General features: G+C 33.0%; 118 protein-coding genes, 1 tRNA gene and 1 other RNA gene (2 of these 120 running past the window's edge). 68 read left to right on the plus strand and 52 right to left on the minus strand.

What is annotated here, in order from left to right; genetic code table 11:
• From CIT01_08055 to CIT01_08085, 7 genes are all read right to left on the minus strand, one after another.
• Window positions 1-268: the beginning of a phosphatase PAP2 family protein gene (locus CIT01_08055; GenBank protein AXV38152.1), read on the minus strand. Its footprint begins 332 nt before the window's first position; the window shows 268 of its 600 coding nt (coding positions 1-268); its start codon is at window positions 266-268; its stop codon lies beyond the left edge, outside the window.
• 188 nt (window positions 269-456) lie between these two features.
• Entirely contained in the window at window positions 457-1,749 is a 1,293-nt protein-coding gene (locus CIT01_08060) for a glucose-methanol-choline oxidoreductase (protein AXV38153.1), read from the minus strand.
• Window positions 1,750-1,751: 2 nt separating this feature from the next.
• The gene (locus tag CIT01_08065) at window positions 1,752-2,348 is read right to left on the minus strand and encodes a hypothetical protein (GenBank protein AXV38154.1); all 597 of its coding nucleotides are present in this window, start codon (window positions 2,346-2,348) and stop codon (window positions 1,752-1,754) included.
• Window positions 2,338-5,127 carry a long-chain fatty acid--CoA ligase gene (locus tag CIT01_08070; protein AXV38155.1) on the minus strand — a complete coding sequence of 930 codons (2,790 nt, stop codon included), beginning with the start codon at window positions 5,125-5,127 and terminating at the stop codon, window positions 2,338-2,340. The genes CIT01_08065 and CIT01_08070 overlap by 11 nt, the downstream gene beginning before the upstream one ends.
• A 60-nt stretch (window positions 5,128-5,187) precedes the next feature.
• A complete protein-coding gene (locus tag CIT01_08075) occupies window positions 5,188-6,417 on the minus strand; it encodes a polysaccharide pyruvyl transferase (protein AXV38156.1) in 1,230 nt (409 codons plus the stop codon).
• Between the two features lie 111 nt (window positions 6,418-6,528).
• Entirely contained in the window at window positions 6,529-7,290 is a 762-nt protein-coding gene (locus CIT01_08080) for an endonuclease NucS (protein ID AXV38766.1), read from the minus strand.
• A gap of 190 nt (window positions 7,291-7,480) precedes the next feature.
• Window positions 7,481-8,548 carry a TIGR00341 family protein gene (locus tag CIT01_08085; GenBank protein ID AXV38157.1) on the minus strand — a complete coding sequence of 356 codons (1,068 nt, stop codon included), beginning with the start codon at window positions 8,546-8,548 and terminating at the stop codon, window positions 7,481-7,483.
• 229 nt (window positions 8,549-8,777) lie between these two features.
• Between CIT01_08085 and CIT01_08090 the strand changes: the two genes are divergently transcribed.
• Entirely contained in the window at window positions 8,778-10,202 is a 1,425-nt protein-coding gene (locus tag CIT01_08090; GenBank protein ID AXV38158.1) for a heat-shock protein HtpX, read from the plus strand.
• 75 nt (window positions 10,203-10,277) lie between these two features.
• Window positions 10,278-11,057, plus strand: a complete 780-nt coding sequence (locus CIT01_08095; GenBank protein ID AXV38159.1) for a formamidopyrimidine-DNA glycosylase — start codon at window positions 10,278-10,280, stop codon at window positions 11,055-11,057.
• Window positions 11,058-11,084: 27 nt separating this feature from the next.
• Here the strand turns inward: CIT01_08095 and CIT01_08100 are convergent, their stop codons facing one another.
• A complete protein-coding gene (locus tag CIT01_08100) occupies window positions 11,085-11,444 on the minus strand; it encodes a hypothetical protein (GenBank protein AXV38160.1) in 360 nt (119 codons plus the stop codon).
• 98 nt (window positions 11,445-11,542) lie between these two features.
• Here CIT01_08100 and CIT01_08105 point away from each other — a divergent pair, with 98 nt between their 5' ends.
• Window positions 11,543-11,779, plus strand: coding sequence for a ferredoxin (locus tag CIT01_08105; GenBank protein AXV38161.1), 237 nt, complete (start codon window positions 11,543-11,545; stop codon window positions 11,777-11,779).
• 41 nt (window positions 11,780-11,820) lie between these two features.
• Here the strand turns inward: CIT01_08105 and CIT01_08110 are convergent, their stop codons facing one another.
• A complete protein-coding gene (locus CIT01_08110; GenBank protein AXV38162.1) occupies window positions 11,821-12,252 on the minus strand; it encodes an HIT domain-containing protein in 432 nt (143 codons plus the stop codon).
• Window positions 12,253-12,673: 421 nt separating this feature from the next.
• Between CIT01_08110 and CIT01_08115 the strand changes: the two genes are divergently transcribed.
• Window positions 12,674-13,117 carry a hypothetical protein gene (locus CIT01_08115; protein ID AXV38163.1) on the plus strand — a complete coding sequence of 148 codons (444 nt, stop codon included), beginning with the start codon at window positions 12,674-12,676 and terminating at the stop codon, window positions 13,115-13,117.
• On the opposite strand, the gene CIT01_08120 is transcribed toward CIT01_08115, so the two are convergent.
• From CIT01_08120 to CIT01_08135, 4 genes are all read right to left on the minus strand, one after another.
• A complete protein-coding gene (locus CIT01_08120; protein ID AXV38164.1) occupies window positions 13,114-15,213 on the minus strand; it encodes a hypothetical protein in 2,100 nt (699 codons plus the stop codon). The genes CIT01_08115 and CIT01_08120 overlap by 4 nt on opposite strands.
• Window positions 15,200-16,069, minus strand: a complete 870-nt coding sequence (locus tag CIT01_08125) for a metallophosphatase (protein AXV38165.1) — start codon at window positions 16,067-16,069, stop codon at window positions 15,200-15,202. Before CIT01_08125 ends, CIT01_08120 begins: the two co-directional genes overlap by 14 nt.
• A 17-nt stretch (window positions 16,070-16,086) precedes the next feature.
• A complete protein-coding gene (locus tag CIT01_08130) occupies window positions 16,087-16,368 on the minus strand; it encodes a hypothetical protein (protein ID AXV38166.1) in 282 nt (93 codons plus the stop codon).
• 148 nt (window positions 16,369-16,516) lie between these two features.
• Window positions 16,517-17,488 (minus strand): hypothetical protein, encoded by a 972-nt coding sequence (locus CIT01_08135; GenBank protein AXV38167.1) that lies wholly within the window; start codon window positions 17,486-17,488, stop codon window positions 16,517-16,519.
• Window positions 17,489-18,291: 803 nt separating this feature from the next.
• On the opposite strand from CIT01_08135, the gene CIT01_08140 reads away from it, so the two are divergent.
• Entirely contained in the window at window positions 18,292-20,616 is a 2,325-nt protein-coding gene (locus CIT01_08140; GenBank protein ID AXV38168.1) for a hypothetical protein, read from the plus strand.
• Between the two features lie 43 nt (window positions 20,617-20,659).
• Here CIT01_08140 and CIT01_08145 read toward each other — a convergent pair whose 3' ends face one another.
• The 3 genes from CIT01_08145 to CIT01_08155 form a co-directional block, all read right to left on the minus strand.
• Window positions 20,660-21,064: a ferritin gene (locus CIT01_08145; GenBank protein ID AXV38169.1), complete on the minus strand. Its 405-nt coding sequence runs from the start codon at window positions 21,062-21,064 to the stop codon at window positions 20,660-20,662.
• A gap of 14 nt (window positions 21,065-21,078) precedes the next feature.
• On the minus strand, window positions 21,079-21,486 hold the full coding sequence (locus tag CIT01_08150; protein AXV38170.1) for a phenylacetic acid degradation protein: 408 nt from the start codon (window positions 21,484-21,486) through the stop codon (window positions 21,079-21,081).
• A gap of 142 nt (window positions 21,487-21,628) precedes the next feature.
• Window positions 21,629-22,399, minus strand: coding sequence for a hypothetical protein (locus tag CIT01_08155; protein ID AXV38171.1), 771 nt, complete (start codon window positions 22,397-22,399; stop codon window positions 21,629-21,631).
• Window positions 22,400-22,671: 272 nt separating this feature from the next.
• On the opposite strand from CIT01_08155, the gene CIT01_08160 reads away from it, so the two are divergent.
• Entirely contained in the window at window positions 22,672-24,087 is a 1,416-nt protein-coding gene (locus tag CIT01_08160; GenBank protein ID AXV38767.1) for a bifunctional metallophosphatase/5'-nucleotidase, read from the plus strand.
• A 72-nt stretch (window positions 24,088-24,159) separates the two neighbouring features.
• Here CIT01_08160 and CIT01_08165 read toward each other — a convergent pair whose 3' ends face one another.
• From CIT01_08165 to rnz, 9 genes are all read right to left on the minus strand, one after another.
• Window positions 24,160-25,077, minus strand: coding sequence for a quinolinate synthase (locus CIT01_08165; GenBank protein AXV38172.1), 918 nt, complete (start codon window positions 25,075-25,077; stop codon window positions 24,160-24,162).
• A gap of 230 nt (window positions 25,078-25,307) precedes the next feature.
• Window positions 25,308-26,552: a hypothetical protein gene (locus CIT01_08170; protein ID AXV38173.1), complete on the minus strand. Its 1,245-nt coding sequence runs from the start codon at window positions 26,550-26,552 to the stop codon at window positions 25,308-25,310.
• A gap of 195 nt (window positions 26,553-26,747) precedes the next feature.
• Window positions 26,748-28,196: a Ni/Fe hydrogenase subunit alpha gene (locus tag CIT01_08175; protein ID AXV38174.1), complete on the minus strand. Its 1,449-nt coding sequence runs from the start codon at window positions 28,194-28,196 to the stop codon at window positions 26,748-26,750.
• 15 nt (window positions 28,197-28,211) lie between these two features.
• On the minus strand, window positions 28,212-29,123 hold the full coding sequence (locus CIT01_08180; protein AXV38768.1) for a F420-nonreducing hydrogenase: 912 nt from the start codon (window positions 29,121-29,123) through the stop codon (window positions 28,212-28,214).
• Entirely contained in the window at window positions 29,123-29,671 is a 549-nt protein-coding gene (locus tag CIT01_08185; protein AXV38175.1) for a hydrocarbon binding protein (contains V4R domain), read from the minus strand. The genes CIT01_08180 and CIT01_08185 overlap by 1 nt, the downstream gene beginning before the upstream one ends.
• A 12-nt stretch (window positions 29,672-29,683) precedes the next feature.
• The gene (locus CIT01_08190) at window positions 29,684-29,935 is read right to left on the minus strand and encodes a ferredoxin (protein AXV38176.1); all 252 of its coding nucleotides are present in this window, start codon (window positions 29,933-29,935) and stop codon (window positions 29,684-29,686) included.
• Between the two features lie 247 nt (window positions 29,936-30,182).
• Window positions 30,183-30,788, minus strand: coding sequence for a sortase (locus tag CIT01_08195; GenBank protein ID AXV38177.1), 606 nt, complete (start codon window positions 30,786-30,788; stop codon window positions 30,183-30,185).
• A complete protein-coding gene (locus CIT01_08200; GenBank protein AXV38178.1) occupies window positions 30,788-31,522 on the minus strand; it encodes a mechanosensitive ion channel protein MscS in 735 nt (244 codons plus the stop codon). The genes CIT01_08195 and CIT01_08200 overlap by 1 nt, the downstream gene beginning before the upstream one ends.
• On the minus strand, window positions 31,512-32,420 hold the full coding sequence (gene rnz / locus CIT01_08205; protein AXV38179.1) for a ribonuclease Z: 909 nt from the start codon (window positions 32,418-32,420) through the stop codon (window positions 31,512-31,514). Before rnz ends, CIT01_08200 begins: the two co-directional genes overlap by 11 nt.
• A 157-nt stretch (window positions 32,421-32,577) precedes the next feature.
• Here rnz and nadC point away from each other — a divergent pair, with 157 nt between their 5' ends.
• Window positions 32,578-33,408, plus strand: coding sequence for a nicotinate-nucleotide diphosphorylase (carboxylating) (nadC, locus tag CIT01_08210; GenBank protein ID AXV38180.1), 831 nt, complete (start codon window positions 32,578-32,580; stop codon window positions 33,406-33,408).
• 138 nt (window positions 33,409-33,546) lie between these two features.
• Complete coding sequence (locus tag CIT01_08215; protein AXV38181.1) at window positions 33,547-34,071, plus strand: hypothetical protein; 525 nt, start codon at window positions 33,547-33,549, stop codon at window positions 34,069-34,071.
• A gap of 25 nt (window positions 34,072-34,096) precedes the next feature.
• On the opposite strand, the gene CIT01_08220 is transcribed toward CIT01_08215, so the two are convergent.
• Genes CIT01_08220 through CIT01_08230 form a run of 3 tightly spaced genes read right to left on the minus strand, consistent with a single transcriptional unit; the run spans window position 34,097 to window position 36,082 of the window.
• A complete protein-coding gene (locus CIT01_08220) occupies window positions 34,097-34,675 on the minus strand; it encodes a hypothetical protein (protein ID AXV38769.1) in 579 nt (192 codons plus the stop codon).
• Between the two features lie 52 nt (window positions 34,676-34,727).
• Entirely contained in the window at window positions 34,728-35,693 is a 966-nt protein-coding gene (locus CIT01_08225) for a hypothetical protein (GenBank protein ID AXV38182.1), read from the minus strand.
• A 41-nt stretch (window positions 35,694-35,734) separates the two neighbouring features.
• Entirely contained in the window at window positions 35,735-36,082 is a 348-nt protein-coding gene (locus tag CIT01_08230; GenBank protein AXV38183.1) for a hypothetical protein, read from the minus strand.
• Between the two features lie 117 nt (window positions 36,083-36,199).
• Between CIT01_08230 and CIT01_08235 the strand changes: the two genes are divergently transcribed.
• The 5 genes from CIT01_08235 (at window position 36,200) to CIT01_08255 (ending at window position 40,605) form a co-directional block, all read left to right on the plus strand.
• Entirely contained in the window at window positions 36,200-37,258 is a 1,059-nt protein-coding gene (locus tag CIT01_08235; protein ID AXV38184.1) for a hypothetical protein, read from the plus strand.
• Entirely contained in the window at window positions 37,255-37,620 is a 366-nt protein-coding gene (locus CIT01_08240; GenBank protein ID AXV38185.1) for a hypothetical protein, read from the plus strand. Before CIT01_08235 ends, CIT01_08240 begins: the two co-directional genes overlap by 4 nt.
• A gap of 69 nt (window positions 37,621-37,689) precedes the next feature.
• Window positions 37,690-38,841: a hypothetical protein gene (locus CIT01_08245; protein ID AXV38186.1), complete on the plus strand. Its 1,152-nt coding sequence runs from the start codon at window positions 37,690-37,692 to the stop codon at window positions 38,839-38,841.
• A gap of 10 nt (window positions 38,842-38,851) precedes the next feature.
• Window positions 38,852-39,631, plus strand: a complete 780-nt coding sequence (locus CIT01_08250) for a septum site-determining protein MinD (protein AXV38187.1) — start codon at window positions 38,852-38,854, stop codon at window positions 39,629-39,631.
• A gap of 116 nt (window positions 39,632-39,747) precedes the next feature.
• A complete protein-coding gene (locus tag CIT01_08255; protein ID AXV38188.1) occupies window positions 39,748-40,605 on the plus strand; it encodes a carbohydrate kinase in 858 nt (285 codons plus the stop codon).
• Between the two features lie 7 nt (window positions 40,606-40,612).
• Here CIT01_08255 and CIT01_08260 read toward each other — a convergent pair whose 3' ends face one another.
• Window positions 40,613-41,371 (minus strand): hypothetical protein, encoded by a 759-nt coding sequence (locus tag CIT01_08260; GenBank protein AXV38189.1) that lies wholly within the window; start codon window positions 41,369-41,371, stop codon window positions 40,613-40,615.
• A 378-nt stretch (window positions 41,372-41,749) separates the two neighbouring features.
• Between CIT01_08260 and CIT01_08265 the strand changes: the two genes are divergently transcribed.
• On the plus strand, window positions 41,750-42,571 hold the full coding sequence (locus CIT01_08265; GenBank protein ID AXV38190.1) for a hypothetical protein: 822 nt from the start codon (window positions 41,750-41,752) through the stop codon (window positions 42,569-42,571).
• Between the two features lie 181 nt (window positions 42,572-42,752).
• Window positions 42,753-43,136: a hypothetical protein gene (locus CIT01_08270; protein AXV38191.1), complete on the plus strand. Its 384-nt coding sequence runs from the start codon at window positions 42,753-42,755 to the stop codon at window positions 43,134-43,136.
• Between the two features lie 28 nt (window positions 43,137-43,164).
• Here the strand turns inward: CIT01_08270 and glyS are convergent, their stop codons facing one another.
• The 5 genes from glyS to CIT01_08295 all read right to left on the minus strand — a co-directional run bounded on the left by glyS (window position 43,165) and on the right by CIT01_08295 (window position 49,189).
• On the minus strand, window positions 43,165-44,904 hold the full coding sequence (gene glyS / locus CIT01_08275) for a glycine--tRNA ligase (GenBank protein ID AXV38192.1): 1,740 nt from the start codon (window positions 44,902-44,904) through the stop codon (window positions 43,165-43,167).
• A gap of 237 nt (window positions 44,905-45,141) precedes the next feature.
• Window positions 45,142-45,744, minus strand: a complete 603-nt coding sequence (locus CIT01_08280) for a dCTP deaminase (protein AXV38193.1) — start codon at window positions 45,742-45,744, stop codon at window positions 45,142-45,144.
• Between the two features lie 10 nt (window positions 45,745-45,754).
• Complete coding sequence (locus CIT01_08285; protein AXV38194.1) at window positions 45,755-46,891, minus strand: hypothetical protein; 1,137 nt, start codon at window positions 46,889-46,891, stop codon at window positions 45,755-45,757.
• A gap of 14 nt (window positions 46,892-46,905) precedes the next feature.
• Window positions 46,906-47,616: an RNA methyltransferase gene (locus tag CIT01_08290; protein ID AXV38195.1), complete on the minus strand. Its 711-nt coding sequence runs from the start codon at window positions 47,614-47,616 to the stop codon at window positions 46,906-46,908.
• An 88-nt stretch (window positions 47,617-47,704) separates the two neighbouring features.
• Complete coding sequence (locus CIT01_08295) at window positions 47,705-49,189, minus strand: succinate dehydrogenase (protein AXV38196.1); 1,485 nt, start codon at window positions 49,187-49,189, stop codon at window positions 47,705-47,707.
• 397 nt (window positions 49,190-49,586) lie between these two features.
• Here CIT01_08295 and iorA point away from each other — a divergent pair, with 397 nt between their 5' ends.
• The 3 genes from iorA to CIT01_08310 all read left to right on the plus strand — a co-directional run bounded on the left by iorA (window position 49,587) and on the right by CIT01_08310 (window position 52,742).
• Window positions 49,587-51,440 (plus strand): indolepyruvate ferredoxin oxidoreductase subunit alpha, encoded by a 1,854-nt coding sequence (gene iorA, locus CIT01_08300; GenBank protein ID AXV38197.1) that lies wholly within the window; start codon window positions 49,587-49,589, stop codon window positions 51,438-51,440.
• 4 nt (window positions 51,441-51,444) lie between these two features.
• Window positions 51,445-52,038: an indolepyruvate ferredoxin oxidoreductase subunit beta gene (iorB, locus tag CIT01_08305; protein ID AXV38198.1), complete on the plus strand. Its 594-nt coding sequence runs from the start codon at window positions 51,445-51,447 to the stop codon at window positions 52,036-52,038.
• Window positions 52,039-52,364: 326 nt separating this feature from the next.
• Window positions 52,365-52,742 carry a hypothetical protein gene (locus tag CIT01_08310; protein ID AXV38199.1) on the plus strand — a complete coding sequence of 126 codons (378 nt, stop codon included), beginning with the start codon at window positions 52,365-52,367 and terminating at the stop codon, window positions 52,740-52,742.
• 215 nt (window positions 52,743-52,957) lie between these two features.
• Here CIT01_08310 and CIT01_08315 read toward each other — a convergent pair whose 3' ends face one another.
• The gene (locus CIT01_08315) at window positions 52,958-53,389 is read right to left on the minus strand and encodes an acetolactate synthase (protein ID AXV38200.1); all 432 of its coding nucleotides are present in this window, start codon (window positions 53,387-53,389) and stop codon (window positions 52,958-52,960) included.
• A gap of 10 nt (window positions 53,390-53,399) precedes the next feature.
• A complete protein-coding gene (locus CIT01_08320; protein ID AXV38201.1) occupies window positions 53,400-54,698 on the minus strand; it encodes a phenylacetate--CoA ligase in 1,299 nt (432 codons plus the stop codon).
• A gap of 553 nt (window positions 54,699-55,251) precedes the next feature.
• Between CIT01_08320 and CIT01_08325 the strand changes: the two genes are divergently transcribed.
• The 6 genes from CIT01_08325 to CIT01_08350 all read left to right on the plus strand — a co-directional run bounded on the left by CIT01_08325 (window position 55,252) and on the right by CIT01_08350 (window position 60,068).
• Entirely contained in the window at window positions 55,252-56,838 is a 1,587-nt protein-coding gene (locus tag CIT01_08325; GenBank protein ID AXV38202.1) for a sodium:solute symporter, read from the plus strand.
• Window positions 56,839-57,138: 300 nt separating this feature from the next.
• Window positions 57,139-57,342 (plus strand): hypothetical protein, encoded by a 204-nt coding sequence (locus CIT01_08330; protein ID AXV38203.1) that lies wholly within the window; start codon window positions 57,139-57,141, stop codon window positions 57,340-57,342.
• 12 nt (window positions 57,343-57,354) lie between these two features.
• Entirely contained in the window at window positions 57,355-58,947 is a 1,593-nt protein-coding gene (locus CIT01_08335; GenBank protein ID AXV38204.1) for a sodium:solute symporter, read from the plus strand.
• 145 nt (window positions 58,948-59,092) lie between these two features.
• Window positions 59,093-59,347, plus strand: a complete 255-nt coding sequence (locus CIT01_08340) for a photosystem reaction center subunit H (GenBank protein ID AXV38205.1) — start codon at window positions 59,093-59,095, stop codon at window positions 59,345-59,347.
• 59 nt (window positions 59,348-59,406) lie between these two features.
• A complete protein-coding gene (locus CIT01_08345; protein ID AXV38206.1) occupies window positions 59,407-59,553 on the plus strand; it encodes an orotate phosphoribosyltransferase in 147 nt (48 codons plus the stop codon).
• Window positions 59,526-60,068, plus strand: coding sequence for an orotate phosphoribosyltransferase (locus CIT01_08350; protein AXV38207.1), 543 nt, complete (start codon window positions 59,526-59,528; stop codon window positions 60,066-60,068). Before CIT01_08345 ends, CIT01_08350 begins: the two co-directional genes overlap by 28 nt.
• A gap of 45 nt (window positions 60,069-60,113) precedes the next feature.
• Here CIT01_08350 and CIT01_08355 read toward each other — a convergent pair whose 3' ends face one another.
• On the minus strand, window positions 60,114-60,638 hold the full coding sequence (locus tag CIT01_08355; GenBank protein AXV38208.1) for a molybdenum cofactor biosynthesis protein: 525 nt from the start codon (window positions 60,636-60,638) through the stop codon (window positions 60,114-60,116).
• A 487-nt stretch (window positions 60,639-61,125) separates the two neighbouring features.
• Here CIT01_08355 and CIT01_08360 point away from each other — a divergent pair, with 487 nt between their 5' ends.
• The 11 genes from CIT01_08360 to mtnA all read left to right on the plus strand — a co-directional run bounded on the left by CIT01_08360 (window position 61,126) and on the right by mtnA (window position 70,602).
• A complete protein-coding gene (locus CIT01_08360) occupies window positions 61,126-61,632 on the plus strand; it encodes a ribonuclease VapC (protein ID AXV38209.1) in 507 nt (168 codons plus the stop codon).
• A gap of 110 nt (window positions 61,633-61,742) precedes the next feature.
• On the plus strand, window positions 61,743-62,879 hold the full coding sequence (locus CIT01_08365) for a hypothetical protein (GenBank protein ID AXV38210.1): 1,137 nt from the start codon (window positions 61,743-61,745) through the stop codon (window positions 62,877-62,879).
• Window positions 62,880-63,018: 139 nt separating this feature from the next.
• Window positions 63,019-64,005 carry a methanogenesis marker 2 protein gene (locus CIT01_08370; GenBank protein AXV38211.1) on the plus strand — a complete coding sequence of 329 codons (987 nt, stop codon included), beginning with the start codon at window positions 63,019-63,021 and terminating at the stop codon, window positions 64,003-64,005.
• Between the two features lie 11 nt (window positions 64,006-64,016).
• A complete protein-coding gene (locus tag CIT01_08375) occupies window positions 64,017-65,558 on the plus strand; it encodes a methanogenesis marker 3 protein (protein ID AXV38212.1) in 1,542 nt (513 codons plus the stop codon).
• Window positions 65,533-65,976 carry a methanogenesis marker 6 protein gene (locus tag CIT01_08380; GenBank protein ID AXV38213.1) on the plus strand — a complete coding sequence of 148 codons (444 nt, stop codon included), beginning with the start codon at window positions 65,533-65,535 and terminating at the stop codon, window positions 65,974-65,976. Before CIT01_08375 ends, CIT01_08380 begins: the two co-directional genes overlap by 26 nt.
• The gene (locus tag CIT01_08385) at window positions 65,973-66,356 is read left to right on the plus strand and encodes a hypothetical protein (protein AXV38214.1); all 384 of its coding nucleotides are present in this window, start codon (window positions 65,973-65,975) and stop codon (window positions 66,354-66,356) included. Before CIT01_08380 ends, CIT01_08385 begins: the two co-directional genes overlap by 4 nt.
• On the plus strand, window positions 66,353-66,799 hold the full coding sequence (locus CIT01_08390) for a methanogenesis marker 5 protein (protein ID AXV38215.1): 447 nt from the start codon (window positions 66,353-66,355) through the stop codon (window positions 66,797-66,799). The genes CIT01_08385 and CIT01_08390 overlap by 4 nt, the downstream gene beginning before the upstream one ends.
• Window positions 66,792-68,024, plus strand: a complete 1,233-nt coding sequence (locus tag CIT01_08395; protein AXV38216.1) for a methanogenesis marker 15 protein — start codon at window positions 66,792-66,794, stop codon at window positions 68,022-68,024. The genes CIT01_08390 and CIT01_08395 overlap by 8 nt, the downstream gene beginning before the upstream one ends.
• Window positions 68,025-68,102: 78 nt before the next feature.
• Entirely contained in the window at window positions 68,103-68,657 is a 555-nt protein-coding gene (locus CIT01_08400) for a methanogenesis marker 17 protein (protein AXV38217.1), read from the plus strand.
• Between the two features lie 19 nt (window positions 68,658-68,676).
• A complete protein-coding gene (locus CIT01_08405) occupies window positions 68,677-69,528 on the plus strand; it encodes a nitrogenase molybdenum-iron cofactor biosynthesis protein (GenBank protein ID AXV38218.1) in 852 nt (283 codons plus the stop codon).
• A 144-nt stretch (window positions 69,529-69,672) separates the two neighbouring features.
• Window positions 69,673-70,602 (plus strand): S-methyl-5-thioribose-1-phosphate isomerase, encoded by a 930-nt coding sequence (gene mtnA / locus CIT01_08410; protein AXV38219.1) that lies wholly within the window; start codon window positions 69,673-69,675, stop codon window positions 70,600-70,602.
• A 70-nt stretch (window positions 70,603-70,672) separates the two neighbouring features.
• Here mtnA and CIT01_08415 read toward each other — a convergent pair whose 3' ends face one another.
• Window positions 70,673-71,695, minus strand: coding sequence for an SAM-dependent methyltransferase (locus CIT01_08415; GenBank protein ID AXV38220.1), 1,023 nt, complete (start codon window positions 71,693-71,695; stop codon window positions 70,673-70,675).
• 144 nt (window positions 71,696-71,839) lie between these two features.
• Between CIT01_08415 and CIT01_08420 the strand changes: the two genes are divergently transcribed.
• Together CIT01_08420 and CIT01_08425 are read left to right on the plus strand one after the other, a co-directional pair.
• Window positions 71,840-72,631 carry a diphthine synthase gene (locus CIT01_08420; GenBank protein ID AXV38221.1) on the plus strand — a complete coding sequence of 264 codons (792 nt, stop codon included), beginning with the start codon at window positions 71,840-71,842 and terminating at the stop codon, window positions 72,629-72,631.
• Between the two features lie 234 nt (window positions 72,632-72,865).
• Window positions 72,866-73,807, plus strand: coding sequence for a modification methylase (locus tag CIT01_08425; protein AXV38222.1), 942 nt, complete (start codon window positions 72,866-72,868; stop codon window positions 73,805-73,807).
• Between the two features lie 46 nt (window positions 73,808-73,853).
• Here CIT01_08425 and CIT01_08430 read toward each other — a convergent pair whose 3' ends face one another.
• Genes CIT01_08430 through CIT01_08440 form a run of 3 tightly spaced genes read right to left on the minus strand, consistent with a single transcriptional unit; the run spans window position 73,854 to window position 76,858 of the window.
• Window positions 73,854-74,363, minus strand: coding sequence for a CDP-alcohol phosphatidyltransferase (locus CIT01_08430; GenBank protein ID AXV38770.1), 510 nt, complete (start codon window positions 74,361-74,363; stop codon window positions 73,854-73,856).
• 4 nt (window positions 74,364-74,367) lie between these two features.
• The gene (locus CIT01_08435; GenBank protein ID AXV38223.1) at window positions 74,368-75,420 is read right to left on the minus strand and encodes a hypothetical protein; all 1,053 of its coding nucleotides are present in this window, start codon (window positions 75,418-75,420) and stop codon (window positions 74,368-74,370) included.
• A 4-nt stretch (window positions 75,421-75,424) separates the two neighbouring features.
• Complete coding sequence (locus tag CIT01_08440; GenBank protein AXV38224.1) at window positions 75,425-76,858, minus strand: hypothetical protein; 1,434 nt, start codon at window positions 76,856-76,858, stop codon at window positions 75,425-75,427.
• 260 nt (window positions 76,859-77,118) lie between these two features.
• Here CIT01_08440 and CIT01_08445 point away from each other — a divergent pair, with 260 nt between their 5' ends.
• Genes CIT01_08445 through CIT01_08455 form a run of 3 tightly spaced genes read left to right on the plus strand, consistent with a single transcriptional unit; the run spans window position 77,119 to window position 79,967 of the window.
• On the plus strand, window positions 77,119-78,063 hold the full coding sequence (locus CIT01_08445) for a multidrug ABC transporter ATP-binding protein (GenBank protein ID AXV38225.1): 945 nt from the start codon (window positions 77,119-77,121) through the stop codon (window positions 78,061-78,063).
• Between the two features lie 2 nt (window positions 78,064-78,065).
• Complete coding sequence (locus tag CIT01_08450; protein ID AXV38226.1) at window positions 78,066-79,340, plus strand: ABC transporter; 1,275 nt, start codon at window positions 78,066-78,068, stop codon at window positions 79,338-79,340.
• A gap of 54 nt (window positions 79,341-79,394) precedes the next feature.
• Window positions 79,395-79,967 carry a methyltransferase type 11 gene (locus CIT01_08455; protein AXV38227.1) on the plus strand — a complete coding sequence of 191 codons (573 nt, stop codon included), beginning with the start codon at window positions 79,395-79,397 and terminating at the stop codon, window positions 79,965-79,967.
• Between the two features lie 78 nt (window positions 79,968-80,045).
• Here the strand turns inward: CIT01_08455 and CIT01_08460 are convergent, their stop codons facing one another.
• Complete coding sequence (locus tag CIT01_08460; GenBank protein AXV38228.1) at window positions 80,046-80,777, minus strand: archaeosine tRNA-ribosyltransferase; 732 nt, start codon at window positions 80,775-80,777, stop codon at window positions 80,046-80,048.
• A 237-nt stretch (window positions 80,778-81,014) separates the two neighbouring features.
• Here CIT01_08460 and hdrC point away from each other — a divergent pair, with 237 nt between their 5' ends.
• The 12 genes from hdrC to CIT01_08520 all read left to right on the plus strand — a co-directional run bounded on the left by hdrC (window position 81,015) and on the right by CIT01_08520 (window position 90,271).
• A complete protein-coding gene (gene hdrC / locus CIT01_08465) occupies window positions 81,015-81,872 on the plus strand; it encodes a CoB--CoM heterodisulfide reductase subunit C (GenBank protein AXV38229.1) in 858 nt (285 codons plus the stop codon).
• 19 nt (window positions 81,873-81,891) lie between these two features.
• Window positions 81,892-82,782, plus strand: a complete 891-nt coding sequence (hdrB, locus tag CIT01_08470) for a CoB--CoM heterodisulfide reductase subunit B (GenBank protein AXV38230.1) — start codon at window positions 81,892-81,894, stop codon at window positions 82,780-82,782.
• 96 nt (window positions 82,783-82,878) lie between these two features.
• Entirely contained in the window at window positions 82,879-83,145 is a 267-nt protein-coding gene (locus CIT01_08475) for a hypothetical protein (protein ID AXV38231.1), read from the plus strand.
• Window positions 83,142-83,669 carry a DUF2096 domain-containing protein gene (locus CIT01_08480; GenBank protein AXV38232.1) on the plus strand — a complete coding sequence of 176 codons (528 nt, stop codon included), beginning with the start codon at window positions 83,142-83,144 and terminating at the stop codon, window positions 83,667-83,669. The genes CIT01_08475 and CIT01_08480 overlap by 4 nt, the downstream gene beginning before the upstream one ends.
• 166 nt (window positions 83,670-83,835) lie before the next feature.
• A complete protein-coding gene (locus CIT01_08485) occupies window positions 83,836-84,507 on the plus strand; it encodes a metallophosphoesterase (GenBank protein AXV38233.1) in 672 nt (223 codons plus the stop codon).
• A 154-nt stretch (window positions 84,508-84,661) separates the two neighbouring features.
• Entirely contained in the window at window positions 84,662-85,579 is a 918-nt protein-coding gene (locus tag CIT01_08490) for a 2-phosphoglycerate kinase (protein ID AXV38234.1), read from the plus strand.
• Complete coding sequence (locus CIT01_08495) at window positions 85,557-85,952, plus strand: CBS domain-containing protein (protein ID AXV38235.1); 396 nt, start codon at window positions 85,557-85,559, stop codon at window positions 85,950-85,952. Before CIT01_08490 ends, CIT01_08495 begins: the two co-directional genes overlap by 23 nt.
• Window positions 85,953-86,213: 261 nt before the next feature.
• A complete protein-coding gene (locus CIT01_08500; GenBank protein ID AXV38236.1) occupies window positions 86,214-87,944 on the plus strand; it encodes a 2-oxoacid:ferredoxin oxidoreductase subunit alpha in 1,731 nt (576 codons plus the stop codon).
• The gene (locus CIT01_08505) at window positions 87,944-88,810 is read left to right on the plus strand and encodes a 2-oxoacid ferredoxin oxidoreductase (GenBank protein ID AXV38237.1); all 867 of its coding nucleotides are present in this window, start codon (window positions 87,944-87,946) and stop codon (window positions 88,808-88,810) included. The genes CIT01_08500 and CIT01_08505 overlap by 1 nt, the downstream gene beginning before the upstream one ends.
• A 149-nt stretch (window positions 88,811-88,959) precedes the next feature.
• Window positions 88,960-89,275: signal recognition particle sRNA (gene ffs, locus CIT01_08510), an RNA gene on the plus strand.
• A gap of 141 nt (window positions 89,276-89,416) precedes the next feature.
• A tRNA-Ser gene (locus CIT01_08515) sits at window positions 89,417-89,501 on the plus strand.
• A 275-nt stretch (window positions 89,502-89,776) separates the two neighbouring features.
• Window positions 89,777-90,271 carry a hypothetical protein gene (locus CIT01_08520; GenBank protein ID AXV38238.1) on the plus strand — a complete coding sequence of 165 codons (495 nt, stop codon included), beginning with the start codon at window positions 89,777-89,779 and terminating at the stop codon, window positions 90,269-90,271.
• A 57-nt stretch (window positions 90,272-90,328) separates the two neighbouring features.
• Here CIT01_08520 and CIT01_08525 read toward each other — a convergent pair whose 3' ends face one another.
• From CIT01_08525 to CIT01_08540, 4 genes are all read right to left on the minus strand, one after another.
• A complete protein-coding gene (locus CIT01_08525) occupies window positions 90,329-91,504 on the minus strand; it encodes an aspartate aminotransferase (GenBank protein AXV38239.1) in 1,176 nt (391 codons plus the stop codon).
• A gap of 28 nt (window positions 91,505-91,532) precedes the next feature.
• On the minus strand, window positions 91,533-92,360 hold the full coding sequence (locus CIT01_08530; protein ID AXV38240.1) for a 4Fe-4S ferredoxin: 828 nt from the start codon (window positions 92,358-92,360) through the stop codon (window positions 91,533-91,535).
• 21 nt (window positions 92,361-92,381) lie between these two features.
• Window positions 92,382-93,497 carry an aspartate aminotransferase gene (locus CIT01_08535; protein AXV38241.1) on the minus strand — a complete coding sequence of 372 codons (1,116 nt, stop codon included), beginning with the start codon at window positions 93,495-93,497 and terminating at the stop codon, window positions 92,382-92,384.
• A gap of 95 nt (window positions 93,498-93,592) precedes the next feature.
• On the minus strand, window positions 93,593-95,149 hold the full coding sequence (locus CIT01_08540) for a radical SAM protein (protein ID AXV38242.1): 1,557 nt from the start codon (window positions 95,147-95,149) through the stop codon (window positions 93,593-93,595).
• A 98-nt stretch (window positions 95,150-95,247) separates the two neighbouring features.
• Between CIT01_08540 and CIT01_08545 the strand changes: the two genes are divergently transcribed.
• Complete coding sequence (locus tag CIT01_08545) at window positions 95,248-95,715, plus strand: phosphopantetheine adenylyltransferase (GenBank protein ID AXV38243.1); 468 nt, start codon at window positions 95,248-95,250, stop codon at window positions 95,713-95,715.
• A gap of 28 nt (window positions 95,716-95,743) precedes the next feature.
• Window positions 95,744-96,268 (plus strand): inosine/xanthosine triphosphatase, encoded by a 525-nt coding sequence (gene yjjX, locus CIT01_08550; protein AXV38244.1) that lies wholly within the window; start codon window positions 95,744-95,746, stop codon window positions 96,266-96,268.
• Here yjjX and CIT01_08555 read toward each other — a convergent pair.
• On the minus strand, window positions 96,252-97,049 hold the full coding sequence (locus CIT01_08555; protein ID AXV38245.1) for a hypothetical protein: 798 nt from the start codon (window positions 97,047-97,049) through the stop codon (window positions 96,252-96,254). The genes yjjX and CIT01_08555 overlap by 17 nt on opposite strands.
• Before the next feature lie 565 nt (window positions 97,050-97,614).
• On the opposite strand from CIT01_08555, the gene CIT01_08560 reads away from it, so the two are divergent.
• Entirely contained in the window at window positions 97,615-99,747 is a 2,133-nt protein-coding gene (locus CIT01_08560) for a hypothetical protein (GenBank protein ID AXV38246.1), read from the plus strand.
• A gap of 44 nt (window positions 99,748-99,791) precedes the next feature.
• Window positions 99,792-102,053, plus strand: coding sequence for a hypothetical protein (locus tag CIT01_08565; GenBank protein ID AXV38247.1), 2,262 nt, complete (start codon window positions 99,792-99,794; stop codon window positions 102,051-102,053).
• A gap of 1 nt (window position 102,054) precedes the next feature.
• Here CIT01_08565 and CIT01_08570 read toward each other — a convergent pair whose 3' ends face one another.
• Together CIT01_08570 and CIT01_08575 are read right to left on the minus strand one after the other, a co-directional pair.
• On the minus strand, window positions 102,055-102,228 hold the full coding sequence (locus CIT01_08570) for a class III signal peptide-containing protein (protein ID AXV38248.1): 174 nt from the start codon (window positions 102,226-102,228) through the stop codon (window positions 102,055-102,057).
• Window positions 102,229-102,253: 25 nt separating this feature from the next.
• On the minus strand, window positions 102,254-102,436 hold the full coding sequence (locus CIT01_08575; protein ID AXV38249.1) for a class III signal peptide-containing protein: 183 nt from the start codon (window positions 102,434-102,436) through the stop codon (window positions 102,254-102,256).
• A 223-nt stretch (window positions 102,437-102,659) separates the two neighbouring features.
• Here CIT01_08575 and CIT01_08580 point away from each other — a divergent pair, with 223 nt between their 5' ends.
• Window positions 102,660-103,238, plus strand: coding sequence for a hypothetical protein (locus CIT01_08580; GenBank protein AXV38250.1), 579 nt, complete (start codon window positions 102,660-102,662; stop codon window positions 103,236-103,238).
• A gap of 11 nt (window positions 103,239-103,249) precedes the next feature.
• Here the strand turns inward: CIT01_08580 and CIT01_08585 are convergent, their stop codons facing one another.
• Window positions 103,250-103,447, minus strand: coding sequence for a class III signal peptide-containing protein (locus tag CIT01_08585; GenBank protein AXV38251.1), 198 nt, complete (start codon window positions 103,445-103,447; stop codon window positions 103,250-103,252).
• A 324-nt stretch (window positions 103,448-103,771) separates the two neighbouring features.
• Between CIT01_08585 and CIT01_08590 the strand changes: the two genes are divergently transcribed.
• The 5 genes from CIT01_08590 to CIT01_08610 all read left to right on the plus strand — a co-directional run bounded on the left by CIT01_08590 (window position 103,772) and on the right by CIT01_08610 (window position 107,238).
• Window positions 103,772-105,142: a hypothetical protein gene (locus CIT01_08590; GenBank protein AXV38252.1), complete on the plus strand. Its 1,371-nt coding sequence runs from the start codon at window positions 103,772-103,774 to the stop codon at window positions 105,140-105,142.
• Window positions 105,139-105,837 (plus strand): metal-dependent hydrolase, encoded by a 699-nt coding sequence (locus CIT01_08595; GenBank protein AXV38253.1) that lies wholly within the window; start codon window positions 105,139-105,141, stop codon window positions 105,835-105,837. Before CIT01_08590 ends, CIT01_08595 begins: the two co-directional genes overlap by 4 nt.
• Window positions 105,838-105,942: 105 nt before the next feature.
• On the plus strand, window positions 105,943-106,563 hold the full coding sequence (locus tag CIT01_08600; GenBank protein ID AXV38254.1) for a GTP-binding protein: 621 nt from the start codon (window positions 105,943-105,945) through the stop codon (window positions 106,561-106,563).
• 14 nt (window positions 106,564-106,577) lie between these two features.
• Window positions 106,578-106,946: a hypothetical protein gene (locus tag CIT01_08605; GenBank protein AXV38255.1), complete on the plus strand. Its 369-nt coding sequence runs from the start codon at window positions 106,578-106,580 to the stop codon at window positions 106,944-106,946.
• Window positions 106,930-107,238, plus strand: a complete 309-nt coding sequence (locus CIT01_08610) for a hypothetical protein (GenBank protein AXV38256.1) — start codon at window positions 106,930-106,932, stop codon at window positions 107,236-107,238. Before CIT01_08605 ends, CIT01_08610 begins: the two co-directional genes overlap by 17 nt.
• 51 nt (window positions 107,239-107,289) lie before the next feature.
• Here the strand turns inward: CIT01_08610 and CIT01_08615 are convergent, their stop codons facing one another.
• Window positions 107,290-109,248 carry a hypothetical protein gene (locus CIT01_08615; protein ID AXV38257.1) on the minus strand — a complete coding sequence of 653 codons (1,959 nt, stop codon included), beginning with the start codon at window positions 109,246-109,248 and terminating at the stop codon, window positions 107,290-107,292.
• A 171-nt stretch (window positions 109,249-109,419) separates the two neighbouring features.
• Between CIT01_08615 and CIT01_08620 the strand changes: the two genes are divergently transcribed.
• Entirely contained in the window at window positions 109,420-109,698 is a 279-nt protein-coding gene (locus CIT01_08620) for a hypothetical protein (GenBank protein AXV38258.1), read from the plus strand.
• Window positions 109,699-109,811: 113 nt separating this feature from the next.
• On the opposite strand, the gene CIT01_08625 is transcribed toward CIT01_08620, so the two are convergent.
• Window positions 109,812-111,638: a hypothetical protein gene (locus tag CIT01_08625; protein AXV38259.1), complete on the minus strand. Its 1,827-nt coding sequence runs from the start codon at window positions 111,636-111,638 to the stop codon at window positions 109,812-109,814.
• A gap of 264 nt (window positions 111,639-111,902) precedes the next feature.
• Here CIT01_08625 and CIT01_08630 point away from each other — a divergent pair, with 264 nt between their 5' ends.
• From CIT01_08630 to CIT01_08650, 5 genes are all read left to right on the plus strand, one after another.
• On the plus strand, window positions 111,903-112,484 hold the full coding sequence (locus CIT01_08630; protein ID AXV38260.1) for a fumarate hydratase: 582 nt from the start codon (window positions 111,903-111,905) through the stop codon (window positions 112,482-112,484).
• Window positions 112,441-113,226: a hypothetical protein gene (locus tag CIT01_08635; protein AXV38261.1), complete on the plus strand. Its 786-nt coding sequence runs from the start codon at window positions 112,441-112,443 to the stop codon at window positions 113,224-113,226. The genes CIT01_08630 and CIT01_08635 overlap by 44 nt, the downstream gene beginning before the upstream one ends.
• Window positions 113,227-113,418: 192 nt before the next feature.
• Window positions 113,419-113,763, plus strand: a complete 345-nt coding sequence (locus tag CIT01_08640; GenBank protein ID AXV38262.1) for a hypothetical protein — start codon at window positions 113,419-113,421, stop codon at window positions 113,761-113,763.
• Window positions 113,764-114,210: 447 nt separating this feature from the next.
• Complete coding sequence (locus CIT01_08645) at window positions 114,211-114,741, plus strand: TIGR00288 family protein (protein AXV38263.1); 531 nt, start codon at window positions 114,211-114,213, stop codon at window positions 114,739-114,741.
• Window positions 114,731-115,343, plus strand: the 5' portion of a protein-coding gene (locus CIT01_08650; GenBank protein AXV38264.1) for a TIGR03576 family pyridoxal phosphate-dependent enzyme. Its footprint extends 548 nt past the window's final position; the window shows 613 of its 1,161 coding nt (coding positions 1-613); it begins with the start codon at window positions 114,731-114,733; its stop codon lies beyond the right edge, outside the window. Before CIT01_08645 ends, CIT01_08650 begins: the two co-directional genes overlap by 11 nt.

The following is a 115,343-nucleotide window of genomic DNA, read 5'->3' on the forward strand; positions in this document are numbered from 1 at the left end:
GTCGCGGTTCAGCAACACCAGATTTTAAAATTTCAACAACGAACTTGGCGAGAAACAAGGCAGTTAAACCCAATATAGCAACTTTTTTTGCTTTTTTACCACCAAAAATTAAAAGAAGAAAACAAAACAAAGTCCAAGCATAAAAGCTTCCAAAAATACTAATAAAGGGCATTGTAATGTCCAAAAAAGAGTTATTTATCCCTGAATTAATATAATAAAATAGATTAAGGTTTTGATTCATTATTTCAGAAATTAAAAAATCATACATAATTAAACCTAGCTAAGGTTATTTTGTGTGTTCATATTTTTAATTATTATGGGGATTATGGTGTGTGCTTTTTCAAAAATAATTGATAAAATTGGAATTGAATTATAAAAATTTAATATAAGTGTTTAGGTTTTTATTTGACTCATTGGAATATATTTAATTTATTTAAGATCTTTTTAGATAATAAATCAACTTAATTGGAGAATTTTTCTAGAAACCCTTAAGGCTAAAGCTGCAGTTAAGAGCATGGTTGGCATTCCCTGTGATTGAGGAACCAGTGATAGGTCAGATATCCACAGATTATCTGGAGTGCCGTCAGGTTTCATTGAATTTGCATTTTTCTTATCGAGAGGTGCAGTTCCACCTAAATGTCCACCATTGTAGAGTCCGTTAATGTAGGGTCCAGAAACACCTGCTAATTCAAAAATTTTCAGGGCTTGAGCTATAGCTGCATTAAAACGTGAATGATCATTGGATGTTATCTCTTTTTTAACTGTTCCATCTTCATTAACGGTTCCTTTTTCTGTATCTGCTAATTTGACCATTAAACCTACCCGGTCATTAGTTGAGACATTTCTCCATGGTTTGTAAAACCAGTGCGAGAATATATCTAAATAAGGGGATAAAATATAATCTTCATGTTGAGTATACCATACCATGGGTGGTTCTTTTAATTGTTTTGATCCTTTAGAGATACCGCCTAGGGTTAGAACAATGTCTGCCCAGAGTTTATCTTGCACTGAAACTTTTGAAGATTTAAGTATCTGAGCAGTCCCAATCCCTCCTGCAGCTAATACTATGACATCTGCATTGATTCTATTAATATTTTCAGGGTCAGTTCCAGTTATAACTCCCATAGCTTTCCCATTCTCTATAACTACTTTTTTAACAGGTGTTTTTGTTTTCAGAACTGCGCCATTGTCTAAGGCTTCGTTTAAAAATGTTCTGGAATCCCACCGGGCACCAGAGGCACAGCCCATTTCACATAAGCCACAAGATTTACATTTCAGTGAATCTACAGCTTTGGGAGTTTTTTGGGGATTTAAACCCAATTCTTCTGCAGCATAAAACATTTTCCGGGTTGTAGGCCGCCACCTTTTAGGGGGAAATGTACTAATTATAATTTTATCTTCTAACTCCTCAAATTCTGGAGTCAAATCTATTCCCAATTCTTCCAGGCCCCTTTGAGTTCTGACAATATTTCCGCATGATAGTACTGTAGAACCCCCAGTTGTTATTCCCCTAACCAGTGCCAAATCCTTTTCTGAGCGAATTATGTTTATGGATGGAAACAGCTTAGAAATTGTTTGTTCACTTCCAAGTAAACCTAACCTTCTTAAAGGTTCAGCCCAAGTTAAAAAACGGGTGAAAGGCTTGAATTGTTCACCTGCTTCTAATATGGTAACATTATATCCATTTTTTGATAGTTCCATAGCTGCAGTTGCTCCTCCAGCACCGCTTCCTACCACAATTGCTTTCAAAGTTAAACATCCCCTTCCATTTTGATACAGGCCATGCATTCTGGCTCATTTTCAGTTATCCGTTTTTCAAATTTCATGTTGGCACCAGATGAAAGTCCGTGAAAAACCCCTTCATCTGCAGCACTTAAAACTCTGCAAGTGTCAGATGTATAGTAATCTGCTAAAGTACAGCGATTAACTATAAGAAATAATTTTTCACCTCTAGTTTCAAGGCGAAATTCTATTCCTAATACTTTATACAAAATTTTAGCAGCAAACTCTAAATCCTTCAAAGTATTTCCCACACCTAATCGCCTACGGGCGTCCAATCCCAAGTTTAAACCAACCTGATACATGGCCCTTCTACCTATTTCTATTCCTTTTGAGTAGCCATAAACATCAATTAGTTTTTTAACTTTCTGGTTATGAATAGATGCCATTTCTCCTCTTCTACCTTCAATGTCATTTTTTTTTAACTGATTCAGGTCAAACTTATCTTTTGTAGAATTTTCAAGCAGATTATCTAAGCCAGCAATTGTTGCGGTGGCAAGCCTATCTAATTCACGTATCATAATATATTTGGGAAGCCATAAGCTGGCCAGATACAACTTAAGGTTCATGCTTACCTCTACATTCACCAGAGTGAAGAATTTTTGATGATTTTTTCCCATTATAAAGATAATTTACAATGTCTTGATATCTTTTGGTAATTCCTTTTCTTTTCAGTTTCATATTCGCAGTTAAATCACCAGATTCGATGGATAAATCATTGTACAATACTGTCCATCTTTTTATCTGTTCAGGATTTGATAATTTTGAGTTTAGAGAAATAATGTTTTGATCCATTTTTTCGAAATTGACTTCCATGTCAGTTTCAATCCATAAAAGGGCGGAACAATATGGTTTTTTATCACCAACCACCATTGCTTCAGAAATATGGGGGATGTCCCGAAGTAGAGCCTCAATTTTTAGGGGGTTAATGGTTTTTCCATAAGAATTAATAATCACTTCCTTTTTACGGCCGGTAATTGTTAAATAACCTTCAGAATCCACAACTCCATAATCACCAGTTAAAAGCCATTCATCTTTAAACAAATGACTCGAATCTTTTTTAAAGTATCCTTTTGTTACCTGGGGGCCTTTGACCAGTATTTCACCATCTTCAGCAGTATCAATAACAGTTTCAGGCAGAGGTTTTCCCACAGTTCCTATTTTATTACTCCCAACCCGGTTAATAGTCACCAGAGGAGCTTCAGTAAGACCGTAAGCATTGTGGACTTCCACTCTTAATTCATGATAATCCGTTAATAGGTCATCACTAACAGCTGCAGATCCAACTATAAGCTGTGAACATCGATTTAAACCAGTTTTTTTAAGTAAAAATCTCTTTAAAATTTTTCCAAGAACCGTTTTTACATAACTGATCCCTGTTTTTAAGTATAGTTTACCAAACAGGTTAGATGCAGTCTGGGACCAAACTTTTTCATAAAAACGGGGAACAGAAAAGAATATAACTGGTTTAACTTTAGGCAGCGCATACTTTAAATCCTGAAAATTCTCCAAAAAATATAATTTCAATGGAGCAGGAGCATAATAGGGAGAGTAAGTCCCAAGAATGCCTTCAACCACATGATTCATTGGTAGAAAGGATAGATAAGACACTTCCTGGTTTCTATCCTTCCATGGGGGTAGTGATGCCAGAGTTTCTGCCATCCATCTAATATTATCATGGTCAAATACCACTCCTCTTGGTTTACCAGTTGTCCCTGAGGTGTAGCGTATGGTGGCCACATCACTGAAATTCACTGGAGCAGTTAAATTACACTTTTCATTTCTACCCACTTCCAGAAATTCCTTCCAGTTTAGAATGGATTGATTAAAACTTTTATTTTTATCAATAAAGGATATTAGAGGAATATTCAGTTCAAGTCGATTAATATCTTCCAAAATTTTTGGAGTACCTATAAAAAGAAGTTTAGCGTCGCTATCTTCTATAATTTGATTTATTTCATCCAGGGGACTGGTGTAATATAAGGGCACACTTACTCCGCCACACATCCCGATTGCTACATCCAAAATTAAGTACCGGGTACTGTTATATCCGACCAAGGCAACCCTATCCCCTTTTTCAATTCCTAAATGTTGGAGGGATTTTATTGCTTTAATTATGTCCTTTTTAATCTCGTCAGATGAAATTTCAATGCCTTTTCTATCTACAATGTCAAAATATTTAATTGGTCTAGAACGGCTTTTCAGTCGAAACATTACTTGTTCATGTATAGTTCGCTCACTGCGGTGGAAAAATCCATAACGCACTGCAAATTCCAGAATATTTGGTAGATACCTTTTCCAATCTAAATTATAAATTCCCAAAATTTCTTCAGTGTTATCCCTTAAGAACGCCCGGTTTTCATTAAAATAGGGCGAAAGGGTTATTAAAGTTTCAATTAAACGTTTATTTACAGGATTTAGATATTTTTTTATCCCTTCCAATCTATTAACTATTCCTGGGGGAATTTTAATAAATAACGACTTAGAAATTTTAATATCTAATTTTTCATAAGCCCATCTATTTACAAATTCGATCAGCTCTTTAATGGTTGGTAAAGAGTCATAAGGTGCAGTAAGATGGAATGTTTTCCCTTCAGCTCTCTTTTCAAAAGTTATAGTATTTACAGCTTCAGCAACGTAATCAACCGGGATCATATTAAGTTTCAATGATGAATCCACAGGTACAATCCATAGTTGTTGATTTAAATACAGGCGCAATAAAACGTAAACAGTATTAAATGTTTTAATATATCCTTTAGTTGAATCTCCTACAATCATACCCGGACGAATTATAGATTTAGGAATTATAGACTCTCTAACAACTACTTCAGATTCATATTTACTCTGCTCATAGTTGCTGGAAAAACCAAATTCATCGCTCAGGAATTCTTCCTTGATTGAACCTTCTCTTTTACCAGCCACATAGGCAGTGGATATATGAACAAAACGTTCCAATCCATGGTCAGCATGGACTTTCTCACCCAGTTCAATTAGGTTAGATGTTCCTTTAACATTAATTTTCCTCAGTTCATCTAATGGGGCATCTAATCTTAGATCCGCTGCGCTGTTTATAATGTAACTTAAATTTTTGATTAATTGGTCGTAATCATCTTCTTCAAGCCCCAAATATGGCTTTGAAATATCTCCTTTAAGAAGTTTAATGTCCTGTTTTAAAGCTTCTAAAATTTCCGGCCATTCCATCCATGACCTCATAAGGTGGTTTAAAGCTTGTTCATAAGTTTTTCCACGGACTAAAACTATGATTTTCTTCTTTTTTTCAATTAATTTCCTCATTATTTGGGTTCCTAAAAAACCAGTGGCCCCGGTTACTAATATTTGACCAGTCATTTTACAATACCTATTGTAATTTAATTTTTAATAACTCAATTTTAAGTATTAAATTGATTTTTAAAGATTTCCCTGCTTTATAAACCTGTTAAGAAGAATTGGATTTTCTCGAGCCCTTTCCACGTGCTGTAAGAATCCCTTCTTTAAAATCTTCCTTAGATCATTCGGTTTTTCTATTAACTCATGGGAAATTTTTTTTATTTTTTTCCAGGCATCTTTTTCTTCATAATCAATAAAATAATCATCATAAATTTTTAATTCTTGATAAAAAGTCTTTAAACGAGTGTCATGTCCTATTGCAATTTGGGGAACCGCTTTTTTCAAGGATAATACTCCTGCATGGTATCTGGAGGTGATTAGAAGATCAAGGTTTTGAAGGATACCTGTCATCTGGGAAGCATTATATTCACTGGAAGAAAAAATACGCACTTGTTTTCTATTTTTCATTTTTTCCAATACTGCACCAGCCAGTGGGTTATCCACATCTTCCATACAAATTAAAGCTATGTTTTTACCATATTTTTCAATGATTCCATCTGCCATATGAGCCCATCTATGAGCCAGTTTATCACTGGATTTTAGATGTTCTGGCGATCTGGAAAAATAGTAGGGCCATTTGTAACAATATTCTTTTTTACCCCATAAACGCATTTGCACTGGCCAGAGATGGAAATCCACCACGGCCAACCCAACAAATCCATTATTGCTGGTCCAAATTTTGTCTAAAAGTTGTTCATCTTCCTTGTAAATGTTGAAGGTAAATGCACAATCTGCAGTCACTTTCATGGGGGCAGTAACTCCTATTGATCTTAGGATTTCTGCTGCGGCATGGGTTCTGGTAATTATTAGACTGGTTTTACTGGCTTCTTTTTTCACTTTTTCCTGGTTAGATAGAGATAGATGTCCCGCATCTACACCGTAGGCTACACATGGTTTATTATGTTTATAGGCATATTTTGTACTCCATAGAAAGGCAGTAAGTAGTGCAGAACTCCAGGTGTCCATATAGCAGCTGCCTTCCACCAGAAGGATTAGATCATTTTTTTTAACTAGACGAATTAGAGATAGGTGAAAAATGCTGGGAATAGCTTTTATACGTATGTTAGGGCCTTCATCAAGATAACGCCTTAAATTTTTTTCATTCAATGTGGGAATGGTAATTAAAACTTCAGGGCCTAATAATTTTTTAACATCTTCTATTATGGATAAGAGTCGGGCTTCAGAGCCGGTGTTATTGGCGCCATTGTATCCTACCAGAAGTACCTTTTTAATTTCCTTATTTAATGTCATATCTACCTCGTTGAGTCATTTTTTAAATTGATTTTTATACTTTATTCATCTACAAATCTTGATCTATTTAAGATAATTATCTTTGAAATAAATTTATTATTTAACCAATATTTATTCTGATTTAGAGAAAAAATCCAGAGTTAGAGATTTGTCCTTTTCAAGTTCTCTGGGGGGTTCTAATTCTTTAAATTCTAATTCATATTTTTTCAGTAATTCTAATGCCTCATCCGTAACTGAAGGGGCTACCAATAATCCTCGAACTGGATTTTTATGATCTAAAAATGTGTCAATATATCTTTTTAATTGTTTTACTGCATTTACACCGGCACGCCGGCTTTTGAATTCTAAGATCATTAAATTTCCATTTTTATCTTTTCCCAATATATCTATAAACCCATTTGAAGTAGAATATTCTGTTGAAGTTGCCCTAAAACCACTTTCTATTATTTCAGGATTTTTATATACTAAATCCACCATATCTTGTTCGTATCCCGCTAATTCTAATGATTTAGTATCTGTTCCTATGTGATATGATGATATGTGGGCCTGGTATATTTCAACTTCTAATTTTTCTTTGGGTTTCTTTCTTGAACCAGTTATGGTTACTTTATCATCAACTAATCCCACTTTGAACTTTGTCTTGGGAGGCTGCCAGTTAACTGGCTCAAGATTTACATCTTGATGTATCAGGAATGAACCATCACTCTTTATAATAATAGTTCTCTCGCCTAATCCCAATCTACTAATTGCTCTGCCTTTGTATTGTACCTCGCAACATGCATTTAATATAAGAAAAGCTTTTTTGTTTAATGCTTCATCAATAAAATTCAACAATTCTTCTGATTTAAGATTTTTTTCTACCCTAAATTTCATATGAATTTTTAGGACGGCAAAAGTAATTAATTCTTTCATTTAATACTTTTAAACTGGTAAATCATACTAATATTAATTTTCATTATATTAATTATTATTTAAAGAGTAATACTAATATTATATTCTTAAAGGCAGATTATTAAGTAAAGATTGTATGTTGGTTAATCCTAATCTGCAAATTTTATTGTTTTTATAATTCAAGCAGGCTTAATACTCCTCTTCGACTCAAAATCGTTAATATAAAAAATCCCAGCAGGGATAACCATAAAATTAATGCTCCATATGTCATTTTTTTCGATCTTTTAAGTTTCACAGGATCAATAGGTCTTATTTTTTGTTGGTAAAAAGTTATTACGCCTGCGAGGTTTACACATATCAGGTTGACCAAAAATAATAGCAGTGCTCCACTAGCAAGATAAAAATTACCAGAGCCTATTAAAAGACCAAAACTAACCAGCGGCGGCAATAATGCAACAGCAACCATTACACCAATTAGGGTAGTTCTAAATCCAACTATCAACGCCAGAGCACCTACAATACCTGAAGAAAATGCCAGTGTGACACTTCCAAGACCTACACTAGTTCTTAATAGCAGTTCTGGGATGGAAGTATCCACAGGAAAGGTTAAACCCAAAAATATGGAGATGATCAGTGACGTGATAATTCCGACCATGGTAGTTTTTATACCATTTAAAGCCAGATCTACATCTCCCAGGACAGTTGCAAGTGATAAAGCAACATTTGGACCTAATAATGGGGCAATAACCATGGCACCTATTATAACTGCGACATTATTATTAAGAATACCAATGGAAGCTACAATTGAAGATAAAACAATCATTATAATGTAAATATTTGATGTTCGACTAATGTCCGAAACATCAGAATAAATTTCTTGACGACTCAACCTATCAGCAAGTTCTTGGGGTGTAAGACGTTCTAATAGTTCTTCAAGAATAAAACCCTCTTCCTCTTCGTCCTGACTATCTAATGAAAGATTTACTGGAGTTTCAGGCAGGGGAAGCGCGGCTTCAACAGGCATAAGAATGGTTCTAAAATCAGGTAAATGTGAAAATTCTTTTTGTAAAAAGTTTAGAATGGTTTCTGTTTTTTCCCGACGAATAAGAATATTAATCAGTACTTTCTCATCTGGAAGTTCCACATTCCAAGTGGCAAGAGCATTATACTTTTTTAGAATTTCATCCAGATTTCTCCCATTTTTCGCCGGAAGAATTAATAGGATCAGACGATATGCCATGATATTTTACCCCCACTTAAAATTTTAATTTAATAAGAATATATCTGGAGGTTATTAATTAAATAATTTTTAATAATTGAAGGATAACAGTATTTAATATCATTAAAAAAATATTTTGAATAAATAAGAGTTAAAACAATAATCATCTCATCAAAATTTCATAAGTAAGTAATTTTCAGGTTAAATGGAATTATTCTCCATATTCAATAACCCCATTAAAGGTTAGCTAATGTCGCATAAAGAACATTTTCAGATAGCTACTGAAGTTTCTCCTGCATACCTCAATGAAATTCTAGATTTTATGAAGAAATACTATCTGAAAGCACAGCCCGAAAACTTCTCCAACATAAAAGTTATCATGGAAAAGGGTGTTAAAGCTTTATTTTTCACCATAAAACCCCAAAAACGCCACGAAAACCAGGAAGTAAATGTGAAAGTGCTGGCAGAAAATCCAATAAGAGTAGAGGTAACCAGCTCCAAATTAAATAAAAAAACGTTAATTGAATTAAAAGAAGATCTCACTATTCTAATCCAGTTATACGAGGACAATGTAAGAAAATCCACGCTTTACTTTGCATGGGTTGAGGGAGAAGAAATAATTCCAGAATCTAAACCTTCCAAACGTAAAAAAGCTTCAAAAAGACTATTTGGGAGCAGTTTACTTCTATTATATGCATTATTTTTCATTTTTAACATTATACTATTTATTTTCTTTGGCCTTTATGCGGTTATAGGAATCTTAGGAATTCAACTTGTGATTGTTTTATTCGCCGATAAAATTCTTCTTAGAACGGCTGATTGGAATATCACCCCTGAAAATCCCTATGTTCACATTGTACAGTATCAACTGCCGGTGGAGGAATTTACAGAGTTCCAAGAAAAATTTGGTGAAGAAACCATTATTAAGATGAAGACGGAAATTTACAGTAAAACTTTGGAAAAAGGATTAGAACCGACTTGTGAACTGGGTGAGGAAATATTTTCCAAATATGGCTTTCAATGTAATCCTGAAGTTAAATCCAGCCAGAAAGTAAACATATACAGCATTGTCAAAGAAGCAGTTGAAAAATTTGACATGCCCATGCCCCAGATAGTTATCTCCAACAATATGCTACCTAACGCCGCTGCCACCGGTCCAAGTCCAAGTAGAGGCTTAGTTTTGATAACTACTGGCCTTTTACTCCAACTCACTGACGAAGAAGTTTTAACTGTAGTTGGCCATGAATTAGGGCATTTGCAGGGACGTGATCCTATAATACTATTTGGATTAGTTTCTGGAGAGTTTATACTACGTTTAACTATTTTACTTCCAATAGTTCTAATTTCACCATTAATATATCTATTTGTTGCGATGGGAATGATATTTTTCATTGCTAAATTCTTTGAAACCAGAGCAGATCTGATTTCAGCCATTAAAATTGGAAAACCCAAGGTCCTTGCAGAAGCTCTTAGAAAAATTGGCTACCAAAAGCTGCAACATGAAAGGGGATCTGCAACTAAGATTTTAGGATGGACCATGTGGGATCCTCATCCCCCTATCTATTTTAGAGTAGATAGACTGGAAGATTTAGAAGATCCATCCAGTATAAAATATCCTCTAATAGAATCGGCTAAAGATGTCTTCAGGGGATTTTTCAATGTTTTTAAATATTGATAACTGATTAAAATTTTTTTAAGTTTAGATTATTTGAATTAGAAATATCCAGATTAACATAAGTTAGGTGTTAATATGCCGGAATTACCCAGTGTCGAAGTTTATAAGCAGTATTTTGATTCATGTTCATTAAATCAGATCATTAAGAGTGTTAACTTCGAAAGCAAAGAAATATTAACTGAAAAACCCGCCAGATTCCGGAAAGTTTTAGATGGGTGTTGGTTTACTTCCAGTGGCCGTTATGGGAAATATCTTTTTGCCCATTTAGATAATGGTTACTCATTGATAATGCATTTTGGCATGACTGGCTTCCTGGAATATGATTCAATCCCCTTAAGAAATCCCTACAGCCGATTTTCCATTCATTTCCAGAATAAACATGTTTTAGCTTTTATTGACCCTCGAAAGTTTGGAAAGATAGGTTTGACCCGGTCAATTGACGATTTCATAACCAAAAAGAAATTAGGCCCTGACGCTCTTGATATAAGTTATCAGTCCTTTAAGGAAATATTTAAAAAGAGAAGGGGAATGTTAAAACCTCTCCTGTTGAACCAGAATTTTATTGCAGGTATTGGTAATTTATACGCAGATGAAATACTTTATCAAAGCAGACTACATCCCTTAATCCCTGCTGATGAATTAAAACCTTCCCAAATTAAAAAATTGTTCAGTTCAACCAAAAAAGTTCTAAAAAAGGCCATAGACTACATGGATAAACCTGAAAATTTGCCGGATTCCTATCTGCTTCCACACCGATACATTGGTGGTGAATGTCCCTGTGGAGGCAAGATCAACATTATTAAAGTAGGAGGAAGAACAACTTACTTTTGCCCTGAATGCCAGAAAAGTTTATAATAAGTCATAGATAACAGTGTTAACAAGTTATATCTGCTTTAAAAGCTGTTTAATGTTCAATTTATCAATATCCAATGGTTTTACTATATTGTACTTATATTTTAGCAAATCCATATCATAGGCATCTAAAACATCACTGAAATCAATCTCTTTATTTAGTTCTGGATTGTTCATTTTTTCGATTTCCATAATGCTACCTTTTAATACCTTTTCTGGATCTTTCAGTTTCATAAACTCCTGGATTAAGGTAGAATTATTAATGAATGGATCATCAAATTCTACACCGTTATAATAAAACTTTTTCATTAATCTGTGCTGTGATATTAATTTATAGATTATTACTAGCTGTTCTTGTAATTCCATTAATTCGTGTGGGCTTAAATCCATTTTATGGCTCCTTATTATATTTTTGATAAGATTAATTAATATGAAGAGAATATATTTATTTAGTTTTCTTTGATTTAAATTATAGGGGAGGTATTAATTTGACAGTACGAGTAGAACTGGATAGATCTATATGTACTTCCTGTGGAAATTGTGTGGATATCTGTTCAGAATTATTTGAAATGGCTGAAGATGGTTTCGCATACTTGAAAAACTCAGAAAATATTGATGAAAAACAAATAATTGAGTTAAAGGATGAAATGTGCAGCATAGATGCGGCTGAGTCATGTCCGGCCATGTGTATTTATGTATATGAAAATGGGGAAGAGTTAGTATAATCAAAAGTGATTAAAGAGCGTGAAAACCCATATTATTAGTTTTATTCCATATTATCCAATATTTTTTCTGTTATCTTTTCTCTAACCTGGGATGAAACTTTTTTTTCAGGACGGGGGTGCATGTAACCAAAATAAGGGTCATCGAAGGTTAAATCTTCAAATTCAACTTGATGATTGTAGCGGGGTATAAAATGCCAGTGTATGTGCGGATCAGGGGATTCTTTTAGGTATGATGAATTCATAAGACACCCCCAATTGAACATGGTTGCATTGAAAGTTTTTTTCAAGCTTTCTTCCATTTCCTCCACTAATAATGCAAATTCAGCCCATTCATCGTCTGTTAAATTAGATAGTTCTTTTGAATTCCTTTTTAGTGCTATGACACATGTTCCAATATTGCTCTGATTAGGAGCAAGAAATATAGTCCAGTAACGAGTTTCTTTAAGGAAACTACCATAATCATGATTTTTCATTTCTCTAACAATATTCACTTCCCTACTTAGGTTATAATTTTCAGATTTAAATTATTAATTAAATTGTTATTTTACTTTTTAAAATTTAAATAATTTGTTTGGTTTAAAAATTTTGGTTTTTGCACTCTTTTAAGAGGTATGATTCGTACTATAGTTTAATGGTTTTTTTTAAACCGCAATGAGATTCCCTATTTTAATTTGAAAAGTTCCTCTTTTTTGAGAAGAAACATATCGTTATATGTATAATTCTCTTTCCCTTCTTCAAATAAAATGATGTTTACTGAAATATTGTTTGATGTCTTACTCATATATTGGTTTCAAAACATTATGTCTAATAAAACAATCAAAAGATTAAAGTTTGAGGAGATTATAATATTAACTATTTAACTAACTTAACAATCTAACTAATGGGGGTAATTTTGTGAAGGCTGATATAGAAACTGAAAATGCTGTAAAAGACTTATTAGATCGTTATACTAAGGCTTATGCTGCTAAAGATTTAGATAAAATGATGTCTCTTTTTCCCGATGATCCTGACTTTGTTTTCATAGGAACCGGCGAAGATGAATGGGTACAAGGATATGAAGACTTAAAAAAAGGTTTTAAACGAGATTTTAAACAGGCAGATGAAATAGACGTAGGTTTCGAGAATCTTTTAATTTCTTCAAGCCAAAATGTGGTATGGGCATCCATGCGCATGATGATGAATGCGGTGGTGTCTGGAGAAGAAGTAATAATGGTGGGCCGTCTAAGCATAGTGGCTGAAAAACGAGATAATGAATGGTTTATAGTACATTTACACTTTTCTCTACCTGCAAGTGGTCAGGAAGAAGGAGATTCATACCCTGTGGATTTATATTTCTAATTTTTCATTTCCCATGAAGATTCTAATTGTGATTTAAGTACTTCGTGGAGTTTTTCTGCCCCAACAATCTCTTCATCACTTAAATCCCATGTGGAAGGATACATTATAAATGGTTTTGTTTGGTTCCCGCCTAAACCTCCATGACTTCCTATCAACTCTTCAAAGGCGGCTACCTCATTTTTTTCTTTATCATAAAAACTGTTAACTAAAATGTCAGGGACGTATTTAAAACTATCTGTTCTTTTAAGGTGATGAGCAGCATTAGGTCCAAAGTCTTTAAGGGGATTAACTCCTTCTACAGTATCATCCGAGAGATAATAAATGCCTTGACTACCAATTACTAACGGACCGAAACTTTCTGAACGAATCATCAGAAATCCTATACCTTCATGATTGGCCAGTCCTGGTATTAAATCAGGGAAATACTGGTTGATCATTTCATAGGTTAATCTTTTTTCCCATTCTGTAAAATAGATTAAACCCAAGTTTCCAGAAGCTAGAACTATCATTTGTGATTCTTCAGCACTAACTGGCTTAATATCTTCTTTTTGTTCTTTTGGGTAGTTATTGATGTACTTTAGTAACCTTCCTTTAACGTGTTTATTCTCATTAATAGTTTTAAAAGCATTGTAGGCGAAATCTTTACTTTTATCAGTGATCTGGTCACTTCTGGTCTTTACATACTCTTTACTATTGTTTATGGGGTCAGTTATTATCTGGCCAAAATGGTCCTGATTTGAATCAAATTCACTGTGGATCTTAAAACCGCTAGGCAGCAATCTACGAACTAGTTCTTCTAAGTCATAGCCATAACGTTGTTTAAATGTGGCTCCATTAGTTTGACCGTGATCTGATTGTACTATCAAATGATATGGTCTTAATTCAAATTTAAGTGCATTTTCAAGTCTTTTGAACTGTTTATCCAGTCCCTTTAATGCATAAAATGCGTCGTCATCTTCAACTCCAGAGTGGTGAGCTATCTCATCATAGCCAAGATAGGTCACATAAGCTGCATCAATTTTCCCGGCGAATACATCTCCAATAAGAGTATATGTGGTTATTTCTCTTAAAAACACATTAGCTGCTGCTCTAACAAATAAATATATAAAACTACGTTTCAGACGAGGTTTTACATCTTTCCGCCATTGTCTCCACCTGGAACTGACTTCCATAATTATGTCCCAGAAAAATAGTACTATTGTACGCCCAAAATTAGATGGATTTGAGTAGAAATAGTACCACGTACTATTATAAAATTTTTTCAAATCTTTAAGTGTGCTGTATGTAAAAATAACGTCTCTAGCGTCTCCTGAAAAGAGATTAGTACGGCTGGCACCGTTTGTTGAAAGAAGACCTTCTCCATTGGAGATACGTTCTTCTATTATGGGGGCATCAGAAAGTCCAGTTGAAACCATAACTTTATTGTTATTCTCTTTTTCCACCCATCTAAAAGCAGGAATATCTTTGTTTTGTCCGTGGAGTATTCCTGCCTGACTGGCACCAGTTTGACTGGAAAGATCAGTTTCCCATTTTTTGATTTTGTGGTTACCTTCCTCCAGCCACCTTTTAAGAGTGGGCATGTACCCTTTTTTGATTGCCTTTTTTAATGTCTCTTCAGCAAGTCCATCAATCTCTAAAAATATAAAGCCTGGTTTTTTTCCAGAATGGTTTTTGTTTCTATTTTTAAGCCTGTTTCTTAGAACATTACGATAATAAGATGCATCATCATCGGCAGTTAAAATTGCAGAGACTAAAGTATTAATTAATGCAAGTCCTAATGGTACCAGAAACAGAGCCCCTCCATCTATACTGATACCGGGAATAATTTCACTAACCACCCATATTACAAGGCCATTTAATAGAAGGGAACCTATACCCACAGTAAAAACTAGGAAGGGAAGTAAAATTCTAGATAATATGGGCCAGAAAAGGGCGTTGATTAAACTTACTATACCTATAACTAAGATTGCAGTGATTATATTGTTAACGCTAAAGCCAATATCCAGATAAGTAAGTAATATGAGTCCCAGAGCTTCGCTTAACCATATTACCATACCTCTAATAATAAACATAAAAAAATCTTTATTGATCTTCATCAGTTGATAACTCTGGACTTTCTAATATAAATACAGTTATCTCAGGAGGGCAGTTAATTCTAAGCCAGAAAACATTGGTTCCCAGACCACGTGATGTATACTGTACCATGTCACCTACCTGATATTTACCCATAGGATATTTAATGAAATGAGGACCGCGAATAAAAGTCCCAATACCCGGTATAACAAATTGGCCTCCGTGTGAATGTCCGGAAATTTGTAAGCTGAATCTTCCAGTAGTAGAACTGATATCTGCAAAATCAGGTTCATGTGCTAAAAGGATCGCCGGCCCAGCATCGGGTATGATATCCATAACTTCATTTAAGCGGTGTTTTTCTAACATTACACTGTCAACTCCAGCTATGTGTAGGAGTGAACCATTTTTTTTTAGAGTATAAACATCATTACTTACATCGACGATACCATTCTTTTTTAGAACATTTCTTATTTTATCTGCGCCCAACCAGTGGTCATGATTCCCTAAAACTGCAAGTGAGACATCTTTTGGATTTAGTTTATTCAAGCAGTCACTTAAATCCTTCAAAACACCATCAATTTCATATGAGACAAAATCTCCGGTTATGGTAACCATGTCTGGTTTTTCCTTATTAATCAGATTGATTACACCATCTAAACGGGTAGGGGTCAACCATTGCCCTAAATGAATATCTGCAATATTAATTATGCGGTAATTATGGAATTCTGGACCCAAATTAGGTATGGTAACTTTTATGGTAACTATTTCGAAATCTTCCGGTTTAAATTTGTGCCGGCCCATTTTGGAACGGGCTTTATCCATAGAATACTGCATTTTCTGTCTGTACTTTAGAGCTTTTGGTTTATCACTTTTTTTCATTCAAATCTCCAAATTAGTTAATCTTCTTCCAGAATACTGGAAATATAGGCAATCATTTCTATTTCTTCCCTGGCCTTGTAATCATCAAATCTTTCATGAGATTCTTTACTTTTAAAAGGGTAATACTCGCTTTCAAAGTACATAGTTAAATAGATGTTTTTGTCTTTTACTTCCAATTCTTCTTCCAACTTGTTAACAATTTTCTTTCTGGTCAGAACATTAATATCTGAAATTTTATATTTAACATAATATCTTTTGGAATCCTCTAAAAAACCATAATCCACCACGTTTACTTCCATAAAATCCCTTCGAAGAATTAAGTTACCTATTAAAAATTGTAGTAATTATTTTATGAATTAAATATAATATAACTTTCAATCTATTCCAGACTAATTTTTACTGGAAAATTAATATATTTAAAATATTCTTCCAGAGAACATTGTAATCTCAAATTCGACTTAAAAACTCTTTTATAACTTTTTCTGCTTTTATTAATTCATTAATTCCCAGATGTCCTTGATTTGAGTCATATAAAAATAATTGTGAACTTTTTATGGCTCTGTGGAGTGGGATTGTATCTGTTTCTGGAGGAAATAACTGGTCCTGTTTAACCCCAATTATAAGTGTTTTAGCCTCAATTTTGATGAGATCATCTTTAATATTAAAGGAGTTGGCAGCATGGTTTCGCCATAATATGTCATTAGCATCTTTTCTTTGACCTTCAATTCCCCTTTCTATTAAGTTACTATATAAAATGTCATTGGTTTCAAATTCTTTTTTATAATAATCCGGTGAAAAAGCAAATAAGTAAAGCAGCATAGAAGCATTTTCAACGGCATTTCTAGGATTAGATTCATATTTTCCATTTTTATAATCGGGATCTCGTTGAATAAGTAGATTCATTAAACTGAAAATTGCAAAGTTCCGGCCTTTGGTATCAAAACCAGTAACAATGGGCATTATAAAATCCATGAAATCAGGATACTCAGTGGCCCAAGTCAAGGTTAAAAAACCTCCCATTGAAGTTCCGATAACTCCTCTTAATTCTTTCACATTTAAATTTTCATTTAAAAGTCTGTACTGGGCATTGACCATGTCTTTAATTGTGTATTGGGGAAATTTTACTCCTATTTTAGTAGTGGAAGGTGAAGAAGATCCTGGCGAGCCCAGAGCAGTGGTACTTATAACATAATATTTGTCAGTATCAATAGCTTTTCCAGAGCCAATTATGTCCTTTAAACGATCGATTGACGAATAATCCCCAGACCAACCATGTAAAAATAAAATAACATTGTCAATATGCCCCTTTTTGTCTATTTTCTTTTTTCCCCGGGCGGCATATTCTATTTCTATTTCCGGTAAAATGTCCCCTGAAGCAAATTCAAAATTAGTAATTTTTTCATATTGTGGATTTAACATGTTAACTTTCCTTTGATTTATTATAGTTTTACTTCACTTAATTAATTTCAATTTTTGTGAGTAAATAATTTAATTTTTTGATATTATTAATTATTTAGGGTAATTAAAAAAGTTTTATACTAATCTATTTTAGAATATTCTAACAAAATATTGTCGAAATTTACAGATTTAAAGTTCTTTTTATAGTTTTCAAAGGTTTTTAACGTTAATTGTTAATCTTATTCCATTTTTAATAGGTTATATGGGAAAAATTTTCTATAGGTTTTTCTATGGGTATGGTTTGAGTTGCAGAATATAATCATATCTTAGAAATGTCAGATATTCCTGAAAATTTTGTGAAATCAGTTTTATTAAATAAATAAATAATAAATCCTATAAATAGGCTTAAACCATTTCATTTTTTGATTAATAGTTTTAAATTTAATCTATTTTTATTAAAAGAATTTTCATTCTGACTATAATCTAAATTAGAAATTAGATATGGTAATAATTTATCTAAACACTTTAAATATTCTAATAATGAGAGTAATACTAATTTTTTGGATTAAAAAAGCACAAATAGTTCCTTAATTCTTAAAAAAAATAATTAAGGTAATACCTCTCTTTATAATTATTTTAATTCCTTTAAATAAAGTCTTAAATTCAGAAAAGAGTTCTATCAGTCCATTTTTTTTGAAATAAAAACAAAATATTTATATATTATTGAAGTAAAGAAGTTTAACCGTCCAAAAAAATTGTCAAAGTTGGCAGTTTAAATATATGGACGAGGGGGCGTTAGAATTTCGAGAAAAGTAATTTTAGCAATGATATTCATGCTAAGTGTATCATTGCTTGGTTCGAATAGCATCTACGCCAACACAGATGACCAACAACCTTTAGAAAATATCTTAGGTTCAGATGTCGGTAGTGATGAACTTGATACTAATGATACCAACACTGATGATCAGCCACCTTTAGAAAATGGTCTGGATTCAGATACCAATGAAGATGAACTTGATACTAATGATACCAACATCACTGATGAACAACCTATAGAAAATGGTTTGGATTCAAATGATGTTGAAGAGGAAACTGGTACTAAAAATAGTACTGGTACTACGAATAATGATTCAGAGAACATTCAGGAATATGCAGCTGCAGGCCAGGAAGTATACGAAAATATGCAGGGCTTTTGGTTAAAACCAGAAGATGTTAGCAAGATTAACGTTACTACCTTACAAACGGCAGGTATAACAGATATATTTCTTTTAACTAAGGGATATAAGTATACATATACCAATCAACTTCAAACACTCATAACTAAGTTAAAAGGAAGCGGGATCCGTATTCATGCATGGATAATATGCTTTTTAGATAGCAACGGTAAATGGGTGGATCCACAAGGTAAATACAGCTACCAGGTAAAAGTTCCAGTTACATCCAAAATAAAAACAGCCTATAAAGTTTACTATAAAAAATGGTACAAAATTCCCTATAAAAAATGGTACAAAAGCTGGTATAAAAACTGGTACAAATCCTATGGGCACTGGAAATATGTTTGGAAATCCACTTGGAAATCCATTACCTCTTACAAATGGACTTACAAATGGAAATATACAACCAAATATAAATGGGTAACTAAAACTACCTATAAATATCAAACCAAATACGGTACAAGTACTGCATTTAATGATGCTCTAATAAACACAATATCAAGTATTACCAAAAATTATGATATAAGCGGTATTCATCTAGATTACGTACGATACCCAGGTACAGCTTACAAACACGATAATAGTGTTGAAAGCATAACTTCATTTGTAAAACGTGCTTACAACACAGTAAAATCAGTTAAAACCAAAGTTAGTGTATCTGCAGCAGTAATGCCAGAAAAATCAGTGAATGCAAAATATTACGGCCAGGATTATGCTAAACTCTCACAGTACTTAGACTTTTTGGTACCAATGGTTTACAAAGGTAATTACAATCAAGACACAGATTGGATTGGGTCAACTGTGAAATATATTAAAGACCAAGCTGGTGGTAAGCCAGTAATTGCTGGATTGCAGAGTTATAGGTCAGATAGTAATGTAGTTCCTATACCTGCTTCAGAATTAGATAATGATATTGAGGCTGCTTTAGATAACGGAGCTTCAGGATTTGTATTGTTCCGTTACGGCTTAATTAATCAACAATTTTTCAGTACTGATTCCGCGGGTTCTGCTGACTCGTATGTAGCTGATTCAACAACAATTAATGAAATAAAGGTTGCAGCTTCAAAAGTAAAGACTTTTATTGAAACAAATAAAAGACTTCCCAATTATGTGACTTTATCTGGAAGACAAATTGGCATGGCTGAATTTTTATACATGCTGGTTTCTAGTGTAGTTCAAATAAATCAAGGAACCTCCAATCCTATAAAATTCAGAGAATTTGGAGAAGCTCCAAATCCCAGTGGAAACACTATAGTCGCCAATATTTATAAGAAAGAATATGTGAAGATTGCAAATAATCTGAAGAAATTCTTAGAGTCACATAATAGAGCACCAAATTATGGAATATACTCAGCAGGAAAATTAGACTATAACAACATGGTTTATAGTTTCTCAAAAATAATGGACTTCTACAATTCCAAGAAGAGATTACCTAACTACGCTATAGTTAACACTAAAAAAATCAACTTTAAAGAGGTAATTCCGCCTGAGTTGAAACCATATCTCATTGCCACCAACAATTGTCAGGTTAATGATGCTGCAATAAAATCATTAGCATTGTCAATAGTCAATGGGGCTGGTTCAAATTATGAAAAGGCAGATAGAATATTCAGATGGGTCAGAGATAACATTAGTTATACCTTCTATTATAACACCAAATACGGCGCAACAGGTATGTTAAAAACGAGAAATGGAAATTGTATAGACCACACCCACTTAATGATTGCACTGGCCAGATCAGTAGGAATTCCGGCAAGATATGCCCATGCACAATGTGAATTCTCTTCAATGACCGTAGGACATGTGTGGGCTGAGTTATATGCGAATGGTGCTTGGTATACAGCAGATGCAACCAGTTCAAGAAATACATTAGGCGTTATGCAAAATTGTAAAATATTGTATTGGAAAGGTCGCTACGCACAATTACCTTTCTAATATTTTTTTATTTTTTTTAAAATTAAAATTAAGAGAAGATATTCTATAATTCTTCTAATCTCATCCTAAACTCTTTGCGATGTCTTTTTTCCTCATCTATTATATGTTTAAGGACTCCAATCACTTCTTCATCGTTTATAACTTCTATTTGATGATTGTATTTGTCAATACCTTCTGTTTCAAGTTGGATCTGTCGTTCAAGCTGACTTTTCAAATTATCCCCACCAAAATCAAGTTCTTTATGTTCCATAGTGGGTTTTCCTCCTCTTTTAGTGATAAGATCAGCCAACCACCACATATGTCTCATTTCATCTACAGAAATGGCCTCTGTAACCCTGCTGGAGTCACAATTTTCAATGACAAAGGAATTATATGCATAGATCATGGTTGTTTCGAGTTCTCGGACAAAATCTTCGTTTAACATTCTTATTATTTCTTCTTTTTCCATTTTAGTACCCCAAATTATTCTTTCGTTAAGTTCAATTTATCTTTTTTACGGTAGGCCATTCCCTGGAAAATAGCAATAATATCCCCTCTTTGATCTTTGATCTTCACAGTATATGTGGCAATTTTTGGGTTTATAGAAATTTCTTCAGCTTCTGCTAATAAAGTTCCTTTGTATGCAGCTTTCATAAAAGATATATGGGCATTTATGGCCACACTTACATTTCCATGTGAATTTGCAGCAGCAGCAAATGTAAAATCTGCCAGGGTAAAAATAGCTCCTCCGTGGACGGTTCCCAGACTGTTAAGATGGCCCTGTTTTATCACCATTTCTGCTTTTGCTTTACCTTTATTTGCTTCAATTAGTTTAATGTGATTCTTACATGCAAAATTATCATTTTCAAAATATTTTAATAGTTTTTCCATTTAAAAAACCTTTTCAGTTCTTCAATAGTTTAGCAAATACTTATTAAATGACTTTTATGTTCTTTATTATATTAAAATTTAAATTAGAATATAAAATTTGTAATTTACTAATTAATCTCAGTTTTTTAAGAATGAAAAAGGTTTAAACCTGGTATTTATCCAAATATTCATCTAAATCATCAACTTCATAAAGATTTATTAAATTTAAATGCTCATCGTGATCTTTTTTAATTTCTTTTAGTTCTGCATTTGAAATTATTTGTTTACGATCAAGTAACTCAATAAGCATCTCTTGGGTGTTAATGGATTTCGAAAGCATTTTTTTTATATTTTTAAATTCAGCAGAAAAATTGTCAGGATATTTAAAATCACCATCAAATTTTTCAATAAGGGTTAAATGACATTTTATATTATTTTCATCGGTTTTTGACCATAATACTTTTTCTAATCTCATTTTTTTCATTTTTCTGGATATACCTGACCTGACCACAGAAAGATAACTATCCTGGTTCATCCATTCTTTAATTTCCTGCAAATCTTTTTCTTTAATAATGCTATTAGCTTTTATTGCTAGTTTGTCCCCTCTAGATTCATCAATCACTTCTTCATATAAATAAGGATTAAATTTAATGTCATTTACCACAAGTTTTTTTATGTTAAGTACTTCTATTTCTTCAATTTCGAAGATATAACGCACCACAGGATTTCCTTCAGTATAATAATAGGATGAACTGAGTACTTTCCATCTTTTTTTATCTTCTACTGAATGGATAATTTTAGGAATTTTTATGGGATTATACACTTGAAAATGAATCTTTAACTTTTTTAAACTCAATTCTGAATGTTTAGATTTGAATATTTCCTCTTTTTCAACTTCTGCTCTCACTTCATGCCCTTCTACTGTAAAAAACATTCCAATTCCCCTAAGTGTATGAATAATAATTGATTAGTTTTTCCTAAATTTACTAGTATGATTATAAATTACATAATCTTAAATTTATCTCTAAATATTTTTCAAAGAAAAAAAATCTGTTCTTTTAGATCTTGTCTTCTAAAGCGAATAATACCAAATTTTTTAGATATGATCAAAAATTTTATTAATTTTCCACTACATATCATACAATATCCATTTATATAAGACGGGGGATTTTTATGTCTTTTAATTCGAATTTAACAATTTTTCAGATGAATGACAGCCATGCGTATTTCGATCTGCATAACGAATTATTTTGGAAAGGTTCTAAACCGGTTTATAGAGAAGTTGGAGGTTTTGCAAGGATAAACTCGATTTTTAATCAGGTTCGTCAGGACCAACCAGACCAGGTATTAGTATTTGATTGTGGTGACACTATACATGGAACCTATGCTGCAGTTAAATCTAAAGGTGAAGCACTAATCCCTATCCTCAATGAAATGAATTTTGATGCAATGACTGCCCACTGGGAATTTGCTTATGGACCAAAACAATTCATGAATATAACTAGAAAATTAGATTACCCCATGCTGGCTGTCAACTGTTATAATGAAAAAAATGATCAATTAATTTTTAAACCGTATCATACTATGGAAAAAAACAATTTAAGATTGGGAATTATAGGTATTGCTGCTACTATTGTTGATAAAGTCATGCCGACTCATTTTAGTGAAGGCATTTATTTCACTCTGGGAAATGAAGAATTAAGTTATTATGTTGAAAAATTGAGAAATGAAGAGAAAGTTGACATGATAATTGTCATATCCCATCTTGGTTTTCCACAGGAAGTTAAATTGGCAATGGAAACCGAAGGAATCGATGTTCTACTAAGTGCACATACTCACAACCGTTTGTATAAACCAATCATGGTTAATAAAACTGTAATTATCCAGTCAGGATGTCACGGATCCTTTGTAGGGAGGTTAGATTTGAATATACAAGGAGGTAAGATTAAAAACTTCCATCATGAACTCATAACAGTTGAAAAAGATATTGAAGCTGATCAAAGAATAGAAAAAATGGTAGAAAGGAATATGAAGCCCTACAAGGATTATTTAAGTCAAGTTGTAGGATATACTGAAACAGGACTTAATAGAAATACTGTGTTAGAATCTACAATGGATAATTTTCTTTTAAACAGCTTGTTAAATCAAGAAGATGCTCAATTGGCTTTTTCTAATGGCTGGCGTTATGGGGCACCAGTACCTCCTGGTAAGATTACTATAAATGATCTCTGGAATATAATACCAGTTAACCCTCCAGTTTCCACTGTAGAGTTAGAGGGTCGGGAAATCTGGCAGATGATGGAAGAAAATTTAGAGAGAACCTTTTCATCTGATCCCTACAAGCAGATGGGAGGTTATGTGAAAAGATGTGTGGGATTGAATTTATACTTTAAAATTGAAAATCAAAATGGAATCCGGATACAAGAGATATTTATCCAGGGCAAGCGTCTGGAAGCAAAAGAAAAATATAAGGCAGTCTTTGTGACAAGCCAGGGTGTACCTGAAAAATACGGCGCTAAACGGGAAACAACAGATACAAATGCTATAGATTCCCTAATTAACTACTTAGAATATAATAAAAGTGTTAAAGCGGATCTACTAGGTACCATAACTCCGGTGTGATACTTGAACCACTTTTATTTTGTGATTTTTTTTAAGTATATTTTTTAAAATAAATTTATTTTAGAAAATTAATTAGGAAGATACGGAGATCATCCTTTCTATGGCCTTCAAAGCTCTTTTTGCAATATTTTCTGGGACTTTAACCACATATTTTTCAGTTTTTATTGATTTTAGCACGTTTTCAAGGGTGTGAAGTTTCATGTTTTCACATATAGCATCTTCAAATGCGGGTAAAATGGTTTTATCTGGATTTTCTCGTCTAAGTCTAGTTATTAAATCGATTTCTGTGCCAATTATAAAAGTATCTTTAGATGAGTCTGCCACATGGTTTATCATACCGCCGGTGCTTAATATATAATCAGCATATTCCTGAACTTCTGGATCACATTCTGGATGTACTAATATTTCTGCGTTAGGATATTTTTCCTTCAAAAACATTAAATCGGCCACATTGAACATTTTATGAACGTAACAATATCCTTCATCAGGGATGGGGATAATTTTTTTATCTGTGTTCTGGGCCACGTACCAAGCTAAATTGTTGTCAGGGCCAAAAAGAATCTTTTTCTGAGGAAGACTTTCAACAACCTGTACTGCGTTGGAGGATGTGCATAAAATGTCTGCCTCTGCTTTTGCCTCTGCTAATGTATTAACATACAAAACCACTGCCGCGTCGGGGTATTGTTTTTTTGCTTTTCTAACTTCACTTGCAGGGAGCATGTGTGCCATGGGACATTCTGCTTCTGGGTCTGGAATTACGATCTTTTTTTCTGGATTCAAAATAGCTGCAGTTTCAGCCATGAAATCTACACCGCAAAATATAATCAAATCTGATTCTTTAATTTGAGATGCTTTTATGCATAATTCCAATGAATCTCCAATAAAATCTGCTATTTCCTGTATTTCCCCTTTTTGATAATTATGGGCTAAAATAATTGCATTTTTTTCTTTTTTAACATTTATTATTTTTTTTTGAAGCTCATTTAACATTATAATCGTGCCTGTAAAATTTTAGAATGTATTGATCCTGTATAATGAGATTATCAGGATTTATGAAATATTATATAAAAATTTTATACCTATTTTAAGAACGTGAAACTATTTTTAATTACTATAAATTGTATTTATGATTTATAAATATTTTTTATATTACTATGATTATTTTTTAGAGAGTTTAAAATGAAAATATAAAAAAAATTAGATTCTAATTTTTAAATGTCTCAATTTAGTAGATTTATTAGTTCTGGATGTATTTTCTTTTTAATATCTAATTCATCCATTGCATTTCCATATGATTTTTTAATGACATTGAATTCTGGCCTTACCATTCCTCTGAATGCTTCGTAACCCATCACTTTACCATAATTCTCGGTGATTATATCAATTATTTTACTGAAATCATTGACTAATATTTCTTCTCTTGCTTCGAGTGTTATTTTATGGGCGTTATCTCGGATGGTATCAAAATTTATAACTGAGTTTGTTTTCACATCAACACCAAATAAAAGCTTTTTACAAGATTTTAAAGGCAGAAATTTTTTGGTTAGTCCTCTGGCTGGTGCTACTCCCATTATTTTACTAGCTCCCATGGACATTGCCAAAAATATTGCTTCATAAATATCTAAAATTAATTCAGACCTCTTTTCAGCATCTTCAGGAACTTTTACATGATCGGGGAGTTGGGGAAATGAAATTGGTGGTTTAATTGAGGGTAATGTCTCTTTTTCAGGAAGTTTTTCTTCTTCCAGTTTTTCAGATACCTCTTTTATTTCTTCAACAGTACTTTTAACTGGTTCGGTGGAAAGAGTAAAATCTTCAGTTAACTTTTCGACAATTTCTTTTTTTGCATCTTCTCCTGATTCAACACTTGGAACTTCATCTTCAATAGATAATCCTTTTTTTTCACTTATTAAAGTTTCACTAGCTCTTATTGGAGTTTTAGCTAGGGCTGGGCTTGATTCTGGTTCTGATTTACTTATTGGTTGGCGATTGATAATTTTTTCAGATGCAATTTTTTCTGTTGTTTCAGATGGTGTTGTAGTTTCTGTAGGTATTGGTTCTTTTTTATAATCTGCCTCTGTGGATATAACTAAATCCTTAGAAATTTTTAATATTTTTTCAGCTGCCCTTTTTGCAGATACCATTACCCATCCAACATTAGCAGATAATTCCATTAGTATTATAAAATTTACTTTGTCTAAATCTAAAAAAAGCGCCTTTCCATTGGCAGATTCAATTAGAACTCTTTCGATTTTTCCTTGCTCTGAAGAGTTCAATAATCTTTCTGATGAGTTTACTATGACGTTGGACATAGATCCAAATAAATCAACATCCGTATAGCGATGCATTCGATGACAGATTATTCTACTAGAATTATCAGCAATTAAGCTACCATCAACACCATCAATTCGTTCTAAATCAGTTAGAACTTCTTCTAATTCTTTTTTAACATCTAAAACGTTCATAAAATCACTTTATTAAGTGAGAAGATATTATTATTACTGATAATATATGTGTATTATTAACATTTTATTTATCTTCTAAATAAATCTTTCAAAATTTATTTGAAAAGTTTAATTAAATTTGATGTTAATACAGAAATAGAATTTTTTAAAATAAAATAAAAAAATTAAACTAAATCCCTATTAGATTGGATTTAGTTATAATACATGTTTTTTGATGAGTACACCATTGCTGTCGTGTATGTCAAGGATTAATGGGGATTCTCCATTAATCATGTGGGTTGCACAGGATAGACACGGATCATAAGCCCTAACTATCATTTCTAATTGATTTTTTAGACCTTCTGATACGTCTTCACCTTTAATCATAGCTTTAGCAGTTTCTCTTACGCCGATGTCCATGGATAAGTTGTTTTGACCGGTTGATACAATGAGATTGGCGCGGGTAATATAACCTGCGGCATCTGTTTCATAATCATGAATTAAAGTTCCTCTTGTAGCTTCAATCATTCCGACTCCCCTTTTAGTTCCACCGGATTCTTTTGCTTCGGCTTTGGTCATAAGTTTTTCTGTCAAAGGTTGTCTTAAATCAGTTCCTGTTATCGAATCATCTTCTAGTAGTTGTACAGCTCTTTCTGAAGCGTACATTAATTCAATAAGACGAGCATAGTGATATAAAAGTGGATTTTGGGCAATTCCGTATTTTTCTTTGAATTCTGCGAAAAGTTCTGAAGCTTTTTCTGTTGGAATGTTTTGGGCTATGTTGAGTCTTGCTAGGGGTCCTACTCTGTAATTTCCTTCAGGGAATCCTTTTTGTTTGAGATAGGGGAATTTAAGGTAGGACCATGGTTGAACTTTTTCTTCGATGTAATCAAGGTAATCAATTGATTGGAATTCATGGACAGAATTACCATCTTTGTCTATGACTTTAACTGGTGCGTCGTAGAATTCTATATTACCATTATTACTTAAAGCTCCAAAATTGGATTCTAATGGACCTAAAAGTTCTATAGCTTCACTATACTGTTCAAATAATGGTTTAGTTACTTCAACACCTTTTTCCACTAATTCAACCGCTTCTTTTGCTTGGTTCAATAGATCATTTCTTTCTTCGTCATTGATTCCTTTAGATTGTCCGCCGGGTATGGCTGTAACGGGGCTGATTGGCTTACCACCAACTACATTAGTTATGTTTTGTCCAATTTTTCGGGTATCTATTGCCATTTTTGCAAGGGCAGGATCCTTTTTAAGGATACCTACAACATTTCTTAATGCAGGGTCTGATTCTGGCCCCATTACTAGGTCTGGAGCTCCTAAGAAGTAGAAATGAAGTGAGTGGGAATGGATGTACTGACCCAACAACATTAATTCTCTTAATTTTTGAGCTGTTTCTGGGGGTTGAAGTCCGAAAATTTGGTCTGTTGCCTTTGCAGCTGCTAAGTGATGAGCAGTTTGACATATTCCACATATTCTGGGAGTTATTCGGGGTGCTTCTTCTACTGCAGCTCCTTCTAAAAATTTTTCAAATCCTCTTATTTCCATAACGTGAAAGTGAGCGTCTGAAACATTTCCAGAATCATCCAATTGTACCGTTATTTTAGCGTGTCCTTCAATTCTGGTAACCGGGCTTATTTCAATATTTTTCATAAATATCACCTTTATTTATTTCTTGACCAGTTGAGGGATCAAGGAAACCTGTTTTTCCTCCATAATTGTACTTCCAATTACAAATCCATATATCACATGACCTATATCATAGATCTGCTTTTCAACATCCTTTTCTGGCATCTTAGAAAGGTGAGCAATTCTTTTTATTATTCCATTATACACATCGTGGCTGGGTTCTCTTAAAACATCCAGTGATGGTCCTCCGCATCCGTGGCAGGGAACTCCGGCTTCTGTACATAAGGCACCGCACCGTCCCAGTGTCACTGATCCTAAGCATATATAACCTTGACTTAGGAAGCATTGTTGAGGATCTGGTTCTCCTTCTATTCTGCGTTGTATTTTATCAAATTCCACATGGTCCATCCATCTCTGGCAATCGGCACATACACTCTTTTTAGGTACATTTGGAGTTTCTCCATTAACTAGAGGTATTAATATATCCCCTGTTAATTTTTCTTTGGGGGGACATCCAGGTATGTAATAGTCTACTTCAGTAAAGTCACCTGCAGGGTGAACAATTGGTAACAATTTTGGAACCACTTCTGAAGGAAGTTCACTTGCTTCTGTACTGGGATTATCAGTGTAAATCCTTGATGCTACTTCTTCGGGACGGTACAAATCTGCCATCCCAGTTATTCCACCGTAACATGCACAGGTTCCATAAGCTATAAGTGTCTTTGATTTTTCTCTTAATTCTTCCAGCCTTTCTCGGTTTTCTTCATTACGCACTGATCCTGATACTATGACAATATCAACATCGTCAGGAATTTCTTTGGCGTCCATGAGTATTGGAGCATATACTATGTCTGCTTTGTCTAGTAATTTTAAAATATCCTCATGAAGATCAAGAATTGATATTTCACAGCCAGAACAACTAGCAAGGGCTTCTAATGCTATTTTAACCATCATTTACCCCCCCATTTAATAGTTAATGTTTTAAGGCAGGCATTTGGACCTACATGATCAATATCCAATTTTCCTTTAATATCCATAACCTCTTCCACAGCCCCCACCATGTATCCATATAACAGGTAACAGAATGGCCCTTTTTGGGGTTGTCCTGTTCTTCTAAGGGTTTGCCTTACTACGCAATCCATGAATAAAAGTTTTACAACTGTTTCATCGCCTTTTTCAATGGTGTATCCCTCTTGATCAGAGGGTTTCCACATTTCAAAGTAGAAATCAATTCCTAAAATTTCACGAAGTTCATCCAACGCTTTTTCTAAATTGTCTGTTTTTTCAGCTAATTTACCAGCTTCGTGTCCCATCCTTTTACCGGCCTGGTATACAATAGCATTTGCTCCACGACCTGATACTTGTTCAAGTGCACTGGTCATTGAACCCACAAATTTCATGAGTACGTGCAGAGCTTCTTCATAATCTTCTATGTCTCCGCCAGTTTCAACAGGAATTAATTCAGGTTTAAAATCACCTTTTATTTCTTCCATTTCCATATTTAGAGCCCCTTAAATTATTTTTTTCAAAGCAGTAGTTACTTTCCTGTCTATATAGAGCCGTTTTGCCACGTGTATATTGTCATGTTCTAATGCTTGGGAAGGACATATCTCATGGCATGATAAACAAGCCATGCAATCGTCTTCATTGATCACAACGGTTTTACCGTGTTCTTGATCTAATTCATAGACATCGTTGGGACAGTCCTCTACACAAGATCCACATCCAACACATGCATCTTCATCCACTTTTATTTTCGTCATTTTTATCCCCAATCCGTTTTTGCACCAACTTAACCTCTAATGTTTTGATTAAACAAATAATTTTTTTAAACAATTACTTGTTTTCATTCATTAAACCTATAGAGATTCATTTTATTTTTGCATAAAAAGTAAGTTACTATTAAGTAATATGTGATGTTACTACACCTATAAAAATTGTTCGTTCTATTTATCCCTGATTATTACTTAGATTTTGTACTGATTTAATGGATAATTCAGAAAAATTAAATTAATTTAAAGGAGTAGTGGACACAAGCTTACAATGGGTTATCCATGCAGCTTGCTTTCTACCTGGAGGGTAACAAGTAACTAACAATAATCTTGGTTCTCCTCTTTGTTCAAATTGAATAGGATTCTCTTTATAATCCCATCTTATATCTTTTCCATTAGACACAACTTGGTAGGTGTATTTTTCTGACAGAATAGGGTCAATAATAATTACCTTATCCCCTGATCGCAGGCTTCCTAATTGGCGAAAAGGTCCGGAATAAGTTGTTCTATGGCCAAGCAATCCACATTCACCATCTTGGCCGGGTAAAACACTTTCAGTATAGTGATAAACTGAATCATAGGCATTTACAGTATCTGAACGTATTTTACATTTAACGTTTATTTTAGGAATAATTAACTGTAATTTATAACTAGAGGATGAGGAAGAAAAATCTGAATTCATATTAGGGTCTAAAAGATCTACCGGAGTACTTTTATAGGCTTCAACTTTATTCTTAGCTTTATTTAAGTTTTCAAATCCTTCAAAAGCAATCAAAGCAATATTAAAAGCAAATACTATGGATATTAATATTAAAAATACTGCAACAATTTTGTATTTAAGCATTATTTTTGCACCAAAATCTTTTTCACGGTTTTTGCCAAAGAAGATCGATAATCAGCTACTTTCCAGGGATCCTCTGCCCATGTGGTTAAAGTAGCTTTAATGCCTACATCTGATAATTCTTTTATTAAAACTGTGGGTTTAGGTTCTTTAATACTCCACTCACATTTTAAAGCTATTTTTTGCAATGAATCTATCACGTCTTCCAGTTCTATTTCATAGGGAATTATAATATCCAGGTCGACCCGTTTCAATTCAAGGTAAGTGTGATTAGAGTAGGTATTCTTGGAAAATAGAGAATTCGGTATTATAATGATTTTATTATCTGGAGTTATTATGGTAGTGCGTCTGAAACCCATTTTAGTTACTTTACCTTTTTCTCCGGAAATTTCAATAACATCTCCCACCTTAAAGCTTTTATCTGCGAGTATAAGCATTCCACTTATAAAGTTGGATATAATGTCTCTGGATGCAAATCCTACAGCAACACCCACTATTCCTAAACTCACAGCAATAGCAGTAATATCCCAACCTATTTCTTTCAAAATCACAGTTAATGCAATAATAATTACAGAATATTTTATAATTTCCTGTAACATTTGAATTAGTGTTGGATCAACTTCCCACTTTTGTGCAGTTCTTTTCAAAATATAGTTAGTTGATTTTATAACTATAAAAGCTGCGATAAGGGTGATTGAAACTACAATTAGGTCTCGTAGTAATGGATTAATTGCCATGTCGTTTTACCTCATAGATCATAAAATCTTCAGCAATCATCGAATTTTTAAAAATATTGGTAGCTTCCTTTTCTAATAAGTCTACCTTTTTGTATCTAGTACTAATATGTGTTAAAATAAGTTTATTAACCTTAGCCTTTTTGGCTATTTCTGCAGCTTGTATCACAGTTGAATGTCCATTCTCCTGAGCTTTATCATTATGTTTACTTTCAAATGTTGACTCATGAATCAAAACATCTGCTTTATCTGCAAATTCAACCATTTCCCGGCAAGGTCTGGTGTCTCCAGAATAAACGATTTTTATACCTTTTCTCGCAGGTCCTAATACTTGTTCTGGTTTTATAAATCTATCTCCTACTTTTACAGCTACGCCCTTTTGAAGTTTTCCATAATCTGGGCCGGGTTTTATTCCATACGATAAAGCTTTGTCCCGTAAAAATTTAGGTCTCCTCTTTTCTATTATGGAATAAGCAAAATTTGGCACAGTATGATTCATTTGGGCACATTTGATCTTATAATCTTCCTCTTCAAAAATAGTTCCATTTTTAATTTCATGAACATGTATGTCAAAGGTTAGGGAAAAATAGCCTAATTTTACAATGTGCTCAACTATTTCAACAATTCCTGAAGGTCCAAATATATGTAATGGGCTTTTCCTACCTCTAAAGCCCATGGTCTGGATGATGCCAGGTATACCTAAGAAGTGATCACCATGAAAATGGGTTATGAAAATTTTATTTATTTTCATAGGGCTTAACTTCATTTTAGACATTTGACGTTGAGTACCTTCTCCACAGTCAAAGAGAAATATTTCACCATAGGCTTTAAGTGCTATGGATGAATGATTGCGAAATTTTGTTGGTAAAGCTGAAGAAGTGCCTAAAAATATTAATTCCATTTTTTCACCAATATGAGTATAATTAATATTAACTCTACTAAATATTTAAAATTTGAAGCAAATTTTCTAAAATTTATAATATTTAATTGAATATTTGCCTATAAACACATAAAGATTTTATATCTTCTTTTTCATATAATCTAATTGGTTGATGGACATGAAAGATGCCCTAATGCAAATGATATATGAAGATATCGGTTTTGAGGATATAACTACCAATGCACTGGTTCCCCCAAAATTAACTCTTAAAGCTAGAATAATATCTCGCCAAAATGGTGTAGTAGCAGGAATGGATATAGCAAAAACAATTTTCAATGAATTTCAGATAAAAATTACCAAAACAAAATTTGACGGAAATCCAATTAAAGCCAATGAAACCGTTATGGAGTTTGAGGGCAATGCACGTTCCATTCTAACAATCGAAAGAACTGTTTTGAATCTTATTATGCGGATGAGTGGTATTGCTACTTTAACTGCCCAATTATTAAAAAAAGTTAGACAGGTTAATAAGGATATTATAATAGCAGGAACACGAAAAACAACTCCTGGATTACAATTTTATGAAAAAAGAGCTATATTAGCAGGAGGTGGAGATACCCACAGGTATAGATTAGATGATTGTGTAATGATTAAGGACAATCATTTGATGGTTGTAGGAGATGTTAGTGATGCTGTTAAAAAAGCTAGAGAATATGTGAGTTTCACTAAAAAGGTAGAAGTAGAAGTTGAAAATGAAATGGATGCATTAAAAGCAGTTAAATCTGGTGCAGACATTGTAATGTTAGATAACATGATTCCTGAAGAGATAAAAAATGTGGTATCAACACTTAAAAATGAGAACATTCGCCATAATGTTCTACTTGAAGCTTCTGGTGGAATAACTCCTCACACAATTATGGATTATGCACAAACTGGAGTTGATATTATTTCTTTGGGTTTTATTACCCATTCTGCATCAACTTTGGATATGAGTCTTGAAATTATTTAATTCTAATAGTTTTGTAATGGTTTTGATAGTTCTAAATTTGATTGATGATGCTAATTTAGAATAAATTTATATACTATTTCCACCCAAAAGTCAAATATAATATTTAACTTTCTACTAATTTTCATTTGGAGGAATTATATGAACAATGAATTACCAGAAAAGGAATCACAAGAAGAATTACAAGATGAATCATCAGAAGAGTTATTAAAAGAGTCACAAGAGGATTTAGAAGATGAATCGTCTGAGTTACAAGAGGATTTAGAAGATGAATCGTCTGAGTTACAAGAGGATTTAGAAGATGAATCGTCTGAAGAATCACAAGAGGATCTACCATTTGCAAAAGCAGAAGTTGTAAGGTTAATGAAAAAAAATCTTGACAGCGATAAGATGATTAGGGAAAGAGTGAAAGTTGAGATGAATATATTTTTAGGGGAAGTTCTAGAAAGAGTATGCGAGCAACTCAATGAGTATCCTTACACTACTATTGAATATGAAATGTTAAAAGAATCAATATATCCTTATAAAAATATTGTCAGAATAAATGAGGAAAAAGAGAGAATATTAAAACATTTAGATGCGATAAAAGCTGATTGCGATGCTTTAAGTTTAGATGTTAAAAGAACTCTTAGATTGAAGGATATTGATGTAGAAGATGAATTCTGATTTATGTCAAGTTACAAATAGAAATTCACTTTTCAATTGTTATAAATCCTGTTTTTAAATCTTTTAACTCTTTTTTACTTAATTCTTTTTTAAGTGCATCGTCATGAATAATCATGCTCTGACCAAAAGGATCTTTAATAATAATAGTAGCTGATTCATCGCCAAATTTAATTTTTTCAATCTTTTCAAGTATTTTAATCCCGTTTTTTTCTGATTCAGAATCTTCAACCCATTTTAGAGCAGTTTTAATAGCATCAGAGAATCTGTTTAATACTCCTTCTATATTTGAAATGTATCCTTGTGATTTAGCTCCAGGTTCTACTTTTAAACCTAATTCTGGCATTATAATGGTAGCAGATTGTGATTTAACTACTCGGGCATTTAAATTTGATTTATTAACAATTAAAGAATATTTAGATGGTTCTTTTTGTTCTAAACCGATAATGTCTGTGTGTTTAAAACCACATTTTTCACATATCATCACAGTTTCCATTATCTCTCCGAAATACGGTATTATCTCTGTTCTGGTGATAATTTCTACGCAATTTTTGGCTTTGCATATATTACAATCAATTTTTTGATTCAATTCTTCTTCTCCAAACATTCTATCAAATAAGAAAACTATCATTTTGAAATAATTAATGAATATTAATTAATTATTTCTTTTTAATTTCATTTGTTAGTAAAAAACCTTTATCTGCCAACTCTTGAATCATGTTTTGCAGTGTTTCTTCATCCGGGGCGCAAATTTCATGGCTATGAACATTATCAGAAAGTTCATAAAGTTTCACTAAATCGTTTTTTCTTTTAGGATTAGCTTCCAATCTTTCAATAAATCCTTTAGCTTCTTTAGGATCGTATATGTTTACCTTTCTTCTTAGGGGTTCTCCAAATCCTGGCAAGAAATAGGATACGTCAACTATTCGTCCTCCGTATTTATTTAATACGATATCAACTAATTCACTCAAGTTATCCACGGTATTTTGGAAGATTAAAACTTTACAAATTTCCCTAATTAAAGTTAACATTCTCTTTATAGTACATTTTATATCTGTATTATTTATTACTGGAACTCCATTGTCCAGGGCTTGTTCAACTAAATAGTCATGAATAGTCCTGTTTTCTTTGAAATATTCCAGGTGTTTCCCGCCTCTTTTGATTTTCATGGCCCTTTTTACGAACCGTTCTTTGTGCACCTCTTCATCAGCAGAAAGAATAAAAAAATGTATGGATGCATCTTTTTTAAATTTTTCAAAATTTAAAAGACCAGGAACTAAATGAACACCCTCAATAACAACATCATCAAAATCATCAACAGCCCGTTTAATCACCTTCTCAATAGCAGGAATGACAAAAGAAGCATGTTCTTCAAAACCGGCGTTTATAAGGCTTTCTTCATCATGATTATACCTTTCTTTATTTCTTAAGGTTGTATATGCATCATAAGATGATTTATGAAGTGCGGGGGCATATTCTGGGCCGATTATACCCCTTACAATTTCCCTTATGAAATCGGTCTCAATTAAATGTTTAATTCCTAACTCCCGAGCTAGTTCTGATGCAATTGTGGATTTTCCAATCCCTGAAGCACTTCCTATCAGAATAATATAGGGCTTTCTCAAAATAGTCCTCCCCAATTATAATATGCAATAATATGTGTGGTTTACGTTAATAGATCTTTAACTCGCTCTGCACTTCTTCTCATTTCAATTCTAATTAATCCAAGATTGATATCAATTTCGGTTATTACAACTAAAATTCCCTCTCCTGCATCAATCATTAAAGTTTTTCCCTTACTTCCCTCTATCATTACTTGTTCCAATGGGTCATGTTTCATTTCCTCTGCAGATCTTTCAGCAGTACCAAAAACAGCTGAAGACATTGCAGCTACCAGTTCTGAGTCTATTTCGCTAGGGACTTCGCTTTCTATAATTAAACCGTCTTTTCCAACTACTAAAGATCCATTTACCCCATTGATCCTTCCTAAGTCCTTAAGTATTCTTGCTATCATACTATCCTCCAAAACAGATTGGCTATTATTACCTAAAGTATATATGGTTTAATCTTTATTAAATAAATAAGTATGTAAAGTTTCCACTAACTCACTAAATAAATAAGGAGTGATTATTTGTATATCATATCTTCTGTGGAAGAACTTCAAAAGCTCAACTCTTTTATCGTAGTAGGATGTGGGGGAGGCGGCGAAAAGTTTGCCAACTTTGAAGGAGTAAAAACAGTTGGCTTTGTCGACGACAATCCTAAGAAACACGGAATGAAGTTCTGCAACAATTACATTTCATCAGATCTTAATAAGACAATAGACGAAACAGATGCTAACAGTGTGGCTATAATGTTACCCATAGGTGCAGAAGGAAGTGCCTTAAAATACGCGGTACAAGCAATAAATAAAGGAAAGAATGTAGTTAGTTCATTTAGATCATTACCCCTTGCTGATAATAAATCTCTTATAAATTTTGCAGCAGAAAAAGGAGTAATTATAAAGGAAATAAGCCCACGTGCTGATGTTATTCATGAAATATTTGGTGTATCCTCCAAGAAGTGCACTGAAATATTACCTAAACTTAAATACCAACCAAAATCCACAGTAGTTTATATTGGTGGAACTTCTCAGGAATGTGGTAAAAGAACCACCACACGAATTTTAGGTAAAACTGCAATGGAAGAAGGTTTAAAAGTGGCGGTCATATCAACCGATGAGATGGGCCTTGAAAAACCAGTAGATTTGAATTTTAGGGCAGGTAGTTTATCTTCTATGGATGTTGCTGCATCAGTAATGGGTGCAATAAAACATATGGAAGAAACCAAAGATCCAGATATAATATTTGTTGAAAGCCAGGCCAGTTTAACTGAATTAGATAACCCTCATCCAAGGGGTTTATCAGCGTCAATTTTAATAGGGGCAATGCCTGACGCCTGTGTTGTCTGTCACAGGCCTAATCACCCTTACCGAAATCCAAGAGGTATAGAAGAGGAAATAAGGGCTATTGAAGCCGTTGAACCAACAAAAGTTGTTGGATTATCTTTAAATTTAAGAAATGTTGAAGATAAAAACGATATATTAAAATATGAGAAAAAACATAAATTAACAGCCGTAGATATAATGGCGGGTGGAGCTTCAAAATTATTAAAAACGATTATTGACTATACAGGGGAATTTAAAAAATGAAGGACGTCTTGGATTATGTAAAGAAAAATTTGGGTTTGGAAGAAGAAGAAAACGAAAAAAGGGATGAAGAAGAGTCAATAATAGTTCCAGAGCACTCTTTTTACGAAATTATTCTGATGAAAGCTAAAGACATTGAAGATATTAAGTTTGCTCTCGAACAAATCACCGAAGAAAAAAATCCAATAATTGTAGACATGAGTTATTTGGAAAACGAAAATCCAGAAGATTTTAAGTTAGCAGGTGAAATGCTTAAAAATATTCGTAAAGAAGTTGGTATTGAGGCCATATTACTATGTAAAAATGGTAAAAATGTCATAATCATTACCCCTCCTGAAATTAAACTAATAAGAAAAGATGATTAAGTTTTATTAATAACGATAAATTTTTAATTTAAAAATTAAATAACATTATCTTTATATTGAGGATGTAACATGGAATTACCTATCTCAAAACCCTCCCGAGTTTCTTATGCTGATGAACTGGAATTTTCGAAACTTTTAGAGGAATTAGCCAGAAAAAAGCATAATGGTTTTATTCGAGTTACTCATGGTTCTGAAGAAGGTTATATTCTTTTTAGTGAAGGTAATCAGATTGCTGCATCATATGATCATCATATGAAAACTGATGCTATTGATAAAATTAAATCAGTTATGGATAAGGTTGACACATTAATCGAGGTTTTTGATCTTAAAACTACCCAAATTGGATATTTAAAGGATTTAAATAAAGTATTTTTGATAAGTGAAGATTCTGAAGTTTATAACATGATTGAAGAGCTCAAAGGTAAAAAAATAACCCCACCTTCCGAACCTCAAAAACCGGAAGTTGTTGAAGAGGGTTCTAAACTGGAAGCAGAGGTTGTTGAATCTGAGCCAGAGGTTGAACCAGAACATGTGGTTGACATTGTGGAGGAAAAACCTGAGCCGGAAGTTGTTGAAGAGGGTCCTGCACCAGAACCCGAGGCTGCTGCAACTGAGCCAGAGGCTGAGCCAGAACCTATGGTTGATGTTATGGAGGAAAAACCTGAACCGGAAGTTGTTGAATCCGAGCCCGAGCTTGAAAAGTCCCCTGAAGCCAAAACAGATGATCTTGAAACTGAATCTGAGCACGAGGTTGTTGAGGATGTTTCTGAAGTTAGAACAGATGACATTGAACCTGAAGTCACAGGGAAAGAACCTGTTAGTCGTGAAGAATTAATGAGAAAATATGGTTTAAAAGATGTTAATGATGAAGAAGTAGAAACAATACTGGAGTCTTATAAAGGCGGATCCATTAGTCATGAAGATCTGGAAAGAATTGAATTAACATTAATGAACAAAATTAAGAAATCTATTATGGGAATACCTAAGATTAAAGGTGTGGAAGTTATGGTATTTCTGGATAGTGCCCGTGAACTTACTGGAACAATTAATATAATTAGTGAATATGGGGGAACTGGATTTTTTTCTAGAATAGTAGGTTCAAATGATAAAGTTAAATTGGAGAATCGGATCTATACTATAACTGAAATGGAAATAAAGAAAAGTTTCAGGGAATATCCAGAGATTATAAATAATTTTGAAATAAATATAGAAATTCATTAGGAGGAACCACATGACAAGAGTTATAGCTGTAGCCTCTGGAAAAGGAGGTGTGGGAAAAACTACAATAACTGCAAATTTAGGCGTTGCATTATCTACCTATGGGGAAAGAACAATTGTATTAGATGCTGATATTGCCATGGCCAATTTAGAGTTAATTTTAGGAATGGAAGGTAAATCCGTCACTTTACATGATGTCCTTTCAGGACATGCTTCAATTGAAGATGCAATTTATGAGGGACCCAGCGGAGTTAAAGTCGTACCTGCAGGAATTTCACTGGAAGGGTTGCGTAAAATTAAGTTAGACAGACTCGAAGATGCATTAGAACATTTGGTGGCTGAAGCAGATATTCTTTTAATTGATGCACCTGCAGGTCTGGAAAAAGATGCATTGGCAGCCATAGCTTCTTCTGATGAGATGATACTTATTACTACTCCCGAAGTACCTTCTATAAGTGATGCATTAAAAACAAAAATTGTAGCAAATAAATTAGGGGTGAATATTTTAGGGGTCGTAGTTAACCGGGAGCAACATGATAAAACATTTTTAACTATCGATGAAGTTGAAACTATATTAGAAGTTCCAGTAATCGCTGTTATACCAGATGATCCAGAGGTAAGTCGAGCTGCAGCGTTCGGCGAACCAATTATAGTAAAGAATCCAAAATCTGCAACAAGTAATGCCATAATGCAATTAGGAGCAGATCTTATAGGTGAAGAATATCAACCGATCGAACCAGATAAGAAAAGTGTTATAGCTAAACTGGTTGAAGGTCTTTTAGGAAGAAGATAAAATCTTTTTTTAACCTTTTCTAAGGGGATAATGTTTTTTTTATAATTTATGATTTTATCATTCTCTATTTTGTTCATATATTTTTTTCCCAATAAATGTGGTGATTTATTTTGTCGATGGATATTGTTGGTCTTGGAACATGTAATGCTGATTTTATTTTAAAAATTCCAAGATTTGCATGTGGCGATGATGAAGTTGAAGTAAAACAAATTTTTTCATCGTTAGGAGGTTCAGCCTCAAATTTTACTGTAACCCTTGCAAGATTAAATATAAAAACTGGTATAATGGCCCGGATTGGGGATGATGGGCTAGGCAAATGGGCTTTAGATAAATTTAAAAGAGAAGAAGTTGATGTGGGAAGATTGGTTACAGTGGAAGGATCAACCGGTATGACCTTTATTGCAGTTGATCCATCTGCAGAACGATCAATTTACTCTTTTACTGGGGCCAATAAGCAGTTTATCGTAGATAAAGAAGATATTAATTACATTAAAAATTCTAAAATTTTACATATTTCAGGTACTTATTGTGAAGTGGCAGATAAAGCATCAAAATATGCTAATGAGCTGTCTTTTAATCCGGGGTCTCTGTTATCTGTATATGGTGTTGAAAAACTTTCCCACATTATTAAGAGAGCTAAATTTTTATTTTTAAATGAAAAAGAATTATTTTTACTCACTAAGAAAGACTTAGAGGAAGGTGTACAAGTTATATTGGACCTGGGGGTCCCCTTTGTAATTGTGACCATGGGGGGTGATGGGGCCAGTTTGTACAATCAAGAAGGTTTCATCCATTCTTCTGCATGTGATGTTAAAGCTGTTGATACTACTGGTGCTGGCGATGCATTTGCTGCAGGATTCCTTGCAGCTTACAGTAGAGACAAAGATCTCCACCAGTGTTTAAATTATGCAAATCTTGTTGCATCTGTGTGCATAAAAGAGTTTGGGCCTATGAATGTTCCCCGAGGCTTTTAAAATAACTTTATTCTATTGCAAAAAATTTAGATGCATTGTCATGGGAAACTTTCATAATTTCACTACTTGTGAAATTTTCAAGTTTCATTTTATGAACAGTTTTAGGAACTGATAATGGGTCTGAAGGTGATGAACTCATGTCACTATTTAAAAGAAATTTTTCCGTACCGTATTCATCTAATAAGGTCACTGCTTCCTCTGGACTCATTTTTAATGGTTGAACTGTAAGTCCCAGCATGGATCCAAAATTAATTACATCATTTATAATTGTTTTATCAACATGGTCTATTATTACTAGAGAGTGGTCTATATTTTCCTCAATCAACGAACAAGTAATTTTGGTTACAGCTTTTTTGTTTGTTCGTGGTGTATGTACAATTACTTTCATATTCAATTTATCAGCCAGAATTAACTGTTTTTTAAATATTTCCTTTTCTGATTCACTAGCTTTTTCTAAACCAATTTCCCCTATGGCAACCACACTTGGATTTTCAAGTAAAGAAGGTAGTTTATTCATCACTACTTCGTAATCTTTTGAGATACTTCGAGGGTGTATTCCTATAGCTGCATATAAATTTAGACCATTTTTAATGGCTCTTTCTTTGTCATTATTTAATAGACGGTGGAAATGGTCTAAAATAACATCTGATGAACTCATTATAAGGGGATCATGTGCACAGGTTATGGCTGATTCTAAACCGGAGATTGCCATTTTTTCAAAATCTTCATAGGGCCGTGTATCGGCATGTATATGTGAATCTATCATATTAATCACTTACCTATTTTTTATTAATTCTATAATTAAATATGAAGTCCATATTTAATAATTTGCTGGTTTATTCTGTTAGAATATCATGAGAATTAAATTTTAAAGTAACCTCTGAATAATTTAACAAATAAAAATAAAAACCATTATCCTTTTTTCTATTCTACTTTTTTCTATTCTACCCCTTTTATCAATTAATTATGGATGGATATGATTGAACAATTAATATTTTTTAGAAAATTTTGCACTTAATCATACAAATATTTATATAATAAAAATAGATATTAACAAATAAATGTTTAAATCAACATATTTTTTAGAATATTATGCATAAATTGTATGTTATAATATTAAATAATAAACCTGGAGGGGGTATAAATGGAGTATAATAGCACTATAGATCTTTATGGCGAGGTTCAAGAAGATATTAGGTTTATAATAGCTTCTGATGTTAGAATGAAAATAATATTATGTTTGGATGATGGATCAAAGAATTTGAAATTATTAACTCAAAAAATAGGATTTTCTCCATCTACAATATCTCATGAAAATAGAAAACTTGAAGAAAAGCGCATAATTTTTAAAAAAGGAAGATTCTTCCACTTATCTCCCATTGGGAAAATAATTTTAATAAAACTAATTAATCTTTTAAAGTCCAAATCTTTAATTAACAATAATCAAGAATTCTTTTTAAACCACAATATAGATTGCATTCCAGATAATTTTTTATATGAAATAGAAAGTTTATATGGGTCTTGTGTTCTGGAATCTACAGCTAAAAATATTTTCTATCCTCAAAAAACTCTTTACGAGTTTTTAAGAAATTCCATAAAAATTAAAGGAGTATACCCCATATTCTTCCCGAATCAACTAAATCTATTTAAACAACTCCTAAAGAATGATGTAGAAATCCAGTTAATATTAACTGATGAAATACTGGATCATCTAATTGATACAGTTGGCAGAAATTCATTGAAGAAAGCTTTATCTGAAAAAAATTTAATTTTATGGAGAACAGAGGAAGATCTAAAAATAAATCTAGTATTGTCTGAAAATTTCTTATCTTTGGCATTGTTTTTTAAGAATGGAAGTTATGATTCTTCATCGATTTTAATTTGCGAACAAATAAGTGCTATAGAATGGGGAGACAAATTATTTAATCATTATCTAAAATCTGCTGAAAAAATTGTATTAGAATAATTTTTTCAAGATTATCGCTAGGAAGTTTACTAATTTAGTCTTGATTCATTAACTTATTCAATCCATAAGCCACGTTTTTATTAATTAGGAGTAATATTAAAAAATTTTATAATATGATTGATAGTTAGATCATTCCATTTTTTATAGGGGATATGATCAAAAGGGATCATTAGTGGATTCAATGTTTAAAAACATATTAGTGCCAATAAACCCTTTAAGAGATGAAGAAGAATACGTTATAAATGTTGTTGTTTCAATAGCTGAAACTTATCAAGCAACAGTTAAACTTATCTATTTAGGGAGTTCATCTGATTATAATTTTCAAATGGAAAATTATCTTGAAAAATTTAGCAATAAAGGATTAAAAGCTGATTTTGAGTTTTTAAAGTTTAGTGGAGTTGATGAAGAAATTCCAGGGGTAATAGCGGATTTTGCACAAAATTTTGATCTAGTAATAATGGGCCATAAAAAATTTGAAAAAATTTACAGATTCTTGCATCAAAGTACTGCTGCCGATTTAATAAACATGGTCACTGTACCGGTGATGGTGGTTACCGATAAATAAAAAAATAATTTTGAAGATTTTAAGCGACTTATTTAATTACTGCAGGACTTACATCTTCAAAATCTTCACGATTCTTTAGTAAATCATCCAATATTTTATTAATCTCTTCAATCTTTATTCGAACTTGTTTTAGATTGTCACGATTTCTTAGGGTGACTGTATTGTTTTCCAGAGTTTCATGATCAACGGTAATGGCAAAGGGAACTCCAATTTCGTCAGATCGGGCATATCTTCTACCAATGGTTCCTGAAGAATCATATTCTGAGATAAAACCATCTTTTCTTAGATCATCTCTTATTTGGATTGCAGTGTTTACCAGTTCTTCTTTATTGACCAGTGGAAATACACTGACTTCCACTGGAGCAATTGACTTTTCAATTTTGAAGTAAGCTCTTTCATCTTCTTCTTTAAATGAATGTAGGAGAACAGAATAGACTATTCTATCAATACCATAGGATGGTTCGATTACATGTGGAAATATCTTTTCTCCCCTAACAGTTTCCTCTACATCTTCAAAGTTAACATGTTCCGGTAACAATTCATAGATTGAATCACCTATTTCAATTTCAAACAACCCTTTTTCCTGAAATGAATTTTCGACTTTTTCAATATCCACATCTTCAAGGAATTTAAGTATTTTAGGGGCATTATTTTTAAAAACCGGGCCGAATTTAGCCATATTGGGTTTTATTACAGTTTTTTTAATCTTTTTTGGTTCAAGATATTCTATGAATACTCTTAAATCTTCTTTACTATGCTTGCTATGGGATTTGAGGTCAAAATCTGTTCTATCAGCTATTCCTATGATCTCTATCCATCCAAATCGTTTTGTTTTTATTTCCACATCCCAACAGTCCAGTGCATAATGGGCCATTTCAGTAGGAAGGTGTTGCCGGAATCTTATAACATTTTCTGGGATTCCCAGTTCTAATAAAAATTTCCGGGCCAAATATAATTGATAAACTAATGTTTCACTTGAAACTATCGCATCCGAAATAGCTTTTTGTACGGTTATTCTAATTGGATTCTCTTCATTGATCTGATTTTTAGCAGAATAAAGTTCTAATTCTTCTTCCAGAATTTCAGAAAACTTGGGATGTGATTTATTCTCAGGATTGATAAATATTTCTGCCTCGGCCTGGGTAAATTCTCTAAGTCTTATAACTCCCTGTCGGGGTGAAATTTCATTTCTATAAGCTTTACCTATCTGTACCACACCAAAGGGTAATTTGCCCCGGTAAAATCTTAATAAACGTTTGAATGGAATGAATATCCCTTGAGCCGTTTCTGGACGCATATAACCAATTTTTTTACCTTTAACTCCGATTAATGTCTGAAACATTAAGTTATAACTCCAAACATGACTAAAATGGCCTTCACATTTAGGACACCTTATCTGATTATCAGATATTATTGTAGTAAGTTCATCATTACTTAGACCTTCAACTTCCTCTCCAATAGAATCCTTGATAATATGATCTGCCCTATAAACTTCCAAACAATCTTTACATTCAATCATAGGATCATTAAAATGATCAACATGTCCTGAAGCTTTTAAAGCTTCTTCTGGCATTATGGTGGGGGATTCTATTTCATAAAAGCCTTCCCTTACAATGTAGTAATCACGCCATTTATTAATAATATTATTTTTTAATATAGCTCCTAGAGGGCCATAATCAACAAAACCTGCTACTCCAGAGTATATTTCGAACGATGACCATAAAAATCCTCTTTTTTTGGCTATATTCATTACATTTTCATGTTTCATATTAACATCTCTTATTGTAATTTTAATTTAAATGATAATCCTTTTTATAATCTGAAATTTAAATATTTTAGAGCTTATCTTTCATTTAAATTCTCTAAATAATCTCTAAAAATCATTCCAAAAGTATTTATCTTGAATTTTTTTTCTACAAACTTTAAATTTTGTAATTTTGATGAATAATCTGTTTATTCAATTTGTTCTAGCTTAAAATAAGCCATTTAATAAAAATATTTTATTTTACCTCTTTAGAACTTTACTATTTTTTAACTCGTAATCATGTTTGATTTTACTAGTTTCAGGACGTTTTTGCCCCATATATTTACTATCTCTATCGGGATGTCCGTATGGTTTTTCTGATGGGGAAGTCATGGTTTCGAATACAATTTGACATACCCGCTGTCCGGGATATAGTGCTACTGGCATTTTGCCTATATTAGAAATTTCTAGAGTGATTTTACCACAAAATCCCGGGTCAATGTATCCTGCTGTAACATGCATGGTTATTCCTAATCGCCCCATGGAAGACCTTCCTTCCACACGTGCAACCAGATCATCAGGAAGTTTAACCATTTCATAGGTTGTTGCCAGTGCAAACTCTCCAGGATGAATTATAAATGGTTCCTCCTCAATATGGAAAGACTCCATGTAGGATTCAATATCTGATTTGTCCATAGGGTCAATGCAAGGTTTTCTAATGACTCTAAATCCTTTAAATTCACTACCTATTCTTAAATCTACTGAAGATGGTTGTATTTGCCTTTCAGGATCTCCCAATGGATCTATAACAATCCTGTTTTCTTTAAGATATTTTTTGATATCTCTATCACTTAGAATAGCCATTTAATGTCCTCTATTTTTCTTTTTTTTCATCTTTTTTTAATTTTATCTGTGAAATATCTGAGATTGTGTTTGGCAGTCCACAACTGTTCCCTACACCTACAATCATTACCTTTGATTCTTCTTTAGATCTTAAGATTGATCTTTCAACTACAGGAAGGGTTTTTTGAGCAGCTTCTGCCATATCTATAGTCATTTCACTGATAGCTTCCTCTGGACTCATTTTAACAATGATGGCGTCGGTTTTTAAGTCTTTCTTAATGAACTGCTCTTCAACCATCCATTTATCCACACCAGTACCGCCAATTACCACTCCAATACCTTCGGCAATGGTTCCACTTTTCTCTCCTTCCAGTTTCACTGCAGCGTCAATGGTTAATAACCTATCTATATCTTTTTCATTAATCAATGATGTAATAACTTTTCCTATTTTACCGACCCGTGCCCCCGGACCTTTGGCTCGGACAATTGTTACTTTTCTTCCAGAAATATCTCTTTCTGCATATATTACATCATCTTTTTGTTGGAGCTCATCTTTTGAACAATCTTTCATTAACATGCTTGCTACTAATGGTCCTAAACCGTCACCGATAGGTTTTCCTTCTGAAAATGCTTTTGTACCTTCAAATTGGGCTTTTACTATTCTCATTATCAAGGGAAGACTCATTTGTAGCATTAATAATATTTGCAGGTTGCCTGTTTTTTTGGCAAGTTCCAAGTTGTGTCTGATCATCTTGGCCACACTATTAATTCCGATTGTGGCTTTTAAGGTCATGATAATGTTAGCTTTCCATTTTTCACTAGCAGCAGGGGCGATTATATTCACCATTTCCTCAAATCTTTCTTCGCCCATTTCCAATATTTTATCAAATTTATTGACGATACCATAGGGATCAAGTTCTACGGGAGGTATAATGAAAAACTCCATAAAATTTTCCACGAAGGGTTGCGGATCTTGTGTTGGTTTGCCATTCTCTTTAGATATTTTTATGAGGATTTCCTGGGCATTTTCAACCATTTTTTCCACTTCCAAGGCAAACTTGCTTATACCGGATATCAACCTGTTACGCATTATCCCAGGTAGTAGCAAAACTAGTAAAAAGAAAAATAAGATGCCTATGATTTCCAGAGGACCAATTCCAAATAAAATCTAATCCCTCCTTTTTAAATATCGTTTTTAATCACTATCTTTTCTTTTACTCGCCTTAAAATACCCTTCAATGTATGTGCTTCTCTTCCAGATATGAATGCTCTTCCTATTATGTTTTTAAATACTGTGGAAGCTGTTTTGTTTTTATGTTGGGGTAAACCTAACGATTCTATGATTTTATCCATGTCACTAATTAAGTTCATTTTTTCTATTGCTGATGCTTTTTCTAGGCCTTCAAAGGTATAGTTTTTTTCTCTTTTAAAGAGTTCATAAAAAATTATGGCAGCTGCGTGGGATATGTTCATTATAGGATAATCACCGCTGCTGGGTATACTTACCAGAACGTCACACAGAGAAATTTCTTCATTGTATAATCCATTACCTTCCCTTCCAAATAATATTGCTATATTTCCTTTTATCTTAAGTGATTTTGCAAATTCTTCGGGAGTTATTGCAATTCTCTGCACATTGTAACTTCCGCATGCAGCGCCAGTTGTACCTACGATAAAATCGATTTTTAAATCATCAATAAAATTTTCAATGGAACCATAAACCCTGGAATTAGTTATGATTTCTTTTGCATGCATGGCATGGAAATAAGCTTCATTTTCTAAATTACAAGGATTAATTAGGATTAGATTAGATAGTCCAAAATTTTTCATAGCTCTGGCTAAAAAACCTATATTTCCTGGAGATTCCGGTTCAACAAATACAATATAAATCATATTATTCCCAAAAGATTTGTGCAATGATTTAGAATAATCTTATAAGTTTAATAATTAATTGGTTGTCAACTTGGTTAATATACGATATTTAACAGTCGTATGCCATTTCAAGAAGTTTCATAAGATTTATAACCTTTACATTCCCTAAACCCTCTTTTTCAAGGGAATCTTTTATATGATATTCACAAAAGGGGCAGATGGTGATTACAGCATCTACGTCCAAGTTTTTTATCATTTCAGCTTTGGTTTTACCCATTTTTTGGGCCAGTTCAGGTTTTCCTGCACGCACACCACCTCCAGCTCCACAACATCGGTTAGGTTCTTCCATTTCAACAAATTCCAGTCCTTTGATTTTATTCAGGATTTTACGAGGTTCATCTCTTATGCCCTGACCTCGGGCCAGGTGGCAGGGGTCGTGGTAGGTAACTTTCATGTTAAGGGGCTTCATTTTTTCTGTTTTTAATTTATCAGCCAAAACTTCACTTATGTCTAAAACATTAAAGTTAACACCATAGCGGGGATAATCATTCTTCAAAGTTGCTCCGCAACCAGCACACATGGTGATAATTGTGTCATAATCCTGAAAGACTTCTTTATTTTTCTTTACCAGTTCTTCTACAATATCGGTCTGTCCAGTTCTAATCATAGGTGAACCGCAGCATACCTGATCTTCAGGCACAATTACATCAATACCATGATCCTTGAGAATTTTCATAAGAGCAAATCCATTTTCAGGCAGCCGATAGTCAATCATACACCCGGTAAAAAATGCTACCTTAGGTTTTTCTTCTTTAGATTCTTTTGAGACGGCTTTTATAAATCCTTCGCCCAATAGTTCCACTGATCTTCCTGTTTCTGATATTAGTTCTTTTATTTCTTTATGGGCAGGTAAAGGCCCTACGTCCTCTTTACATGCGATTTCCCTTAATTTTTCTATAGCTCCCCCAACTATACTCACTTCTTTAGGACAAACCTCACTACATTTACCGCAAGAGGTACAGTTGTATAATCCTTCAATAAATCCAATTTTTGCTCGATCATCACTATCTCTTGGATCCATTCCTAATTTAGATAGATATCGCATAAAATAAGGGCCGGCATATTCTGAAGTTTCCTTGATCACAGGACAAGCAGATAGGCAGGAGTAGCATTCTATACATCCTCCGATCTTTTTAGAATCATCATATTCATTTGGTTTAATTATTTCAGGTTCTTCTGGAGGATTTTCAATTCTTTCTAAAAATAATCTCATTTCTTTTGCTTTTTCCTCGATTTCACTCCTATCTACAATTAAATCCTTTATAACATCGAAATCAAGAGGTTCTATAAAGTCTCCATCTTTTATTTCTGCTTTACATGCTAGAACGCTCTCATTGTTTTGTTTAAGGGCACATGAACCGCATTGACCAGCTCTACATGAGCTTCTAAATGCAATGTTTGCATTGTATTTTTCATTAATATAATTTAACGCATCCAAAACTTTCATTTTCTCTTTTTCTTCTACGTCATACGTTTCAAAGTATGGTTCCTTATCCATTTCAGGATCATATTTTAAGACCTTAATTTTAATCATTTTTATCTCCGATTAACTGTTCTATTATTTCAAAATTTTATAAAATAGTATGAATCTGATATTGTACTTTTTATATGAATATCAGTATAATAAAAAATAATTTATTTCTTTCTATTCATTTATAGGATATTAGATATAAAAATATTCAAATACATATTTTTTCAGATTTTACATAAATTTATAATTTGCAACTGGAATTCTATTATAATATGCACTTTGAATAAAATTAGTATTTGCTATTACTTTTTTATAGCTGCGAATATTAAATAAGTTAAAGGTTAAACTGAAACTAATAAAATAAATCAGAGACAATATTTATTAATTAAAAATATATCTTTTTATCATAAACGAATTTTTGTACTGTTTTAACTGATATTTATCGTACTAAGGAGATAATATGAAAATAGAGAAAGTTTTAACTGGAAAAAAGGATGAAAAGCTATTTCTCTTAGGAAATGAGGCTGCTGTAAGAGGGGCCTTAGAAAGCGGAGTCCAAGTGGTTGCTACCTATCCTGGCACACCTTCTTCAGAAATAGGGGATGTGTTTTCAAAGATAGCTAAACATGCAGGGATTTATTTCGAATTTTCTATCAATGAAAAGGTTGCCCTAGAAGTGACTGCAGCAGCATCTGCATCTGGACTTAGATCATTCACTTTCATGAAACATGTGGGCTTGAATGTGGCTTCAGATTCATTTATGAGTTTAGCATATACTGGAGTTAATGGGGGGATGGTGGTTTTATCTGCTGATGATCCTTCCATGTTTTCATCACAAAATGAGCAAGATAACAGAAATTACGCCCGCCTGGCCAATGTTCCAATGTTAGAACCATCTAATCCTCAAGAAATTAAGGATTTAATGAGATATGGGTTTGAATTATCAGAAAAATTCCAGTTACCTGTTTTAATCCGTACAACGACTCGTGTATCTCATATGCGGGGCATGGTTGAATTAAACTACATTAATAAAAAAAAAGAAACTGGTTTTTTCACGAAGGATCCTCAGCGTTTTGTTCCGGTGCCTGAAACTGCCAGGGTTATGCATCAAAGATTAGTAGAGAAAATGGAAAAAGTTAAAGAAATTGCTGAAAATTCTGAATATAATAAAATTTATGATAATGATGCGGAAATAGGAATCATAACCAGTGGAAGTGCCTTTAATTACGTTGCAGATGTTTTAAAGGAAAATAATATAAATGCCAACATTTTAAAAATTACATTTTCTTATCCTTTTCCTGAAAAATTGGCTTTAGATTTTCTGAATTCTGTAGATGAGGTTATTGTAGTTGAAGAAGTAGATCCTGTGATGGAAAAAGAGATTTTGGGTATAATGGGGAAGTATAATCTTCAAAAGAAGGTCTATGGTAAATTAGATGGTATTATGCCCTTAATATATGAATACAGTCCCGACATCATAATTAATTCATTTAATAAGATTGTGGAACCTAAAATAACAAAAAATAAAATTTATGAATCGAATGTTGGTATTCCTAAACGACCACCTGCACTGTGTCCGGGATGTCCCCACCGGGCTGTTTATTACAATATTAAAAATGTTTTAAGAGATTTAAATATTGAAGATGTAATCTATCCTACTGATATTGGATGTTATACCTTAGGAATTGAATCTCCCTACGAGTCTGCAGACTACTTACTTTCCATGGGTTCCAGTATTGGTACCAGCTGCGGTTTTTCAAAGGCAACCAACCAATGTGTTATAAGTTTCATTGGTGATTCTACTTTCTTCCACGCAGGTGTTCCTCCTCTAATTAATGCTGTCCATAATAAAAATAATTTTTTACTAGTTATTTTAGATAACCGAACCACGGCCATGACTGGTGGGCAGCCTAATCCTGGTCTGCCAGTTGATGGTATGGGAGATCATGCTCCTGAAATTTCTATTGAACAAATTGTCAAAGCAACAGGAGTTAAATTTATTAAAACTATCAATCCACTCAACATAAGAAAAAGTAGAGAGATATTTAAAGAAGCAATAGAATTTGACGGGGTTTCAGTAGTTATATCTAAATATCCATGCATGTTGATTAAAAATCAAGTTAGAAAGAAACAGATAAGGCTCAAAGTTGACGAAAATAAATGCAGTGAATGTTTGCATTGTCTTGAAAATTTAGCATGCCCTGCAATTTCCCTTTCAGATGACGGTTCTGTTAATATTGATGATCTGTTGTGTAAAGGTTGTACCGTGTGTAAACAGATATGTCCAGAGCAAGTAATCAAGGTAAGGAAGTGATGATATGAAACCGTATAACATTTATATTTCTGGCGTTGGAGGGCAGGGAATTATCAAAACCTCTATAATCATTGGGGAAGCAGCCATGAACAAAGGATTAAATGTGGTCATGAGCGAAATACATGGAATGGCACAGAGAGGCGGAGGAGTATCAACTGAACTAAAAATAGGTGATGCTAAAAGTCCTATCATTCAAGAAGGAGGGGCAGATCTTCTAATTGCTTTCGAACCATTGGAAGCATTGAGGGCCATTCCTAAAATTTCCAGCGACACGTTTATAGTAATTAATAATTCCACCATAATGCCGTTTAATATATTGAAAAGTGATATTTCCTATCCTGATGTTTCCACAATTTTTGATGAATTGAAGTCAGTTTCACCCAATTTAATGGTTTTAGATGCTGAAAAAATTGCCAAAAATGCAGGAAACATACTATCTCTTAACATGGTCATGTTGGGAGGGACATTAGCAGTCCCAGATTTTCCAATAGATAAAAATAATGTGATTGAGTCAATGAAAGATAATTTGCCGGAAAAATCTCTGGATATAAATTTAAAGGCATTAAATAAGGGTTTTAATTTATTAAAATCTAATTAATGAATATTTTTAACTGACTATTAATGATTTTATCATTTTCGTGCTTTTTTACTATCTTTGATTGTGGATAAACAGAATCAAAATTTGTATCAAAAGATAAATATTTTAATAAAGCCATATAATAAAATATAAAAATTTCTAATCTTGTAGAGAGCTATCAATTTTTTTGAAATAATTTAATAATAAACTTTGAAACAATGGTAAAATCTTCGATTTAAAAAAATAAGAAAAATTTTGGTATAATTTAATGGAATACTTTATTTAATAAAAAAATGTTATCAATATTTATATATTGTTTTTGTCAAGTATGATAAGTGTGGTAAATCATGAGTAAAACAAAAAAAGAAAAGCTTGATGATGTGCTAACTGCTTTAATGCAAGTTGGACAGATAAAAGCTTGTGGAATAGTTTCAAAAGAAGGACTTCTGATTAATTCCAGAACGCCTCCTGATGTAGATGCTAGAATTTTCTCTGCTCTTTGTTCGACAATTATGGGTGCTGCAGAAGCTGCATCAGGACAGATGACTACTGGTTTGGTAAATGAGATCTCAGTGAAAACTGAAAAGGGTACTATTGTGTTAATACCTGCTGGGGAAAAAGCTATTTTAACTGCACTGACGGAACCTGAAGCCCAACTTGGCCTTATACTATTTGAAATGGAATCTAGGGCGAATCAGGTAGATTCAATTCTTAAAAAGATGTAAAATCAGATTTTAGAAATTTACATATTCAGGATCAATATTAAAAACCTAAAAAACTAATTATTTTAAAGATTTTTTGAAAATAAAATTTGATGTAACTGTGTTTGCATTATTCTATTTTTTTAGAAAATAAATTGACTAAAAAAGAATTAAGTTTTGATTTAATACTTCTTTGGAAATAATCCAGACTTTATACTAATCAAGACAAGATAGAGAGTTTATAAATTATAAACCTCTTCATTTGTTAGAACTGTGGCATTACCTTCTTTAAGGGCATTTATACCTTCTTCAATATCTTCGGTTCTGATAACCACAATGGCTTTGTCAGTTTTCTTTTCTACAAATGCGTAAATATATTCGACGTTTATATCTTTTTCATTTAAGATTTCTAATATTCCGTAAAGTCCACCAGGACTATCTGGTACTTCTACGGCAATAACTTCGTTAATTTTAACCACAAAGTTGTTTTTTTCCAGAGCCTCCTTTGCATTCTCTGGTTCGGGAACTATTAATCTTAAAATTCCAAATTCGGACGTATCGGCAATTGAAAGGGCTCTAATATTAATATTGGCTTTGGATAATATGTAAACCGCTTCTTTAAGTCTTCCTTTCTTATTTTCTAAAAATATTGATATCTGTTTTAATTTCATGATAATCCCCCTATAATTCTCTTCTATCAATTACTCTTGTGGCCTTTCCTTCACTTCTGGGCAGGCTTTTTGGTTCAACAAGGGTTACATTTACTCTAAGACCTATTTCATTATGGATTTTATTTTCAATCATCCTTTTTACTTCTTCAACGTGTTTTACTTCGTCGGAAAATAGTTTTTCAGAGGTTTCAACCTGTACTTCCAGTTCATCCAGGTGATGAGGTCTGGTGACAATGATCTGATACTGTGGTTCTAAACCCTCTATTTTAAGCAAAGCTCTTTCAATCTGAGATGGGAATACTATTACTCCCCTAATTTTCAACATATCATCCGTTCTTCCGGTAATACGGTCCATTCGAACCAGTGTTCTACCACAATCACATTTTTCTCTTCTTAAAGCGGTAATGTCTTTTGTTCTAAAGCGGATAATGGGCATTCCTTCACGTGTAAGGGTGGTAAGTACCAGTTCTCCTTTTTCACCCTCTGGAAGAGTTTCCATGGTTTCATAATTAATAATTTCTGGATAGAAATGGTCTTCGAAGATATGAAGTCCATTTTTTTCTTCACATTCCTGGGCCACACCCGGACCAATTATTTCAGTGAGTCCATATATGTTTACAGCAAGAATTTTCAGTCTTTTTTCGATTTCATTACGCATCTCTTCTGTCCACATTTCAGCACCAAAAACTCCTGCTTTCAAATTGAGTTTATCTGGTTCAATATCATTTTTTTCAATCATTTCAGCAAGATATAATGCATAAGAAGGAGTACAAGTTATGATTGAAGTGTTAAAATCCTGCATTATTTCAATCTGTCTTTTGGTATTTCCTGCAGATATTGGTATTAAGGTAGATCCAATTTTCTGAGCACCATAATGTACTCCTAAACCTCCGGTAAATAGTCCATAACCATAACAATTCTGAATTCTATCTTTTTTTGTAGCCCCAGCCATATTAAGTGATCTAGCCATCACCTCTCCCCATATATCCAGATCTTTCACAGTATAACCAGATACTGTGGGTTTACCTGTGGTTCCGGATGAGGTGTGAACTTCCACTATATCCTCATCTGGAACTGCAAACATGCCGAAAGGGTAAGCGTCTCTTAAATCAGTTTTGGTTGTAAAGGGGAGTTTTTCAATGTCTTTAAGAGTTTTGATATCTTCAGGTTTTATATTGGCATTTTGGAGCCTTTTTTTGTAATAAGGAACATTTTCGTAGGCTTTTTTAACTACCTCTTGTAATCTTTTTAGCTGTAATTCTTCCAGTTCATCTTGAGGCATACATTCTGCTTTTTCATTCCAGATCATGTTAATCTACCTAAATTTATTTTAATCTATTAATTATCCTTTTTTATGTAATTAGGGATATAATTAAGTTATAATAAAGTTTTAAAACCTTTTAATTTGATTTGAGTAATTTTAACGACCTTTATAATTCTATAATTTTTAATAAATTTTTATAAATAAAATTTATAAAAGTTACTATTATTTCTTTTATATAAAATTTTAATTACTAAATAGTTCTGTTTTTTATTAATTATACGATTCAATTTGTTTTATCAATCCATATTCCATCAGACATTTTTGTAAAAAGGCACTTTTTCATTTTGTTGGTGAAAATCAAATATGCAATATTTATATATTGTTCATGTTTATTTTTATTACGTTGAATATTTTTGAATATTTAACACTATAAGAGTGTCAATAATAAAAAATTCTCTTTATAATTTTTTTGTTTAAATTTTTTATTTATTCAAACCGAGTACAACGAGATTTAATGTTATTAAAGTAGATGATACTTTAAAAACATTTAAAACAGAATTTAATAAATTAATTAATACTATTTAAGGGAGGAGATGAATTGGATTTATTAATACTCATGGGAATTATACTGGTCTATCTTTTAGTTGTAGGATATGTGGGTTACATTGGGTGGAGACGGACAACAAGCTCTGAAGACTACCTGGTAGCAGGCAGGAAAACTAATCCTTATATAATGGCCATGAGTTATGGGGCTACTTTTATCAGCACAGCAGCTATTGTAGGTTTTGGAGGTACAGCTGGCTTATATGGTTTGGGTTTATTGTGGTTGGTATTTTTAAACATTTTAGTAGGCATATTTATTGCTTTTGTGTTTTTTGGAAAAAGAACACGGAAAATGGGCCACAATTTAAATGCCATGACTTTTCCTGAATTAATTGCTCGAAGATTTGATAGTAAATTTATTCAGTACTGCACGGGATTAATCATTTTCTGTGCAATGCCGATTTATGCCGCAGTTGTATTAATTGGTGCTGCAAGATTTATTGAAACAACACTTTCCCTGGATTTTAACATAGCATTAATAGTTATGGCAGTAATTGTAGCTATTTACGTTGTTTTGGGTGGTATACGGGGTGTTATGTATACTGATGCTCTTCAAGGTACTATAATGTTTTTGGCCATGATATTCTTGATTATAGCCACCTATGTTTTATTAGGTGGTGTTGAAAATGCTCATCAGTCTTTGACCAATATGGCAACTTTAGTGCCTCCCCCGGCAGCAGCTACCGGTAGTACAGGCTGGACTTCTATGCCTACCATGGGCAGTCCTTTCTGGTGGACACTGGTTTCAACTATAATATTAGGGGTGGGTTTAGGTGTTTTGGCCCAACCACAACTTGCTGTTCGATTTATGACTGTTAAATCTAACCGAGAGCTTAACCGGGCTGTTTTAATTGGGGGTTTATTTATTTTGTTAATACCTGGAAGTGCATATATTGTGGGGGCTCTTTCCAATGTATATTTTTATCAAACAATGAATAAACTATCCATTGTTGTTGCAGGAGGTAATGTGGACAAGATCATACCATTATTCATAAACAGTGCCATGCCCGAATGGTTTTCCTACGTATTTTTACTGGTATTATTGGCAGCAGCAATGTCTACTTTAAGTTCACAATTTCATGCTCAGGGAACAGCAATTGGCCGAGATTTCTATGAAACATTGTTTAAAAAAGACAGTGACAAGTCTGTTTTAATTAGTAGGGGTGGAGTAATTATTGGAGTGTTAATTGCTGTAATTTTAGGTTATATTTTACCGGGAAGTGTTATTGCCCAGGGAACCGCTATATTCTTTGGAATATGTGTTTCAGCATTCTTACCAATGTTTGTATGCGCCTTATTTTGGAAAAGGGCCACTAAAGAAGGTGCTATCGCTGGTTTAGTTGTAGGAACATTAACCAGTCTTTTTTGGTTAATACTTGTTCATAAAAAGGAAGCTGCTACTTTAGGAATATCTAAAGCACTTTTTGGCACGGATACTTTAATAACTTCCATGCCCTGGCCAGTAGTTGATCCTTTGGTGGTTGCTTTACCATTAGCTTTAGCAGTTACTATTATTGTAAGTTTAATGACCAAACCACCAGGTAAAAATCACTTGAAAAGGTGTTTTAATGGAATTAACTAGGAAAAAACAAAATTCCTCTCCCTTATTTCTTTTTTATTTTAAAAACGGATATTACTTATTTGATCAAATTTAACATTAATTCCTGTTTTTTTAGGATCTTGTTTTATTTGTCTATTTTTTTGTTAATGTTAGGATGTTATTTTGTTTATTATTTAGAAAAAATGACAAAAAATGGAAATATTTAAAACCCTAAATTCTTGATAATTAATCATGTGAAGTTATGTTTTTCTTAAAGAAAAAAAATTGGACAACTTCATATATGAACTGAGAATACTTCAGGGATAAAATGAGGTGATATCTATGTTTGGAATTAATGATCCTTGGATATGGGGTGCATATATTCTTTGTATTCTGAGCACAATTCTATGTGTAGTTTATGGTATATTAAACTGGAATAAAGGCGAAGAAAAAGAGGAAAAACAAATCCAAGAGGAAATTGAATGGCATGAGAAAGAGAAAGATATGGAAGAAGAAGAATTAGGACTTTGGGATGAAGAGGGTTGAAGGTGTGATGGTATTATGGATATATTAATATTAAGCATTGTTATAGTGTTATATCTTCTTTTAATTGGATATGTAGGCTACCTGGCATGGAAAAGAACAAAAAGTTCTGAAGATTTTATGGTAGCTGGTCGAAAAACCCACCCATACATTATGGCTCTTAGTTATGGGGCTACTTTTATCAGCACAGCTGCAATTGTTGGATTTGGAGGTACTGCAGGTGTTTATGGGTTAGGATTATTATGGTTGACATTTTTGAATATTTTAGTGGGAATATTCATAGCATTCGTATTTTTCGGTAAAAAAACTCGAAAAATGGGACATAATTTAGGAGCATTAACATTTCCTGAATTTTTATCAAAGAGATTCGATAGTAAATTTATTCAATATTTCAGCGGACTGGTCATATTTTTGGGGATGCCTTTATATGCTTCGGCAGTTTTGATAGGTATTTCCAGGTTCATTGAAACGACGCTTAATCTGGATTATAATATTGCTTTAATCGGTATGGCAGTTATAATAGCTGTTTATGTTATTTTTGGAGGTATTAGGGGAGTAATGTACACTGATGCTGTACAGGGTACCATAATGTTTTTTGGTATGGCATTTTTATTGATCACAACCTATGTTCTATTAGGTGGAGTGGACAATGCTCATCAGGCACTTACTAATATGGCAAGTTTAGTACCGCCTAGTGCTGCTGCAACTGGAAGTACTGGCTGGACTACTATGCCCACGTTAGGAAGTCCTTTCTGGTGGACTTTAGTCTCAACATTGATATTAGGTGTGGGAATAGGTGTACTGGCACAACCGCAACTGGCTGTTCGATTTATGACTGTTAAATCGAACCGTGAATTAAACCGGGCAGTATTGGTTGGAGGAATATTTATACTTATGATGACAGGTGCCGCATTCATTGTTGGGGCATTATCCAATGTATATTTCTTCCAAACAACTGGTCAAATTTCAATAGCTGCTGCAGGAGGAAACATGGATAAAATAATCCCATTGTTTATTACCCTGGCCATGCCTGCGTGGTTTGCATATCTGTTTATGGTAACATTGCTCTCAGCAGCAATGTCCACTATGAGTGCCCAGTTCCACGTACAGGGGACTGCTCTTGGAAGAGATATATATGAAACCATATTTAAAAAGAAAGGTGAGACAGGTAGTTCTGTTATGATTGCTAGAGCAGGAATTATTGTTGCAGTTGCGTTAGCTGTTATTCTGGCCTATATATCACCTCCAGGCGTAGTTGCACAGGCTACTTCAATATTTTTCGCACTCTGTGCTGCAGCGTTCTTGCCAATGTTTATATGTGCTGTTTTCTGGAAAAAAGCTACAAAAGCTGGTGCAATCGCCGGACTAATCACCGGAACTTTTACCAGCCTATTCATGTTGGCATTTATCCACAAAAAAGAGGCTGCTGCTTTAGGTATATCTAAAGCACTTTTTGGCACGGATACTTTAATAACTTCCTTGCCATGGCCGGTGGTAGACCCCATAGTAATAGCGCTGCCTTTGGCTTTAATTGTAACTATTGTAGTTAGTTTACTATCTAAGCCCCCAGTTGAACAACATATTGAAAAATGTTTCAAGGGAATTTAAAAACCTTAAAACATTTTTTTATTTTTAAATTCTTAAAATTCTCAATTTTTTTTAATAGTTTGTTATAATCTTTTTTATTGTTCGTTATAACCAATTTTATAAAAATTTAAATAACTTGGAAAATAAATATTTAGGTGGTGATAAAATGAGGCTTAAAGAAGAAATAATTGGAAAAGAAGTATTGGATAGCTCTGCAACTGTCATTGGCAGTGTAAAAGATGTGGAAGTTAACCTCGAGACAAGAAAAATAGAAGCATTAGTTCTCGGGAAAGGAGGGCTTTCAGAAGGCCTTGGATTATCAAAAGGAGAAACGATAGTTCCTTATGACATGGTAAAACAGATTGGTGACAAAATTTTATTGAAGTCCAGCATTGAAGAAGAATCTTCAATGGAATTCTAATATTATATTTTAAATAATATTTTATTTTTAAATAAATTTATGATAATAGGTGCTTTTCTTTGGAAGTTAAAGGAATATGTACAATTTGCGGTAAAGCAGCAAAACTTTACACATGTTCTTTTTGTGGCAGTTTAGTCTGTCAGGAATGTATTGATTCAAAAAGAGGAGTATGTAAATTATGTCAGGGCCGGCTCAAGATAAACTAAAAAATGATTTAATTGAACTCTTAAAAGAAGAAGAAGTTGTAAAGTTTGGTAAATTCAAACTTTCATCTGGTAAATCTAGTGATTTTTATGTGGACATGAAAAAAGCTATAACTGACCCTGAAATACTCTTTAAAATAGCAGAAATAATAACAAAAGAAATTAATGCCAATGAAATTGATAAAATTGCCGGCCCAGCACTGGGAGCTGTACCGATTGCCACTGCAGTATCTCTTTACTCAAAAATTCCTTTATTAATGATAAGAAAAGCAAAAAAAGGTTACGGAACTTCAAAACTTATCGAAGGTCAGCTTAACAAAGATGATTTAGTGGTGGTGGTAGAAGACGTTACTACCACTGGTAAATCCTTACTAAAAGCAGTTGAAGCTATTCGGGCCAATGGGGGAATAGTTAAAACAGCATATGTTGTAGTTGATCGTGAGGAAGGTGCTTCTGAAAATCTTAAAAACGCAGATGTAAATTTCAAACCCCTAATCTCAATTAGGAATATGAACTGAATTTAGTAAAATTGATAGATTTTTTGGATTCTGGTTTTCTTGATTTTATTCTTTTAAATGTTTAACCAGATGTCCTAATTCATCTAATATTATATTCAGTCCAGTTTTAACTGCATTTGGCGATCCAGGGAGTGCTATAATCAACGTTCTTTTATAAACTCCAGCAGTGGCTCTGCTTAAGATGGCTCCGCTTCCAAGTTCCTCGTAAGATTTGTGTCTGAAAATTTCTCCAAATCCATTTAATTCTTTTTCAAAAATTTTTTCCAGGTTTTCAATGGTGATATCTCTACTTCCAATACCTGTACCACCAGTGGATATTATTACCTCAACAGTTTCCCTTTCTACTAGTTGATTAATCGTTTTTAATAGATCTTCAGCATCATCCGGAATTATTGAACGGACTACTGAATGACCATTCTCCTTTAAAGATTTTTCTATAATATCTCCTGAAACATCTGTATTTTTTGATTCAAGGAAATCTTGATATTTAGAGTCACTAAGAGTTATGATACCTACTTTGATATGTGAAGGGGCACTTTTTTTGTGTTGGTTCATACTTTCACTAGGCATATAAACACCGGGTCTAACTTTATTACTATTGTGTCAAAAAACAGATTTTTATCATAATTTGTGACTAATTTCTTTAACTACATAATTAATAATTTAATTCTATATAAAATTTATGAAAAAAAGTTTATAAAAAATCATTTTATTATCTTTTTTTGTAAAATGAAAAATATTAGAAATTATAAATGATTTTATTAATTTATATTATAGAATCTCAATAAAAAGGAACTGGATAGGGTTTTAAATTGGATCGGAGGCGGTTTTCGTTCCAATTCGTGCAACGATCATAAAATTGATAATGCTGTACCCTATCCACTAATTAGATATGTTGCTTACTACTTAAAAAGGTTTTGCTACTTCAAAAAACAATATGAAGCCATAAAAAAACTTCTTCTTAGAACCTAAATTTAAATATATGGCATTCTAAATGGCACTTTCATTTAATAAATCAATTATACATATTAAATCTTAGAGTAATATAATATTACATATGAAGAAAAAAGTTTATGTTTTAGATAGTTCTGCATTTATCGGAGGATTTTGTTCACAAAAAAAACCCAATTTTACAACACCCGAAGTAATTGGGGAAGTGAAAGATGTTAAATCCAATCTTTTTTTACAATCAGCGGTCAACGAAGGAAAAATCCAAATAAAAAATCCAGATAAAGAAAGTACAGTGAAATTAAATGGAATAATTAAAACATCTGGTGATGTTGTCAGACTTTCCAGTGTTGATAAAAATATCATTGCCTTAGCTTTAACTTTAAAAAAAGAAAAATTTGAACCAACTGTTGTTACTGACGATTATTCTATGCAGAATGTCCTAAAAATTCTTGAAATACCTTACAGAAGTGTATTAACTGAGGGCATCACAGAGATTTATAATTGGATAAAAATTTGTAAAGGATGTAAAAAGAGATATGCTTCGGACTATAAATTTGATGAATGTGAAATATGTGGTTCTCCAATTATTAAAAAAAGGATAAAAATTCAGTGAAAAGTTTACTTAAGGATTTTTAAAATGTTTTTATGCTTAAAATTTAGATTATATTCGTTTTTTAATCACAATAGATAATTATAAAACATTAATACTTCTTAGAACTATTTATGAAAATAGGTTTAGTAGTACATGGACCACATATTGTAGACTCAGGATATGCAGCCAAGATTTTGGAACTATTAAAAGAATATGGTATTGTAAAAGCACGTTTAGGTGGTACAATGGGTCGTACTGCTGTTTACGATGCTCATCTTGAGACTTTTATTGATATCAGCACCAAACTTTTGCCCAGCCAGTCCATAGATAAGTTTACAAAAGAAAACTTTGATATTATTTTTCTAATAAATTATGGTAAGTCCAGTCTTACGGGCCATGCCTTTGGGTACAAAGTTTTTAACAGATGTAAAACCCGGCCCCAACTGATCCAGATTGAAAGACCTGGAGAAGGAGATGGAAGCATAATTCCATGGTCATTTACTGATATGAATTTCATTAAAGAACTATCCAATAAGCTTGATCTGAGAATTGTTTATCCAGATAGTATAATTAATGAAATGGAGAATAAATATAAATTTGAATCTGATTTTAAAGACAATAAAAATATTATAATTCGCAAAATTGCAGGTGTAAGTCCTGACGAGAATATTTTTGTAAACGGGATCGTGGTTGGGAGATCTAAATCTTCTGAAGTTTTTTTAGTTGCAGAAAATGGTATCATAACTGAACTACATGGCGGTGAAATTAAGGAACATGGTGTAGAAAAGTTAGGAATCATAGATCTTAAAAATGCTATTATTAAAACTGGTCTACTTAGGAAATCTAAAATAAAACCTAGAGTGGTGGAAGAAAAAGATCAAAATGGACGGTATAAAATTGCTTTTTTAAACCATGCCGCTGAAGATATTTATAAATTGAAAGATGCAGATATGGTTGTGACAGTTGGTGATGATACCACCTTAGTTGCAGGTGATATACTATATCGTTTTAAGGTTCCAATTATTGGTATTACTGATGGCGATCTGGACAAAGTAGTTGAAAATGGTTTCAAAACTGATGGTTCTATGATCATAGAATTGGAAAGTGGTTGGGATGATATTGTAGGCCAAAAATTATTCATTGAACTATTTAATCAACGAGAAAGAATAGAAACTGAAAATATAGAAAATTTTAAAAAGCAAATTCTACACATAATTAATAACACAGTTTCAACCTATAATATAAAGGATCATAAATTCAGCAAGTAAGATCCTTAAAGAAAAAATAGTACAAATTGATATCCTTCATAGAAATTTGCATGAATAATGCAAAAATTAAACTAATTAAAAAAGTTTAGATTAACCTATTAATTTCTTTGATGATTTTTAAAAATTTTGGGGTGACCAATTGGATTTAAATACAATTGTAGACTCTGTTAAAGAATTTGAGGGAGTTACAAGAAAAAAACCTATAAAGAGAATTACTCAGATTTTAGATGAAGTTTATAACATTTCTGGAAAAGTTGTTCTTAGTTTTGGAGATGATGCATCAGCAATAGATATCGGAAATGGTAAATTACTTCTTTTAGCTGCAGATGGAATGTGGGGAAAGTTGATGGAAGCAGATCCACATTGGGCAGGGTATTGTTCTGTTCTGGTGAATGTCAATGACATAGCTGCCATGGGAGGAAAACCATTGGCAATGGTGAACGTGCTTGCTATAAGTAATGAAGAAATTGCTAATGAAGTGATGGAAGGTATAAAAGAAGGGGTAAAAAAATTTGGAATTCCAATGGTAGGAGGTCATGTTCACCCTGATACTCCTTATGATGCACTTGATGTATCCATTGCCGGAATAATTAATAAAGGTGATGAAATAACCAGCTGTGATGCAAAAGTAGGGGATAAAATAATAGTGGGAATAGATCTGGATGGAAGACAGCATCCTAAATTCAAATTAAACTGGGATACAACTACTCATAAAACTCCAGAATTGGTTCAAGCTCAAATCGTCGCAATGAATACCATTGCTAAAAAACAGTTGGTAACTGCAGGTAAAGACATTAGTAATCCCGGAATATTAGGTACTCTGGGAATGCTTCTTGAAGCATCTGATGTGGGTGCTAAAGTTAAACTTGATGAAATTCCACGTAATGAAACTGTTGGCTGGATAGAATGGCTTAAACTTTATCCTGGAGCTGGTTTTGTGCTGACTGCTGAAGAAAATATGGTTGATGAATGTATCAATATATTGGAAGAAGTTAATGTAACTTCTAATGTGGTTGGAGAAATTATAATGGATAAAAAACTTTATCTATCCTATAATAATGAAGAAAAAATTGTTTTTGACTTTAAAAAGGATGACATAATGGGTGTTAAGGAAAAAAAATCCTGAGAGGAGATCCAATGAAGGTTAAGGTCAATGGGGAAGAGTTTGAAATTCCTGATGGTTCAACTATAAGAGAAGCCATAGATATTTCAAACGCCCTTTACATGGATGGTTGCGTTTTAGGAGTTATTAAAGGTAAAGAAGAGTTTGAAAGGCATGTTAATAAGTATAAAATAAAAACAACTAAAGGAAGCATTATTATAGAATTGCTTAAAGATGCTCCTTCAGATCTTGTTCAAACATGGAAAAATTCCTATAAAAAATTGGAAAATCTGAGAATAAGATGGACATCATCCAGCGAAGTTTCTTTAGGTCCTTTTAAAACTGAACTTGTCCCATCTAAAGAAGAATTTACATATAATCGCTGGGATGTTATTTTGAGTTTATCAGGGTTTTCTGCAGATTCAACCCACATAATTTTAAGTAAAGAAAAACATTTGGCTGTTTACGGGGCTCCAGCAGATAATCATGGAATATTTGCCAGAGTTATTGGTGGTAAAAGAACCATAATGAATTTGACTGATGATGATTTTATCAAGTACGTAAAACCGGTGGTTGAGAGAAAGAGTATAGTAAATAGTGCTGCTATAACTGATCTGGATACTGAAATTACCGAAGGAAACGAAATTTTCACCTACGTACTGGTAAAACCTACTAATAAATCTCCCAGTTCTGCTGAACAATTTTTTTCCATATCTGAAGATGGCAAAATACAAGTTGACTATGAATCAGATTCTTTTTTAGGATTTTATGCACTTCAAGGTCTTGAAAAAGATCCGGAGTTTGTTGATCAAAGAAAAAGAGGTACAGTAACCATAAGAAATTCTGGAAAAGGAGTGGGACGAATTTATGTATACCGGGAGGATCGTGTTTCAACACCATCCCACACACTGGTGGGTCATGTAGAAAAAGGAATGGAGCTAGTTGACATATCAAAATACCAGGATTATATTACAGTAAAAACTGATCCAGAAAGAATACTGACCTTGGCAATGACTCAAAAACAAGCTTCTGATTATTTAAAGGAGAGAGAAATTCAGCAGATAAAGGAAGGACTTTCCGAAGACCATGCAATTGTGGTTAAACAGGATCCTCGATATACTTTGGATATACTCAAGGAAGGTAAAGTTAAAACATTTGGAATAAGTAAAGATGAAATTATATATATTAATCTAAATAACATGAGTCCAAGATCTTCGTGGTACTTTAGAAAGATTACGGGGCTTCTTGATGCACCAGTAGGTTTTCTAAAGGTTCATTTCGCATTTCCGGGTATGAAAGTCATGATGTTTGAAGGAAAAACTAAAGAGGCGAAGGGAATTATACCGGAAAATACCCCTGAACAATGCGTTAAAGCAGGCCAGATAGGAATTACAAATATGTCCAGAAGACATATTGGGATGATAGGTGTTAGATTTGAAGACAATGATGAATTCGGGCCAACAGGTGAACCATTCAACGGAACTAACATAATAGGTAATATAGTAAAAGGTCTTGATAATTTGGAAAAATTTAAGGAGGGGGACATTGTATATGTTGCAGAAAGAAAATCAGAATGAAGATGATAAAGTAACCCGTATGATAATATTAGGGCCATCAGCAAATATAAGCCAGACAGAACTGGTTCAGAAATTGCACATGATGGAATTCCCCTTAACTATTAAAGCTACCTGTTATGGTGCATTGATATATGGAGAAGAAAAGTACGTTAAACAGGCTATTAAAAAAATAAGGGATATAGATCCATGTAATATATTCACCAAAGATCGAGGATTTCCTCCAGGAGATCCCCGGAGATGCAGAGGACATAGAGGTGCTGCACGTGAAGGTTTTCATCAATTGGAATCTGAATTTAGTTTGCTGGACTATGTAGGGGAAGCCTTGAAAACACCTAAAAAAGTCAAGATTGAAAAACCTGAAAAAATACCTGTTGAAACTTTTAAGAAAATTATAAAGGAAGAAGAGGGCGAAAAATGAATATAACTCCTTCAGCCAGTGGTAAAGAAATAGCCCCTATAGCTATGTCTTTCCATGAGCTTATAAATAAATTACCTTTGACTATGAGGACTAAAAACTCATACGGGGTTAGAATAGAAGATGGTGAAATAATAGACTACCATTACACGGGACCAGTACTGGAACGAGTCATAAAAAGTGAAAAAACATGCCGGGGAGTCCCTAAATCGGGACCATATAAAGATATACCGGTTGTAGTAGTTCCTGTAATGGAGAACAACGAATTATTATGTGTGATAGGTATTGTGGATATAACTAAAGGAATATTCAGTGATCTAGTTGAAATTTCCAGAAGACCAGAACCTGTAGAACCCGAAAGCAGCAAGGGGGAATTCTACTGAAAATAGCAATATTTCCACCAAATTCGCTGATTTTAGCAGATATGGTTGAAAGAAGAGGACACGAACCTTTAGTTGTACAAAAAGAAATAAGGAAAAAGGTAACAGAAGCAGAAATAGATTCACCGCCTTTAAATATAACAGAAGAAGAACCAATAAAAGGTCTTAAGTATGCAGCCATTGAAGTTCCATCCGGGGTAAGGGGTAGAATGGCAATTTTCGGTCCATTAATTGATGAAGCCGATGCAGCCATAATTATGGATGATGCACCGTTTGGTTTTGGTTGTATTGGATGTGCCCGTACCAATGAACTTTCAGTTTACTACCTTCGACAAAGGGGAATACCAACCCTGGAACTTAATTATCCTAATAATCGAGAAGAAACTATAGAAGTAATCAATAAAATTAACACTTTTTTAGATGAACTGGAGGAAAAAAATGGTTAAAATTGCCCAAATATCCTGCGGAACCGAATACAGCGGTATCCAAAAAGAGATAGAAAAAGCAGCCGCTACTTTTGGTGCTGAAATTACTATTCCCGAGACGGATTTGGATTATATCAATGAAGCATATGAAAAATTTGGTTTCAGAGCTGCAAGTTCAGGGATAAGGTTGATGATTGCACGGGCCATGTCTTTAGTTGAAGGAAAGAGTGAGGCCGATGCAGTTTTTATAGCTACTTGTTTTAGATGTGCCGAAGGCGCATTAGTTCGTAATGAAATTCGAAGATTCATCCAAAAAAACACTAATTTGCCAGTTGTAACCTATTCATTTACAGAGAGAACCAAGGCAGATGAACTTTTTATTAGAATGGAAGCATTATCTACAATAGTTGCACGAAAAAGTTTACTTGCCCGGGAGAAACAGGAAGGACTTACTCTAGGTATAGATTCTGGTTCCACAACCACTAAAGTAGTTTTAATGGAAGATAATAAAATTATAGGTACAGGATGGCTCCCAACAACTGATGTTATAGCTTCTGCTCAAGAAGGGATAGACAGTGCATTGAAAGAAACTGAATACAAGATGCAGGATATAGAAGGAATTGGTGTAACTGGTTATGGGAGATTAACCATAGGTAAACACTTAAAAGCAGATTTAATACAAGAAGAATTAAGTGTAAACTCAAAAGGAGCTGTATTCCTGGCAGATCATCAAAAAGGCGAAGCTACTGTTCTTGATATTGGTGGAATGGATAATAAGGTAATCACAGTTAACGATGCAATCCCGGACAACTTCACCATGGGGGGGATATGTGCTGGGGCATCTGGAAGATTTTTGGAGATTACATCAAGACGATTAGGTGTAGATATCACTGAACTGGGACCTTTAGCAATGAAAGGCAATCATGAAAATGCTTTACTTAACAGTTACTGTATTGTATTCGGTATCCAGGATCTGGTCACATCTCTTGCTGCAGGATGTACAAAAGCAGACGTAGCTTCGGCAGCATGTTTTTCAGTAGCAGAACAAGTATATGAACAACAACTTCAAGAAATTGATGTAAGAGCACCTGTAATCCAAGTAGGGGGAACGTCTCTAATTGATGGTTTAGTACATGCTGTAAGTACCATACTCGGGGGTATAGAAGTTATTGTTCCAGAAAACTCACAATATATTGGTGCTGTAGGTGGTGCATTATTAGTTTCTGGTTTAGGAACTAGAAAATGATAGATTTTAAAAATTAATCTTTCTTCGTTTAAATTTTATAAAAAAATTAATCTTGCCCAGTATTTAAGGAGCTAAGAAATGATAGTTGAATGTTATGATGAAAAAGGTGCAGAAGTTTATGAAATGATAATAAAACATGTGATGCAAGAAATCCAGGTCACACGTTCTATAAATGATATTCGTGTGTATGTTGATCCTAGAGAACCAGTTTTCATTATTGCCATTAAAGTGGAAAAAACTTCCAAACCTGTAACAATCGAAGATTTTGCTGAATATAAATACGATGAAAAAGAAGATAAAATCTTCATAAGAATAAAAGATGAAACATATCTCCCAGAATTACTTAAAAAACTATGGGAAACTGAGGGAAGAGAGAAAATTCAGCAGCCCAGTCGTTTTGAAGTTATAATTAATAATCCTGCCTCAAAAATTGAGGGTATGATTGTTGTTGATCCTGCTGAAAAACTTAAAAGAAAAATTTATGATGCCATTTTCCGTATTCTGCCTGAAGGATTTCGGGTAATAAGAGATTTATCCCAGGGAAATATTATAGCCATGACCAGTTCTGATGAAATTCTTAAAGATGAATGGATAGAAAAGGGAAAAGAAATTGTTGAAGAAATGAAAGATTAAACTTAAAGAGGTAACCCATATGAATGAGTCAAAATTTGCCCATATAACCAAAGCACATCCATGTTTTAATGAAAAAATGCATGATAAGGTTGGAAGAATCCACGTTCCAATTGCCCCTAAGTGTAATATTCAATGTAATTTTTGCACACGTGAGTTGAACAAATGTGAAAAACGTCCAGGAGTTGCTTCAAGGGTAATGTCGGTTGATGATGCAGTTCAACATGTTGAAAAAGTGGTTAAAGAAATGCCCATATCTGTTGTCGGTGTGGCCGGCCCTGGAGATGCACTGGCCAATGAAAATACGATAGAATTCTTTAAAAAAATAGATGAAAAATTTCCTGATTTAATAAAGTGCATGAGCACTAATGGTCTTCTCCTACCAGATAAGGCAGATGAATTAGCTGAAGTGAATGTAAATACCATCACTGTGACAGTTAATGCCGTTGATCCAGAAATTGGTAAAAAAATTTATTCGAACGTAGTATATAATGGAAAGTTGTATGAGGGAGAAGAAGCTTTTAAAATATTGTCTAAAAATCAATTAGAAGGAATTGAAAAAATAGCCAAAAAAGGTGTGGTTGTAAAAGTAAATAGCGTCCTAATACCCGGACTTAACGATAAGCACATAGTTGATATTGCACGTGAAGTCAAAAAACGCGGAGCTTCACTAATGAATATAATACCTCTTATTCCAATGTACAAACTTAAAGATTATCCAAAACCGAATTGTGCCCAATTAAGTGAAGTTCGAGATGCTGTAGAAGAGATATTACCAGTTTTTAGAGCATGTACTCAGTGTCGTGCAGATGCCTATGGGGTTCCAGGTAGGGAAGATAAGCACCTGGACATGACTCCTGCCAGCCATTATTAAACATGTCAAAAATGTCAATATGTCAGAAATTATACTCAATACCTGAAACAAAGTCTAAATTTCTGGGAATAAGTTTGAATAAATCTTTATCAAGAAAAATAGACTCTAATTTCTTTTTAATAACATAAAATTTGGAGTTATTCAATGAAAACTATGCTTTGGGAAGATAACAAATTATTACTTATAGATCAAACCAAATTGCCTGATGAATTAGTCTATTTTGAATGTGAAAATTATCAGGATGTTGTTCACGCCATAAAAACCATGGTTGTCCGGGGTGCTCCTGCAATTGGCGTTGCAGCAGCCTTTGGTATGGCACTTGCCTATTTAGCAGGTGATGATCTGACAAAAGCCGCCGAGGAAATAAAAAGTTCCAGACCAACAGCAGTAAATCTTTTCTGGGCAGTTGATAGGATTCTTGCTTCTGATTCTCCAGTGGATGAAGCAATAAAAATGTATAATGAGGATATAGAAACAAATAAATCCATTGGTGTACATGGATCTACAGTAATTGAAGATGGAGACACTATTTTAACCCACTGTAATGCAGGGGCTCTGGCATGTGTGGACTATGGAACAGCATTAGGAGTTATAAGGGCGGCTTTTCAGGATGGTAAAGATATTAGCGTTGTTTGCGATGAAACCAGGCCTTTGTGTCAGGGAGCCCGTCTAAGTGTATGGGAAATGCAGCAAGAAAAAATTCCAGTAAAGTTAATAGTTGACAGTGCTGCAGGTTATATGATGCAGAAAGGAGCCATAGATAAAGTAGTAATCGGGGCAGACAGGATTGCCGGGGGTGGTGTTGCCAATAAAATAGGATCACTTATGGTGGCATTAGCTGCCAAACGATTTAACATACCTTTCTATGTGGCTGCACCCAAAAGCACTTTTGACTATGATAACTCAATATACGACGTAAAAATTGAAGAAAGAGATCCAGGGGAAGTTTTATACTTCGGGAATTGTAGGGTTGCACCTGCAGAAACAATAATCAGCAACCCATCCTTTGATATTGTACCTGGTGATTTGATAACAGGTATAATTACTGAAGATGGTATCATAGAGCCATTTTAATAAGATGGTATTGTAGGACATTTTTAATTATTTATTCTTTTTAATTTAATTCCTTATTTTGGTAAAAATACTATAAAATTTGCACATCTACTCCTATATGCCACTTTCCCGGACTTTTTGACTTGACTTTCCTTTTATTTAGTATTTCAACCTTCCTAGGATAAGCTGCTTTTTTTATTCTTTTCAAAGCACCTTCAAAATCACTGGCAAATTCGTAGTAATGGAGGATTCCACCGATTTTAAGTGAATCAACAGCAGTATCTAAATATTTATATGCAATTCCCGGTAGATTCATTATTATACGATCCACTTGGAGTTTTGATAATTTTAAATATTCTGAAGCATCTCCTAAAACTGGAATTATCTTTTCGGGGACTTTGTTTAATTCTATATTTTTTTTAAGATAGTCATAAGCATAAGGATTAATATCTATTGCATATATTTTAACATCTTTTGAACGGGCGATGACAATGGAGAATGGCCCAACTCCGGCGAACATGTCTATAATCGTCTCACCATCTTTAACCAGATTTAAAATCCTGTATCGTTCTGTGGCCAGTCTGGGACTAAAATATACATTTTTTACATCCATTAAAAAGCGGGCACCATATTCCTGGTGGGTGGTTTCAGATATATTAGATCCTGCCAGGTGTTCCAATTCTCTGGTTCTTCGGACACCTTTTATTTCACTATTTTTTCGAAAAACAGCCTGTCTTTTTGTGAATTTAAGTGCAGCTTCTCCTATTTTATATTTATCATCTTCTAAATCTTCAGGAATCTCCAGTATAACGATTTCTCCAATAATATCAAAGGATCCCCTTATATCCTCTATCTTTTTTTCATCAATTTTATTCTTTAGGTAATGTTTAAGGCTTTTGGGGACTCTTTTTTGGCCTTCAAATTCACAGTTAACTATGTTTTCCAAATCAAGACATAACTTCTTCAATAAATTACTGTCTAGGTTTTCATTTAAGGGTATGATAACAAAACCATTTTCTTGTTTAATTTTAAAATCAAGGTTTATAATGGATTGTTTTAGTAGAATTTTGCGAATATCATTGGCCTTTTGTTTTGGAACTTTTAAACCTTTCATAAATATCAGCTACATGTCTCTGCGAAATAATACTTAGATAGATAAAGAATCATCTTAATATTACTAATGGTCATATATCTATATATTAGAATAAATTAATTAAATTTCTCTCTTCATTTAATTATTATAGTAAAAGGTGATTGTATGCTTTATTTTATTGGTTTAGGTCTTTTTGATGAAAAAGATATTTCACTTAAAGGAATTGAAATACTGAAAAAAGTTGATACTATATACGCTGAGTTTTACACAGCTAAACTATTTGGGTCTACTTTTTCATCTCTGGAGGAAATTGTAGAATCCCCAATCAAAATTTTAAGCCGAAAAGAAGTTGAAGAAGATAATATTCCAATCAATTCGGCATTGGATAACGACGTTGCATTTGTGACTGCAGGAGATCCTTTAATAGCCACAACCCATTCTGACATGATGATTCAAGCCAAAAAAAGAGGAATTGATGCACAGGTTGTTCATGCTTCTTCCATTCTTTCTGCTGCTCCTGGAATTGCTGGACTTCAAGCTTATAAATTTGGAAAAGTTACCACCATACCTTTTCCTGAAAAAAACTATTTTCCACATTCACCTTATCTGACGATAGAAACCAATATGAAGTTCAAAGCTCATAGTTTAGTGCTTCTTGATATTAGAGCAGAAGAAGAAAGATATATGACTGCAAATCAGGGATTAGATTATCTTTTAAATGTTGAAAAAGAGAGAAACAAAAAAATTGTGTTAAATGATTCCATTGCAGTTGTAATAGCAAGAGCAGGTTCTCTAAAACCTTTAGTACGTTCCGATAGAATTCAAAATTTATTAAATGAAGATTTTGGGGGACCACTGCATTCGTTAATTATACCTTCCCAACTCCATATCATGGAGGCAGAATATCTAGTGGAAGTAGCCGGTGCTCCAGAAGAAATATTGAAAAAAAGTATCTAATTAATCATATTCTTAAATTTAGTAATATTACAGCTTAAATTTTTATATAGATTAATTTAAGCTAATGGTTTTATATAGAGAATACTGAACTAAAAATAACATAAAAAAACAATAAATTCAAATTAGATAATAAACATAAAAGTTCTAGTAGATTCTTAATTAATTAGTAAGTATATAATTAACCTTCCCATAATTCATTTGACAAAAGTAACTAATTGGATTATAAGGCTGCATATGAAAAAATCCCCCATTAAAACTTCATTGTTTCCTAGACCATTTTTAAAATGGGCTGGTGGAAAAAACCAACTCTTGAATGAGTTTGAAAAAAGGTTACCTTATTCTATGGTCAAATGTAAGAGAATTTATAGATATGTTGAGCCATTTTTAGGTGGGGGTGCAATGTTCTTTTTTCTGAAGAAAAATTATGATGTTAGGGAATCCGTTTTGTTTGATATCAATCCAGATCTGATTGTGGCTTACAAAGTTATAAAAAATGATCACAGAGAATTAATTAGTCAATTAGAAGAAATTGAATTTAAACATCTTAAAAAAAATGAAGTTAATCGGAAACAACACTACTATCTCATAAGAAGTCTCTATAACCATCAAATGAAGAACTTTGATTATGAAAATCCTAGTGATGAATGGGTTGAAAGAACTTCTTATTTCATATTTTTAAATAAAACATGTTATAATGGTTTGTTTCGTTTAAATAAAAAAGGAGAATTTAATGTACCTTATGGAAGGTATGATAACCCTAAAATATATAATAAAGAAAATATTAAAAAAATCAACAGGGCTTTAAAAGATACTGAAATCTTTCAGGGCGATTTTACTGGATCTGAATATTTTATTAATGAAAAAACTTTTGTATATCTAGATCCTCCCTACCGACCACTTAGTGATACTTCCAATTTCACCAATTATGCGAAAAATGGTTTTTCAGAGAATGATCAACTTATATTAGCCAATTTTTTTGTCAAAATGGATAAAAAAAGAGCTTATCTTATGTTAAGCAATTCTGACCCTCAAAATTTAAATCCTTCTGATACATTCTTCGATGAGTTGTATGAAAAGTATATAATTGAGAGAATTCCTGCTAAACGAAATATAAATAGGAATATTTTAAAAAGGGGTCAAATTAATGAGTTGATTATTAGAAATTATCAAAGATAAATATTTTAGATTTTAAATTAGATCATTTTATAGTGTAAGAAAGTTTTTAAAGTGACTTATTTTTATTGTGTAGAAATAATAACCTGGTGCTAATTGAAATTAAAGAGAATATGACGAATATTATTGACAATATCTGTCTTAAAATAGCATTAGGGATTAAAAATGATAAAAAAATCATCCCCATGAGAAATGAGCCTAAATATTTACCTACGTGATCGTAAACTGGTTTTTTAAGGTTTGAAGTTGCAATAAAAAGAGAAAACATCACTGTAATTATTAATAAGATTAATGGATTGTACCATCCTCTTAAAACAAATGCTAAAAAACAAGTGATTATCAGTGTAAAATCTGCAGTTACGTCCAGATAAGCCCCTAAATGGGAAGTTGCATTAAATTTTCGAGCGAGGTATCCGTCCATCAAGTCTGAAAACAGTGCAATAATAAGAACTGCAAATGCTAAAATGAAATTATAATTCAAAAATGAATAAAAAATTATTGGAGCTGCAATTAGCCGAATAGATGTAACTGCAGATGGAATATATGATTTAAAGATCATTTTATTAAAATCTATCACTGTATTTCAATTCTTTAAATTTAATTTCAAATTTAGTTCCAGTATTTTTATGTATTTTCATGTCGGCATCAAGCTGTTTAATCAGAGTATCCACCAATCTCAATCCTAATGCTTTGTTAATATCAATATCATCTGGTAATCCCACACCATTATCACTTACGATAAGAGTAAACCATTCTTCATTATCAGAGTCCATTTCTACTATAATGTTACCGCTGACATTGTTAAATGCATGTTTAAGGGAGTTAGTTACTAATTCATTAACAATAAGACCACAAGGTATAGCAGTATCTATATTTAGGTGAATGTCGTTTATATTGATATCAATTTTTATTTTAGAATCTGTTGGGTATGAACTTGAGATTCCAGATACCAGTTTAGGAATATATTTTTCAAAGTCAATACTTGAAAGATCTTCTGATTGGTAAACTTTTTCATGTATCATGGCCATTGATTTAACGCGGTTTATACTGTCTTTGAAAAACTCTACTATTTCTCCTTCTTCAGAATATCGGGATTGAAGAGATAAAAGACTAATAATAATTTGCATATTATTTTTAACTCGGTGATCTATTTCTTTTAAAAGAACTTCTTTCTCTTCAAGTGCTTTACTTAAATTTTCATTAATGATTTTCTGTTTTAAAAGCTGTTTTCTAGTTTTTTCGGCTTCATGTTTGTAAAGAGCCATTTCTAAGCTAATTTGTAACTCTTTTTCTTGGAATGGTTTTAAGATGTAGCCGTGGGGTTCAGTTTTTTTAGCACGCTGCACCACTTCCTCATTTCCATAAGCGGTAATGTAAACAATAGGAATGTCATAAAGCTGTTTAATTTTTTCTGCAGCTTCAATTCCATCCATTTTACCTTCTAACATAATATCTATTAAAACAGAATCGGGATGTGTTGTTTTAACTTTTTGAATAGCTTCTTCACCAGACGCTACCAGCGCAGGAACTTCATATCCCAGATCTTCTAGGATAACTTTTATATCTTGAGCAACCAGTTCCTCATCTTCAACAACTAAAATTTTTTCATTTACCATAGACTCAGGTCCTCTCACTATATTCCAATTCTGAAAAAATGATTTTAATTTCAGTGCCCTTCTCCCGATTTAAAAATATCTCACCTTTTATTCGGTTAGTGAGGTACTGAACCAATTGTAAACCTAAACTTTCTATATTATTAATATCTATGGATTCCGGAATGCCAATTCCATCATCCCGCACAATAAGTGTAATTTTTCCGCTCTTATCTTTAAAAGTTTCTATAGTAATATTACCCTCTTTACCTGGGGGGAAAGCATGTTTGAGAGAATTTGTAACCAGTTCATTTATAATAATACCGCAGGGAATGGCGGTTTCAATGTTGAGGTAAATATTTTCAATATTAACATTGAGATTAATTAAATTAGTATCGGTTCCATAAGAATGGAAAAGGTCCTTAACTAGACTTATTACATAATCTGCAAATCCAATTTTGCCCAGATCTTTTGATCGATATAATTTTTCGTGTAATACTGCAATTGATCTAATACGATTTTGAGTTTCTTTAAATATTTCCTGCGATTTTTCGTCCTGTATAAATCTGGATTGGAGACGTAAAAGACTGTATATAACTTGAAGATTGTTTTTTACTCTGTGATGGATTTCTTGGAGAAGCATCTCCTTTTCTTCAAGCGACTCTCTTAATTTATTCTCTGAAATTTTACGATTGGTAATATCCTGTTCCGTCCCTATAATACGGATAGGTTCGTTATTATCATTCCTTATAACTTTACCATGACAGGATAAGATTTTTGTTGCATTATCAGCACAATTTATACGATACTCATAAGAAAAAGTGTTATCATCTTGTAGTGCGGTTTTAATGTTTTCCTTTACAAATGCAGTGTCTTCAGGATGAATTATTTCCAGAAATTCATCAAAATTAATAGGATTATCAGTTGGTTTTGTATTTAATATATTGAAAAGCTCATTGGAACATTTTACTGAATTTTTTGCTAAGTCATATTCCCAACTACCCATTTTTCCAATTTTCTGGGCTTCAGTTAAAAATTCATGACTTTTTATCAATTCTTTTTCAGCACTTTCAAGTTTTTCTTGTTCTTTGACCTCTTCTAATGCTCTATTTATGGCATGTACTATTTTTGGGAGATTTCCTTTAAAGACATAGTCTGTGGCACCGCTTTTAAGGGCTTCAACTGCAAATTCTTCCCCAATTTTTCCACTAACAAAAATAAATGGCACATCAGGACATTCTTTTTTAGCAATTTCCAGGGCACTAAGACCATCAAAATGAGGTAGGGAATGATCAGCAAGGATAATGTCAGGTTTAAATTCTTTAATTTCCTCTAAATAATTTTCTTCTCTATCCACAATCATAGATGTAAACTTGATGTCAGCTTTATACAGCTCTCTCTCAATTAGTTCAACATCAAATGGAACATCTTCTAGAATAAGTAGCTTAAGCTCTTTCATCATATGATACCTCAGTACATATTTCTCTACGCTATATAATATATCCTACGTTTTTATATCATGTTAAAAAATTTTCAATAAATCTGATTAGTGCCATATATCGGTAAATTAATGGATTATACTAGGATCAAAATCCAGAAATTTCAATTAATACATAGTTTTTTATGATTTATAAATTAATACGTGGTAATTTATAATTTATATGGAGAGAAGTTGAATTGAATATAATCACAACAGTATCTTAAAAAATTAAGGATGAGACTATAATGAATAATTACATAATTAATGCCCAGGGCATAAGTAAAAACTTTGATGGCTTAATGGCAGTGGATGATTTAAATTTAAAAATCAAGAAAGGAGAAGTTTTTGGATTTTTAGGTCCTAATGGGGCAGGAAAAACGACTTCAATTAATATAATGGTGGGGCTCCTTAAACCTTCCACAGGAAAGGTAATGGTTAATGGAGATGACATTGAAAAAATTGATAGAGGTTTAATTGGTATTTGTCCACAAGAAATAGTTCTTTGGGAATATTTAACCTGTAAAGAGAGTTTGATGCTGATGGGGGATATGTACGAAGTACCCAAAGATGTTCTGGACTTTAGGGTAAATAAACTACTTAAAGATCTTTATCTAGAAGATAAGGCCAATATTGTTGTTGACAAACTTTCAGGCGGTATGAAGCGCAGATTAAATCTGGCATTGGCTCTAGTGCATGAACCTGAAATTGTCGTGCTTGATGAGCCATCAGAGGGTTTGGATCCCCAATCACGAAGGGTGCTTTGGAATTACATATTATCATTGCGCAATGATGAGGGTAAAACTGTTATTTTAACCACACATTTAATGGATGAAGCTGATCGTTTAAGTGATAGAATAGCCATCATTGATCACGGTCGTTTACTACGGTTGGACACTCCAGAGAATCTTAAAAAAGAGATTGGAGAAGGAGACGTGGTAGATATGAAGATCAACGATTCAAAGAAAAATAATGAATTGATTGAAAGTTTATCCAAATTAGAGCAAGTACACTCGGCAATAGAAGTAGACGGCAGGATTAACATCCGGGCACTGGATGCAGTTGGTAAACTTCCTATTATAATGGAACAAGTGGAAAAATTGGGAGTTAGGATTACTGAATTATCTGTAAGACAGAATACTCTGGAAGATGTTTTTATAGAATTAACTGGAACTAGATTGAGGGAATAACAATGAAATTCATAAGTATTGCTAAGAAAAATGCGAAAGAACTAATTAGAGATCGTAGAGGACTGTTTATGATATTGATATTCCCTCTTTTTTTCATGTTAGTTTTTGGTTTTGCATTTGGGGGAATGGGCCAGACTAACACGCCCCATAATATTGCTATTGTAAATAATGATGAGGGAGCAGTGTTACCATTTACCCAGGAGAAAGTTAATTTTGGTAACAATCTGACCAATATTTTAAGAGATTCAAAGTATGAAGATAGTGATATAAACTTGTTTAAAATCACAAAAACTAACGAAACCACTGCAGACGAATTATTAAAACAGAGAGATGTGGATGCTGCGTTAATAATTCCGAAAAATTTTTCGCAAGGTGTAGTAACCCTCATTACCAATACTCTAACTCAGGAAACAGGAAACATACAGAATACTCCAGTCACAAATAACCAAACAGCCACAATCATAATAAAAGGAGACACAGGATATGTTGGTTTTGGAATTTCACAGGGTATTATTGTGGGGATATTCGAACAATACCAGGACCAATTGTTATTTGAGATTCAAAGTAAGATTTCTGGAAATACTGCAGCTGAGCCTACCAAATTTTTGGAAAGTAAAGTTGAACCATTAGAAGGTACTGAAACATTCACATCATTTGATTTTCTTGCTCCCGGGATGATAGTATTTGCTATTTTACTACTGGCAACTACAGTCGCCGCTAGTTTAACCAGGGAAGTTGAAAAAGGCACATTGGCCCGTCTAAAATTATCTTACATGAGGTCACTGGATCTTTTATTAGGCGGTCTTATCCCTTGGTCTTTAGTGGCCGCAGCGCAAGTTATCATTTTATTTATTGTAGCAGTACTTATTGGATTTCACTGGCAAGGAGGTCTTAACTCATTAATACTGGCGATTTTTGTTGGGATTATTGGGGGAATTGCTTCTGTTGCTTTAGGAATGATAATTGCGGCTTTTGCAAAAACCGAGAGACAAGCAGCAAATCTGGGTACAATAATCACAGTACCTACCAGCTTTTTAGTGGGTGCTTTTTTCCAACTGCCCCAGGTGATAATTGGGAATTTAATGGGACAATCCTTCCAGATATACGATTTTCTACCTTGGACACACACTTTAAATGCATTACGTACTCTATTAACCTTTGGCGGCGGATGGAATGATATTACTTATCAGTTAGGATTATCTGTAATACTGACAGTCTTATTGTTTATAGTAGGAGTATTCCTATTTTCAAAGAATAGATTAAGGGCAGAAACATAATTTTAATTACAAAAATATAATAGATTAGTAGTTTATCTTTGGGAGGAATTTTTAATGGATACTAAAAAACACAGGCACCACGGTAAATCAAGTCAAAAATTTTTAGATGATGCTGATGTCCTATCAAGGATTGGTTTATTTGAAGGAGCTACTTTTTTAGATGCAGGTTGTGGAGATGGATTTTTTTCTATTGCAGCTTCTTCAAGGATAGGTAATAATGGAAAGGTATATGCTATCGACATTTACGAGGAATCAATAAATAATCTTCAAAATGAAATCCTGGCTAAATCAATAAGGAATATGGAAGCAATAGTTGCAGATATAACTCACAAAATACCATTACCTAATGAATCAGTTGACATATGTTTTATGGCTAATGTACTACACGGATTTGTCGAAAATCAAGAATTAGATAGTGCACTTTCTGAAATTACCAGAGTTATAAAGCCAGGAGGTATTTTTGCCGTGGTTGAATTTAAAAAAATCGAGAGGACATTTGGACCTCCAATGGAAATAAGATTAGATGAATCAGATATTAACGATATTTTAATTGATTATGGATTTAGCTCGCAATCTTCGTGTGATATAGGAGATTACCATTTTTTAGTAAAATATATAAAGAAATGAATTTCACGCCTTGAGCCATGGTTATTGACCTGGTTTATTCGTTTACTTTATTTATATTTCATTTTTTAAAACATATTTTTAATACAATCTGGTGTATTTTTCTAAATATTCAGGGTATTCTTTGTCTAATATTCTTAAAGCAGACATAGTTTCAGGGGAAGTGCAGCATCTCATTTCCACTAAGTTTCTAAGCGTGCCATTTTTAATATTTTCCCGAATTTCTCTAATTACAAAATCCAAAGTATTATGATTATATTTTCTAATTTCTTCATAGTCTAAATCATAAATTGGATACTCTTTTAAATTATATTTAAGAGTTGGAGTAATAATGGTATTCAATCTTGCATAATAATCGCACACATAACTTCCAAAAAAGTCAACACCCATATATGTAAGCAGAGGTATAAAAGAAAGATCCACAAGAGGGAAATAAATTGCTGAATTAGGATTCAGGGTTTTTCTCAGATTAACTATGATGTTTATCAAGTCTTTCTGTCTTTTTAGAAGTTTGTCTCCATTAGCAATTAAAAAAATGTTAATTCCAAGTTTTTCCAACTCTTTGGCGCATTTAATCCTCAGATCAAGGTATTTTGATCCGTGTATAGTACCAATTCCATTTTCGGGACTGTCTTTCGCGTATTTAATTGTTTTTCTAACAGACCATTCGGCCAGGGTTTTGGGTATATCATAGGGAACAGGTTCATCTTTTATAAGTTTAAATGGGTTTTTTGGTTCTATTAGTCCAGGACTACGTATTTCATTAAATTTCCCCAATCTGGCTGGACCATCATGTTGTGTTATCTTTAGCATGGATAATTTTATGATCCCATTTAAGATAAATATGTGCCTCATTTTTTTAAAATTAGCTAAAATTTATTTTTTAAATTACTTATTTTAATTATTATAACACCAGAATATTCTGAACAGTGTTACTTAAAAGGTTACACTGATCAAATTTTCCGTAACATATATATAGTCTTCAATTTACATCCAAGTAAGAGAGTCTGAAATTTCACAGCAAAGTGAGATTTCTAAGGTGTGAAAATAATGTCAATGTTACAACGCCTTAAAAAAATGTTTACAGGAAAAGGTGAGGGGCCAGAACAAGACAAATCTAAGGACACCGCTGAAAAACCAGAAACTAAAACAGAAAACGAACAAAAATCAATCGCTGAAGACAAAAAAACAGGAAAAGTTAAATCAGAAACTTCAAGTGCTTCTAAAGGTGAAGAAGAAAAATCTAAACCTGGAGAATCAACTAAAGAAACAGAAGAAAAAGCAGAACCTGGAACTCCACCTACTTCAGAAGAAAAAGAGAAAAAACCTAAAACTGAAAGGAGTGTTAGTATGAGTTTACTTGATAGAGCAGACAATATACTCAAACCTGAAGATATAGATAAAGAATTTACACAACAAATTAAAGATGCCGGCGCAGAATCTTTAGAATATTGTTTCCAATGTGGTACCTGCACTGGATCCTGTCCATCAGGAAGAAGAACCCCTTACAGGGTAAGACAAATTGTAAGAAAATCATTAGTTGGTCTCAAAGAGGAAGTCATTTCCAGTGACGAACTTTGGATGTGTACCACCTGCTATGCCTGCCAAGAAAGATGTCCCCGAGAAATAAAAATTGTGGACGTAATAAAACTTGCCAGAAATGAAGCAGCAAAAGCCGGTTACATGGGCCAAGCTCACAAAGCAGTTGGATCATTTGTTATAAAAACCGGACACGGTGTACCAATAAACGAAGCTACCATGGAACTTAGAAAACAGGTAGGATTAGGTGAATTACCACCAACGACTCACCAGTTCCCTGGAGCATTAGAAGAAATACAAAAGATAACCAAAACAACAGGTTTTGACGCTTTAATAGGATACAACCCAGAAACAGGAGAATTAGAATAAATTTACTGGAGGAATATAAATGGCTGAATTCGCATACTTCTTAGGATGTATTATGAACAACAGGTATCCTGGTATTGAGAAAGCAACAAGGATAATGATGGAAAAACTCGATGTAGACCTTAAAGATATGGAAGGAGCATCATGCTGCCCTGCACCAGGAGTATTTGGTTCATTTGATAAAACTACATGGGCTTCCATAGCTGCAAGAAATGTTACCATCGCCGAAGACATGGGAATGGACATAATGACCGAATGTAATGGATGTTTTGGTTCATTATTCGAAACCAACCACATGTTAAAAGAAGACGAAGAGATGAAAGAAAAAATCAACAATGTACTTGCAGAAGTTGACCGAGAATTTAAAGGAGAAGTAAATGTCAGACACCTCGCAGAGATACTCTATAATGATGTAGGTCTTGACAAAATAACTGAAGCTTTCAACACACCTTTAGATGATCTAAATGTAGCTGTTCACTATGGATGTCACTTTTTAAAACCAAGCGCAGAAATTAATATTGACAACCCAGAAAAACCTACCATACTTGATGAACTGGTAGAAGCAACAGGTGCAAAATCTGTCCCATACAAAGACAAGATGATGTGCTGTGGTGCTGGTGGTGGAGTAAGATCCAGAGATATTGAAGTAGCTCTTGATTTCACCAAAGAAAAACTCAACAACATGCAAGAAGCAGGTGTGGATGCTATAATAAATGTCTGCCCATTCTGTCACTTACAGTTTGACGTAGGACAAGCTGAAATAAAAGATAAATTCGGAGACGAATTTAACATACCTGTACTTCACTTAGCCCAATTATACGGTTTTGCAATGGGATTAAGCAAGGAAGAACTCACTACTGACGTTCACATGACCAAGCTAACCCCTGAAGCTGAGACTAAACTGGGATGTTAATTAAAGAGAATTAAACATTAATTCTCCCATTTTTTTATTTTTAAAAAACATTAAATTTATTTTGAATTACTTACATATTCTAATTGAGGTGTTTTTTTGTTTATAGCGACTCTTGTTGGAATATTCAAATTTGAAGAATTACCTGAAGAATACAGTCCTTTTGTCCAATATAAAGCATCAATAGAAAATAAAGATATAAATGATGATGAAGAAATTGCTATTTTAAATATCAGAGGAACAGAAAGTCATCATGTATTATTTTTGAGTTCATATGATAATGTTAATCAGATAAAAGATGAATTGAAGCAGGCAGATGCAAAGGTTAACCAAACAACTCTAAAAATATTGGAAGGACATTTATGAATGTTTTACCATTAGAACAAACATGGATGGTTCTGGTGGAACTATTAACTGATCTTAAAAAGAGAGGAATCAAAATACCAAAAGAGGTTAATGAAAATCTTAGACTAGCCAGAACTGATATAAATTTCTATAAAACAGATCCAACCAATCCTGAAATGATGAAAGAACTTAAAAGAATCAATGAATTTTTAAATTCTGTCCAAGATATTCTAATAAATTTTGCAGAAGAAATTGATGAAGATTATGGGCAAAAATGGATTCAAAAGCTTCAAAAAGCGTCCATGGGAGAAGAAGTATGCCCTGTCCAGAATAAAAAATCCAAATTCATTGTGGGAGCTCCCCCTGGATTTTCGGTAGTTCGTGTTAGTCTTAAAGAACCACTAGCTGAAGATAGAGTTCAGGATGTTGCGGAGGAATATAATTTAATAATAGAATTTGATGAAGACGAGGTTATCTCAGTTTTTGGAGACAAAGAAAATATCAAGAAAGGTCTAAAGGAAATATCTTCATTTTTTAGAGACTAATTTAGATAGGATTTATTATTTCTCAAAATATTTTTTAATTTAATTTTTTTGACTTAACTCAAGGTATACTAATTTATTTAAGATTGCTTATACAATTAAAAAATACCTTTTTATAGTGTCAATATTCATTTTTAACAAATAAACAATAGATTCAGGTGAAAAAATAATGAAAATCCTTGCAGTAAGTGATTTACATGGTAAAGGCTGTCAAATTATAGCAGATTACATAAAGAAACATCCTGTTGATTTGATTGTTATTGCCGGAGACATTACCCATTTTGGACCTCTTGAATTAGCGGAAGATATTCTAAATGATCTATGTTCATGTGAAGTACCTGTAGTAGCAGTACCTGGTAACTGTGATCCCCCTGGAATACACAGCAAGATAGATAATTCCCGGGCCATCAATATTCATGGGAAAAGTCTTACCATAAAAAATATTGGAATATGCGGTTTTGGTGGTTCAAATCCTACACCATTTGACACACCTCTTGAATTTGATGAGATAGAAATATACAACGAATTAAATAAAGTTATGGGGCAGATCAAAGGTCATGATCTTGTTATTCTTGTAACCCACGCACCTCCACATGGAACCAAGGTTGACCAGTTAAATTCAGGAGACTATGCTGGCAGTGAAAGTCTTAGAAAGATTATAGAACAATATAAACCAGATATAAATATATGTGGACATATCCATGAGGCAAAAGCTGTAGATAAAATAGGAAATACTATTCTAGTAAATCCAGGAGAACTATCAGAGGGTTTTGCCAGTTTAATTGATATTAAGGAAACCAATAATAAACCAGAAATAGATGTAAAAATTGTGGAATTATAAGCAGTACAGATTAGATGTATTAATTGTGGAATTAATAAGAAATATATATAAGTCTTGATTTTAAAATAAAAACGGTTATCTTCTAGAGAAGATTTATCTAATTTTGTTTATTAACATTGATAGTTCTTTTAATCAAATATTAGGGGTGAGTCTTATGATAATGGTTGAAGGTGAAGTAAGTGGAAAAAAATACACAGAACCCTTCTCAAAGGGCGTGTTAGCCAGATCTTTGACTCGGGCAGAGATGGGTCCAAATAAAGCCTATACATTCGCATCTCAAATAGAAGATCATCTTAAAAATCAAAATATCACACTTATAACTATTGATGAACTGGTAGGAATAGTTAGGGAACGTTTAAAAGAAGAAGATGAAGAAATAGCCGAAAAATACGTACTTTGGCGAAAAATTCGTAAATGCAAAGAACCCATGATAATCCTTATTGGTGGTGCTTCAGGGGTTGGAACATCATCAATTGCATTTGAGGTAGCTAACCGTCTGGGAATAAGAAACATGATCAGCACAGACATGATCAGAGAGGTTATGAGAAAGATAGTTTCTAAGGAAGTACTCCCCACAATATACGAGTCAAGTTACACTGCTTACAGGTCGCTGCGGATACCTCCACCTCCTGAATTGGATGAAATCCTTATAGGATTCCGTGATCACGTTGATACAGTAAGCGTAGGTGTAGAAGCAGTTATTGAAAGATCATTAAAAGAGGGCATAAGTATTGTTATAGAGGGAGTCCATATTGTTCCGGGTTTTATTAGAGAAGATTTGATAAATAAAGAAAATGTGGCCATGTTTATTTTAACGGTTGAAGATGAAAATGTTCACCGTGGGAGATTTTATTCTCGATGCAGACAGGCTTGGGCTCGAAGGCCACTTAAAAGGTACATGAGTTACTTTTGGGCTATACGCAAAACCCATAAATATTTTGAAAGCCAGGCCAGGAAAAATCAAGTGCCGGTGATTGAAAATATTGATGTTATTACTACCATAGATAGTATTATGAAATCTCTTACAAAGGTATCAGAAGGCGATGGAAATGTTGAAAAATTTGAAAGTTAAAGATATAATGACTGAAGGGGTTATTACAGTCCCTCCCAAGGAAGACGTTGTTTTTGCATTTGAAAAACTTATGAAATATAAGATAAGCGCACTTCCAGTTGTAGAAAATGAAAAACTAAGAGGTATAGTAACTGCAACGGATTTAGGCCATAATCTGATTTTGGACAACTATGAATTAGGTACTACAGTAGAAAAAGTTATGGTAAAAGATGTGATCTGTGTTAATCCAGAAGATACTTTAAAAAGTGCTATCAAGAAAATGAATGCTCATGGTTCTGGTGATGGGATTGTAAACCAGCTTGTTGTTTTAGATAATGATTCCATTGTGGGGATTATTTCTGATGGAGATATAATAAAAACCATAAAAGTTTAATAAACTTTTATACCATCATATCTTACGATAGCTAACATAATTGTTTTTTAAGTTATCTAAAATATTTCACTAATTAAATGTTTTTTCTAAGTATATTTAGGGTATTTTAACTAATTTAATTGTTTTGTTACGTATTTAATGCGTTTTAACTAATTTATTCCTTTTTCTAAGATTTTATTGAGGTTTGTAATATTCTGAAAAGAAAGTTTAATTAATTATTCTTTACATAATATTGTTATTAATTTTTTATGGGGGTAAAAAATGTCTCAAATTTCCCATGAAGTTGAAGACGATATATCTATTGTTCTTTGCGGCGAAGCCGGGCAGGGAATACAAACTGTTGAAAATATTCTGGTTAGAGCAGTTAAAAACAGTGGCTGCAATGTTTTTTCCACCAAGGAGTACATGTCCCGGGTTAGAGGTGGTCTGAATTCTACTTTGATTCGAGCTTCATCTACCGCTGTTAGATCATATGTGGACAGAATAGATGTACTCATTGCGTTAAGTGAAGGAACCATTAATCATCTTAAAGATAGACTTTCAGATGATACTTTAATCATAGCTGCTAATGGAATTTTAGAAGAAGAATCTAAACAAAATTTGAATGTTATTGAAATTCCACTAATAGAGATGGCATCAGAAATTGGTGGTTCTATTTTTTCAAATATCATTGCTGCGGGAGTAATTTCCAGAATTTTAAATATAGAACTTGAAACTTTTAATAAATGTATTGAATTTATGTTCCAGCGTAAAGGAGAAGAAATTCTAGAGAAAGACCTTCAAGCGGGAAAAAAGGGTTATGAACTTGGTGAAACCCTTTTAAAAGAATATGACTTAATAGTTGATATTCAAAAGACCCAAAAAGTAAAAAATCAAATTTTAATTAACGGAACTGAGGCAGTAGGACTGGGATGCATAGCCGCAGGATGTAATTTCATGTCCGCCTATCCAATGACTCCTTCTTCGCCCTTACAAGTTTTTATCGCCCAGAATGCTCATGAATTTGATATAATATTTGAACAGACTGAAGATGAAATTGCAGCATTAAATATGGCTTTAGGAGCATCTTATGCAGGGGCTCGGGCAATGACTGCCACTTCAGGAAGCGGATTTGCATTAATGGAGGAAGCGGTTGGTCTTTCGGGGATGACTGAAACTCCAGTAGTTATCTATCTAGCCCAAAGACCAGGACCGGCAGTGGGTCTCCCCACCAGAACTGCCCAGGAAGATTTAAATCTGGCATTATATTCTGGTACAGGTGAATCTCCCCGTGCAATTTTTGCCCCGGGGACTATTGAAGATGCGTTCCACGTCTCATGGCACGCATTCAATCTGGCCGATAAATATCAAATACCAGTTTTCATACTTTCAGACCAGTACTTTGCAGATATACATTATAATTTACCTCCAATAGATTTAAAAGAGGTTCAAATAGAAAATTATATCTTTAAAACTGCCAAAAATTATAGAAGATATGAAATAACTGAAAATGGCATATCTCCCAGAGGAATACCCGGTTTTGGGGAAGGATTAGTAGTGGCAGATTCAGATGAACATGATGAAGAGGGACATATAACCGAAAATTTGACAATTAGAACAAAAATGGTGGATAAAAGGCTTAATAAATTGGAAAATATGAAAAAAGAAGTTTTAAAACCAAAATTAGTTGGTGAAGAAGACTATGATATATTAATGGTAGGGTGGGGCTCTACCTACGGCCCCATAACTGAAGCACTGGAAGAAATTGGTGATGATAAAATAGCATTTTTACACTATAAACAGGTTTATCCCCTCCACGAGGAAACCATTAATCATCTAAAAAAGGCAAAAACTACAGTTATTTTTGAAAATAATGCTACTTCCCAGTTTGCTAGCTTAATAAAATTAGAAACTGGTTTTGATATTGAAAATAAAATCTTAAAATATAATGGAATGCCTTTTTCCGTTGAAGAAGTGATTAATAAAATCAATTCCATGAAAGGGGGGATTTGATGGATACTAAAAAATTTGACATGGAAAATGCAGATGTGGCATGGTGTCCCGGTTGTGGAAATTTTTCCATTTTGCAATCACTTAAAAATGCCCTTTTAGATCTTAAAATTAATCCTAAAAAGCTGGTATTAGTATCAGGAATTGGCCAGGCTGCTAAATTACCTCATTATCTTAGATCAAATGTTTTCAATAGTTTACATGGAAGATCTCTATCTCCAGCAACTGCCATAAAAGCAGTTAATCCCGAACTTACAGTTATAGATGTAAGTGGGGATGGATGTATGTATGGTGAGGGAGGCAACCATTTCATGCATACCATACGCCGAAATCCGAATATTACAAATATTGTGCACAACAACATGGTTTATGGTCTAACTAAAGGTCAAGCTTCTCCTACCAGCCAAAAAAACTTTGTAACACCTTTCCAGGTTGATGGAGTTTTTGAAGAACCATTTAATCCACTATCTGTTGCAATAGCTCTTAATTGTTCATTTGTTGCGAGAGCATTTTCTGGAAATATGGAAAAAACCACAGCAATTATTAAAGAAGCCATAAAACATGAAGGATATTCGTTGGTAGACATATTCCAACCATGTGTGACATTTAATAAGGTAAATACCTATCAATGGTTCAAAGAGAACACTTATTACCTTGAAGAATCTTATGAACCTTTCAATCAGACCAATGCTTTTGAAAGAGCATCCGAATCAGGTAAATATCCTTTAGGTATTTTTTATATTAATAGAACTAGAAAGACATTTGAAGATAATTTGGAAGTCTATCAAGAAAATCACATACCAATATATAAAAGGAAATTGGAACTGGAGAAGTTAAAAAAATTAATAGACTCAAAGAGAGATTACTAGTTTCAACAGTATTTAGTTGACTGAATTTATTGTTTTAATTACGATAAGTAATCTCATGAACTTATTTTTGAAGGAATTTAATGAAGTAATTTTTGGACACTTTTTTATATGAATCGTAACCTTCAAATACTATTAACTGACAATATAAATAGCGGGCTAGACTGGAGGGTTAGGGGTCCTCTGTAAGCGTATATCCCCTATATGACGCAGTTGAAGTTCAAGAGGCGGCAAATTGACCGTTTATTGGCCTAGAATTCTGATGCTGAGCCCTCGTCCCGCAGGATCAGTGGTGGTAGGGTTCTGGTTGTAGGACCAGAATTAATTATCTTAATCATGGGAACGGGTCAGGTCTGGAAAGAAGCAGCTCTACCATGAACAGCTGATGCTTGTGGAGCAACGGGGTGGAGTCGGGTTTCTGGATCACCAATATTCGGAAGATCTGTCCACTCTTGAACACGCCCGTTTATACTAACAGAATTTTGATGGGTATTAAATTCATTTGGCATTAATTTAAAGTATTATGGAAAACATTTATATTTGATAATATCCAAAGCAATAAATTACCTTTTTCTGATTAACTAAAAAATATATTTAATAATTAATATTGCCGGGATGGCCCAGTCTGGTACGGCGTTGGCCTGCTAAGCCAATGATCCTTTGGATCACACGGGTTCAAATCCCGTTCCCGGCGTTCAACTTTTAAAAAAGTCCATAAATCATAGTTTTTAGGCAATTAGTATCTTAATTTCTGCTAATATTTTTAATTCATTCTTTTATAGTTTATTTAACCATTTTTAATAAAAATGATCATTTTATGTACTATCTAAGTTTACTTGAGATTAATGGGCTGGATATGTTCACTGTTTTGTAGTTTATTTGATAGTAAAAATTTGTCAGGTACTAATTGTATATAATATGAATAATATAAAAAGAAATAATTATTTAAATATCTAAGGTGGTTACATAATGGAAATGGTTTATATTTTTTTAGCTGTAACATTAGTGGGAGCTGTTTTACATCTATTTTTAAGTAAAACACCAAAGACAAAAAATAGAATATTTGAAGTGTTTTTGCTCTGGTTTTTAGTTATAATGGTTGGAATCGGATCCATATGGGCATTTATTGGCCATGTATTCATGTCAAATATGACTGCTGCATTGATAGGCTGGCCAGCAGGAAATCCATTTCAGTTAGAAGTAGGAGTTGCAAATTTATCCTTTGGAATTTTAGGGGTGTTATGCTGGAAATTCAGAGATAATTTCTGGACAGCAAGTGTAATAGCAATTTCTGTGTTCTATTTGGGGGCAGCTTATATACACATTGTAAATATAATGCAGAGTGGGAACATGGCACCAGGAAATGCCGGCTTTGCGTTATACATCGATATTTTAATCCCTATAATTTTATTTGCTCTTTTAATAGCACATAAAATGACCACAAATACCAAACTGAAAGAATAGATTAGGATTTGTAAGAGAAAGAATTCTAATTTAATCTCCTTTTTTAATTATTCATTTTTATGATAGCATCTCATGAATGGCTTTGCCCAGTCTTCTAATTCCTTCTTCAATTTTTTCTTCATCTGAATTTGAAAAGTTAAGTCTCAAATTATTTTTTCCTTCACCATTTACATAAAATGCCTGTCCTGGGACAAAGGCCACGTTTCTCTTAAGAGCAATATCAAAAAGTTCCAGTGAAGATGTTCCCTCTGGAAGTGTAACCCAGAGAAACATCCCTCCCTCTGGTTGGGTGTATTTAACTTCCGGTGGAAAAAACTCTTTAATAGCGTCAATCATTTTATTGCGCTGCCTTTTATAGAGTTGCCTTATTTTGGTTATGTGACCGTCTATTCTATTATCAATTAGGTATTGATAGACAATCCTCTGGGTAAAATAGTTTGAATGAAGGTCTGACGCTTGTTTGGCAATTATCAGCTTTTCCATTATCTCTTTACCTGCCACTATCCATCCCAGTCTCATGCCGGGGGATACAATTTTAGAAAAAGATCCAAAAAGAATAGAATTATCCAGATAACTCTTAATTGGGGGAAGATCTTCTCCTAAAAATCTAAGCTCACCATAAGGATTATCTTCAACAAAAATGGTTTCTGAATCGTTTATAATTTCTGCTACTTCTTTTCTCTTTTCTTTAGAATAACTGATGCCGCTGGGGTTCTGGAAGCTGGTTACAGAGTAAAATAATTTAATTTGTTCTGAATTTAATATATCTTTAAGCTTTCCAGTATCAACACCATCTTTCATTAAAGGTATGGAATGGAATTGTGGTTCATAGAGGGAAAAAGACTGTATTGCGGCAAGGTATGTTGGTTTTTCCAGTAAGATGTTGTCACCTTTATTTACGAAAATTTTGGCTGTAAGGTCAATGCACTGCTGAGACCCGTTGGTTATTAATATATCGTCCTTATTAATTTTTAATCCATTGGAAGAATATCGGTTAGCTATATATTCTCTTAATTTTCCATAACCTTCTGTGGTACTGTATTGAAGTGCCGGGCTACCTTCTTCACGAAGTACTTTATCAGTAGCGATTGCAATCTCTTCTACTGGAAATGTTTTGGGATTGGGAAGACCTCCTGCAAAGGATATGATCTCTGGATTTTCTGTAACTTTTAAAATTTCCCTAACAAAGGATCTGGGGACATTTTTAACCCGATCCGCGAATAATTTATTCATTTTGTACCTCTAAAATTGGTTATCAATATTATTTTTTGCTACCATATTTTCTAATATGCTTCCAGCTTTTTGTAATCTTATCTGGTCCACTTCTGTGGAAATATATGGATGTATCTTCTCTATTAAATATTTCTCTATCCATACCAACCGGACAAACTTTTATACAGATTCCACAAGGCGATCTATACTCTTCTCTAAGTTCCTGACTTCTTATGGTACAGGTTATTTTGTCCATAAGTGGTGGAAAATCTCCTGAATTAGGTATGGCGTCTACAGGGCAGCAATCTGCGCACTTAAGACATCGGATGCAGAGATCATGGGTTTTTAATTCGTCAGATTTAATCGGGGCAGAAGTGAAAATTGAAGTAAATCTTACCCGTGGCCCATATTCTTTGGTTAAAATTACGTTATTTAAGCCAAAGGAACCTAAACCAGCTAGAAATGCAGCATGTTTATGAGAGAAAAATGCGAGAGGTTCGTCAATTAATACGTTAATATCACCATAACCATCTCTCGGCAGAAATATAGATGGATGGCCTTTTTCAGTTAAGAAATTAGCTATTTCATAAGCTTTTATATCTAAAAGTATGTTAACTGTGTTATACAATTCATGATAATAAATGCTGGGTGCAGTATCCAGAATTGGAATCTGAATAGGGAGACCTATAACCATAACTGTTTTTGCTTCAGGATAAATTGATTGTGGCCAGAAATCTCGGGGTATCCACTCCTGGAACTGGTTGGGAAGTTCGGAGGGAGGATTTTCCCATCTATCAACACCTGCAAAACCGACTAGGGGAATACCAAGTTCCCGACATTTATCCTTGGCATCGTTTTTTAATGTTTCAGATTCCATTTTAATTATCCATCTTATTCTTTAATGTTTTAATGACTCAAGACGATCCATAGCTTCTTCTATCTTTTCATAAGACGTGGCATAAGACATTCTAACATAATCAGTACTATATTCTCCGAAAGAATCACCTGGAACGACTATAACTCCATTTTCCAGTGCATTTTCCACATATTTTCCTGCATTCTCCATGTGGGGAAATACGTAGAATGCACCTCTCGGTGTAACGCAGGAAATTCCCATATCTCTTAAACGTTTTAGGATAAGATCTCTTCTTCTTTCAAATTCAGAGACCATATTTTGAACAGAATTTTGAGGACCTCTTAATGCTTCCAGTGCAGCTACTTGTGAAATGGAACTGGCACACGCAGTGTTATATTGATGAATTTTTAGTAATTCCTCAATAATCTCATTTTCTGCAGCAGCATAAGCTATCCTAAAACCAGTCATGGCATAAGTTTTAGAGAAACCATTTATAGTAATCACATTATCTGAGAATTCACCAAAACTGTAATGTTTGCCTTCATAAATTATCTTTTCATATATCTCGTCAGAAATTATGTGAAAATCATGATCATCTGCCAATTCAGCAATACCTCGAATGTCCGATTTTTCCATTACACTACCAGTTGGATTAGCTGGAGAATTGACTATGATAGCTTTGGTATGCTGACTAATTTTTTCATTAACATCGTTCACAGTCATTCTAAACTCATTTTCTTCTTCTAATTTAACTGGAACAGGTTCAGCTTCAGCAAGCTTTACACATGCACCGTAGGAGACAAAACCCGGGTCCGGAATTAAAACCTCATCGCCGCGTTCCACTAAAACGTGGGTACACATATGCAAGGCTTCACTAGCTCCAACAGTTACTATAATGGACTCTGGATCTGAATTTATATTATTTTCATTTTTCAGTTTATCTGATATTGCCTCTCTAAGCTCCATAGTTCCCTTATTTACCGTGTAATGAGTAAATCCATCATCCATAGCGTTTTTTGCTGCTTCAATTATGTGGGGTGGAGTATCAAAATCAGGCTCTCCAAGACCCAAATTAATAGTATCTTCTGTTGTAAGTTCAAACATTTTTCTAATACCTGAAAGATCAATTGAACTAACTCTCTTTGATGGTTTAAACATTTAATCACCTTCATAACTATTTTTACATAATCAAAATGACTTTAATTAAATATTTTTGTTATAAAATTTATTTTCAAATATACTAATGAAATTAATTAAATACAACTACCACATTTATAGCAGCCATATTCTTCACACCACCCAGTCATTTCCCCTTTAAACATTTTTTTATATTCTTTTTTAATAAATTCGTTATTAACACCAACATCTATATTTTTCCAGGGTAATTCACTTTCCAGGCTATACATCATGGTTTTTTCATGTTTTTCCCATTCTTTTAGGTTTATTCGGGATTGCCATGATTTTTCAATAAGATTTCCCAGTTTGCTACTTCCCACAGATAAAATATACTGGATAAATGCACCTTTAAGATTTTCAATTTTAAAGGATTTATAACCTAAATTCTTATTAATAAAACTTATTTTAGATTTAACATCATCGTAGTTAAACTTTTCCCACTGGAGGGGAGTGTGGGGTTTGGGAATCAAGGGATTGAAACTTAACTTAACCATATTCTTTTTAGGGGCAATTTTTCTAAGATTATTAATCAGTTCTAACATTTCCTTCAAGTCTTCCAGTGACTCATGAGGAGTGCCAATTAAAAAATAATATTTAATGTTCATATTCTTATCAAAAACCATTTTACTGACATTAAAAAGCTTATCATCGCTGATGTCCTTGTTTAAACTCCTCCTAATTAAACATGTTGATTCAGGAGCCAGTGTTACAGTTTTAAGACCGCTTTTGCCTAGAGAATCTATTAATTTCTCTGTAACGGTTTCAATTCGCAGTGAAGGTGTGGTTAAATTGAAATCCATTTCTAGTAAATTTTCACATAATTCATCTATTTTAGAGTAGTCAGAAACTGCAGCACCTATTAATGCAATTTTATTTAATCCAGTGGCATTTCTTCCTTTTTCAGCAATTTTTAACAGTTTTTTAAGTGAAGTTTCTCTACGGGGACGGTATAAATACCCCGACATGCAAAATCTACAGCCCCTGGTACAGCCCCGGGATACTTCCAGTAAAAATGCATGGCCAAAGGCAGGAATAAACCTTTTATCCGATGTTTCTGGAACAACTTGCCTTACTGGATGGCAGGCATCATCCACATCCTTAACAATATTCCGTTTTACAGGATTATCCGGCACATAAACCCCTTTAATATCCATAAAAGCTTCAATATTCTTTCTAGGATCATCCAATTCCATGTACACATCCAGTACTTCGTCTAGAATTACCTCGGCCTCACCAACAATGAAAAGGTCAACGAATTTAGTCATGGGTAAAGGATTTGCTGTTGCACACGGGCCACCAGCAATTACAAAAGGATCTCTAGAGGCACGATCACCACATTTAATAGGTATGTTTCCTTTATTTAACATGGATAGGACGTTGAAGTAGTCTTGTTCATATTGCAGTGAAAAACTTATGATGTCAAAATTTTTTAATGGAGTGTTGGACTCTAAACTTTTGTGATAAGGATAAACAACTCGTTCACAGTATACGTCCTCTCTGGAATTTAGAAAATCATAAATGATATGATAACCAAGGGATGACATGGCTGTTTTGTAGAGGTTAGGATAACATGAGGCAAATCTCACATCCACTTTGCGGGGATCCTTTTGCACTACATTGTGTTCAATTAGCATAATGATTATAATTTGATTTAACCATATAATCAAAATATCTAAAAATTAGGATTAATTTAAACCATCACTATTTAAAAAAAATTTAGGAAACAAAAATAATGCAATTAAACTATAAAAAAGTTGCTGTAGGCGGTACCTTTGATAAATTCCATAAGGGCCATGAACAATTACTCAATACAGCCTTTCAGATTGGTGAAAAGGTCATAATTGGTGTCACCTCCACTGAATTTGGTGGGCAAAAGGGGGATGTTGAATCCTGTGCAGCCCGGATGACCAATCTAAAAAATTTCTTAAAAGATTATCCAAAAAAATATGAAGTAATGAGATTAACTAACTCATATGGTACAACCATATATGATAATACATTTGATGCAATTGTGGTAAGTAGAGAAACTGAAAGCACGGCTTATAAAATCAATGAAATTCGTAAAGAGAAAGATATGAAGCCGTTAGCTGTTATTGTTATTGATACTGTTTTTGCTGAAGATGGAGAACCAATATCTTCAACACGTATAAGGAAAGGCGAAATCAACTTTGAAGGCAAAATATTAGATAAAAAACCATAAAGCTTTGAATAATTATAAAGGTGAAGATATGAAAGTGGTCGTGGGGTCAAAAAATCCAGTAAAGGTTAAAGCAACGAAGAATGTATTAGAAAAACTTTATGGGGAAGTAGAAATTGATTCAGCAGACGTGGATTCTCAAGTCCCGTCACAACCGTTTGGAATTGATCAAACCATTGAAGGTGCTATAAACCGGGCTAAAAATGCTTACAATTCAGATTATGATTTAGGTGTAGGTATAGAATCGGGTCTAATGGAAACACCACACACTATAACAGGATATATTGATCTGCAGTGGTGCGCTATATATGATGGTGAAAAGGTAACAATTGGAGTTAGTGCTGGATTTGAATATCCACCTACTGTGATCAAAGAGGTTCTTAGTGGTAAGGAAGTGGGAGATGTAATGGATGAAGTAACTGGTGTGGATAATTTGGGAGAAAAAACTGGGGCCATAAGTTATTTTACTAAGGGGGTACTGGATCGTACTGGAAATACTGAACAATGTGTTTTGATGGCGATTATACCAAAAATAAATACTAACATCTATTTTTAATTATCTTATTAGAACCAGTTGCTAATATTAATGCAGTTAAAATTATTATTTCTAAAGGTAATGTCAACAATCCAAATAAAAACCCGTTTAAGGGGATTAATGATACATATATTATTGTCATTACTGATGAAAATAATATTAAAATCGAATTTATCCATATATTGTTTCTTTTAAAGATATATAAGCCGACAGGAATTATTATTGGAAAACCAATGAATAAAACTCTATAAATATCCGTAGAAATCAAAATTTGCAGGAATATTAAAGGCAGAATATAAAGAGATTTTTTCAGAAATCTATTATCAATATATTTTATACCATAAAAAAACATGATCCACAAAGTTCCAAATGCTAAATAAGGATTTTTAAACATATTATTTGCAGTTAAATGATAGATCAATATATTATTAATAGTATTTAATGAGAAATAATCTGTAAATCCATAATGGAACCTAATAACAAAGAAAACAATTAGGATTGGTATTAATATTAAAAATGTTTTTTTTAATGCAATTTTTAAATTAGCTTGTTCTAACTTATACAAAAAAAAGAGCGGTATAGTAAAAAGTATTGTTTCTTTATTCAAAATTCCTATAAGCATAACAATGAAAAATAACCCATCTCTTTCGCTTAAAATAAAATAAAATGCTAAAGCAATGAATAAAAAAGATAAATTATCTACCAGTGCGATGTCATAAAGAGAGTAAATAACTGTTGGAGCAGAAAGAAATATTAAAACTCCTAAAAAACTAATTAATGAATTAAACTTTAACCTTTTCATATAATAATAAAACACGATCGCAGTCAAGAAAAGAGAGGAAGTATTTATGAGAAAAAATCCAGCCAATTTCTTTAGTGGGAGTAAGAAGACAATGAGTGGAGTTAATATGCGGTAGGTGTATGGTGCTAATGTTGATTTAAATGGCGATAACGACATTTGATAATAAATAAAAGAATCGTATATTAGAATTTTTGAAAATTTGGGGATGAGATTAAATCCAATAAATAATATCAAGGATAAAAATAATATAGTGCCAATAGATACGCTAATTAATTGAAATTTTGGTTTAAATAAAATACATTTTATAGTCATATCTTTTATTCTTGATCTTAATATATTGATTAAATTAATTTTTTAATTTATTAAAACTTTTTTATAATTGAAACTTGTAGGAATAATTTAAATCCTTTTTACTTAAAAATTCAATCATTATTTAAAATTATTTTAATCTTTTAAACTACAAAATTAAATAATATTGTTTATAAATGAACATTATGTGACGTTTAATCGGTTTAACTATTTATCAAAAAAAATCTACTACTATTCAATTAATAAATGTGAGTATATGGAAAAAAGGGACATTATAACAATATTATCAATTATAATTGTTATTTATTTTATTGGATTTATTCCTAGAATCATATCTACAGATTTACTTGGAATTTCTAACTCTGATAACTCTTATTTCCAAGATGAACATGGCCTTCCTTACATGTATGAAATAGATTCTTACTACAATTATCGTTTAGCTGATAATTATTTGAATAATGGAATCATGGGGGATATTATTCTAAATGGCAAAGAATGGGATTTGAAATCATATTACCCTCCTGGTAGAGTTGTGGATTATCCTCCCCTAATTGTATTTTTAGTTATTTTTATCTACCAGATTGTAAACTTGGTTAGTGCAACACCATTAATTATTATATGCTTTTGGATCCCAGCATTTATTGCACCTATTTCTGGAATAATAGCTTATTTAATTGTAAGAAAATTTACTAATGATTGGGGGGCACTGAGCGCAGGAATCTTAACAGTTCTATCCCCTTTTTACTTTGTTAGAACAGTTCCGGGTTGGTTTGATACTGATTTTTTCACTGTTTTTTTTCCATTGTTAATTACATATCTCCTTTTTGAGGCAGTTCTAACTGATAATAAGAGAAAAAGTATACTATTTTCTAGTTTAGCAGCAATTTCCATCTTGACATTCGCTTTTTCATGGAAAGGCTGGTTTTTTATGTTATGCATAATATTTTTTGCATTTTTAACCTATATTATTGCACAGAAGTTCATGAATGAGAAAATAAATAACATTTATTATATTTTTATTATATTATTAATAAGTGTACCCCTATTTTTAATCTTCAAGGGAATTTCAATTTTAGATTTTATTCCATTTAATTTTTTAAATATATTTGACAATTCGTCTGCATGGCCTAGTATTTATTCATCAGTATCGGAACTTAAAAAATTTTCAATATTAAAAATAATATCTTTAATTGGGATTACTTTATTTGTTTCAGGGCTAATTGGAATGATTTTACTATTTATAAATTTTATACATAAAAATCTTTTAACTAAATTTTTGAGGAATATGAATCTATTTATTTATCTTTTACTTTTAATATGGATAGCTATGGCTGCTTATTTTATCACAATGGGTAATAGATTTATTTTAATGATAATCCCCCCATTAATTATCAGTGCTGGAATATTTATAGGATTGTTTGTAGATTGTTTGTACAATTTAAAAAATAATGAAAAATTGGGTAAGATACTTTCTATATTTTTCATATTCATAATTATTTTACCTCCAATTATTGATCCTTATGGGAATTTAGTTTTAGATCCTTTTTTAAATGATGATTTAGTTGATGCTGCAAACTGGATAAGATCTAATACCACTTTGGATACAGTGGTTATTTCTGAATGGAGTTATGGATACTTTTTCCCAGTTTATGCCAATAGGGCAGTTACCATCGACGGAGGATCCCAGAATAGTCCAAGAGAATATTGGGTTTGTAGGGCTTTTTGTGTGGGTGATGATTTGTCTGGGGGTATTTTTAGGATGCTTAGTTCCAGTGGTGATGAGGCGTGGTTGGTTTTGGATGGGTATACGGGTAATACTTCTAAGAGTGTGGAGGTTTTGAATAGTGTTTTGGGTTTGGATCGGGATGAGGCGTTGGTTGTTTTGCAGGGGGATTATGGTTTTAGTTTGGTGGAATCGGAGCGGATTTTGAGTTTTACTCATCCTTCTAGTCCTAATCCTTTTGTTGTTGTTACTACGGATAGGATGTTGGATAGTGGGTATTGGAATTTTTATTATGGTGAATGGGATTTTAATAAAGGTGTTGGTGGTAATTTCACTTATTCTGTTGGTGATCTTTTTGTGGATAAAAAATTTGTAAATAGTAGTAATGGTTTTGTCTGGGATAAAGGGAATGATGAGGTTTTTTGGAATGGATTGGAACCTTATTGTTTGGTTGTTGTGGATGATGGTGTGGTGAATAAGCGTTATCTAAATAATAGTAGTGATTTTTGTGTTTTTATGGTTATGGATTGGGATAAGTGTGTTGTTGTGGATAAAAGGTTTGAGAATTCGGTTTTTACAAAATTGGTAATTGAAAGAGTTAATACATCCAATTTTAAGATAAAATACAAAAATAAAAAAGTAACAATATGGGAATTTAAAAAATGATAAATTAAAATACATTTTAAAAGTAGTGGAATGGTAAACTGAAAATGTTCTCTAAAAAAATAATTAAATTTTTTGAAAATGAGTCTTTGAGGACTTTTATATTTATTTTAGTTATTTTTATGATTGGTTTTACACTTAGAGTTAATTCTACTAATCTTGAAGGCTTATCTGATGATCAAAAATCTTTTTACCAGGATGATAATGGTTTACCTTATATGTATGAATTAGATTCATATTATAACTACAGACTTACGAAAAATTATCTCGAGAATGGGTATACAGGTGATACGTTTATAGCGAGTGTAGAATGGGATTCACATTCTTATTATCCTCCGGGTGTTCCTATGGATTATCCCCCTTTAATTGTTTATATAACTGCTTTCTTTTATAAATTAATAAACATATTGGGGGAAATACCTTTACTTGTGGTTTGTTTTTGGTTACCGGTATTTATTGCTCCTATAGCAGGAATACCTGCATTTTTTCTTGTAAAAAAATTTTCAAATGAGTTGGGCGGACTTTTTGCAGGTATTTTAATTGTAACAACACCATTTTATTTTTCTAGAACCGTACCTGGTTTTTTTGATACAGATATGTTCAATATTCTTTTCCCAATTTTAATTGTATTACTCCTTTTTGAGGCATTTGATGATAATTATAAAAAAAGGATTTTTTGCACGGTTTTAGCTGCGGGGTCAATGTTCTTGTTTTCAATGGCTTGGAATGGTTGGCAGTATATATTTTATTTATTATTTGTTTTTGTTATTTCTACTATTTTATACAATGCCATCCAACGTAAATCTATTAAAAATACTTTGCAGATATTTATAATATTTTTTACCACATCTTTACTTCTAATTTACCTTTTTAGCGGTGCTATAAATGTATATGGACTTTTTTTTGGGCCAATTGAGTTACTAAAATTAAAATTTTTTAACACTTCATGGCACCCATGGCCTAATACATATATTTCTATTGCAGAGTTGAGAAAACCATCTTTAAATGATATAGTTTTAGGTTTAGGTCCAGTTTTAGTTGGTTTAACTATTTTAGGAGCTTTATTAATCCCAATTTTTTTAAGAAAAAGAAAAATAGTGACTAATAATAAATTTCTTCTTAATAAAAAAGAAAAATTATTTTATTCCTTTGTTTTTTTATGGATTATTTTTGGAATACTGGCTCTCCAAGAAGGTGCAAGGTTTTTAATGTTTTTAATCACTCCCTTAGTGATTATTTCAAGCATAACTGTAGCTTTTGGATTTGAATTTTTTAATATCCAATCCATAAGAGAAAAATGGATCAAAAACATATATTTAATCTTAATTTTAGTTTTAATTACGGCAATGGTTTTCAATGTTCATAGTAATGTATCTACTTTTATTCCACGAGCTCATGATGATTTGTGGAATAGTGCTACATGGATCAATGACAATACCTCGAATAACACGGTAATAGTTTCTGCATGGGACTTAGGGCACTTGTTCACTGCTGTGGCAGATCGTCCGGTTCTGCTTGATGGTCGATCTGCATACATTGAAACTTTACCTATAAGAGGATTTTACAAAAGTACTCATTCATTTAGATTTAGTAATCTTTCACCGAGTACTGCTCGGAACTATTGGGTTTGTAGGGCTTTTTGGGAGGGTGATGGTTTGTCTGGGGGTATTTTTAGGATGCTTAGTTCCAGTGGTGATGAGGCGTGGTTGGTTTTGGATGGGTATACGGGTAATACTTCTAAGAGTGTGGAGGTTTTGAATAGTGTTTTGGGTTTGGATCGGGATGAGGCGTTGGTTGTTTTGCAGGGGGATTATGGTTTTAGTTTGGTGGAATCGGAGCGGATTTTGAGTTTTACTCATCCTTCTAGTCCTAATCCTTTTGTTGTTGTTACTACGGATAGGATGTTGGATAGTGGGTATTGGAATTTTTATTATGGTGAATGGGATTTTAATAAAGGTGTTGGTGGTAATTTCACTTATTCTGTTGGTGATCTTTTTGTGGATAAAAAATTTGTAAATAGTAGTAATGGTTTTGTCTGGGATAAAGGGAATGATGAGGTTTTTTGGAATGGATTGGAACCTTATTGTTTGGTTGTTGTGGATGATGGTGTGGTGAATAAGCGTTATCTAAATAATAGTAGTGATTTTTGTGTTTTTATGGTTATGGATTGGGATAAGTGTGTTGTTGTGGATAAAAGGTTTGAGAATTCGGTTTTTACAAAATTGGTAATTGAAAGAGTTAATACATCCAATTTTAAGATAAAATACAAAAATAAAAAAGTAACAATATGGGAAATAAAGAATAAATAATTTACATTTTGTTGATTGTTGAATTTCTTGCAGAGTCTATAACATCAGTTATATTTCCTGCAATTGAGCTGGATATATCAAATATATATGTTCCTGCAACTATTACTAATACTAGTATAGCTCCAACTAATAAAATCATTTCAGCACTTATTTGAGCTTTTTCATCAATCAACATCATATTCCCATATAATTTAAAGGTTTTATGTTCTGTTACTACTAACAGTCTCTCTGACATTAGTTATATCTTCGTTAACATCTAAATCTTGTCCGGTGAAGTAGGTTTGATATATTAACAATGCAGCGATTGCAATAACAATTACACCACCAAACAATAAGATATATTCTGCTGCTCCTTGTCCACTTTCGTCTTTTAAAAACTTCATACTTTTCACCTCCATTTATTGTATTTAATTATTGTTTTAATATTATATAAATATACCTTGTGTAGAATCAAGTTTGATTTATTAGCTTTTTTATCCATAAGTTATAGGTTTTACTTCGTTATCTTAAAACTTTTTATTAACATATTATTTTCATCACAAGTACATTAATTATTAATAGTGTATTTGTGCATATTATCACATATAATAAATAAAAGTGTTTTACATGCCCAAAAAATCTAACTTAAAAAATATAGTGCAAGAGCTACTGGAAGATAAGAATTTATCAAAGAAAGAGATAACTTCAGAACTTAAAGAAGTTTATAACAAAAATTTTTCCGATAAAACGCTTAATGAAGTGTTAGTGAAACTTTTAAGAGATGAAAAAATAGATGTAGTTGGATATGATTTGAGCATATATGGTGGTATGAAAAGGGTTCAATCCTTAAAACCAGATGGAATGATTTTTGGCTCCCTTAAAATTGAACAGATTCAAATAGAGATATTATTTAAGAAATTGGAGTCTGAAAATATTGGAACTGTTAAAAAAGCTCATTCTAAACTTAAAAAAATTTTCTGTAGACGCTTAAAAAGTTTAAAACAAAAAAATTATCTGGAAAAATACGATATTAAGATTAATAATACTATTTTTGATGACGTCATTCATTATATTAATTCTCAAGAGTTAGAACAGAAAAGAACTTTAAAAGAAAAATTTATCTGGGCTTTAGCTAATAAAGAAGATTCTAGTAAATTATTAACTCAAATAATCCAGCTATCACAATTATATTCTCAAAACAAATAATTATAATTTATTTATCCACCATTATTGGTTGCACTTTCTGATACATTAGCTCTAACAATATTCAAATCTTCCTGTGTGTTGTAAGGACTTCTACCAACAAAATAACTATTATATATCAATAAAACTGCAATTGCAATTACGATCACACCACCAAATAATAATATATATTCGGCTGCGCCTTGTCCCTTCTCATCTTCTAAAATTTTCATTTTGAAACCCCAAAAAATATTATTAACTTATATTATAACAATTTATTAGTATGAACTATCTTTTATATTCTTCGATACTTTTTCCGGCAATTTTTCCAGTGAAAGCTATAATAAAAAATCAAAATCCTCTTTTTTAATGTGATAAAGATGGAATATAGTAAAATTCACAAAATGTATAAATATTATATTATTTAAAATTGAATTATATAAAAAAGGGATTTTTTGAAGAATTTTTAACTGGATAAGCATTTTAGCTTTTATTTCTAAAATTTTTATCTAAAAAAATTTAAATAATAAAAGTTAATATAACATTGGAGGCATCAGATGATCAATTTAATCATTACAATATTCGGGGCGTTGTTGATTGTTGCGGGAATTTATGCTATGACTTTTGGTTTTGGTACTCCACCTAATTTTTTGTTTTTCTTTTTAGGACTGTGTGCTGCTGTTCTAGGATTTATGTTATTGATTATCTTCGGGTCTAATGTTAATTTATCCCAGTTAAAAGTACCAAAAAGTGCAAAAACGGATAAGAAATCAGTTAAAAAAGTTGCAAGAAAATCCTCTAAAAGTGCAGAGCGTGTAAAAGAAGAAATTCAGGCAAAAAACAAGGTTAAAGCCCGGATTAAAGAGAAAGAAGAAGTTAAGACTAAAATAAAAGAACAGATTAAAACTGAAACTGCTGTTAAAGAGAAGGTTCCAAAAATGGATAAAAAATCTGTTAAACCTGAATCTGTTAAACTTCCAGAACAGGTTAAAGAAAAACCTAAAAAGAAACCATTAATAGATTTGTCACGATTAAGAGGTTCAAAAAAACCAGAAGACGTTAAAAAAGAATCTGACAAAAAACCTGTAAGAAAGGAGATGGAACCTGTCCAAGTAGGGGATAAACCGGTTAAGAAAGAGGTTAAACCGGCCAAAGCTGAGGATAAATCTGATGCAAAAAAAGTTGAACCTGTTAAAGTTGGGGAAAAATCTTTTGTAAAAGAGGTTAAAGCTACGAAAGCTGAAGATAAATCTACTACTGCTACAGACAAACCTAAAACATCTAAAAAGCCTAAAATAGTTCCTGGACAAAAATTAAAACCTATAACACCTGTTCCTAAGGATACGGATAAAGATGATGAACATTATGTGAAAGAAAGGCTGGATAAATTAAAACAAAATTACATTGAAAATGTTAATGATGTAGAAGATCTCATCGAAGAAAGATTAGAATCATTCCGGGGAACTTTAAATAAGATAAAATCTGAGTCCAAGGAACCTAATATAATATGGTCTTTTGATGCTGCAGATGTTCAGGATGCTATGAAGGAAACTATTTTAAAGGCAGAAAATAAGATAATAATGATGTATCCGTGGGTTAGAAATATCGATGTGGGAATTTTAAAGAAATTTATGGATACCGACAGTAAAATGATTATCCAGGAGGCCAGCCTTGACGACGACGCCTCTGTAGAACTAATTAAAGTATTACAGGAAAATAATGTTAAAATAAGAACCATGCCCCATGTACACACTGTTGCAGTGGTCTCAGACGATACCAATGGACTCATAATTTCTACTGATCCTATATACGAGAGTTTTGAGGTTGGAGTAATTTATAAAGACAAAAATTCCATCTCTGAGATTGAAAAATTATTCGGTGAAGCATGGGAGTTATCTACTGATGTAACCTTGGAGGAAACTACTTGAAATTAAGATGGTTGGGACACTCAGCATTTGAACTAGAAACCGAAGAAAAACTGCGAATATTAATCGATCCATTTATAAGCAACAATCCCTCATGTCCAGTACCTGTAGAGGAACTTAAAGCAGATGTCATAATGGTGACTCATGGACATGCAGATCATTTTGGAGATACCATGGAAATTGCCAATCGCACCGGCGCAGTGGTGATTGGAAATCATGAAATTTCAGTTTATCTTTCTAAACAGGGCTTTGATACCATTGGAATGAATATTGGTGGAAGCATAAGTATCTACAATCTCAAAATAACCATGGTTAACGCCCAACATTCTTCGGGCATGGATTTCATCGAAGAAATGGGTCCTGGTGGAAGTGCAACTGGCTACATAATCCAACTGGAAAATGGTCAAAAAATTTATCATGCTGGAGACACGGGACTCTTTGGTGACATGAAAACCATTATTGGAGGTATATATAAACCAGATATGGCTCTTTTACCTATTGGAGATACTTATACCATGGGACCAGAAACTGCAGCTCTTGCAGTAGAATGGATTAATCCCAAAACAGTAGTGCCCATTCATTATAATACCTTTCCAGTAATCAAACAAGATCCTGAAGAATTTGTGGAAAGGGTACATGTAAAAAATCCAGAAGTTAAAGTAGTGATACTGGAACCTAATCAATCCTACCATGAATGATTTTACATTATTCTAAATAATTACAATTATATACAAGGAATCAAGATATCTTTAATAAATATAATAATAAATTTTAATCAGTTAAAGAAGATAAAAGTGGTGAATATGAGTAATTTTTTCATAAGATTTTTAAAACGATTGATGGGTAAAGATAAAAAATTAAAGATAGGTCTTTATGGTCATCCAAATTCTGGAAAAACAACACTGGCTAATCAAATGGCTGAGGACTGGGTTGGTAAACCTATTGGATTGGTATCGGAAATACCTCACGAAACAAGGAATGTTTATCGTCAGGAGAAGGTTACTATTCAGCAAGATGGAGTAGAGTTGGATTTCGATATCATAGACACTCCTGGAATTGCAACTAAAGTCGACTATAAAAATTTCTTAGAATTTGGCTTATCCGAATCAGAAGCAAAAGACAGGGCAAAAGAAGCAACAAAAGGCATAATCGAAGCAATAAAATGGTTAGATGATGTGACCGGTGTTCTTTTAGTTATGGATGCAACTCAAGATCCTTTAACTCAAGCTAATATCACTATAATTGGGAATCTGGAAGCCCGAAATATTCCATTCGTTATTGTGGCCAATAAGATTGATATACCTGAATCTTTACCAGAACGCATAATGTCTGTATTTCCTCAACACACGGTGGTTCCAATTTCTGCTTTACATGGTGAAAATACAGGCGCACTTTACATGGCTATGGTTAAAAAATTCAAATAATGTGGGGTTTTAATATGGAAGGATTAAAAATGGATTTTCTATCATCGGACGCGCTTCAATCACGTACGAGTATGGAAAAAATATCAATGATTATTGATCGAGTGAAAAATGGTGACTTGCTAGTAATTGAGGGCGGCTTGACTCCTGAAGAAGAAGCAGAACTTATTGAATCTACAATGAGAGAAATTGATGTAGAAAACTTTGTAGGAATCGATATATACACCCTGGAAAAAGATAAAAAGTCATTCTTTGGAATTTCTAAAAAGAAGACTGTTGGTTTAACTATAATTGGCCCAGCCAATGTAATGAGAACTGTTAAGAAGAAGTCCAACTTTTTATCAATGATCGCAAGTATTGGTGATTCTGGTGCATCAGTGCATTAAATGTGGTGCTAAATTTAAAGGAAGTGCTGAAGAAATATTAAATGGCTGTCCTAAGTGTGGCAGTAAATATTTTAAATTCAAGAGTGATGGAAAGGTTGAAAAGATAGAAGAAGTAAAGAAGGATTCTATTGAAACCATAATGGTTAAAAAACCTGGAATCTATGAAGTTAATTTAGCCCCACTACTTGAAAAAGATTCCATTATTGTGTCTGATGAAGAAGGAAAATATGTGATAGATATCAATTTTTTACTTAAAAAGAAAATGAAGGAAAAAGAGATATCCAAACATTAACTAAATGTCATTAATCAATATTTAACCTGTAAAATGGAATATTATAATTTTTTAATTTTTTGCAATGTCTGCCTTTCCAGAGGGCAGCACCCTTATCACATCTTCAGTGGTTAAAATTCTTTCATCATCAATTTTTCGCAGTATTTCCCGTGCCAGTGCTTCCTTTTTCATGTACCCTGGTTTAATTGTAACATAATTATCAGTATATTTTTTAACCGCATCAGTAGGACCAGCCATTATACGTTTACCTTCATAGTCCACTAAACCTACAGATATTAAAAGGGAAACATTTCTCAGGTAATTTCTTTTGCCCCGTATAATAAATGCACCCTTAGCCACAAATTCACCAGATTGGGGTGTTTTAGACACCTGTTCAGGGTCAACTGAGTACACATCCAAGGAACCTAAACCTTTGGGCCAGGCACTGGAAAAAGATGCAGCAAATACCGCAGCTTCCTTAATAGTACTTTCAGATATTTTTCCTTCTCCTTTTTTTATTACCACTGAAGGCGCGCCGTGAATATCTGAATGAAGATACAAATCATTATTGTCCATATACTTTTTTACCACCATTTCGTTGGTATTGGCATCCCTTCCCCCAATTACCAATAAACCATCAGATGATAAAAACCATCTTAACTTCTCGAACCATTTCAACTCTTTTTTAACCCTTTTTTGGGGTAAAGTGATTTTTTCCATGGCAATTTCTTTTTTATCCTTAACCTTTTTAATTTCCTTTTTGGTCTTTTCAATTGCAATATTTACTCCTTTAATCTTTCTTTTGGCTTTTTTAGCCTTTTCATAATAAATTTCAGCATTTTCAGGGATGGTGGATAATGCATCTATTCTTATGGAGACCCCATCTATTTTTAATATGAGGTTACCCAGTTTGTCAATGGACTCTATCATCTCCAGACCAGTTATTCCCTCTTTTTTTCCGGATTTGATTTTTGAAATAATTTCCTGCCATGAATGAGTTTCTCGTGCCTTTAATATAATATCCAGAATCTTCTGAATATCTTGATAATTAGAATAGAGTAACTCTCCTTTCTTTTTAGATTCTTTAATTGTTTTTTTGAAATTTTCAAGTGTCTCCTCTTGCAGTCTCAATCTTTTTTCAAATTTGCCGATTTCCACACCCCAAACATCTTCCTGAACCTTTTTAATATCGGCACGGACTTTGCTGCTGTAAAATTCATCAGCTGCTTCATTGAAACTTTCAAATTTCCTTTTATGATAATTTTCGTAAATTTTCAGGTTAAGGGGCAGAACATCTTCTGCACCATCAGAAACTATCTGCGGATAAAATTCTCTACTTTTAAGGGGTCCAAAAAGATCCTTAATGTTCTGGTAGATTAGATCAATTTCTTCTTCTTTAATTTCACTGGCCTGCAGGTCCTTCTGAAGACCGGTCCGAGCTATTATTTCTTCAGCATATACTCCACCCAATCCTGTCCTGGCTAAAGTTCTTATAACATCCGTATTTGAGTTTTCAAATTTTTCCAATATATTTTTACGGTCGACCTTTAAAGGATTGATACCTTTTTGGGGAGGATATTTATATTCTTCTTTAGAGGAAATTTTACGATCAGTCCACAGTTTTCTTTTAAGTGGCAGAATGATTTTCTGTTCTTCATTTAAAAGTATTATGTTTCCTTGGGCAAAGAGCTCGATGACCATGGTGTATTTCTGCTCCTTGCTGACCTCTAATTCAATTATTCGGTCAAAGTTGTATTGGCGAATTTCTTTAACATTGCCTCCCTTCAAATATTTACGGAGCATCATGGGAAATGAAGGCGGTACTTGGGGATTGGGGAGCGGATATTGGGTTACATGCAGTCTTTTACCTGCCTGAAATACCACATCTACACGTCCTTTACCAGGTACGTGAAATCGTATTATAATAGTGTCTTTTGTGGGTTGAAATGCTTTGTCTACCCGGGCATTTTTTAGAACTTCATTTAACTCTGTACAAATTGCATAAACATCAACATTGGACATACCTTTCATGGGAACACCTTGAATATTTGAATAAGTTGAAACATATTTAAGTAAGAATAATTTCAAATGATTAGTAACATGATAAATTTAACTGGATATAATATTAAATTCTAAAATCTATAATTTAGTGTATATTATATTAGTTATAATGGTGATAATAATATAATCGGAGGTAAAAATATGGATGTAGATGGAAAAATGGCCATTATTCATGCTGTGGCAGCAATATTGGCGGCTTATGTGTCATTCATGCTTTCAAATGGATCAATACCTGCAATAGGTCAAAATCAGGCATTAGCGGCATTAGCAGGGGTTGTTATTTTAATTATTGTAGGTAATCTTTCAGAAAGAATCTTTGGAAAGGAAGAAGTTGGTGGAACCAAGGGTTGGTTGTGGAGTGGAATTGTTCCATTCGTATTCGTATGGTTTATTTCATGGACCATATTTATTAACTTATAACTCTTTCATTCCTTTTTTTTATTAATTTAATTCTAAACCTTTTTTTTATATTACTTTTTCAGTTAATATCTTAATTATGGAATCTAATCTTTGAATTTGAATATTTTAAATCATTAAAATGCCCAGTAAAATATCCAAATAAATACAAAGAAAAGAGCCAGTATGAAAATAAAAGGGGCAAATATCCTGCTAACTGCCACAATAGAACTTATTGTTGTAACCAATTCTGTGGCGTTGGTGGGACCCAGTGTTTTTATATCCTCAATTTTGGCTACTTTAACAGCTACTTCAACTTTTTCCAGATCTTTCAGTGATTCTAGGACGCATTCGCTAATAACATCAAGTATTTTGTCCTGGTTTTTCATTCCGATTGGATTGTGGCCGCCAGCTAAAGTGTTTACAAAATGGGTGTCAGTGGTCATAACTTCTGCATAGTCTAATCCTAATTTTTTAACATGGTTAATTATTCTTTCTCTGAAACCTTCCACCATATTATTAGCATCTAGAAGAATGTAAGCAGTTTTCTGATGGTTAACCTCTATAATCATTACTTTCACTCCGCTTTCTCCAACCCCTTCTTCTTTAGACATATTTTCAATATTATCTCCAGCACAACCCATAATTATCTCATTATATTGTTTAGGAGCATCAATTTTTCCAACAGCCTCCATAAGATCAAATACCTCTTTATTACCTGGTAGTATTCGTCCTTTTTCTCCTTTGAAACAGTTATGGCAGTCAATTAAGATGGCTTCTTCAGCGCCGCAGCTTGATTTGGCCAGATTCATAAGGGCCAGGCCCACTCCAAAATCAATATCGTCAAATCCTTTAGGAGATAAAGTGGCTAACATCATAAGATTATTGTTAAAGTATTGTGCCCCTATTTTAGCACCATTATTCTCTATTCTCAAAAATTCACTGGCGGTGGAAGAATAATCCATATCTTCGAGAGATTTTGAAATAACTTTTTCAATTTTATCAATTTCTCTGGTGGAAACTGGATTAAAATCATGAGTTGAGGGGCCGTGGCTGACCATGGTAAAGAAGTTGAACTTCTGGGCAAGAATGGTGGGCATGTTACCGCCACCAATATTTCCGATAGGTCCTGGGTGGACGCATGGTGATAAAAATAGGGATTTAATCCCGTCATTGGTTTTGAAACTGGTTATCCCTACAAGTGTGTCTATTGGTTCTCCAATATCTTCAAAAACCTTTTCCATTGACGAAGATCCCTCACTTAAATGTGAAATAAAAAGGCTTAAAAATTCTAATACACCGATACCCAAATTTTTACGCATTGGTGATTCTATTATCATGACAAAGGAGTATATAGCCATCATCAAGATCAAGGCGGCTATAATAATTTTGATAACCACGCCAAGAACACTGAAATATCCAAGTCCAATATGAGTGGCTATGCTGGTTAAAAATGCAATTACAATCAACATACTAAATATAAGCGCGGGTTGAAATGATGCCAGAAATATGGATTTCAAAAGGGAAATATTAGAAGTGGCCCATATAACAATTATCCGAAATGCAAAAGCAAGAGCAAAACCAAAAATCAAGGCATCTATGATATAATTATATAATGTAAATTCTGAAATCACAACTCCAACTAAATATATAATGGCGATGATCATCATGGAGATAAAGGCCAGAAACATGGATTGTTTCATTTTCATTTTCCGACCCTTAAAACTGTTAACAAGATACTGGGTTAAACCACCTGTCATTATAGAAGAAAAACCAAAAATAAAAAATCCCGCTGTTCCTCCATATATTACATTATAAAGAATAGATAATTCACTTGATTCTATCAATGAAGCAGTTATCCCCACTAGGAAACTAACGAATATGATGCTGAATAACGAAGTTTTAGTACGGGGAAGGCTCACCATATACTTTGAAAGACCGGTCACATTTTTAACACTGGACATAACTTGACACCAATTAAACTAATTGAATCTGAAATATATTATCTAACTAAGAATATATGTATTACAATAAAAATATTTCTAGAAATTAAATTATCATATGGGTTCCAATATATTATTTAATCATATATGCTATTCTAGTTGAATATTGTCATTTTATGATATGGTAGTGCACTAGAACATAATCATTTTAGGGATTCATCTAAATAAAACTTGGCCTTGAAAATCTGCAAAGAATATTTAATATAATACTAAGGGATGATTTTTATGGAATTAAAACTTCAAACACCAATTAAAGATAGTACCATTCAAAATTTAAAAATTGGAGATGTAGTATACCTTTCTGGCATAATTTACACAGCCAGGGACAGTGCTCATTTAAGAATTATCAAGGAAGGCCCGCCTGTTGATCTAGAAGGAGCAGTAATATTTCATGCAGGTCCTATTGTAAAAAAAACCGGGAAATCAGAAGGCAGTGATGAAATTGAAGATTTTAAAATGGTAGCGGTTGGACCTACTACCAGTACACGGATGAATCCATATAAACCAGAAGTTATTGCATTAGGTTTAAGTGCTGTTATTGGAAAAGGAGGAATGGACGAAAATACTTCTGAAGCACTGGTGAAACATAATGCAGTATATTTATCTGCTGTTGGGGGGTGTGCTGCTCTATATTCAAAATCAATCGTAAAAGTTAAAAATGTCCACTGGATTGATTTAGGAGTCCCTGAAGCAATTTGGGAACTGGAAGTTAAGGATTTCGGACCTTTAATAGTGTCTATGGATGCTCATGGAGAAAATTTATATGAAAAAGTCAAAAAAGATAAATCCACTTCAAGGATTTGTTGACACCCATATCCACACTGCTCCAGATACACGGCCAAGATTATTAAACGATATTGAAGCGGCTTTAGATTCTAAAAATGAAAAAATGAAGGCTATCATAATAAAATCACATGCAGAATCAACTGTGGGCCGGGCTAAACTGGCAAGCATCAGTTCAGGTTTCAATGTTTTTGGTGGAATATGTTTAAATAAAAATGTAGGCGGATTAAATTCGTATGCAGTTAAAAAAACTGCTGAAATGGGGGGGAAAATTGTTTGGCTTCCCACCACATCCTATCCTGAAATAAGTATTGATAATGATGAGATGGAAGATATTCTGCACATCATTGCCCAGAATAAAATGATCCTGGCAACTGGGCATTTAAATGTAGATGACACATTTAAAGTAATTGACACGGCCCGGAGCTTTGGAATATGGAAGATATTAATAAATCACCCTTTAACTAGAGTTGTTGGTGCTTCAATTGACGAACAAATAGAAATGGCTAAATATGCCTTTTTAGAACACTGTTTTGTAGCTTGTATGGAGAAACACGATAATATCAATCCCCAAATAATAGCTGATTCAATTAGAGAAGTAGGATATAAAAAATGTATAATGGCCACGGATTTTGGTCAAGAACATAATCCTAAACCTACCACCGGTATGATGCTGTTTGTAAATTCAATGATAGAAAATACCATATCGGAGGATGAAATTTTCACTATGTGCAGTTTAAATCCATCTAAATTATTATTTGATTGATATAATTGTAGGTATTATTTCCAGGTTATTATTTGGTAAATCAGATAGCTATTTAAATATATTAAATTAGAATTTTTTAGTAAGATATTTTAGTTGTGATTCATAAGAATTTTTTTAGTAAAATATTTAAGTTATAATTATTTTTATTAAAAATAAATGAAAATAAAAGAATAAAACAGTTACAGTGGTATTATGGCGCAAAATAAAGATAAATATTCGGAAAACTTCAAGAAAAATTTGGATTCAAGGATAAAACAGTTCAAAAAAGCCTTAAAGAGTGAAAAACAAAAAAATGAATTATATGATAGTATTTGTGGTTCTGAGATCCTGGTGAGGCTTGAAATTTTTTTACCATCAGATAATCCAGAAAATTCTGTGGACGGGCTTTTTTTGTATATGAATGATTCTGGCAAAATAGTGGATGCAGAATATTACCTTAGGGAAGGTCAAGAAGTGGCCCTAACTGCGCTTACGGATTCAGATCTTCAAATAGTTAAAGACCTGTTCCAAGATGAATTTTCCCTTGAAATAGAATGAAATAATTTCAACATGAAAAAATTAAATTAATTAAATAATTTTAATACAAATTTTTTTTATTTTAATCTTTTTGTTATTCTATTTAGTATTAGGTTTGGTTTCTATTCAGTTGTCCCTTATTACTACGAAATCAAAAAAGGTAGCTGTTATTAAAGAATAATTAATTTTAAGGGAATTATTTAAATAAAATTATTCCTTTTTTTCATGACTTAATTTAATGCTTCAAATTATATATATCGGAAGCGAGATACCTTTTAATGGTAAAATAATTACAAGGAAGTGTTGTGAAAATTTTGTTTAGGAATATCCTGTATTATGAAAAGTCATAAATCTACAATCAAACATATCATATATTGGATAATTATTAAATACACAAATCTTAGAAAATATTAATATAGATATAAATTTTATTATTAAGAATTATACTTATTACATTGGAGGAAAAAAATGCGCAGTTTTGAAAAATTGACCTCTTTAAAAGATTATATTCCATTAAAACGAAAAGAATCTGGAGGCAAGAATATAGGTCTTTTGGTAGATGGGCCTAATATGTTAAGAAAAGAGTTCAGCCTTAATCTTGATCTTGTAAGAAAAATAATGGCAGAATATGGTGATATGAGGGTGGGTAAGGTTTTACTCAACCAATATGCATCTGATAAGCTTATAGAGGCCATAGTAAATCAGGGATTTACACCCATAGTTGTGGCGGGAGATACAGATGTTTACATGGCAGTTGAGGCCATGGAACTAATTTACAACCCGAATATTGATGTAATAGCTCTCATGACTCGTGATGCTGATTTTTTACCAATTATCAATAAAGCAAAGGAAAATGGAAAAGATACGATTGTAATTGGTGCTGAACCCGGATTTAGTGCGGCTCTTCAGAATTCTGCAGATGATGCTATTATCCTTAAGCCAGAAAACAATAAAGACGAACAATCCACTACTAAAAAGGAAGACGAAAATGCTAATTGATTCAAGTTCTGATGAAGTAAAAAGGAGGGACAATGCACTAAGAATCATTGGTTCCATTTTAAATAAAGAAGGAAAAGCAGGTCTTTATGATTTAACTGGATTATCTGGAGGTTTCCCCCTTGAAGATGAAGATTTGGGGTTGATTGAAACCTATGCAGGGCCGGCTTTATTTGAAGAACAATTGACCAAATTAGGAATTGAACACTTAGGTGGAGAAAAAGTTTTAGCCTTTAATCGGACAACATCAGGCATTTTTGCCACTATCTTAACTCTTGTTAAGCCTGGTGAAGAGATCGTTCATTTTCTTCCCAAATCTCCATCCCATCCTTCTATCCCCCGAAGTGCTGCTGTTGTAGGGGCGGTTTACACAGAATTTGATAACATTGATAATTTCAGAGTCACTGACGACACCAGTCTGGTTATTATAACTGGATCAACTATGGATCATGATATCATTAAAAGTGAAGAATTTGATAAGGTAGTTGAGATTTCCAAATCAAAAAATGTACCCATATTTGTGGACGATGCTTCTGGAGCTAGTTTAAGGACCATTATTCATAAGCAACCAAAGGCTATGGATTTAGGTGCAGATCTGGTTATTA

The organism is Methanobacterium sp. BRmetb2, assembly GCA_003491285.1.
Taxonomy (GTDB): Archaea; Methanobacteriota; Methanobacteria; order Methanobacteriales; family Methanobacteriaceae; genus UBA117.

Coding starts and splice junctions, on each gene's coding strand:
- CIT01_08065 (AXV38154.1), bottom strand. CDS start 2,348: ATGAACCTTAAGTTGTATCTGGCCAGCTTATGGCTTCCCAAATATATT.
- CIT01_08070 (AXV38155.1), bottom strand. CDS start 5,127: ATGACTGGTCAAATATTAGTAACCGGGGCCACTGGTTTTTTAGGAACC.
- CIT01_08075 (AXV38156.1), bottom strand. CDS start 6,417: ATGACATTAAATAAGGAAATTAAAAAGGTACTTCTGGTAGGATACAAT.
- CIT01_08080 (AXV38766.1), bottom strand. CDS start 7,290: ATGAAATTTAGGGTAGAAAAAAATCTTAAATCAGAAGAATTGTTGAAT.
- CIT01_08085 (AXV38157.1), bottom strand. CDS start 8,548: ATGGCATATCGTCTGATCCTATTAATTCTTCCGGCGAAAAATGGGAGA.
- CIT01_08090 (AXV38158.1), top strand. CDS start 8,778: ATGTCGCATAAAGAACATTTTCAGATAGCTACTGAAGTTTCTCCTGCA.
- CIT01_08095 (AXV38159.1), top strand. CDS start 10,278: ATGCCGGAATTACCCAGTGTCGAAGTTTATAAGCAGTATTTTGATTCA.
- CIT01_08100 (AXV38160.1), bottom strand. CDS start 11,444: ATGGATTTAAGCCCACACGAATTAATGGAATTACAAGAACAGCTAGTA.
- CIT01_08110 (AXV38162.1), bottom strand. CDS start 12,252: ATGAAAAATCATGATTATGGTAGTTTCCTTAAAGAAACTCGTTACTGG.
- CIT01_08120 (AXV38164.1), bottom strand. CDS start 15,213: ATGAAGATCAATAAAGATTTTTTTATGTTTATTATTAGAGGTATGGTA.
- CIT01_08125 (AXV38165.1), bottom strand. CDS start 16,069: ATGAAAAAAAGTGATAAACCAAAAGCTCTAAAGTACAGACAGAAAATG.
- CIT01_08130 (AXV38166.1), bottom strand. CDS start 16,368: ATGGAAGTAAACGTGGTGGATTATGGTTTTTTAGAGGATTCCAAAAGA.
- CIT01_08135 (AXV38167.1), bottom strand. CDS start 17,488: ATGTTAAATCCACAATATGAAAAAATTACTAATTTTGAATTTGCTTCA.
- CIT01_08140 (AXV38168.1), top strand. CDS start 18,292: ATGATATTCATGCTAAGTGTATCATTGCTTGGTTCGAATAGCATCTAC.
- CIT01_08145 (AXV38169.1), bottom strand. CDS start 21,064: ATGGAAAAAGAAGAAATAATAAGAATGTTAAACGAAGATTTTGTCCGA.
- CIT01_08150 (AXV38170.1), bottom strand. CDS start 21,486: ATGGAAAAACTATTAAAATATTTTGAAAATGATAATTTTGCATGTAAG.
- CIT01_08155 (AXV38171.1), bottom strand. CDS start 22,399: ATGTTTTTTACAGTAGAAGGGCATGAAGTGAGAGCAGAAGTTGAAAAA.
- CIT01_08160 (AXV38767.1), top strand. CDS start 22,672: ATGAATGACAGCCATGCGTATTTCGATCTGCATAACGAATTATTTTGG.
- CIT01_08165 (AXV38172.1), bottom strand. CDS start 25,077: ATGTTAAATGAGCTTCAAAAAAAAATAATAAATGTTAAAAAAGAAAAA.
- CIT01_08170 (AXV38173.1), bottom strand. CDS start 26,552: ATGAACGTTTTAGATGTTAAAAAAGAATTAGAAGAAGTTCTAACTGAT.
- CIT01_08175 (AXV38174.1), bottom strand. CDS start 28,196: ATGAAAAATATTGAAATAAGCCCGGTTACCAGAATTGAAGGACACGCT.
- CIT01_08180 (AXV38768.1), bottom strand. CDS start 29,123: ATGGTTAAAATAGCATTAGAAGCCCTTGCTAGTTGTTCTGGCTGTGAA.
- CIT01_08185 (AXV38175.1), bottom strand. CDS start 29,671: ATGGAAATGGAAGAAATAAAAGGTGATTTTAAACCTGAATTAATTCCT.
- CIT01_08190 (AXV38176.1), bottom strand. CDS start 29,935: ATGACGAAAATAAAAGTGGATGAAGATGCATGTGTTGGATGTGGATCT.
- CIT01_08195 (AXV38177.1), bottom strand. CDS start 30,788: ATGCTTAAATACAAAATTGTTGCAGTATTTTTAATATTAATATCCATA.
- CIT01_08200 (AXV38178.1), bottom strand. CDS start 31,522: ATGGCAATTAATCCATTACTACGAGACCTAATTGTAGTTTCAATCACC.
- rnz (AXV38179.1), bottom strand. CDS start 32,420: ATGGAATTAATATTTTTAGGCACTTCTTCAGCTTTACCAACAAAATTT.
- nadC (AXV38180.1), top strand. CDS start 32,578: ATGAAAGATGCCCTAATGCAAATGATATATGAAGATATCGGTTTTGAG.
- CIT01_08215 (AXV38181.1), top strand. CDS start 33,547: ATGAACAATGAATTACCAGAAAAGGAATCACAAGAAGAATTACAAGAT.
- CIT01_08220 (AXV38769.1), bottom strand. CDS start 34,675: ATGTTTGGAGAAGAAGAATTGAATCAAAAAATTGATTGTAATATATGC.
- CIT01_08230 (AXV38183.1), bottom strand. CDS start 36,082: ATGATAGCAAGAATACTTAAGGACTTAGGAAGGATCAATGGGGTAAAT.
- CIT01_08240 (AXV38185.1), top strand. CDS start 37,255: ATGAAGGACGTCTTGGATTATGTAAAGAAAAATTTGGGTTTGGAAGAA.
- CIT01_08245 (AXV38186.1), top strand. CDS start 37,690: ATGGAATTACCTATCTCAAAACCCTCCCGAGTTTCTTATGCTGATGAA.
- CIT01_08250 (AXV38187.1), top strand. CDS start 38,852: ATGACAAGAGTTATAGCTGTAGCCTCTGGAAAAGGAGGTGTGGGAAAA.
- CIT01_08255 (AXV38188.1), top strand. CDS start 39,748: ATGGATATTGTTGGTCTTGGAACATGTAATGCTGATTTTATTTTAAAA.
- CIT01_08260 (AXV38189.1), bottom strand. CDS start 41,371: ATGATAGATTCACATATACATGCCGATACACGGCCCTATGAAGATTTT.
- CIT01_08265 (AXV38190.1), top strand. CDS start 41,750: ATGGAGTATAATAGCACTATAGATCTTTATGGCGAGGTTCAAGAAGAT.
- CIT01_08270 (AXV38191.1), top strand. CDS start 42,753: ATGTTTAAAAACATATTAGTGCCAATAAACCCTTTAAGAGATGAAGAA.
- glyS (AXV38192.1), bottom strand. CDS start 44,904: ATGAAACATGAAAATGTAATGAATATAGCCAAAAAAAGAGGATTTTTA.
- CIT01_08280 (AXV38193.1), bottom strand. CDS start 45,744: ATGGCTATTCTAAGTGATAGAGATATCAAAAAATATCTTAAAGAAAAC.
- CIT01_08290 (AXV38195.1), bottom strand. CDS start 47,616: ATGATTTATATTGTATTTGTTGAACCGGAATCTCCAGGAAATATAGGT.
- CIT01_08295 (AXV38196.1), bottom strand. CDS start 49,189: ATGATTAAAATTAAGGTCTTAAAATATGATCCTGAAATGGATAAGGAA.
- iorA (AXV38197.1), top strand. CDS start 49,587: ATGAAAATAGAGAAAGTTTTAACTGGAAAAAAGGATGAAAAGCTATTT.
- iorB (AXV38198.1), top strand. CDS start 51,445: ATGAAACCGTATAACATTTATATTTCTGGCGTTGGAGGGCAGGGAATT.
- CIT01_08310 (AXV38199.1), top strand. CDS start 52,365: ATGAGTAAAACAAAAAAAGAAAAGCTTGATGATGTGCTAACTGCTTTA.
- CIT01_08315 (AXV38200.1), bottom strand. CDS start 53,389: ATGAAATTAAAACAGATATCAATATTTTTAGAAAATAAGAAAGGAAGA.
- CIT01_08320 (AXV38201.1), bottom strand. CDS start 54,698: ATGATCTGGAATGAAAAAGCAGAATGTATGCCTCAAGATGAACTGGAA.
- CIT01_08330 (AXV38203.1), top strand. CDS start 57,139: ATGTTTGGAATTAATGATCCTTGGATATGGGGTGCATATATTCTTTGT.
- CIT01_08340 (AXV38205.1), top strand. CDS start 59,093: ATGAGGCTTAAAGAAGAAATAATTGGAAAAGAAGTATTGGATAGCTCT.
- CIT01_08350 (AXV38207.1), top strand. CDS start 59,526: ATGTCAGGGCCGGCTCAAGATAAACTAAAAAATGATTTAATTGAACTC.
- CIT01_08355 (AXV38208.1), bottom strand. CDS start 60,638: ATGCCTAGTGAAAGTATGAACCAACACAAAAAAAGTGCCCCTTCACAT.
- CIT01_08360 (AXV38209.1), top strand. CDS start 61,126: ATGAAGAAAAAAGTTTATGTTTTAGATAGTTCTGCATTTATCGGAGGA.
- CIT01_08365 (AXV38210.1), top strand. CDS start 61,743: ATGAAAATAGGTTTAGTAGTACATGGACCACATATTGTAGACTCAGGA.
- CIT01_08375 (AXV38212.1), top strand. CDS start 64,017: ATGAAGGTTAAGGTCAATGGGGAAGAGTTTGAAATTCCTGATGGTTCA.
- CIT01_08380 (AXV38213.1), top strand. CDS start 65,533: ATGTTGCAGAAAGAAAATCAGAATGAAGATGATAAAGTAACCCGTATG.
- CIT01_08385 (AXV38214.1), top strand. CDS start 65,973: ATGAATATAACTCCTTCAGCCAGTGGTAAAGAAATAGCCCCTATAGCT.
- CIT01_08395 (AXV38216.1), top strand. CDS start 66,792: ATGGTTAAAATTGCCCAAATATCCTGCGGAACCGAATACAGCGGTATC.
- CIT01_08400 (AXV38217.1), top strand. CDS start 68,103: ATGATAGTTGAATGTTATGATGAAAAAGGTGCAGAAGTTTATGAAATG.
- CIT01_08405 (AXV38218.1), top strand. CDS start 68,677: ATGAATGAGTCAAAATTTGCCCATATAACCAAAGCACATCCATGTTTT.
- mtnA (AXV38219.1), top strand. CDS start 69,673: ATGAAAACTATGCTTTGGGAAGATAACAAATTATTACTTATAGATCAA.
- CIT01_08415 (AXV38220.1), bottom strand. CDS start 71,695: ATGAAAGGTTTAAAAGTTCCAAAACAAAAGGCCAATGATATTCGCAAA.
- CIT01_08420 (AXV38221.1), top strand. CDS start 71,840: ATGCTTTATTTTATTGGTTTAGGTCTTTTTGATGAAAAAGATATTTCA.
- CIT01_08425 (AXV38222.1), top strand. CDS start 72,866: ATGAAAAAATCCCCCATTAAAACTTCATTGTTTCCTAGACCATTTTTA.
- CIT01_08430 (AXV38770.1), bottom strand. CDS start 74,363: ATGATCTTTAAATCATATATTCCATCTGCAGTTACATCTATTCGGCTA.
- CIT01_08435 (AXV38223.1), bottom strand. CDS start 75,420: ATGGTAAATGAAAAAATTTTAGTTGTTGAAGATGAGGAACTGGTTGCT.
- CIT01_08440 (AXV38224.1), bottom strand. CDS start 76,858: ATGATGAAAGAGCTTAAGCTACTTATTCTAGAAGATGTTCCATTTGAT.
- CIT01_08450 (AXV38226.1), top strand. CDS start 78,066: ATGAAATTCATAAGTATTGCTAAGAAAAATGCGAAAGAACTAATTAGA.
- CIT01_08455 (AXV38227.1), top strand. CDS start 79,395: ATGGATACTAAAAAACACAGGCACCACGGTAAATCAAGTCAAAAATTT.
- CIT01_08460 (AXV38228.1), bottom strand. CDS start 80,777: ATGCTAAAGATAACACAACATGATGGTCCAGCCAGATTGGGGAAATTT.
- hdrC (AXV38229.1), top strand. CDS start 81,015: ATGTCAATGTTACAACGCCTTAAAAAAATGTTTACAGGAAAAGGTGAG.
- hdrB (AXV38230.1), top strand. CDS start 81,892: ATGGCTGAATTCGCATACTTCTTAGGATGTATTATGAACAACAGGTAT.
- CIT01_08480 (AXV38232.1), top strand. CDS start 83,142: ATGAATGTTTTACCATTAGAACAAACATGGATGGTTCTGGTGGAACTA.
- CIT01_08485 (AXV38233.1), top strand. CDS start 83,836: ATGAAAATCCTTGCAGTAAGTGATTTACATGGTAAAGGCTGTCAAATT.
- CIT01_08490 (AXV38234.1), top strand. CDS start 84,662: ATGATAATGGTTGAAGGTGAAGTAAGTGGAAAAAAATACACAGAACCC.
- CIT01_08495 (AXV38235.1), top strand. CDS start 85,557: ATGTTGAAAAATTTGAAAGTTAAAGATATAATGACTGAAGGGGTTATT.
- CIT01_08500 (AXV38236.1), top strand. CDS start 86,214: ATGTCTCAAATTTCCCATGAAGTTGAAGACGATATATCTATTGTTCTT.
- CIT01_08505 (AXV38237.1), top strand. CDS start 87,944: ATGGATACTAAAAAATTTGACATGGAAAATGCAGATGTGGCATGGTGT.
- CIT01_08520 (AXV38238.1), top strand. CDS start 89,777: ATGGAAATGGTTTATATTTTTTTAGCTGTAACATTAGTGGGAGCTGTT.
- CIT01_08525 (AXV38239.1), bottom strand. CDS start 91,504: ATGAATAAATTATTCGCGGATCGGGTTAAAAATGTCCCCAGATCCTTT.
- CIT01_08530 (AXV38240.1), bottom strand. CDS start 92,360: ATGGAATCTGAAACATTAAAAAACGATGCCAAGGATAAATGTCGGGAA.
- CIT01_08535 (AXV38241.1), bottom strand. CDS start 93,497: ATGTTTAAACCATCAAAGAGAGTTAGTTCAATTGATCTTTCAGGTATT.
- CIT01_08540 (AXV38242.1), bottom strand. CDS start 95,149: ATGCTAATTGAACACAATGTAGTGCAAAAGGATCCCCGCAAAGTGGAT.
- CIT01_08545 (AXV38243.1), top strand. CDS start 95,248: ATGCAATTAAACTATAAAAAAGTTGCTGTAGGCGGTACCTTTGATAAA.
- yjjX (AXV38244.1), top strand. CDS start 95,744: ATGAAAGTGGTCGTGGGGTCAAAAAATCCAGTAAAGGTTAAAGCAACG.
- CIT01_08555 (AXV38245.1), bottom strand. CDS start 97,049: ATGAAAAGGTTAAAGTTTAATTCATTAATTAGTTTTTTAGGAGTTTTA.
- CIT01_08560 (AXV38246.1), top strand. CDS start 97,615: ATGGAAAAAAGGGACATTATAACAATATTATCAATTATAATTGTTATT.
- CIT01_08565 (AXV38247.1), top strand. CDS start 99,792: ATGTTCTCTAAAAAAATAATTAAATTTTTTGAAAATGAGTCTTTGAGG.
- CIT01_08570 (AXV38248.1), bottom strand. CDS start 102,228: ATGTTGATTGATGAAAAAGCTCAAATAAGTGCTGAAATGATTTTATTA.
- CIT01_08575 (AXV38249.1), bottom strand. CDS start 102,436: ATGAAGTTTTTAAAAGACGAAAGTGGACAAGGAGCAGCAGAATATATC.
- CIT01_08580 (AXV38250.1), top strand. CDS start 102,660: ATGCCCAAAAAATCTAACTTAAAAAATATAGTGCAAGAGCTACTGGAA.
- CIT01_08585 (AXV38251.1), bottom strand. CDS start 103,447: ATGAAAATTTTAGAAGATGAGAAGGGACAAGGCGCAGCCGAATATATA.
- CIT01_08590 (AXV38252.1), top strand. CDS start 103,772: ATGATCAATTTAATCATTACAATATTCGGGGCGTTGTTGATTGTTGCG.
- CIT01_08600 (AXV38254.1), top strand. CDS start 105,943: ATGAGTAATTTTTTCATAAGATTTTTAAAACGATTGATGGGTAAAGAT.
- CIT01_08605 (AXV38255.1), top strand. CDS start 106,578: ATGGAAGGATTAAAAATGGATTTTCTATCATCGGACGCGCTTCAATCA.
- CIT01_08615 (AXV38257.1), bottom strand. CDS start 109,248: ATGAAAGGTATGTCCAATGTTGATGTTTATGCAATTTGTACAGAGTTA.
- CIT01_08620 (AXV38258.1), top strand. CDS start 109,420: ATGGATGTAGATGGAAAAATGGCCATTATTCATGCTGTGGCAGCAATA.
- CIT01_08625 (AXV38259.1), bottom strand. CDS start 111,638: ATGTCCAGTGTTAAAAATGTGACCGGTCTTTCAAAGTATATGGTGAGC.
- CIT01_08630 (AXV38260.1), top strand. CDS start 111,903: ATGGAATTAAAACTTCAAACACCAATTAAAGATAGTACCATTCAAAAT.
- CIT01_08635 (AXV38261.1), top strand. CDS start 112,441: ATGAAAAAGTCAAAAAAGATAAATCCACTTCAAGGATTTGTTGACACC.
- CIT01_08640 (AXV38262.1), top strand. CDS start 113,419: ATGGCGCAAAATAAAGATAAATATTCGGAAAACTTCAAGAAAAATTTG.
- CIT01_08645 (AXV38263.1), top strand. CDS start 114,211: ATGCGCAGTTTTGAAAAATTGACCTCTTTAAAAGATTATATTCCATTA.